The organism is Azospirillum sp. B510 (genome assembly GCF_000010725.1).
GTDB lineage: Bacteria > Pseudomonadota > Alphaproteobacteria > Azospirillales > Azospirillaceae > Azospirillum > Azospirillum lipoferum_B.
Genome location: NC_013856.1, coordinates 459,836 through 573,229, shown reverse-complemented (window position 1 = coordinate 573,229; position 113,394 = coordinate 459,836). Strand labels below are relative to the sequence as shown.

Here is a 113,394-nt window from a genome sequence, read left to right as displayed (position 1 = left end):
GTTCGACACGCCGGTGCCGAACTGGCGCAGGGTGACGTTCTTGATGTTCTGCGCCCAGATGGTCGGAAAGCCGGTGATGGCGCCGGAGCCGACGGCGGCACCGGCAACGGCGGCGGAGCCCTTCAGCAGGGTGCGGCGGCTGACGCCGGCGACGGAGTTTGACGGCTTCGAAGGAGTACGGGTGTCGGTCATCGCTGAGCCTCCAGTCTGTTCGTCACGTGTTTTTGTTTGAGCAGGCGTTTTGAAAAGGGATCAGGCCACCAGCGGGTGGACGTCGCGGCGGCTCCAGCCGGCGCGCACGCGCTCGCCCACGCCGACCGGCGCGTCGAAATAACGGGCCTCGTCCAACACGACGGCGAACTCGTCGGCGCCGGGAACGTCGAGGCTGAGATGGACGGAGGCGCCGTGATACTCCAGCGCGCGCACCGTGCCCTCCACCTGGATCTCCGCCGGCAGGTCGGCGCCGCCCAACAGGATGCGGTCGGCGCGCACGGCGCAACGACCGGCATCGCCCGCCACTCCGCCCGCCATCGCACCGCTATGGATCGCGCCGGCTTCGATGACATTGTGGCCGCCGATGAAGCGGGCGACGAAGGCGGTGCGCGGCTGGTTGAACAGCTCGCGCGGCGGCCCGGCCTGTTCGATGCGGCCCTGGTTCATCACCACGGCGAGATCGGCCAGCGCCATCGCCTCGGTCTGGCTGTGGGTGACGTGGATGAAGGTGATGCCGATGTCGCGGTGCAGGCGCTTCAACTCCTCGCGCATGCGCACCCGCAGGAACGGGTCGAGCGCCGACAGCGGCTCGTCCAGCAACAGCACGCCCGGCCGGGTGATCAGGGCGCGGGCCAGCGCCACCCGCTGCTGTTGGCCGCCCGACAGCTGAGCCGGCAGGCGCCCGGCATATTTACCCATGTCGACGAGGTCCAGCATCTCGGCCGCCCGCCGCCGCCGCTCCTCCTTCGCCACCCCCTTCATCTTCAGGCTGAAGGCGACATTGTCGGTGCAGTCCAGATGCGGGAACAGGGCGTAGCTCTGGAACATCATCGCCGTGCCGCGCTTGGCCGGCGGATCGTCGTTGACCACGCTGTCGCCGATCAGCAGGTCGCCGTCGGTGATGTCCTCATGCCCGGCGATCATCCGCAAGGTGGAGGTCTTGCCGCAGCCGCTCGGCCCCAGCAGGCAGCAATAGGATCCGGCGGCGATCCGCAGATCGATGCCGTCCACCGCCACGGTCCCACCATAGGCCTTGCGCAGCTTCACCAGCTCGACCGTTGAACCCGCCGTCATCGGAGCCTCCAGAATTGTGCACAATCCGTGCGGTCGTTTGTGACCGTTCCGCCTTCTGCATGTCGCGTGCCAGCGGTGGAATGGCGGGAAATGGGCGATCCAGGAGGATCGCTTTGCGCAACAGAACAGCATTTGCGCAGGGATCAGACCCAGTGGCGTCAATTTAGGCATTTTCAACCCCGGTGTCCTTCGCCAAACCGATCGGGGGATTGCGGTTCCCGTCATGGCCCACTTTGTGCACAATTCTCGGAGCGTTTCCTGTACACCGACAAAAGCGTCTTATCCGCCGATGACCAGCACAGCCCCCGCCAAGCCGCCCCGCCGCACGCCCCGCGCCCGCACCGCCACCCGTGGCGGTGCCGAGGCCCGCATCGTCCGCAGCATCGGCGAGGCGATCGCCGACCGCCGCCTGCCGCCGGGCACCAAGCTGACGGAGGAAAGCCTGGCAGAGGCGTTCGGTGTCAGCCGCGAACGGGTGCGCAAGGTGCTGCTTCTGCTGGCACAGCGGCGGGTGGTCACGCTGATCCCCAACCGCGGCGCCTTCGTCGCCAAGCCGACGCCGAAGGAGGCGCGCGAAGTGTTCGAGGCCCGTCGCGTGATCGAACGGGCGATCATGGAGCGGCTCGAACGGCTGCCACGCCCCTTGCCCGACGACATGCTGGACCGGCTGCGTGGCCATGGCGCGCTGGAGGATGCGGCGGAACGCGCCGCCGACCGCAAGGCGATGATCCGCCTGTCCGGCCAGTTCCACCTGCTGCTGGCCGAGTTCGCCGGCAACGCGACACTGGCCGGCATCCTGACCGACCTGATCGACCGCTCCAGCCTCGCCATCGCGGCGTTCGAGCGGCGGGCGTCGCATACCTGCTCGGCCGACGACCATCGCCGCCTGATCGCCGCCCTGATCGGCAACCGGCCCGGCGAGGCGACGGCGCTGATGATCGATCATCTCGACGAGGTGGAACGCCAGCTGGATCTGGAAGCCAAGCCCGAGACCCGCATCGATCTGAAGGCGATCTTCGCCGACGAACCGGAACCGGCCTGACGGCAGCCAGGCTCCGACAAAGGAAAAGCCCCGGTTCCACGAGGAACCGGGGCTTTCCCATCAGCGGAACGATCGGCCTGCGATCAGACCCGCACACCCGCCGATGTGTTCAGCGACTCCTGGATCTCGCCGGCCAGCTGGTCGGCGATCGGACCGACGATCACCTGGACGGAGTTGGCCGACGGCTTCACCACGCCGCGGGCGCCGATCCGTTTCAGCTCCACCTCGTTCACCCGGCTGGCGTCGGCGACGTTCAGGCGCAGACGCGTCGTGCAAGCCTCCACCGAACGCAGGTTGCCGGCCCCGCCGAGGGCGGCGACATAGGCGCCGGCCCGGTCGGTGGCGCTCGATCCGCGGGCTCCGGTGGCGGCGGGCTCCTGGCCGGCCGGGATGGCGGCATCGTCGCGGCCCAGCGTCTTCAGGTCGAAGCGCTGGATGACGAAGCGGAACAGCCCGTAATAGACGGCGAAATAGACGGCCCCCACCGGCAGCAGCAGGATCGGGTTGGTCGCCTTGCCGTAATTCAGCACATAGTCGAACAGACCGGCCGAGAAGCCGAAGCCCAGCTTCACGTTCAGCACGTCCATCAGCACCATCGACAGGCCGGTCAGCACGGCATGGACGGCGAACAGCGCCGGGGCCAGGAAGATGAAGGCGAATTCGACCGGCTCGGTCACGCCGGTCAGGAAGGCGGTCAGCGCCATCGACAGCAGCACGCCGCCGACCGCCGCGCGGTTCTCCGGCTTGGCGCTGTGATACATGGCGAGGCAGGCGGCGGGCAGGCCGAACATCATCACCGGAAAGAAACCGGCCATGAAGGCGCCGGCCGTCGGATCGCCCTTGAAGAAGCGGTTGAGGTCGCCGGTCACGCCCTGGTAATCGCCCAGCAGGAACCAGGCGATGTTGTTGATGATGTGGTGCAGGCCGGTGATGATCAGGATGCGGTTCAGCACGCCATAGAGGAACAGGCCGAACTCGCCCAGCCCCAGGACACCGGTGGTCAACGCGGTCAGGCCGGAATCGACGACCGGCCAGCCATAGCCGAAGACCAGCGCGATGCCCAGCGCCGCCAGACCGGTGACGATGGGCACGAAGCGCCGCCCGCCGAAGAAGGCGAGATAGTCCGGCAGCTTGATGTCCTTGTACTTGTTGTAGAGCTGGCCGGCGATGATGCCGATCAGGATGCCGACCGGAATGCTGATGCGGCTGGACATCTTGGCGACCAGCTCGGGCGCGACGCCGCTCAGCACGACGGCGCCCTTGACCGCCACGAAATAACCGACGGCGCCGGCCAGGCCGGCCGCCCCATGGTTCTCACGGGCGAAGCCGATGGCGATGCCGACGGCGAACAGCACACCCAGGTTGGAAAAGACGGCGTCGCCCGCCGCGGCGATGAAGGCGATGTTCAGCAGGTCGGGCTGGCCGATGCGCAGCAGCAGCCCGGCGATGGGCAGCACGGCGATCGGCAGCATCAGTGCCCGACCAAGCCTCTGGACGCCCGAAAAACGGTCGCCCGACAAACGTTCAGCAGACATTCGGACGTCTCCCAGTGCAACGGGCTCCGGCCTCAGGCGGCCGGGCCGACAAGATGGTTGGCGATCGGCGGTCGGACGCCTCCCTGAGCGCCGCCGCCCCTTTTCAGGTCTTCTTCATGGCGATGGATTCGGCGCGATGGATTTGGCCCGCTCCATCGCCTTGCGCAGATTGCCGCCGGTTTCGGCCAGCAGCCGGTCGATATCGGCCGGCTCCAGCCCGCCCAACCCGAGAACGGCGCGGCGCACCTCGCCATGCCGCTCCAGCGCGGCGCCGGCGGCATCCTCGTCCACCCCGGCAATGCGGGCGACCATGGCGGCGCAGCGGCGGCGCAGCTTGGCGTTCTCCGGCCGGACATTGATCATCAGATTGTCGTAGACGGTGCCGAGCGCCGTCATGACGCCGGTCGAGAACAGATTGAGCACCACCTTCTGGGCGGTGCCGGCGCCGAGCCGGGTGGAGCCGGCGATCACCTCCGCCCCGGTCACGGTCAGAACCGGATGCTCCACCGCCTCCAGCAGCGGCGATCCGGCGCTGCTGGCGATGCCCATGGTCAGCGCCCCCGCCTCCCGCGCCGCGCGCAGGACACCGACGGTGTAGGCGCTGGCCCCGCTGGCCGACAGGCCGACCACCACATCGGCGGCGGAAATCCCCGCCCGCCCGGCATCGCCCCGCCCCGCCTGCTCGTCATCCTCCGCCGCGCCGGCCAGACCGCGCGTCAGGTCGAGCCCGCCGGCGATCAACAGGACCAGCCGCCCCGCCGGCCAATCGAAGGTCGGCCCCAGATCGAGCCCGTCCAGCGCCGCCACCATCGCGGACGATCCGGCGCCGGCATAGACCAGACGGCCGCGCCCGCCGGACAGCCGGCTTGCGGCGGCCTCGACGGCGGCGGCGACATGGGGCAAGGCCGGCGCACAGGCGGCGAGCGCGCGCGTCTGGCCCTCCCACAGGGCGGTCATCAGTTCGGCCGCCGGCCAGACATCCAGCCGACTGTATCGGTTCGCCGCATCCTCCGTGCCGCCCGCCATTGCTCCGGCTCCGTTCCGGACCCTGGTCCGGATGTTGGTGGTATTAGATTGGACTGTATGGGCAGAATATCAAAACCGGGACAGTTCGCAATCTTAAACTGGTCACAATCCTGCGCCATTTCGGAAACATGGCCGGGGTGCTGTTGCCCAAAGGCCTTTCAGTGGTATCATGCTGATCCCAGACCTCTGGAGTGGTTGCCGATGTCCACAGCCGCCGCCACCGCGGCCCTGCCCCCCTTCGATCCGGCCGCCCTATCGGATGCCCTGCCCCTTCCGCTGTATCTGCAACTGGCACGGCATCTGCGGACGCTGATCGTCGAAGGCCGGCTGGCCGAGCAGGACGCCCTGCCCGGCGAACGGGAACTGGCGGAAGCCTTCGGCGTCTCGCGCGTCACCGTGCGCAAGGCCCTGCGCGAACTGATCGCCGAGGGGCTGCTGCATCAGCGCCAGGGCGCCGGCACCTTCATCAACCGCAGCCCCCATGTCGAACAGCGGCTGTCGGCCCTGACCAGCTTCACCGAGGACATCGGGGGGCGCGGGTTGAGGCCGGAATCGCGCTGGCTCGGCCGCACCGTCGCCACCGCGACCCCGGAGGAGGCGATGGCGCTGGGGCTCAGTCCGGGGGCGGAGGTGGTGCGGCTGCACCGGCTGCGTCTGGCCGACGGCATCCCGCTCGCCATCGAGCTCAGCGTGCTGCCGACCCGCATCCTGCCCGACCCCGATCTGGTGCAGGGCTCCCTGTACGAAACGTTGCGCGGGCGCGGGCATCCGCCCTTCCGTGCGCTGCAACGCTTGTCTGCCATTCGCCTGCCGGTGGATCAGGCGGCGCTGTTGGGGGTTCCGGACGGTGCGCCGGCCCTCTACATTGAACGCCGCACCTTTCTGGAGAACGGAACCCCGCTGGAGTTCGTCCGTTCCCACTACCGCGGCGACGCCTATGACTTCGTCGTGGAGCTGTCGCTGGTCTGATCCCTCCGGGCCAGTCCCTCCCACGCACAGAGACTACAACCGAGAGCGTGCGATGAAGCCTGCCCTTGATACCCCGCTCCGTGTCGGCGCCATCCTGTTCGACATGGACGGAACCCTGATCGACACCAAAGGCCCGGTGGAGCGCTCCTGGCGCCGCTGGGCCGCCCGGCACGATCTGGATCCGGACGCCATCCTCGCCGTCTGCCACGGCGTCCGCAGCATCGAGACCGTCCGCCGCTTCGCCCCCGCCGGCACCGACATCGAGGAGGAGGTGCGTCTGGTGGAGGAGTGCTACACCAACGACACCGAAGGCGTGCGCGCCGTCCCCGGCGCCCTTGAGCTTTTGCAATCGCTGCCGCGCCACCGTTGGGCGGTGGTGACCTCCGCTCCGCGGGACATGGCGCGCAAGCGCATCGGCCAGGCCGGCCTGCCCCTGCCCGACCTGCTGATCGGCGCCGACATGGTCACCCACGGCAAGCCCCACCCCGAGGGCTACCGCACCGCAGCCGAAAGGCTGGGCTTCGACCCGCGCGAGACCGTGGTGTTCGAGGATGCCCCGGCCGGGCTGGAGGCCGGCCATGCCGCCGGCGCCTGGGCGGTCGCGCTGACCACCACCCTGCCGGCGCATGAGCTGGGGGATAATCTGTGCCTGCCCGACCTGACGGCGCTGCGGGTGCGGGTGGACCAGGATGGGCTGGAGATTCTGGCGGTTGGGAACTGATCCTTGCAGCGTTAGCCTCCTTAGCCCCCACCTTGCCTCCCCCCGCCCAGCGGGGGAGGCAAGGTGGGGCATCGTCAGCCGATACCTGCCAACCCTAAGCCTCCCGCCACTCCCCCTCCACCCAAGTCCCCCTGACCGTCAAATCGGGCCGCAGCAGCGCCAGATCGGCCCGCCAGCCCGGCGCGATGCGCCCACGCTCACCCGCCATCCCCAGGAATTCCGCCGGATAGAGCGACGCCATGCGCAGCGACTCCTCCAGCGGCAGGCCGATCAGCTTCCCGGCATTGCGCACCGCCGTCGCCATGTCGAGATCGGCGCCGGCCAGCGTGCCGTCGGCCAGCACCAGCCGCCCGTCGCGCCGGTAGATCGTCCGGCCGTTCAGCTCGAAGCGGTCGGCATCGGTGCCGGTCGGCGGCATGGCGTCGGTCACCAGCATCATCCGGCCGCGCGGCCGGGCGGCCAGCGCCGCCCGCATCATCAACGGGTGGACATGGTGGCCGTCGGCGATCAGACCGCACCAGGGCCGCCCGTCACCCAGCGCCGCCCCGGCCGGCCCCGGCTGCCGGTTGGCGATGCCGGGCATGGCGTTGTAGAGATGCGTCACCCCGCGCACGCCGAGATCGAAGGCCTCGACCGCCCGTTCGGCGCTCGCCATCGTATGGCCGACCGACAGGATCACCCCGGCCGCCATCAACCGCGACAGCGCCGCGTCCTCCACACATTCCGGCGCCAGGGTCAGGAGCACCCGCCCGTCCGGCATCCGCGCCGGCAGCCCGCCGATGAAGGCGAGATCACCCTCGTCCGGCGCGCGGACGAAGCGCGGATCATGGGCGCCCACCCGCTGCGGGCTGATGAAGGGGCCCTCGAAATGGATGCCCAACACACCGCTGCCCGGCCGCGCCACCGCCGCGACCACCGCCTCGGCGGCGGCGCGGTGACGGTCGGGGGTGTCGGTGATGATGGTCGGCAGCAGCCCGGTGGTGCCGAAGCGCCGGTGCGCCGCAGCGATGGCCAGCGTCGCCTCCAGCGTCGGCCGCTCGTTGAACAGCACGCCACCGCCGCCATTGACCTGGATGTCGAGGAAGCCGGGGGCCAGCAGGTCGCCCGCCTCCAGCGTCACGATCCGGTCGACGCCGGGCGGGGTGCGGCCGGGGGCGACGATGTCGAGGATGCGGCCATCCCCGACCAGCAGGCCGCGGCCGTCGAGGATGGTCTCGCCCGTGAAAATCCGGGCGCCGGTCAGGAGCTGTCGCATCAGACGGTCTTCGTCACTTTGGCAAGGTTGGGCGGGCTGTCGGGATCGATGCCACGGGCCAGCGCCAGTTCGTGGACCGCACCGTAGAAGCTCTGCAACGCCGCCAGCGGCGCCGCCTCCGGCGCGATCCCCGACAGGCTGGGCAGCGGGGTGGTGCCGGCAAGCCCGCTTTCGGTGGTGGCGACGGCGGCCCCCAGCCCGACGATGCGCTCCACCACCGCGCGGGTGTGCGGCTCAGCCGCATCCGCCTGGGTCAGGGCCAGCACCGGGAAGCCGGGGCCGACCAGCGCCAGCGGACCATGGACGACCTCCGCCGCGCTGAAGGCCTCGGCATGCAGGCGGCAGGTCTCCTTGAATTTCAGCGCCATCTCCAGCGCCGCGCCAAAGCCGACGCCACGCCCGAGCACATAGAGGTTCGCGGCCTTGGCGAGCGGCATCAGCGCCGGCTTCCAGTCCAGCCCCTTCGCCGCCTCCAGCGTGTCTGGCAGGGCCGCCAGCACCGCCTTCAGCGCCGGGTCGTCCTGCCAATGCGCCACCAGTTGCAGATAGGCGGCCAGCGAGGCGACGCAGGATTTCGTCGCGGCGACGCTGCGTTCCGGTCCGGCCGACAGCGGCAGGAAATGGTCGCACATCTCCGCCAGCGGCGAGTCCTCGGCATTGACGAAGCCGACCACCAGCGCGCCGCCGGCCTTCGCCACCTCGACCAGACGCAGCAGGTCCGGGCTGCGCCCCGACTGCGACACGGCGATGAACAGCGCGCCTTCCAGGCTGAGATGGCCGCCATAGACCGAGGCGATGGACGGCCCGATCGAGGCGACCGCCCGGCCGAGCCGCGTCTCGATCAGATATTTGCCATAGGCCGAGGCATGGTCGGAGCTGCCGCGGGCGCAGGTGACCACGAAGCGCGGCGGATCGCGGCGCAGGCGCTCGCCCAGTGCGGCGAAGCCGGCGCCGCAGCGCTCGATCTGCCGGGTCACCACGGCGGGGGCCTCCGCCGCCTCCACCGCCATCAGGGGAGCCGCCATCGGAGGAGGCGTCGGCGGCGTGGTGCGGGGGGAGCTGGATTGTGGAAGGCCCGGATCAGTCATGGCGGCGCTCGCGATTGGCTGCTATAGATACCAATGTAAGACCTTCTTGCCCCGGAGGCCAGCGTCCATTGGTAGAATCTCGCCATCATCGCCGCTGTCATGCGCAAAAGAAAAGCGGCGCGACCAGGAAAGGTCGCGCCGCATGATGGAACCAGTCGAATACCAGACGGGCCAGCCGTTATTCGGCGGCGCGGCGCCCACCGGTCAGCAGGCCATTCACCTCACCGGCCAGCACGTCGGCGTCGTTGCCGACGAGGAGGTCGAAGCCATTGGCGCCCAGCCCCATCACCGCGCGGACACCGGCCAGCTTCAACGCCTCGGCATCCGCCTTGCCGCCATCGGCCAGCTCGACCCGCAGACGGGTGGTGGCGAAGGCGACCAGCGTCTTGATGTTGGCGGCCCCGCCCAGCGCCTCGGCGATGCCGGTGGCGCGGTCGGTCGGTGCCGGTGCCCCGGCCGGGGCCGGGACCGCAACCGGCTTCGCGGCAACCGGCGTGACGGCGGCGGGACCGTCGGCTTCCGCGCCGGCGCCGCGCAGATACTCCTGCATCTCCGTCTTCAGATTTTCCGACAGGGTGCCGAACACCGCCTGCACGCTGTCACGCACCCGCAGGACGCCCGAGGCGCCCATGCCGCGCAGCTTGGCGTCATCGACGCGGGCCGGATCCTTCACCACCACCCGCAGGCGGGTGATGCAGGCGTCCAGGCTGCCGATGTTGCCGCGCCCGCCGAAGGCCAGCACGAGGTCGCGCGCCCGCTCGCTGCCGGTCGCGGTGGCACCGGCCCCCTCCGTCACGTCCTCGCGGCCGGGGGTCTTCAGGTTCAGCGCCAGGATGGTGTAGCGGAACACGACGTAATAGATCGCCGCGTAGATCGGCCCCAGGATCAGCACCAGCCACCATTTCTGCGACAGCGGGCTGAGCGCGTTGAACAGCACGAAGTCGATGCCGCCCTGGGAGAAGGTGAAGCCCATATGGGCGCCCAGCGAGTTCATGATGAACTGCGAGGTCGCCGCCAGCACCGCATGGATCAGGTAGAGCACCGGCGCCAGGAACAGGAAGCTGAACTCGATCGGCTCGGTGATGCCGGTCAGGAAGGAGGTGAGTGCCGCCGAGATCATGATGCCGCCGACGCGCACCCGGTTTTCCGGCTTGGCGGTGTGCCACATGGCGATGGCGGCGGCCGGCAGGCCGAACATCTTGAACAGGAAGGCGCCGGACAGGATGCCGGCGGTCGGGTCGCCGGCGAAATAGCGGTTGATGTCGCCATGGACGATCTGGCCGGCGGCGTTCTGGAAGGATCCGATCTCGAAGAAGAAGGGCACGTTCCAGATGTGGTGCAGGCCGAACGGGATCAGCAGGCGTTCGACGAAGCCGTAGATGGTCGCGGCCAGGCGCGGATCGTTCACCGCCGCCCAGCGCGAGAAGCTGTTGATGCCCTCCTGCACCGGCGGCCAGATCACCGACAGCACGACGCCCAGCACGATGGCGGCCAGCGCCGTGATGATCGGCACGAAGCGCTTGCCGGCGAAGAAGCCGAGATAGTCGGGAAGGGCGATCTTGTAGAAGCGGTTGAACATCGCCGCCGCCAGACCGCCGGCCAGGATGCCGCCGAACACGCCGGTCTCCATGGCCTTGATGCCCATGATGGTCTTGGGCTCCATGCCCCAGACCCCGGTCATCACGCCCATGGTGGCGAGCATCACCATATAGCCGATGGTGGCGGCGATGGCCGACACACCATCATTCTCGGTGTAGCCCAACGCCACGCCGATGGCGAAGATCAGCGGGAGATTCCCGAAGATCACGTCGCCGGAATTCTTCATCAGCATCGACAGCAGTGGCGGCATCCACTCGAAATTCGCCGCACCGATGCCGAGCAGCAGACCGGCGACGGGAAGCACCGCCACCGGAAGCATCAGGGATTTACCGATTTTCTGTAAGAAGGCGAAAGGGTTCAATGCCATGGCGGCTCTCCGATTTTGTCCGGCGGCGGCACCGTCGTCGGTTCTGCATGGGAAGACAACCCGGAGCACGGGCGGGTTTCACGGCATAGGCGACTTGGACCGGCACGGGGGCATGCGGCCTATCCCCGAAATCCCCTACGGGGCGCGGATTGGCCGCAGGTTTCCTCCTTTCCCGGACAGGAACTTTCGATAATCTATAACGAGAATTACGCTTGGGCGATGCGGCGTCTGCGCGCATACAAACGTTTCGATGGTCGTGCGAGGATCACGGCCGTCCGGCGCGAGGCAGCCCGTCGGGGCCGGAGCGTCAAGAATGAGGACCAAACGAACATGACCGCGATCACGCTTGCAGCTCCGCTGGCCGGATGGGCCATGCCCTTGACCGAAGTCCCCGACCCGGCTTTCGCCCAGGGGCTGGTCGGCACCGGCATGGCCATCGACCCGACCGTGAACGAGCTGCGCAGCCCCTGCGACGGCGTCGTGCTGTCGGTCCACCGCGCGCGCCACGCCTGCACCGTCCGCGCCGCCAGCGGGGCGGAGGTGCTGCTGCATCTGGGGGTCGACACCGTCGGCCTGAATGGCGAAGGCTTCACCGCCCATGTCCGCGACGGGCAGCCGGTGAAGACCGGCGACCGCCTGATCAGCTTCGACATGGATCTGGTGGGAAGCCGGGCGCTGAGCCTGGTCAGCATGATGGTGGTGGTGAGTGACGGCTACACCGTCGACGGCCAGTCGGTGAACCGCGAGATCGCCGTCGGCGAGCCGGCGATGACGGTGCATGGGGGAAGCGGCGCCGATGCCGGCCCCGCCCCTGCCCCAGCCCCATCAAGCGCCGACTCGGGCGAGACGGCGGAGCGCACGGTGGCGCTGCGCATCGCCAACGGCCTGCATGCCCGCCCGGCCGCTGCCCTGGTCGCCGCCGCCAAGGCCCATCCCGGCACCGTCACCATCCTGTGCCGCGACCGCAGCGCCAACGCCAAGAGCGTCGTCGCCCTGATGGGGCTGGGCACCGTGCTGGGCGACCGGCTGACCATCCGCGCCGGCGGACCCGGCGCCGGAAGCGTGGTCGAGGGCATCGCCGCGCTGATCGACAGCGGCCTGGGCGACCCGGTCGTCGCGGTGGGTGCGGAGACCCCGGCGGCCCCGGCACCCGCCGCCCCGATTCCCGTCCAGCGCGCGGCCGAGGAGGAGATCGGCCCGCCCTTCGCCCCCGGCGAGGAGGTGCTGGTGAAGGGCACCATCGCCGTGCCGGGACAGGCGGTCGGCAGCGTCGTCCGCCGCTTCCGCAGCGCCATCCGCGTGGTGGAGCAGGGCGCCGGGCCGGCGATCGAGGAGCCGCGGCTGCGCCGGGCCCTGGACGACGTGATCGCCGGGCTGGCCCGGTCGGCGGAGCGCATGCCCGAGCATGCCGCCATCTTCCAGGCCCACCGCGAGCTTCTCGACGATCCGGAACTGCTGGACGACGCGCTGGCCGACATCCGCGACGGCAAGAGCGCGGAATGGTCGTGGCAGCGCTCGGCGCAGCTTCAGGCCGACGCGCTGGCCGGGCTGGCCGATCCGCGCATGGCTGAACGCGCCGCCGACCTGCGCGACCTGCAACAGCAGGTGCTGACCGCCCTGTCGGGCGGGCAGCCAGAGGCCGGGCTGGCCGATCTGCCGCCCGGCAGCATCGTGCTGGCCGACGAGATCCTGCCCTCCGACCTCGCCGGGGTTCCGGCCGGGCGGCTGGCCGGCATCGGCATGGTGCATGGCGGCCCGACCTCCCACGCCGTCATCCTGGCGGCGGCACTCGGCGTGCCCACCGTGGTGGCGCTCGGCCGGCAGGCGGAGCGGGTGCCGGACGGCGCCCCCGTCGTGATCGACGGCAACCGCGGCGAACTGCTGGTCTTCCCGCCCGAGGACATGCTGGCCTCCACCCGGACGGCGGTCGCCGCCCGTGCCGCGCGCCGCGAGGAGAACCGCCGGAGCGCCGGCGAGGATTGCCGCATGGCCGACGGCACCCGGATCGAGGTGTTCGCCAATCTGGGCCGGGTCAGCGACGCCCCCGGCGCCGTGGTCGAGGGGGCGGAGGGCTGCGGCCTGCTGCGCACCGAGTTCCTCTTCCTCGAACGCCAGTCCGCCCCGACCGAGGAGGAGCAATACCAGCAGTACCAGCAGATCGCCGACGCGCTGGAGGGCCGTCCGCTGGTGATCCGCACGCTGGATGTCGGCGGCGACAAGCCGCTGTCCTACCTGCCGCTGCCGAAGGAGGAAAATCCGGTGCTCGGCCTGCGCGGCGTCCGAGTCGGCCTGCGCGAGCCGGAGCTGCTGCGCGCCCAGATCCGCGCCATCCTGCGGGTGAGGCCGGTGGGCGCCTGCCGCGTCATGGTGCCGATGATCGCCTCGCCGTCCGAACTGCTGGCGGTGCGGGCGATGGTGGACGAGGAGCGGGTGAAGCTCGGCCGCGCCGAACCGATCGAGCTTGGCGCGATGATCGAGGTGCCGGCGGCGGCGCTGATCGCCGACCGCATCGGCGCGGTGGCCGACTTCCTGTCCATCGGCACCAACGACCTGACCCAGTATGTGCTGGCGATGGACCGTGGCAACCCGCATGTGGCGGCCCAGCTCGACGCGCTGCATCCGGGCGTGCTGCGGCTGATCAAGCTGGCGGTGAGCGGGGCGAAGGTCCATGACCGGACGGTCGCGGTGTGCGGCGGCTCCGCCTCCGACCCGATGGCGGCGCCGCTGCTGATCGGGCTGGGGGTGACCGAACTGTCGGCGACTCCGGCGGTGATCGCCGATCTGAAGGCCTTCATCCGCATCCTGCGCCTGGAGGATTGCCGCCGCGTCGCCGAAGCCGCGCTGGCCACCGACAGCGCCGAGGAGGTCCGCCGGCTGGTGGCGGCCGCCTGGCCGGCGCTCTGAGCGCAAGGCCGGCGCCCGACTCGGGAGATGGAACAGTGTGAGACCGCGTTCGGCGGCTGTTCCATCTCGCCCGCCTCGGCCCGGCATCATGCCAACGCCGCCGATCGGGATTTTTTGCCCTTGGCTCGGGAGGCAGGGAACAGGATACTGCAAATCCGGACGGAGACGGGCGGCAGGGGGAAGGCGACATGGCGGCAAGACATGCGGCGGGCCTGATCGTGACCCTGGCGCTGAGCTGCATCCCGGTGGCCGGGCAGGCCGCCGATCCCGTCACCGATCCCCCCGGCGATCCCTATGAATCCTTCAACCGGGCCATGTTCGCCGTCAACAAGGGTCTGGTCGACTGGGTGATCAACCCGACCGTCGAGCATGTCGGGCCGTGGCTGCCCGCCCCGGTGGCGACCGGCCTGTCGAACGCCTATGCCAACCTGACCGAGATCGAGATGATCCTCGACAACGGCCTGCAAGGAAAGGCGGACGGTGCTGTGGTCTCGGCGGCCCGCTTCGGGGTCAATTCGACGCTGGGCATCGGCGGCCTCTTCGATGTCGCCACGCCGCTCGGCCTGGAGCGCCGCGAGGCGAATTTCGGCGTGTCGCTGTGCAAGACCGGGCTGGCGCCCGGATCCTACCTCGTCCTGCCCCTCGTCGGCCCGACCAACACGGTGGGGGCCGTCGCCTTGACCGCGGGCATCGCCGCCGAGGTCTATGCGCTCAGCTTCATCTCGACGACGCTGGCGACGGTCGATTTCCTGGTCATCGATCTTGGCGGATCGGCGTCGGCGCTTCGCCATGCCCGCAACGTCCCGCTGGAGGGCGAAGACCTCTATGCCGTCCAGCGCGAGGACTACCGGCAGTACATCGAAGGCGGCTGCGCCGCCGCCCAATCCTCGTCATAACCTCCCCATCGTCAAGGCGGCGGCGCGGTTGGGACGACTCCGCCGCGGTTCATGCCTCCCCTTGAGGGCAGTCGCCGCGTTCTGAAGAACGCGATGCGCAGAACCGGCAAAAGCCGTTCCTAAGAGGCAATCCTCCTCCCCGTCCATTCCTTACCATCCGTTCATCAAGACTGCCGGCGCCGGTCCTGCCGGTCCCGGGCCTGCCCCGAACGGATTTCGCATGACCATCCAGGATTCCCACCCGTCGCGCCGGACCGTTCTGTCCGGCGGTGCCGCCCTCGCCGTCGCCGGAAGCGGCCTGCTGGGCGTCACCGCCGGCCCCGCAGCCGCCGCCGAAAAGACGGCCCCCCGCCCAGACCAGACCAAAGGAACCAAACCGATGCTCCAGGGCAGCCACGTCACCACCAAGGACGGCGTCCAGATCCATGTCAAGCAGTGGGGTCCGCAGACCGGCCAGCCGGTGGTCTTCAGCCATGGCTGGCCGCTGACCGGCGACGCCTTCGAAGACCAGATGATGTTCCTGGCCCAGCACGGCTACCGCACCATCGCCCATGACCGCCGCGGCCATGGCCGGTCGTCGCAGCCGGGCTTCGGCAATGATCTCGATCATTACGCCGATGATCTGGCCGCCGTCACCGAGGCGCTGGACCTGAAGAACGCCGTCCATGTCGGCCATTCCACCGGCGGCGGCGAGGTCGCCCGCTACATCGGCCGCCACGGCGTGTCGCGCGTCGCCAAAGCGGTGCTGATCGGCGCCATCACGCCGATCATGGTGAAGACCGCCTGGAATCCGGACGGCGTGCCGATGGAGGTGTTCGACGGCATCCGCGCCAGCGTGAAGGCCGACCGCTCCCAGTTCTTCAAGGATCTGACGATCCCCTTCTATGGCTACAACCGTCCGGGCGCCAAGGTGTCGCAGGGTGTCATCGACAGCTTCTGGCTACAGGGCATGATGGGCGGTCTACAGGCCGAGTACGAGTGCATCAAGGCCTTCTCCGAGACCGACCAGCGCGACGACCTGAAGAAGATGATCGTCCCGACCCTGGTGCTGCATGGCGACGATGATCAGGTCGTCCCGCTCGCCACCACCGGCAAGGCCGCCGCGGCGATGTTGCCGAAGGGCACGCTCAAAGTCATCCCCGGCGGCTCGCACGGCATGTGCACCACCCAGAAGGACCTCATCAACGAGGAACTGCTGGCCTTCATCCGCGCGTGAGCCGGGAGCGGGGCATTGTGCCGATTAATGCAACAATCATGTTCTGATTGCCATGATTGTCCCGCCACCCTCCTCCGTGCAATTGTCTCCTCAGACGGCGCCGCCGACGAAAACGGCAGCCAACCCCTTCAAAACCAACGCAGATCACAGGAAAACGATCATGACCTTCCAGGCCAAGTCGCTCATCAACGCCGACGACACCGTCTTCATCTTCATCGACCATCAGCCGCAGATGTCCTTCGGCGTCGTCAACATCGACCGCCAGCAGTTGAAGAACAACACGGTGGCTCTGGCCAAGACCGCCAAGCTGTTCGGCGCCTCGACCATCGTGACCGCGGTGGAGACCGAGAGCTTCTCCGGCTACATCTGGCCGGAACTGATGGACGTGCTGAAGCAGGACCCGATCGAGCGCACCTCGATGAACAGCTGGGACTCCGAGGAGCTGGTGGCCGCCGTCAAGGCGACCGGCAAGAAGAAGCTGGTCATCGCCGCGCTGTGGACCGAGGCCTGCCTGCTGTTCCCGACGCTGTGCGCCATCGAGGAAGGCTTCGAGGTCTACATCGTCACCGACGCCTCGGGCGGCACCTCGCAGGAATCGCATGACGCCGCCATCCGCCGGATGGAACAGGCCGGCGCCCATTCCATCACCTCGGTCAACGTCCTGCTGGAGCTTCAGCGCGACTGGGCCAAGCGCGGCACCTATGACGGCGTGATGAACATCGTCCGCGAGCATTTCGGCGCCTACGGCATGGGCGTCGACTACGCCTACACCATGGTCCACAAGGCGCCGCAGCGCGGCGAGTTCGCGCACAAGGTGGTCGGCGCCGTCAAGCACGAGCACGCCTGATCCTCCGGCCTGATCCAACTCTGTGCCCCCAGGCCGGCGCCCGGTTCCGACCAGGCGCCGGCCCCCCTTTCCAGAGCGGGAGAGCGGACCTCATGATGCCCTATCTTCTTTCGGCCGGAGCCGGCATCCTGGTCGGCGTCATCTATGCGCTGCTCGGGGTCCGTTCCCCGGCGCCGCCGACCATCGCCCTGATCGGTCTGCTCGGCATGCTGGTCGGCGAACAGGTGGTGCCGGTCGTCAAGCGGCTGGTCGCCGGCGAACCGGTGCTCGCCTTCATCCAGAGCGATTGCGCCCGCCATGTGCTGGGGCCGCATGCCGGGGTGGAGACGCCGCCGGCCGCCAAGGACGGAGCCGCCAAAACCGGAATTGGCGAGAAGGCATGACCTCTCCCGTCCCTCCCGAACTCGACCGCCGGAAGGCGATGGCGGGACTGGCCGCCACCGCCCTGCCGGCATCGCCGCTGCTGTCAACCCTCGCGTCCAGACCCGGGAATGCCGCCATGCCGAACACCGTCCCCACTGGTGACCTGATCCTCGTCAACGCCAAGGTCACCACGCTCGACCGCGCCAATCCGCTGGCCAGCGCCATCGCCATCCGCGACGGCCGCTTCCTCGCCGTCGGCACCGAGGCGGAGGTGCGCGCCGCCGCCCCCCAGGCGAAGGTGATCGACGCCAAGGGTCGCCGCGTGATCCCCGGCCTGATCGACAGCCACATGCACATCATCCGCGGCGGCCTCAATTACAACATGGAGCTGCGCTGGGACGGCGTGCCGAGCCTGGCCGACGCCATGGCCATGCTGAAGCAACAGGCGGCCATCACCCCGGCACCGCAATGGGTCCGCGTCGTCGGCGGCTTCACCGAGCACCAGTTCGCCGAGAAGCGCCTGCCGACCATCGAGGAGCTCAACGCCGCCGCCCCCGACACGCCGGTCTTCATCCTGCACCTCTATGACCGCGCCCTGCTGAACGCCGCGGCCTTGCGCGCCGTCGGCTACGGCAAGGACACGCCGAATCCGCCGGGCGGCGAGATCGTGCGCGATGCCGCCGGCAACCCGACCGGCCTGCTGCTGGCCCAGCCGAATGCGACCATCCTCTATGCGACGCTGGCCAAGGGGCCGAAGCTGCCCCCCGACTACCAGCTGAACTCCACCCGCCATTTCATGCGCGAGATGAACCGGCTGGGCGTGACCGGGGTGATCGATGCCGGCGGCGGTTTCCAGAATTACCCCGACGATTACGCCATCATCGAAAAGCTGCATGCCGACGGCGAGCTGACCCTGCGCATCAGCTACAACCTGTTCACCCAGAAGCCGAAGGAGGAGCTGGCCGACTTCGCCGGCTGGGCGTCGAAGGTGAAGCCGGGCGACGGCGACGACAGCTACCGCCACAACGGCGCCGGCGAGATGCTGGTCTATTCCGCCGCCGATTTCGAGGATTTCCGCGTCGCCCGCCCCGACATGCCGCCGAACATGGAAGGCGACCTGGAGCCGGTGATCCGCCTGCTGGCCGAGAACCGCTGGCCCTGGCGCCTGCACGCCACCTATGACCAGACGATCAGCCGGGCGCTCGACGTGTTCGAGAAGGTCAACCGCGACATCCCCTTCGACGGGCTGCACTGGTTCTTCGACCATGCCGAGACGATCAGCGACCGCAACATCGACCGCATCGCCGCACTCGGCGGGGGCATCGCCGTCCAGCACCGCATGGCCTATCAGGGCGAATATTTCGTCGAGCGCTATGGCGCCAAGGCGGCGGAGCGGACCCCGCCGATCGCCCGGATGATGGCGGCCGGCCTGCCGGTCGGCGGCGGCACCGACGCCACCCGCGTCGCCAGCTACAACCCCTGGGTCTCGCTGTCCTGGCTGGTGACCGGCCGGACGGTGGGCGGCCTCGGCCTCTATCCGCGGGCCAACCTGCTGGACCGCGAGACGGCGCTGCGGCTTTGGACCGAGGCCAACACCTGGTTCTCCAACGAACAGGGCAAGAAGGGCCAGATCAAGGCCGGCCAGCTCGCCGATCTCGCCGTGCTGTCGGACGATTTCTTCTCGGTGCCGGAGGACCGCATCATCCATCTGACCTCGGTGCTGACCATGCTCGGCGGGGCGGTGGTGCATGGCGATGGCGATTACGGCCCGCTGGCGCCGCAGCTGCCCAAGCCGATGCCGGACTGGTCGCCGGTGCGCACATTCGGCGGCTATTACAAGTCGGCCGACAGGGGTGCCGGTGACCAGCGCCAGGCGCTGGCCTCGGCCTGCGGCTGCGCCACCGGCTGCGGCGTCCATGGCCACGACCATGCCGCCGCCTATGCCGCCGACGTCCCGGCCGCCGACGTGCAGTCCTTCTGGGGCGCGCTCGGCTGCGGCTGCTGGGCGGTGTGAGGCACCCCACCATTAAATTCCCTCTCCCGCCCCGGGAGAGGGAGGCTTTCCCCCCAAACCGGAACACCTTCGCCATGACCATCCGCGACCTCGAACGCCCGGCGGAACATATCGTCGACCGCATCCTCGATTGGGACGGCACCTGGTTCCTGGCCCGGCTGGCGCTGGTCGGGGCCTATCTGCTGGGCGGTTTGGTGAAGCTCACCGACTGGCCGGGCGCCGTCGCCGAGCAGGCGCATTTCGGCCTGACCCCGCCGGCCCTGTGGGCGGCCCTGACCATCCTGGTCGAGCTGGTCGGCCCGCTCTTGATCCTGCTGGACCGTGCGCTGTGGCTCGGCGCCGGCGCGCTCGCCGTCTTCACCGTTCTGGCGGCGCTGATCGCCAATGATTTCTGGACGATGGCGGGACCGGAGCGCTTCATGGCCACCAACGCCTTTTTCGAGCATATCGGGCTGGTCGGCGGCTTCGCGCTGGCCGCGATCATCTCGCGGATGCGCCGCCGCCTCGGCCGCTGAACAGGATAAGCCCGATGGCCCCGCCCGCCTCCCCCGTCCCGGCTCCCCTGCCCTGGCTGCTGATGCTGCTGTCGGTGACGACCGGGCTGGTTGACGCCACCAGCGTGCTGGGGTTGGACAAGGTCTTCACCGCCAACATGACCGGCAACATCGTTTTTCTCGGTTTCGCCGCCGCCGGCAGGCCGGGTTTCGACATCGCTCCCTATCTGACGGCGATCTGCGCCTTTCTCGTCGGCGCCCTGATCGCCGGGCGCACCGGCAAGGCGCATGCCGGCCGCCCGCTGCGCCGCTGGCTGCTCAGCGCCGCCGCCATCGAGGCCGGGCTGCTGTGGGCCGCCGCCGGGCTCGCGTGGCTGCGCCAGGATGGCGGGGTTTCGCCGGCCAGCTTCTACGGCATCATCCTGCTGACCGCGCTGGCGATGGGCTTCCGCAACGCGACGATCCGCCAGTTGAAGGTGCCCGACCTGACCACCACGGTGCTGACCCTGACGCTGACCGGGCTGGCGGCGGATTCGCGGCTGGCCGGCGGGGCCGACACCAACTGGGGGCGCCGCGTCGGCAGCGTGGTCGCGATCTTCGTCGGCGCCGCCATCGGCGCCACCCTGGTCAGCAACAGCGGGCTGGCGGCGCCGCTGCTGCTGGCCGGGGCGCTGGGGCTGGTCGGCACCGCCGCCAGCGCGCTGCATCCCGCCGTGGCGACGCAGACAGCCGCCTGATATCCATTCTCCCGCCCATCAACGGAACAGCGGACCCGCAGCATGTCGCCATCCGGTCAGTTCGAACTCGTCCTTGGCCTGATGGCGGCGATCATCATGCTGGAGCTGGCGGCCAAGCGCCTGCGCATGCCGCCGTCGGCCGTTCTGGTGGTGGGTGGCGTAGCACTCGCGCTCATTCCCGGCCTGCCGGAGATCACGCCGGATCCCGACCTGACGCTGCTGCTGTTCCTGCCGCCGCTGCTGTTCGCCAGCGCCTATTTCACGGTGTGGAGCGACTTCCGCGCCAACCTGCGCATCATCCTGCAACTGGCCGTGGGGGCGGTCGCCTTCACCACGCTGGCGGTCGGGGTGGCCGCCCATCTGGTGATGCCGTCGCTGCCCTGGGCGGCCTGCTTCACGCTCGGCGCCATCCTGTCGCCGCCCGACGCGGTGGCGGCCAAGGCGGCGCTGAAGGGGCTGCCGCTGCCGCCGCGCATCGTCACCCTGCTGGAAGGCGAAAGCCTGGTGAACGACGCCACCGGGCTGGTGCTGTTCCGCATCGCCATCGCCGCCGGCATGACCGGCAGCTTCAATGCCGGCCACGCGTCGCTGGAATTCCTGTGGCTCGCCGTCGGCGGGGTGGTCGCCGGGGTGGTGTTCGGGCACATCGCCGCCTTGGCTCTCGGCCGTCTGCGCGACGTGCCGCTCAGCATCGTCGGCGGCTTCCTCGCCGCCTGGGGCAGCTATCTCGGCGGCGAGGCGCTGGAGGTGTCGGGCGTGCTCGCCACCGTCGGCTGCGGGCTGGTGATGGGCCGGCGCCAGCACGACCTGTTCACCGCCCAGATCCGCACCCATGCCAACGCGGTGTGGTCGGTGGCGGTCTTCCTGATGGAGTCGATGGTCTTCATCATCATCGGCCTGTCGCTGCGCGGCGTGCTGGGCCGGCTGGAGGCGGCCGGGGGCGGCCTGACCGACCTCTTGCCGATGATCGCCGCCGTCACCCTGGCGATGGTGCTGTCCCGCTTCGCCTGGCTCTTCCCCTCGACCTATGTGCCCCGCTTCCTGTTTCCGGCCTTGCGGCGGCGCGATCCCTACCCGTCGGTGGCGGTGCCGACGATCATGGGCTGGGCGGCGATCCGCGGCGTGGTCAGCCTCGCCGTCGCCCTGTCGGTGCCGGCGGAGTTCCCCGGCCGCGACATCATCCTGGCGACCACCTGGGCGGTGATCCTGGTGTCGATCCTGGTGCAGGCGACGACGCTGGCCCCGCTGATCCGCATGATGCGGCTGGGCGGCTTCACGTTGGAACGGCAGCCGACCCTGTCGGAATCGGAAGCCCGCATCCGCATGGCCCGCGCGGCGCTGGCGGCGGTGCGCGGCCGCTCGCACGCGGAGGACGGGCGCCAGCGCCATCCCCGCCTGCTCGAACAATACAACCACCGCGCCACCATGGCCGAGCGGTTCCACGAGAGCGAAGGCATGCTGGCGGAGGACCGGCGCGAGCATTTCGCCGCGGTACTGGCCGCCAACCGCGCCGCCCGTGCCGAGATCCTGGGGCTGCACCGTGGCGGCCGCATCCACGACACGGTGCTCCACCGGCTGGAGGCGGAGCTGGATTTGGAGGAGCTGAGCGCGGAGCAGGCGCTGGCGGAGGGCGAGGGATAATACCAGCGGTCATTGATAATGACCGCTGGTATCCGCGCCGACTGGCGCGGCGGCGGCCCATGCCGCCGAAGCTTTTGATCCTGACCTGTCAGGATCAAAAGCCGTTGGGATAAGCCCCTCTCCCGCCCCGAGAGAGGGCGATTTTCAAGCCATCGCGCCGACCGGAGCCGGCTTCGCCGCCCGCAGGATCATGCCGAACAGGTCGCGCGGCTCGTCCGGATCGGCCAGCATGTCCAAAGTCTCATAGAATCCCGTGCCCGCCACCTTGTCGCGGACATAGCGCAGGGCGGAGAAATCCTCCGTCGCGAATCCCACCGAATCGAACAGCGTGATCCGCCGCGCGTCGCGCCGGCCGGTCGCCTGACCGGTCATCACCCTCCAAAGCTCCGTCACCGGGTGATCGGCGGGCAACTGCTGGATCTCACCCTCGATCCGGGTCTGCGGCGGATATTCGACGAAGATGTCGGAGCGCAGCAGGATGTCGCGGTGCAGCTCCGTCTTGCCGGGGCAATCACCACCGACCGCGTTGATGTGCACACCGGCGCCGACCATGTTGTCGGTCAGGATGGTGGCGTATTGCTTGTCGGCGGTGACCGTGGTGATGATTTGCGCGCCCTCCACCGCCTCCTCGGTCGAGCCGCAGGCGGTGATCTCGAAGCCCAGGCCGCGCAGGTTGCGCAGGCATTTGCGGGTGGCGGCCGGGTCGATGTCATAGAGCCGCAGCTTGGCTATGCCCAGCAGCGCCTTGAAGGCGAGCGCCTGGAATTCCGCCTGCGCCCCGTTGCCGATGATCGCCATGCAGGTGGCATCCTTCGGCGCCAGATGCTTCGCCGCGACGGCCGAGGTGGCGGCGGTGCGCAGCGCCGTCAGGATGGTCATCTCCGTCATCAGCAGCGGATAGCCGGTGCCGACATCGGCCAGCACGCCGAAGGCGGTGACGGTCTGCCGGCCCTCCCGCGTGTTCTTCGGATGGCCATTGACATATTTGAAGCCATAGGTGCGGCCATCGCTGGTCGGCATCAGCTCGATCACGCCGTCGGCGCTGTGGGAGGCCACGCGCGGCGTCTTGTCGAAGCTCTCCCAGCGGCGGAAATCCTCCTCGACATAAGCGGAAAGCTCGGTCAGGAAGCGCTCCACGCCGATGTGCAGCACCAGCTTCATCATATGATCGACACTGACGAAGGGCACGAGGTTCAGGTTCGGGATCATGGCCGAATGCTCCAGTCGCTCAAAAGCTGCGGGTCGGGTAATCGAGAACGCGGCGCCCCATCAGGCTCGCCAGCAGTTCCACCATCAAGATCGCGGTCCGCCCGCGTTCGTCGAGGAAGGGGTTCAGTTCCACCAGATCGACGCTGCTGACCAGACCGCTGTCGTGCAGCATCTCCATGACCAGATGCGCCTCGCGGAAGGTGGCGCCGCCGGGAACCGTGGTGCCGACGCCGGGTGCTATGCCGGGATCGAGGAAATCGACATCCAGGCTGACATGCAGCAGCCCGTCCGCCGCCGCCACCCGCTCCAGGAACGGGCGCAGCAGGGCGACGATGCCATGCTCGTCGATCTTGCGCATGTCATGGATGGCGATGCCCGAAGTCTCCAGCGCCCGCCGCTCGGCCGGATCGACGCTGCGGATGCCCATCATGCAGACATTGGCGGGATCAAGCAGGCCCGGCGGCGGTGGGAAATAGCCGTCGAAACCGGCGCGCCCGGTGGCATAGGCCATCGGCACGCCATGCAGATTGCCGCTCTCAGACGTTTCCAGCGTGTGGAAGTCCGGATGGGCGTCCAGCCACAGCACGAACAGCGGGCGCCCCATCCCGGCGGCCCGCCGCGCCAGCCCGGTCAGGGTGCCGGCGGCAAGGCTGTGGTCGCCACCCAGGAAGATCGGCATGGCGTCCCGCCCGGCGCTCGCCTCATAGGCCACCTTGGACAGGGCGGCGGTCCAGCCCGCCACCTCCGGAAGGAACTTCAGCGCGGCGTTGCCATGCGCCATCGGCCGCTGCGGCAGCGGGGTGATATTGCCGAGGTCGGTCACGCCGTGGCCGAGGTCCGACAGCGCCCGCGCGATGCCGGCGGTGCGGTAGGCGCTGGGCCCCATCTCGCAGCCAAGCCGCCCCGCGCCATCCTGCACCGGCACGCCGACCAGCCGGCATTGCTTCGTCTTGGTCTTATGGTAGGACATCATTCGGTCTCTTCCCTGTTCCCACCGACAGAAGACCATGGAATGGCGGCGGAACGGACAGGGCAATTTGACAGAAGCGGCCATTCAGCTTATCAAATCGAACAGTAAGGCTTGCCGGAATGGCGGATGACCGGGACCGATGACGATTGACCAGTTCGATGAGAGGTTGATCACCCTGCTGCGGCATGACGGCCGGCGCAGCGTCTCCGACCTCGCCATCGAGCTGGGGGTGTCGCGGGCGACGGTGCGGTCGCGAATGGAGCGGCTGGAAAGATCCGGCATCATCATCGGCTACACCGTGATTCTGCGCGCCGACACGGTGGAGGCGCCGGTGCGCGGCATCATGCTGATCGAGGTGGAGGGGCAGGCCACCGACCGCGTCGTGCGGACGCTCAGCGGCTTCCCCGAGATCATGGAGATCCACAGCACAAACGGGCGCTGGGATCTGATCGTCGAGCTGTCGGCCGCCAGCCTGCCGGAATTCGACGGGGTGCTGCGCCGCATCCGCCTGATCCCCGGCATCACCACCAGCGAGACCAACCTTCTGCTGAACACCCCACGCAGCACACGCGCCCGGCTGTAGGGCCCCCGCAACCGTCCGTTTCCGCCTATCCGGTCGGGCCGGGCCTCGCCATGCGGTCGCGCTCGGTGCGCAGAAGGGCAAGTTTCGCTTCCAGCTTGCCGATCTTGCGGTCGAGCTTGCGCAACCGCTTCGGCGGCGCCTCCCCCTGTTCGCTCTGGATGACCTGCCCGTTTTCCTGAGCCAAAGTTTGGCGGAGTCGCCGATTGACCGCCGCCTTCGCCGCGTCGCTCAGCCGCTTCCACCCCTTCACCTCCGCCTTGGTGCGGTGGCAGCCGAGGCAGGCGCCGTTCGCTGCGAATCGGCAGAGGCCGATGCAGGGATTCCGGCTGTCCTTGCCCGCCATTCCCTTACCCGACAGCCCCTTGCCCGACTTTCCGCTCATGTGCCTTGCCGCATCGTCGTTTCCTGTCGACGGCAATGTGCACCGCGAATCCGCCTCGGCAATACCCGCCGACCGCAAGCCCACTTCCATACAATGGCGGAAGCCAACGGCAACCCATCATATTGTATGTATTCCCTAACCCGAGAAATCCGTACATTATTGCGTCAAACTGCCGCACAGGGCCGGATTACTCGCCGGAAGCCATACATTCAGATTGCGTAATCCATACATTTATCCCATACAAACCTCATCGCCGGATGACCGCCGCTCCATACGCCTGCCGGACATGGAGGAGCGGCCCGCCCGCCTCCCTCCTGCCAGGTGACCCATGCCCAGCGATGCTCCCGTCATCACCCGCCGCCCCGACCATGCCGAGGCCCCCCCGCCCCCGGCTCCACCACCAGCCTATGCGCCCCACCGCAAGATCCATCCCAAGGCGGTGCGCGGACGGTTCCGACGGGTGAAGTCGCTGCTGGGCGCGGTCCTGCTGGCGCTGTTCGCTCTGCTGCCCTGGCTGCGCTGGGATCGCGGACCGGGCCTGCCCGACCAGGCGGTGCTGTTCGATCTCAGTGGCCAGCGCTTCTACATCTTCGCTCTTCAGTTGTGGCCGCAGCATGTCTATTACATCACCGGGGTGATGATCATCGCCGCCATCGGGCTGTTCCTGGCCACCGCCATCGGCGGGCGGGTCTGGTGCGGCTTCACCTGCCCGCAGACGGTTTGGACCGACCTGTTCGTCTGGGTCGAACGGCGGGTGGAGGGTGACCGCGGCGACCGCATCCGGCTCGACCGGCATCCCTGGACCGCCGGCTGGCTGGCGAAGAAGACCGTCAAACATGGGGCGTGGCTGGCGATTTCCATCGTCACCGGCTTCCTCGGCATCGCCTATCTGACCGACGCGCCGACCCTGGCCATCGACCTGCTGCGCTTCGACGCCTCGGCGCTCGCCGCCGGGTCGGTGCTGTTCGTCGCCGCCTGCACCTATGCGATGGCCGGCTTCATGCGCGAACAGATGTGCTTCTATGTCTGCCCCTGGCCGCGCATCCAGGCCGCCATGCTGGACGAGGAGAGCATGGTCGTCACCTATCAGGAGTGGCGGGGCGAGGGCCGCGCGCCGCTGCGCAAGAGCGAGGGCTGGGACACCCGCACCCACCAGGGGCTGGGCGACTGCATCGACTGCGGGCACTGCGTCCAGGTCTGCCCGACCGGCATCGACATCCGCGACGGCATCCAGATGGAATGCATCGGCTGCGGCCTGTGCGTGGACGCCTGCAACGACGTGATGGCGCGCATCGGCCGGCCGGGCGACCTGATCCGCTTCGACACCTTGACCGCCCAAGCGGCCAAGGCCGCCGCGACAGCCCAGGCGGCCACACAAATGGCGACGGCCGCCCCGCCACCGCCCCGCTATCGTCTGATCCGGCCGCGCACCATCGTCTACGGGCTGATGCTGGTGGTGGTCGGCGGGGTGATGGCCATCGCGCTGGCGCTGAAGCCCAGCAACGACGTCGCCGTGCTGCGCGACCGGGCGCCGCTGTTCGTGACGCTCAGCGACGGGCGCATCCAGAACGCCTACACCATCAAGATCGCCAACATGTCGCTGACCGAGCGGCAGTATCGCCTCACCATCGCCGGCCTGCCGCAGGCCAGCCTCAGCCTGTCCGGCGAGGGGACGGAGAGCGGGGCGTTGTCACTGTCCGCCCGCGCCAACGCGGTGGAGACCTACCGCATCCAGGTCCGCGTCCCGCGGACGGCTCTGCCGGCCTCCTCCACCCCGGTGGTCGTCATGCTGGCCCCCGACGCCGGAGCCGGCCAGCCGGCCCGGCATGACAGCGTCTTCCTCGCCCCGTGACGCCGCCGGGCATGGCCGTGCTGGACGCTTGCGGCACCGGCCGGCGAACGCGCATATGATGCCGGCGGCGGCGCGGCGCGCGGGCAAGGGAATGACCATGGGATCCATACAATCCGGTCCGGAGGACCAATCCCGACAGCCGGAGCCGTCGGACAGCGGCCTCTGGCAGCCGGATCTGAGCGGCCGGGCGAAACCGGTCTATCTCGCCATCGCCGACGCCCTCGCCGACGACATCGCCATCGGCCGGCTGGCGGCCGGACAGCGCCTGCCGCCGCAACGCCTGCTGGCCGACCGGCTGGGGTTGGACCTGACCACGGTCAGCCGCGCCTACGGCGAGGCCCGGCGCCGTGGCCTGCTCGACGCCCGGGTCGGCCATGGCAGCTTCGTCAGCGCGCAAGCCGGTCCGGCACGGGGGGCGCCACCGGACGGCGGCCCGGTCCCCCCGGCCCTCTCCCCGACCGCCCCCGCTGCCGTCTCCACTGCCATGCTCATCGACATGACGATGAACCAGCCGCCCCTGCCGGACGCGCCGGAGCTGCTGGACCGCGTGCGGCGGGGATTGGCCGAGGCGATGCGGCGGCTCGACCCGCAAACGCTGCTGCGCTACCCGGAGGCCGGCGCCGGCCTGCCCGCCGGGGAGGAGGACCGCGCGGCCGGCGCACGCTGGCTCGGCAAACGCCTGCCCGACCTTGGCGATGCCGGCAGGGGCGATGCCGGCACGGGCGATACCGGCAGGATCGTCGTCTGCCCCGGCACCCAGAGCGCCCTTCTGGCCCTGCTGGGCATGCTCACCCGCCCCGGCGACACCGTCTGCACCGAGGCGCTGACCTATCCCGGCTTCAAGGCCATCGCCCGCCAGCTCGGCCTGCGGGTGGTCGGGGTGGCGATGGATTGCGAGGGGCTCGACCCCGACGCCTTGAGCGCCACGGTCGCGGCCCACGCGCCGAAGCTGCTCTACTGCACCCCCACCCTGCACAACCCGACGACGGCGACCCTGCCGCTGGAGCGCCGCGCCGCCATCGCCGCCATCGCCCGCAGCCACGCCCTGCCGATCATCGAGGACGACATCTATGGCGTCCTGCCCCAGGACGCGCCGCCGCCCATCGCCGCGTTGGCGCCCGATATGACCTTTCATGTCGTCGGCCTCGCCAAATGCGTGGCACCGGGCCTGCGCATCGCCTATGTCGCGGCGCCGGACAGGCGGCAGGCGACGCGGCTGGTCGCCGCCCAGCGGGCGACGATCCTCGGCACGCCGCCGATTCCCGCGGCCGTCGCCACCCGATGGATCGCCGACGGCACCGCCGACGCCCTGTTGACCGCCATCCGCGCGGAGGCGTCGGCCCGCCAACGCATGGCGCGGGAGCTTCTGCCCGCAGCGGCGCTGACCACGCACGGACAAGCCTTCCACCTGTGGCTCACCCTGCCGCCGGGCTGGACCCGCGGAGAATTCGCGGCATTCCTGCGCGGCCACGGCATCGCCGCCGCCGTCAGCGACATGTTCCTGACCGGCGGCCCGGCACCGGAATCCCTGCGCATCTGCCTGGGCGCCCCGGTCGGCCGCGCCGACTGCCGCCGCATGCTGGACATCCTGGCCGACGCGCTCGACCAGAGCCCCGCCCTGGCCGGCATCGTGATCTGAGCCGATCCTGATCCGAACCGATCCTGATCCGAACCGTCAGGCGAAATCCCGCGCCATGCCGGACCGGACCAGCAGGTCGGTGTCGGGCGAGAAGCGCGCCTTCAGCGGCAGCATCGCCGCCCCCAGCACACGGGCCAACGGGCCGATGGACCCCGCCATCACCGGGGCGGCCTTCAGACCCGACCGGTTGAAGCGTTCCACCGCCGCCGACAGTCTTTGCGTGAAGCGGTCGCGCCAGGACGGCGGCAGGAAGCCGTCGACCACCACCTCCTGGAAATCGATCACGCCGAGGGCGGAGACGACGGCGCGCGACAGCTCGGCGCAGGCGGTCTCGGCCCAGGCGTCGAAGACGGCGTCCGCCCGCTCCCCGCTGCCGTCGGGCAAGGCGGCCGACAGCGCCGCCGACGGGTCGATGCCGGCGGCCTCCAGGTCACGCTCCAGCAGGAAGATGGAGGCGCTGTGGATCAGCTGTCCCGGCCGCTCGCCGCGACCATTCTGCCCGGTGGGCCCCGTCGGCATCGAGCCGATGGCGCCGGCGTTGCCCTGCTCCCCCCGGTACAGCCGGCCGTCCAGCACCACGCCGCCGCCGATGAAGGTGCCGAGATAGATGTAAAGGGCGCTGCGGCTGGTGATGGCATGGCCGGCGATCATCTCCGCCGCGCAGGCCGCCGCCGCGTCGTTATAGAGCGTCACCGGCAACCCGGTCTCGCGCGCGAAGGCACCGGCGATGTCGGCATCGCGCCAGCCGTCCAGCGCGCCGGGCGCCAGCCCCAGCTCCGCCGACCAGGCATGGATTTCATCCGGCATGGCGACGCCCAGCCCGACCACGCGCGACCGCGCCGCCGGCGACAGATGCGCCAGCAGACCGACAGCTTGGGCGATGGCGGTGGCGATCGTCGGATCGGGCAGCGGCGCGTCGTAGCGCACCCGGCTCGCCCCCAGCTCCTCCCCCAGCAGGTTGATCAGGATCGCCTCGACGCTGCGCCGGCCGATCTTCACCCCCAGCGAATAGGCGCCTTCCGGATTCGGCGCGATCGGGGTGGACGGCTGCCCGACCTGCCCGCGCACCTTGTCCAGCTTGACCAGCAGCCCGTCCTCCAGCAGCCGGTTGACGATCACCGACGCCGCCTGTCCGCTGAGCCCGGTCTCCCGCGCGATCTCCGCCTTGGACAGCATGCCGGCCTGCAACAGCGCATGCATGACCAGCCGCTCGTTGTAGGCGCGCAGCCCGGTGGTATCGCCGCCCCGCATCCTTCCGCCGCCTCCCCGCCCTTGACCCTGACAATAATCCGTATAGCAACCAATCATAACAAAATCAAAGTGATTTACTTAATCCGAATCGGCCACGGTCATGGCTGGTGGATCGATCACCTTTGAAACTTCGCCACCCTAGCAAGCGGTACCCCGAGCGAGCAAGGTCGGCGGCGAATTCGGCTTAATCCTTAACCCCAAGCCGTCATACCCCTTGTCCATCAAGCCGACTTCCCGACCAGCGGCGCGGCCCGCTCCAGCCGGACGCCGCCTAATATCAAAATCAATGTGATTTATCTATTGCGCCCCTCGGCCGCCTGCGCCATAGTGTTTGTGTGCTCTACAAACTGAATGCAGCAAGCGCATCCGGGTGTCGGGCGACCAGTCGCAAAGGCCGGCGGGACGAAAGCCAGGGCGCGGCCGGACAGGATTTTGGGGAGGAAAACAGGAATGAAGCGTGCGCTTTCCTTGATCGGCGCGGCCGTCGCCGCGTTTCTCGGCAACTCCGCCCAGGCGGAGACTCTGTCCATCGCCACGGTGAACAATGGCGACATGATCCGCATGCAGAAGCTGTCGGAGCATTTCACCAAGGCGCACCCCGACATCACGCTGAACTGGGTGACGCTGGAGGAGAATGTCCTGCGCCAGCGCGTCACCACCGACATCGCCGCCAAGGGCGGCCAGTACGACATCCTGACCATCGGCACCTACGAGGTTCCGATCTGGACCAAGCAGAAGTGGCTGATGCCGCTGACCAAGCTCGGCGCCACCTATGATGTCGAGGATCTGCTGCCCTCGATCCGCAGCGGCCTGACCACCGACGGCACCCTCTATGCCGCGCCCTTCTACGGCGAAAGCTCGATGGTCATGTACCGCAAGGACCTGTTCGAGAAGGCCGGCCTGACCATGCCGGAGGCACCGACCTGGGCCTTCGTCACCGACGCGGCGCGCAAGCTGACCGACAAGAAGAGCGAGGTCTACGGCATCTGCCTGCGCGGCAAGGCCGGCTGGGGCGAGAACATGGCCTTCCTCAGCGCCATGGCGAACTCCTTCGGCGCCAGCTGGTTCGACATGAACTGGAAGCCGCAGTTCAACACCGATCCGTGGAAGCAGACGCTGACCACATATCTCGGCGTGATGAAGGACGCCGGCCCGCCGGGCGCCTCCTCCAACGGCTTCAACGAGAATCTGGCGCTGTTCCAGTCTGGCAAATGCGCCATGTGGATCGACGCCACCGTCGCCGCCTCCTTCGTCTCCAACCCGGCGCAGAGCAAGGTCGCCGACAAGGTCGGCTACGCGCTGGCGCCCGACACCGGGCTCGGCAAGCGGTCCAACTGGCTGTGGGCCTGGAACCTCGCGATTCCCGCCAGCAGCAAGAAGGGCGATGCCGCCCAGGCCTTCATCTCCTGGGCGACCTCCAAGGAGTATCTCGACCTCGTCGCCAAGGAGGAGGGCTGGGCCAACGTGCCGCCGGGCACCCGCAGCTCGCTCTACGCCAACCCCGAATACCGCAAGGCGGCGCCCTTCGCCGACCTGACGCTGAAGTCGATCCAGGCCACCGATCCGCAGCATCCGACGGTCAAGCCGGTCCCCTACACCGGCGTGCAGTTCGTCGCCATCCCCGAGTTCCAGGGCATCGGCACAGCCGTGGGCCAAGCCTTCTCCGCCGCACTCGCCGGCCAGACGACCGCCGATCAGGCGCTGCAAACCGCCCAGACCCTCGCCACCCGCGAGATGACCAAGGCCGGCTACATCAAGTAAGCGGTCACGCCTGACCTTCCGTCCTGTCCGATCACGGCAACCCCTCCTCCCGCCGCCATCCCCGCCTTTCGCGGGGATGGCGGCCGAGGAAGGCCGCGCTCCACAACGCCGTTACCCAAGGGTCGAGCCATGGCCACCGCCCATTCGCGTGCCGCCGCGCGCCTGACGATGTCGCCGGCCGTCATCCTGCTGCTCGGCTGGATGCTGATCCCGCTGGTGATGACGCTCTACTTCTCCTTCCTGCGCTACAATCTGCTGATGCCGGGGACGGAGGAGTTCATCGGCACACTGAACTACCAGTATTTCCTGACCGATCCGGCCTTCTTCGCCGCTCTCGGCAACACGCTGGCCCTGGTCGGCGGGGTGCTGGCGCTGACCATCGCCGGCGGGATCGGGCTGGCCCTGCTGCTCGACCAGCCCTTCTGGGGGCGGGGCATCGTCCGCCTGCTGGTCATCGCCCCCTTCTTCGTCATGCCCACCGTCTCGGCGCTGGTGTGGAAGAACATGCTGATGAACCCGGTGAACGGCCTGTTCGCCGCCATCGCCAAGGGGCTCGGCCTCCAGCCCTTCGATTTCCTGGCCGAGGCGCCGCTGTCCTCGATCATCCTGATCGTGACCTGGCAATGGCTACCCTTCGCCACGCTGATCCTGCTGACCGCCCTGCAATCGCTCGACCGCGAAAGGCTGGAGGCGGCGGAGATGGACGGCGCCGGCGCGCTCGACCGCTTCATCCACATCATCATGCCCCATCTGGCCCGCGCGATGACGGTGGTGACGCTGATCCAGACCATCTTCCTGCTGTCGGTCTTCGCCGAGATCCTGGTGACGACCAACGGCGGCCCCGGAACCGCCACCACCAACATCACCTATCTCGTCTATGCCCAGTCGCTGCTGCAATTCGATGTCGGCGGCGGCTCCGCGGGCGGCATCGTCGCCGTCGTCCTCGCCAACATCGTCGCCGTCTTCCTGATGAGGATGATCGGCCGCAACCTGGACATCTGACCATGGCGCGCGCTGCAACCAACCGCCGCAAGCTGGCCGTGACCCTGATCGCCTGGACCATCGGGATCGTGATCTTCTTCCCCATCCTGTGGACCGCCCTGACCAGCTTCAAGACCGAGGCGGAGGCGGTGGCGACCCCGCCGACCTTCCTCGCCTTCCACTGGACGCTGGAGAACTACAGCGAGGTCCAGCAGCGCTCCGACTATTTCCTGCATTTCTGGAACTCGATCGTCATCTCGGTCGGCTCGACGCTGCTCGGCCTGCTGGTCGCGGTTCCCGCCGCCTGGTCGATGGCCTTCGTCCCCGGCAAGCGCACCCGCGACGTGCTGATGTGGATGCTCTCCACCAAGATGCTGCCGCCGGTCGGCGTGCTGATCCCGATCTATCTGCTGTTCCGCGATTTCGGGCTGCTCGACAGCCGCGTCGGTCTGGTCATCGTGCTGACGCTGATCAACCTGCCGATCATCGTCTGGATGCTGTTCACCTATTTCCGCGAAATCCCCGGCGAGATCCTGGAGGCGGCGCGGATGGACGGCGCCGGACTGAAGGAGGAAATCCTGTTCGTCCTGCTGCCGATGGCGGTGCCCGGCATCGCCTCCACCCTGCTGCTGAACGTCATCCTGGCGTGGAACGAGGCGTTCTGGACGCTGAACCTGTCCGCCTCGCAGTCGGCGCCGCTGACCGCCTTCATCGCCAGCTACTCCAGCCCGGAAGGGCTGTTCTACGCGAAACTGTCGGCCGCCTCGACCATGGCGGTCGCGCCGATCCTGGTTCTCGGCTGGTTCAGCCAGAAGCAGCTTGTGCGCGGCCTGACCTTCGGCGCCGTGAAGTAGGGGGAACCCGCTATGGGTCAGATCACGCTCGACCGCGTCACCAAGAGCTTCGGCGACATCGACGTCATCCCGCCGCTGGATCTCTCCATCGGCAATGGCGAGTTCGTGGTGTTCGTCGGCCCGTCGGGCTGCGGCAAGTCCACGCTGCTGCGCCTGATCGCCGGGCTGGAGGATGTGTCGTCCGGCACCATCCGCATCGACGGCAAGGACGCCACCGCCCTGCCGCCGGCCCAGCGCGGGCTGGCGATGGTGTTCCAGTCCTACGCGCTCTATCCGCACATGACCGTGCGCAACAACATCGCCTTCCCGCTGAAGATGGCCCGGCTCGACAAGACCGCCATCGACCGCAAGGTGGAGGCGGCGGCCAAGGTGCTGAACCTCACCAGCTATCTCGACCGCCGCCCCGGCCAGCTCTCCGGCGGCCAGCGCCAGCGCGTCGCCATCGGCCGCGCCATCGTCCGCGAACCGACCGCCTTCCTGTTCGACGAGCCGCTGTCGAACCTCGACGCGGCGCTGCGCGTCAACATGCGGCTGGAAATCTCCGAGCTGCACGCCAGCCTCGGCACCACCATGATCTATGTGACGCACGATCAGGTGGAGGCGATGACCATGGCCGACAAGATCGTCGTGCTGAACGCCGGCCGGATCGAGCAGGTGGGATCTCCCATCGACCTCTACAGCCGCCCGCGCAACCGCTTCGTCGCCGGCTTCATCGGCTCGCCGCGCATGAACTTCATCGAGGGCGAGGCGGCGCGCGGCGACGGCGCCGACGGCATCGGCATCCGCCCCGAACATCTGACGTTGTCCACCGAATCCGGCCGCTGGGCCGGCACCGTCACCGTGTCCGAGCATCTGGGCTCCGACACCTTCGTCTATGTGCAGGTGGAGGGCATCGGCACGCTGGTGGCGCGGGCCGGCGGCGAGTTTCCGGTCCATCACGGCGACCGTGTCTGGCTGACGCCGCAAACCGAGAAGCTCCACCGCTTCGACGGTCAGGGCAACGCCCTGCCCTCGACGACGGCGGGCATGAAAGTGGCATGAAAGGGTCCAGTCCGATGACCAGTCCCATGAAACGTCTCGACGGCAAATCGGCCATCATCACCGGCGCCGCCCGCGGCATCGGCCGCGCCTTCGCGGCCGCCTATGTCGCGGAGGGTGCCACCGTCGCCATCGCCGACATCAACCTCGCGGCGGCGGAGAAGGCGGCGGCGGAGATCGGCCCCGGCGCCTATGCCGTGGCGCTGGACGTGACCAGCCAATCCTCCATCGACGCCGCTGTCGCCACGGTGGTGGAGCGGGCCGGCGGCATCGACATTCTCGTCAACAACGCCGCCCTGTTCGACCTCGCCCCCATCGTCGAGATCACGCGGGAGAGCTACGACCGCCTGTTCTCGATCAACGTCGCCGGCACGCTGTTCACGCTCCAGGCGGTGGCGAAGCGGATGATCGCGCAGGGTCGCGGCGGCAGGATCATCAACATGGCCTCCCAGGCCGGACGGCGCGGCGAAGCGCTGGTCGGCGTCTATTGCGCCACCAAGGCGGCGGTGATCAGCCTGACCCAGTCGGCCGGCCTGAACCTGATCCGCCATGGCATCAACGTCAACGCCATCGCCCCCGGCGTCGTCGACGGCGAGCATTGGGATGGTGTCGATGCCCTGTTCGCCAAGCATGAGGGGCTCCGGCCCGGCGAGAAGAAACGCATGGTCGGCGACGCGGTCCCCTTCGGCCGCATGGGCCGGGCGGAGGATCTGACCGGCATGGCGATCTTCCTGGCGAGCCGGGAGGCCGACTACATCGTCGCCCAGACCTACAACGTCGACGGCGGCAACTGGATGAGTTGAAGACGCTCCCCCTCCCGTCCCGGGAGAGGGAAGGGGCCCATGGCATCGCCATGGGAAGGGTGAGGGGCAATCCGGACATGGATCTTGGATTCTTGCCCCACCCCTCACCCTCCCCACGCCTGACGGCGCGGGTCCCCTCCCTCTCCCGGGACGGGAGAGGGCAACACATCTCCCTCCGCCGACTTCCGCAGGACCCCGACCATGACCATCGCCCTTTCCGCCGCCACCCTCCCGACCATCGCCGCGCGGGCCTCGGTGCCGGCCTATGACCGTTCCTCCCTGACCGCCGGGATCCTGCATTTCGGCATCGGCAATTTCCACCGCGCCCATCAGGCGGTCTATCTCGACAGCCTGTTCGCCCAGGGCCGCGACCATGACTGGGCGATCCTCGGCGCCGGGGTGATGCCGTCGGACCAGCGCATGCGCGATGCCCTGGAGCCCCAGGACTGGCTGACCACGGTGGTCGAACAGTCCGGCGCGCAGAGCCTCGCCCGCGTCACCGGCGCCATGGTCGGCATGCTGCCGGTCGGCGACGGCGACGTCCTCATCGCCAAGCTGGCCGACCCGGCGATCCGCATCGTCTCGCTGACGGTGACGGAGGGCGGTTACTACATCGACGCCACCGGCAGGTTCGACGCCGGCCATCCGGCGATCCGCGCCGACATCGCGGCACCCGAGCGGCCATCTACCGTCTTCGGCCTGATCGTCGCCGGTCTGGCCCGCCGCCGCGCCGCCGGCACGGTCCCCTTCACCGTCATGTCCTGCGACAACATCCCCCACAATGGCGTGGTGACCCGCAACGCCGTGCTGGGCATCGCCAGGGAGATCGACGCCGGGCTCGCCGCCTGGATCGAAACCGCCGTCGCCTTCCCCAACGGCATGGTCGACCGCATCACGCCCGCAACCGGCACGCAGGAGCGCGAGACGCTGGCCCGCGATTTCGCCATCGCCGACAGCTGGCCGGTCTTCTGCGAGGATTTCACCCAGTGGGTGCTGGAGGACCGCTTCTCCGCCGGCCGCCCGGCGCTGGAGGCGGTGGGCGTGCAGTTCGTCCCCGACGTGACGCCCTTCGAGACGATGAAGATCCGCATCCTCAACGGCGGCCATGCGGTGATCGCCTATCCGGCCGGGCTGCTCGGCGTCACTTACGCGCATGAGGCGATGGAAACCCCGCTGATCCGCGCCTTCCTGCAAAAGATCGAGCGGGAGGAGATCATCCCGACCGTGCCGCCGGTGCCGGGCACCGACCTGAACTCCTATTTCGGCATCATCGAGCGCCGCTTCGCCAATCCGAAGATCAAGGACACCATCCGCCGGCTCTGCCTGGACGGCTCCAACCGCCAGCCGAAATTCATCGTGCCGTCCATCGCCGACCGGCTGAAGGCCGGCGCCAGCATCGAGGGTCTGGCCCTGGAATCGGCGCTGTGGTGCCGCTACTGCTTCGGGACCGCCGACGACGGCCAGCCGATCGAGCCGAACGATCCCAACTGGGACCGCCTGACGCAGGTCGCCAAGGACGCCCGCGACGAGCCGACCGTTTGGCTCGACCAGAAGGAGATCTATGGCGAGGTCGGCCGGGTGCCGCCCTTCCGCGACGCCTTCTCCACCGCCCTGCGCGCCCTGTGGACGGACGGCACCCGCGCCGTGCTCGCCCGCTATGCCGGCGGAACCAACTGAAGGACTTGCCCGCCATGACCGCTTTGCCGCAAGGCGACGCCCTGACCCCCGACGTGCTGTGCCTGGGCGAGGTGCTGATCGACTTCATGCCCGCCGGCCCGGCGCGACCCGGCGTGATCGGCGCCTTCGACCCGGCGCCGGGCGGGGCGCCGGCCAATGTCGCGGTCGGTCTGGCCCGGCTGGGGGTGCGCAGCGCCTTCATGGGCCGGACGGCGGCCGACGGCTTCGGCCGCTTCCTGGCGCACGCCCTCACCAATGCCGGCGTCGACGTCTCGCACCTGCGCCGCGTGTCGAACACCAAGACCCCCGTCGCCTTCGTCTCCCTCGACGAGGAGGGGGAGCGGGAGTTCCTGTTCTATGGCGAGCCGATGGCCGGCTTCTCCACCGCCGACCTCGACCTCGACGCGGTCGCGGCGGCCCGCCTGCTGCATTCCGGCTCCATCGGCCTGATCGACCCGGCGGCGCGCGAGGCGAGCCTGCTGGCGGTGGAGACCGCCCGCCGCCAGGGCCGCCTCGTCTCCTTCGACGCCAACCTGCGCCTCGCCCTGTGGCCCGACCGCGCCTTGGCGGAGCGGCTGATCCGCCAGGGCATCGCCACCGCCGGCATCGTCAAGCTGAGCGACGAGGAGCTGGAGTTCCTGACCGGCGGCGCCGATCCGGACAGCGCCGGCCGCACCCTATGGCATGACGGGTTGCGGCTGCTGGTGGTGACGCATGGCCGCAACGGCTGCACCTTCGTGACCGCCGACGCGTCCGGCCATGTGCCGGGACTGGCGGCCACCACCATCGACACCACCGGCGCCGGCGACGCCTTCGTCGCCGCACTCCTGGCCGGCATTCTCGAGGATACCGCGACCGCCTTCACCCCGGAGCGGCTGCGCGCGATCTGCCGCTTCGCCAATGCCGCCGGGGCGCTGACCACCACCGCCCCCGGCGCCATCCCCTCGCTGCCCGACCGCGACGCGGTCAACCGGCTGCTGGCGGGGGCGGCGTAGTGCCCCTACCGGTCGGTGCAGGAGATGCAGGGATCGACCGACGCCTGGATGATCGACAGGTCGGCCAGCGGCTGGCCCACCACCATCGCCTCGATCGCCGGGATGTTGACGAAGGACGGCGTGCGGATCTTCACCCGCGACGGCGTCGGTCCGCCTTCGGAGGCGACGTAATAGAAGGCCTCGCCGCGCGGCGCCTCGGTGCGGATGCTCGCTTCGCCGACGGGGATCTCCGGCAATCCCTCGGTCGCCCGCAGCGGGCCGGCGGGCAGCGACAGCAGCGCCTCGCGGATCAGGCGGATGCTCTCCACCATCTCCAGCGCCCGCACCACCACGCGGGCGAGCACATCGCCCTCCGGCCGCATGACGCTGGCGAAGCCCAGCCCGGCATAGGACAGATAGGGCTGGTCCTTGCGCACGTCGATGTCGAGACCGGAGGCGCGGGCGACCGGCCCGACCACCGCCCATTCCACCGCCTGTTCCCGGCTCAGCCGGCCGACACCGCGGGTGCGGGCGAGTGCCGTCGGATTCCCGGTGAAGGTCGGGATGACGATCTCCGCCAGCCCCGTCGCCAGCCGGTCGAGCGCCGGCAGATGCTGTTTCGGATCGGGGATGTCGCGATGGACGCCGCCGATGCAGTTCATCCCGTAATTCACCCGGTTGCCGCTGATCGCCTCCAGCGTGTCCATCACCAGCTCGCGCAGGGTGAACACCTCCATGAACAGCGAATGGAAGCCGATGTCCTCCGCCCCCACCCCGGCCCACAGCAGGTGGGAATGCAGCCGCTCCAGCTCGGCGATGATGGTGCGGATGTGGGCGGCGCGCCTGGGCACCTCGATGCCGGCGATGGTCTCCGCCGCCATGCAGAAGGTCATGGCGTGGGTGTTGGAGCAGATGCCGCAGACGCGCTCGATCAGGGTGATGACCTCCACCCAGTTGCGCTTCTGCGCCAGCAGCTCGATGCCGCGGAAGCTGAAGCCGACCTCGACGGTGGCGCTGTCGATGACCTCGCCCCGGCATTGGACCTTGACCTTGAAGGGTTCTTCCAGCGCCGGGTGATAGGGGCCGAGCGGAAAGCTGTAGGGCATGGCCGGAAACTCCTAGGAACGGGCCACCGGACGGGGGGCGGAAGGCGAGGCGAGCGGCGAGGCGGGCTTGCGGGTGACCGTCGCCGGGCGGCACATCGCCTCGCGCAGGGTCGCCGTGTCGATCCCGTCGGGCCGGATCAGCGGCACCGGGTTGGGATGGCCGGGGAACTCCACCGCGAACAGGTCGCGGATCTCCCGCTCCGCCCAGGACGCCGCCCGGACGAACGGCGCCAGCGAGGCGAGCGCGCCGTTGCGGGTACGGGTCTTCACGTTGATGACGCGATGCTCGTCGATGTAATGGTAGATCACCGTCGATTCCGCGTCGCCGGCATGGGGGATGGCGGTGACGGTGCCGAGCCGGATGCCGAGACCCGCCATGGCGGCGGCCATCGCCTCGACCTCCAGCAGCGGGGCGTCGGCCCACAGGGCGCCGTCGCGCTCGACGACGGACGCGACGCCGGGAATGGCGGCCAGCGCGTCGGCGAGCGCATTGTTCAGGTCCGGGATGCCGCGGTCAGCGCTCATGACGGACCTCCTCCCCCGCCGCCGGGACGAAGGCGACGCGCAGCCGGGCGCCGGCGGCCCAGCGCCGGCATTCGGGGCAATAGCCGCGTTCGGCCTCGTCGCTCCCCCACAGGGCGTCCATCGTCGACGCCGGCAGCGGCACATGGGCGGCGCCGCAGCGGGTGCAGGCTCGCAGCGGGATGACGCTCTCCAGCCGGAACCCGTCGCCGGCGGCGGAATTCATTCCCGCCGGCACGCCGGCCTCCAGGCGGATCGCCTGGGTCGGGCAGTTCTGCGCGCACAGCCCGCAGAAAGAGCATTGACCGATGAAGAAGCGCCAGGACACCGACAGGCCGGGATCCTGGGTGAAGCTGATCGCCTTCGGCGCGCAGACATAGGCGCAGGTGCCGCAGGCGGTGCAGCGGGCGGCCTCGTGCGCCAGCGCGCCGCGATAGGCGGGCGGCACGTCCGGCATGTCGGCCGGCGCGCGGGTGCGCGACGGGCGCAGCAGGTTGCCGAGGATGGTTTTCAGCATGGCCATGGTGGTTTTCCCCCTCAGCGGACCAGCGTCGCGGCCATGGTGACCGCGGACGCGACGCCGCCCCAGACCCAGTAGAAGCGGAAGGCCTGCGCCAGCCGCAGCCGCGCCGTGGTCGTGGCCAGCAAAGTCACCCCGCCGAGCACGGCGATGCCGGCCACCAGATAGACCAGCAGGTTCAGCAGCGGCCACGGCGTCGCCGGAAGGAAGACCACGGCGAACAGCTCGGTCAGCAGCACGACCTCGACGGCATGGGACAGCTTGAACAGGGCCAGCGGCGGGCCGCTGTATTCGATGTGGCTGTCGGCGACGATCTCATGCTCGGCATTGGCGATGGAGAAGGGATTCAGCTTCATCCGCGCCGGCAGGGCCAGCAGGAAGGTCAGCGCCGCCAGCGGATGGACGAGGCTGTAGGGCGCCGCCTGCAACGCGCTCATCTGGAAGCTGCCGGCCTCCTGCGCCATGGCGATGATGGCGGCCAGGAAGGGCAGATTGTAGGCGAGCGACAGCAGCGCCTCGCGCATCGCCGCGACCTGCCCGTAGATGGAGCGGCTGACATAGCCGGCCAGCACCTCGCACAGGACCGGCACCTCCATCAGGTAGAGCAGCAGCACGACGTCGCCGGGCAGCGACGGCGCCGGATTGCCGGGAAGCGGGACGATGGCCAGCGCCGCCGTCACCGCCCCCAGCGACACCAGCGGCAGGGCCAGGAAGATGCCGCGGTTGACGCCGCGCGGGATCACCGTCCGCTTGCCCAGCAGCTTCATGAAATCGAAGAAGGGCTGGAAGACGGGCGGCCCCCGGCGTCCCTGCAACCGCGCCACCAGCTTGCGCATGAACCACAGCTCCAGCCAGCCCAGCGGGGCGGCCAGCAGCAAGCCGGGCCAGACGGCGAAGGCGAGCAGATAGGACCAGACGGCGTTCATGACGGCCTCCCCTGCCCGCCTTCCAACAGGCTTTCCATCTGGCTCCTGGTGGCTCCCTCCTCCAGCAGGCTTGCGGCGCGGGCGATGCCGTCCAGGATGGCCTGCGGGCGCGGCGGGCAGCCGGGCACCCAGACATCGACCGGAACAAGGCTGTCGAGCGATTGGCCCAGCACCAGCGGACTGCCGGCGAAGACATTGCCCGACAACGGGCAGGACCCCAGCGCCACCACCGCCTTCGGGCTGGGCACCTGATCGTAGATGTCGAGGATCGCCTGGCGCGACCGCAGGGTCAGCGTGCCGGAGATCAGCACGATGTCGGCATGCTTGGGCGTGCCGTGCAGCTCGATCCCCAGCTGTTCGGCGTCGTAGCGCGGGCTGAGCAGCGGCGTGATCTCGATGTCGCAGCCGTTGCAGGATCCGGCGTTCAGCCGGCAGATCCAGGGCGACCGGCGGCGCGAGATCGCGACCACCCGTTCGATGAGGTTCATTTCACACCTCCCGCCAGTTCGACCGGCAGTTCGGGAGCAGACAGTGCGGCGACATGCGGATGCGGCGGTTCGGCGGCGGGCCGCAGCCGGTCGGGCATCAGCCCGAACAGCACCGGCGCGACGGCGAAGGCCAGCAGCACGGCGGCGGCGAGGTGCGGCAGCGGCCGCCCGATCGCCGGGGATGCCGCCGCCGGGGATGCCGCCGGCCCCAGCCACACCCGGTGGATGGCGCGGACATAGCAGAGCAGGGCCATGGCCGACGAGGCGTAGAGCACCAGCAGCAGCAGCGGCCCGCCCAGTTCCGCCCCCGCCAGGTAGAGCCGCCAATGACCGATGAAGCCCAGCGTCGGCGGGATGCCGATGAAGCCCAGCGCCCCCAGTATGAAGGCGGCGCTCGCCACCGGCAGCGGGGTGGACAGGCCGCGGTCGTCCAGCGTCGCCGCCCGGCCGAGATGCCATTCCGCCGCCCCGACCGCGCCGAACAGCACGATCTTGCCCAGCGCATGGCCGAGGATGCCGAACCACGCCCCGGCCATGCCGTCGGCGCCGCCGGCCACCAGACCCAGCAGCAGATAGCCCATGTCGTCGATGGAGGAGAAGGCCAGCATCGGCTTCAACGCGCGCTGGGCCAGCGCCAGCAACGCCGCGCCCAGCAGCGAAAGCACCGCCAGCCCGATCCACAGCGGCGCGAATTCCAAGAAGATCCAGGGGGCGGCGTCGCGCAGGGCCAGCAGCTCGCGGAAGGAGCCGACATCGACCACCGCGACGATCAGCGCCGTCGTCATCGCCGAGGAGGCGCGGGCCACCGCCGGCAGCCAGAAATAGACCGGCACCAGACCCAGCTTCAGCGCGACGCCGACCAGCAGAAACGCCACCGCCAGCCGGTCCCAGGGAGCCGCCGGACGCACGGCGCCGAGATGGGTCAGCGCCAGGGCGGCCCAGCCGCACAGCGTGGCGAGCAGCACGGCGGTCAGGTATTTGCGCGCGGCGGCGCGGGCCTCTGCGGTCCCGCCGCTCCACACCATGCCCACCGCCAGGAATTCGGCGGCCGACGCCAGCAGCACCGCCGCCCAGCCGTGACCGGCCAGACGGGCGGCGACCGCCAGGGCGACGGTGGCGGCGGCGCAGCGCCACCACCCGCCATTTCCCTGCGGGATCGCGCGGGCATAGAGAGCCACGCCGAGCGCGATCGCCAGAAAGAGGGGGATCAACACAATATCCATGGTTGGATGCCTCCGGCTGCGCTCAGACCAGCCACACGCCGGCCAGCGCCGCGATGGCGGCGAGACCGATGGCCAGGAGCGGACGATCCTCGAACAGGGCGCGCCCCACGGCCTGCGCGGCGCCGGCCAACTGGGTCAGGCCGCGCCAGATCCGCAGGAAGACGGGATCGGGATCGAGCGAATAGACGGGATGGAAGGCGTGCTCGGCCATCTCGGCGAAATCGACCGCGCCGGGACGGTCGCCGGCCGGCAGCGGCTCGCCGCCGGAATAGACCGAGACCAGACCGGGGGCCGGCGCCTGGGCCAGCCGGTAGACCAGCAGCCCCAGCATCGCCGAGGCCAGCACCACCGCGCCGCCCACCGTCATGGCGACGCTGCCGCGATCGGTCAGGATGCCGAGCCAGCTCATCCGCACCGCCCAGTCGAAGCCCAGCGACCGCACCGCCGGCGCCACCACCGGCACCATGAGCAGCTGCGGCGCCAGCCCGAACAGCAGGCACAGCCCGGCCATCGAACCCATGCCGGCCAGCATGCTGGGCGACGCCTCGTGGATGCGCTTGCCGAGCAGGGCCTTGGACGGCACGCCGTAGAAAGCGTTGACGGTTGCCTTCAGGAAGGAGAAGGCGGTCAGGATGCTGCCGATCCAGCCGACCAGCACCACCGCCAGCAGCCCCTTGTCGAGGGCGGCGCCGAACAGCAGCCATTTGGCGACGAAGCCGTTGGTCAGCGGCACCCCGGCGATGGCGGCGGCGGCGATGATCCACACCGTCGCCGTGCCCGGCATCACGCTGGCCAGCCCGCCGAGATCGCGCAGGTCGCGCGTTCCGCAGGCATGCTGGATGGCGCCGGCGCACATGAACAGCGTGCCCTTGAACAGCGCGTGGCTCAGGCAATAGAACAGCCCGGCCGCCAGCCCGAGATCGCTGCCGAGCGCCAGCCCGACGACGATGTAGCCGAGCTGGCTCACCGTGTGGAAGGCCAGCAGCCGCTTCAGGTCGGTCTGCGCCATGGCGAAGATGACGCCGACCAGGATGGTGACGCAGCCGACCGCCAGCAGCGGCCCCTGCAACGCGGCGTGCCATTGCCCACCGCCCACCCCATACATGCGGGCGATCAGGTAGACGCCGGCCTTGACGTAGCAGGCCGAATGCAGCAGCGCCGACACCGGGGTCGGGGCGTTCATCGCCTCGGGGATCCAGCTGTGCAGCGGGAACATCACCGATTTCGCCATCGCCGCGGCGATGAACAGCGCGGCGACGCCGGAGGTGAAGGCGGTCCCCACCGCCGGATCGGTCCAGGCCAGCGAGCCGGCGCGCGCATAGACCAACACAAGCCCGATCAGGAAGCCGTAGCCGGCCAGATGAGTGATGACCAGCACCTTGCGCGCGCCGTCGGTCGCCGCCTTTTGCCGGTACCAGAAGCCGACCAGACTGTAGGAGCACAGCCCGATCACCTCCCAGGCCAGATAGGCGCCCAGCATGTCGGCGGCACCGGCCAGCAGCAGCAGCCCGGCGATGAACACCAGCATGATCGCATAGAAGCGGGTCGTGCCCTGCTTCTCATGCTCCATGTAGCGGACGGAGAACAGCAGGATGGCGGCGCCGATGCTGGTGCCCATCAGCATGAACAGGACGCCGAGTCCGTCGATGCGCAGGGCGATGGAGAACGGCCCGTCCCATGCCGGCAGCAGCGGCGCCGTCAGCGCCAGACCGGCCATGCTGGCCGGCACCAGCGTCAGCGTCGCCAGGAAGGAGAGGAAAACCGTCGCGGCCGCCAGCGCGCCCTTGCCGACGGGTGTCAGCCAGCGGCCGAGCAGCAGTTGAAGAAGGAAGCCCCCGAGCAGAACCAGGATGGGGAGCGTGGTCGAGGTCATGGCTCGCCCCTTTCTCAGCCGCCGGCCAGCGGCGGAAAGATGAAGACGTCGGAATCCGCGGCCAGCGGCGTGTCCAGCCCTTGCAGGCCGCGCACGTCCTTGCCGTTCACCAGGATGATGGCGTAGCCGGCCAGCTCCCCGTTCTTCATCACCCAGCGGGCGAAATTCGCGCCGTATTCGGCGGCCAGATCGTCCATCAGGACGCGCAGGGTCGGCGCCGGCCGCTCCCAAACCTCGCTGTGCTTTCTGGTGGCGTCGCGCAGAAGCGCGAAATAGGAGATTTTCATGGCACAACCGCCTTTCCGCCCGGCCTGTCCGCGCGAACCGCGATCCGCGCCGCCGCCCCGCCAAGGTGAGGGCGGCGGCGCGGACGGGGTCAGGCCAGCGCCAGCGCGCTCAGCTTTTCCTTGGTGGGAACGCCATCGGCATCCCAGCCGCGGACGCCGTAATAGAGCGGCAGCATTTCCGGCAGGCGGCTGACCGCCCCCTTGGAGGCACCGGTCACGATCGGCTCCTTCAGCAGGCGCGGCGGCAGCGTGTCGTCGGCGGCGGTCAGGCCGGACTTCAGGTTCCACAACCGCTCCAGGTTCCACACCCGCTCGCCCGCCTCGACGAAGCTCTCGCCCGTATAGGCGAAGCCGGTGAGCGAGGTCATCAGCTCGGCGAATTCCGGGGCGCCGATGCCGAAGGTGGTGAACAGGCACGAACCGGTGGAATCCAGCGCCGCCGTCAGGTTCTGGAACAGGGCCACCAGCTCCGCCTTGCCGTCGATGGTGTCCTTGTCGACCTTGAAGGGCACGCCCAGCACCTCGGGGCTGATCGAATAGCCGCGGACGTGACAGCCGCCGCGGTTGTTGGTGGCGTAATTCAGCCCGATGCCCTGCACCGCGCGCGGATCATAGGCCGGCATCTCCTGCTTCTTGACCGTCATCGACAGTTCGGGATGGCCGTAGAGGCTGGCCAGCCGGTAGGAGCCCAGCGCCAGCTTCCTGCCGAAGCCCTGACCGAGGCCGGTCAGCCGCACCGCCTCCACCATCGCCTCGGCATTGCCGAAGTCGAGCTCCAGCCCCTCGGTGTCCTCCAGCGTGATGACGCCGCGATGGAACAGCTCCATGGCGCAGGCGACGGTGCCGCCCATCGAGATGGTGTCGATGCCGTATTCGTTGCAGTAATAATTGGCCTTCAGCACCGCATCGAGATCGTCGATCAGGCAGTCCGGGCCGAAGCCCCAGGCGGTTTCGTATTCCGGCCCCTCGCCCTCGCCCTTGTATTTGGGATTGGTGACCTTGGTGGCGCGGCCGCAGGAGATGATGCAGGAGAAGCAGCCCTTCGGCCGCTGCAACTGGTTGGCCGCCAGCGTCTCGCCCCCCACCTTGTCGGCGGTCGGGTAATGGCCGTCCTGGAAATTGGCGGTCGGCAGGCCGCCGACCGAGTTCAGGATGTTGACCAGCACGTTGGTGCCGTAGAGCCGCAGGCCGGTGCCGCCGACCGGATGCTCCTTGATCATGGTGCTGGCCTTGGCCACCGCAGCCAGGAAGGCGTCCTTGTCGGCGACGGTGACGGCGCCGGTGCCGCGCACCACCACCGCCTTCAGGTTCTTCGATCCCATCACCGCGCCGACGCCGGTGCGGCCGGCGGCGCGCTGCATGTCGTTCATGATGGCGGCGATGAAGGAGAGGTTTTCGCCGGCCGGGCCGATGCAGGCGATCTTGGCGTCGGCCGCCGTCTCCGCGTTCAGCGCCTCGGTGGTTTCCGGCACGTCCTTGCCCCACAGATGGGCGGCGTCGCGGATCTCCACCTTTTCATCCTGGATCCACAGATAGACCGGCTTTTCCGCCCGGCCTTCGAGGATCAGCATGTCGTAGCCGGCATATTTCAGCTCCGGTCCCCAGGCGCCGCCGGAATTCGACGCGGCGATGGTGCCGGTCAGCGGCCCCTTGGTGACGACGTCGTAGCGTCCGGCCGACGGCGCGAAGGTGCCGGTCATCGGCCCCGACGCGAAGATCAGCTTGTTGGCGGGCGACAGCGGGTCGACCATCGGATCGACCTCGTCATACATGTATTTGGTGCCCAGCCCGCGGGCGCCGATATAGTCGCGCGCCAGTTCGGGCTTCAGCGCTTCGGTCGAGACCTTGCCGGTGCCGAGGTCGATCCGAAGGATCCTGCCAATCCAGCCATGCATGATCAGACCTCCGCGAAGGCGTTCTTGAGCTTGGCGGCGAAGGAGCGCTTGCGCGCCTGCGCCGATATGGTGTCCTCGACCCATTCCAGCGCATGGGTGGGGCAGATGGCCGCGCAGGAGGGCGAGCCATCGCAGGTGTCGCATTTCAGGATCTGAAGGCCCTGGAAATCCCACGACGCGCAGCCGAAGGGGCAGGCCTGCACGCACATCTTGCAGCCGATGCATTTGTCGGCGTCGAGTTCGACCTGCCCGTTCGCCGGATTACGGTGCATCGCCCTGGGCATGCACACGGTGACGCAGGCGGCGTCCTTGCACTGCTGGCACATCATGGGGACGGAGAAGCCTTCGCGTTCCCAGGTATAGACATGGATGCGGGACGCCTTCGGTCGGAAGTTGCCCTCATGCTCCATGGAACAGGCCAGTTCGCAGTTGCGGCATCCGGTGCATTTGTCCGGATGGATCATCAGCATCATGCTCATGGTCGATGACCTCCTTCAGGCCGTGACGCGGGCGCCGCTTGCGTGGTGCGGCGGTTCTTGCGCGTCCGGTGCTGCGCGCGTCTCCCCGGTTCAGCCCGCCCCCTCCCGGGAATTCCGCGCAACAGGCGGCATCGCCGGAACGGCCATGGCCTCCGGGCGTCGAGGGGAAAGCGGGCATATCGGCTGTCAGGCCCCGCACGGGACCGGCCGGGGGACGGATCCGGTCCTTCGGAAACCGGCTGGCCTCAGGGCGGATGGCAACCGGCGATGAGGGATTCCGGCCCGCAGGACCGGAAACGTTGCAAGAGGAGGAGCTGTACTGAGTTATCGTTCATAATGCTGGCCCGTTATGATCGGGAAGACATAGGGCCCGTCTGATGATCTGATCCAAGAGGCGGGTCTGTCCTGTCTTTGCAACAGACCTGCCTTTCTTATCACCGCTCCGCACACTCCGATATGATTTACATCAAAGCGTCCTGGTCGAATCAGGTGAAGACTTCATACCATTGACCAATGGTATTTTGCCGAGACGCCGATGCATGAGCTGTCGCTTTGCGAAAGCATCGTCTCCCTGGTGACGGAGAGCGCCGGGCGTGAAGGGCTGCGGCGGGTGACCCGCGTCACGGTGGACATCGGCGTCGCCTCCGCCATCGATCCGGACGCCCTGCTGTTCTGCTTCCCCATCGTGACGGAGGACACTCCGGCAGCCGGGGCCGAGCTGGCGGTCAACCGCATCGCCTTGCAGGCCCGCTGCGCCGCCTGTGGCGCCGATTTCTCACCGGAAAGCCTGATCTCCCCCTGCCCCGCCTGCGGCAGTCACGACCGCAGCCTGCGCGCCGGACGGGACATGCGGGTTGTGTCGTTCGAGGGAGAGTGACAGGACGGCACGAAAAAGGGCGCGGCCCATCGCAGGCCGCGCCCCATCGGAATCGTCCCATCTGACTTTTGAACCTCGGGCTTCGACCGTCAGGCGCCGGCGATCAGGCGAGCCTTCTCCACCGCCACCTGTTCCGTCCGCGCGGTGGCGATCACCGCCTTTTGCAGCTTCTCGAAGGCGCGGACCTCCAACTGGCGCACGCGCTCGCGCGAGACCTGGAAGGTCTGGCTCAGCTCCTCCAACGTCAGCGGCTCGTCCCGCAGACGGCGGGCGACCAGGATGCGGCGTTCGCGGTCGTCCAGCACGCCCAGACCCAGCTTCAGGAACTGCTGGCGCCGCCGGCGCTCCTCGGAATCGGCCAGCACCGTCTCCTGGTCCGGCCGGTCGTCGGCCAGCAGATCCTGCCATTCGGCATCGCCATCCTCCGACAGCCCGACATTCAGCGAACGGTCGTTGCCCAGGCGGCGGTTCATCTCCACCACCTCGGCCTTCGACACGTTCAGCTCGGTGGCGATGCTCTCCACCGCCTCCGGCGACAGGTCGCCGCTATCCAATTCCTGCATCCGCGCCTTCAGGCGGCGCAGGCTGAAGAACAGCTTCTTCTGTCCGGCGGTGGTGCCGATCTTCACCAGCGACCAATTATGCAGGACATATTCCTGGATCGCGGCGCGCACCCACCAGGAGGCGTAGGTGGCGAAGCGGAAGCCCTTGCCCGGATCGAACTTCTGCGCCGCCTGCATCAGGCCGACATTGCCCTCCGCCACCAGATCGGCCAGCGGCAGGCCGTAGCCGAGATAGCCGCGCGCCATCTTGACGACGAGCCGCAAATGGCTGCCGACCAGCCGGTCGAGCGCCGCCGGATCCTGATGGTCATGCCAGCGGGCGGCCAGCTCAAGTTCAAGCTCCGGCGTCAGATACTGGTATTTGCGGGCGTCCTGCAGATAGAGCTGCATCGGCTCGGCGGAACGGGGGGCGGCGGAACGGGGGGCGGCGGTACGGGGGGCGGCGGTACGGGGTTGCGTGTTGCGGGTTTCAGCGTTGCGCTGCATGGTGTCTCTGTTCTCCCTGCCGACAGGGGGCGCCGCCGCGGGCGATGGCCCGGCGTCGATCCGGTCGGTCCTGTTGATGCCGGTTGTTGTTTGTTGGTTCGTTGCCGGCATTCGACGCTGCCGGACAGCGTGCACCGGTTCTCGGTGCGGGACGGGTGAAAGGGGCCCTCTCCGGCCCCGCGGGCGGCGCCGCGACCGGGGAAGGGGCCGCGGCAGCCAACACGCCGCAAGGCCGGAGCGGAACTGACGGGCCACGCGGTCAGCGTGGCCGGACCGATGGAAAAAGAAGTATCTTCAAGGCGACGATCATACCACCCGGGTCGGCGCCATCAACGGCGCAACTGACTCCATGTAGGAATTTTCACAAAAAGTTAAAGGGGCGCCCAGGTGAGTTTTCCTGGCACCCTGGTTGGAGCTTGGTCCAGGCATCGGTTTCCGGGGCCGAAGCTGGAAATGGGGTGGCGCGGTTCCCTTTTCAACCCCATCCCTGCCGGCAGGGAATATCCATCGAAATTCGAATGATCTTGCAAAGACGTTAATTATAAAAATCAGAACAATGCAAACAAAGATCAATATATAGATTATATTGAAAATACATTTACAGTCATGACCTCAATTCCTCGGATGATTCTCAGGATGTCACTTGCGAATTCCTGTCGCCTTCGCTTACCGTCGATATGTATCCGGCATCCACCGATCCGAGGCTAGAGCCGACATGCTTGAAGACATCGTCATCGATACCCCTGTCGACCGGCCGCACTCTTCCGGCCGGACGTCCGAACAGACCGCCGGCAGCGCGTCGTCCCAGCCTCTGCGCGTCGCTGTCCTGTGGAAGACGCCGAACCTGGGTCTCTATTCGAACGCCGCGTTCGACGACCTTTTCAACGGCATCGGGCACAACAACGGCAACCTCGCCTTCGTCCATTCGATCTGTAGCCACATCACCAATCCGGTGAAGCACTTCAGCTGGGGCTCCTCGGCGGAAACGCTGCGGAACAATGCCGACATCATCGTCATTCCCTGCGCCAACCAGTTGGGCCGCCACACCGATTACGGCCAGATGGCCGAAAATCTGGAGAAATCGGGCCTGCCCATCGTCGCCATCGGCCTTGGCGCCCAGGCCAACAGCTATGACCACGACATCGAGCTCAGCCCCGGCACGCTGCGCTGGGCCCAGGTGATCGCGGCGTCGAATCCCGCCTCCGCCTGCTCCACCAACATCTACACCCGCGGCGCCTACACCACGGCGCAGTTGGACAAGCTCGGCATCGCCGGGTCGCTGCCGGGCGGCTGCCCGTCGCATTTCCTCAACCAGGCGCCGGGGCTTGGGCGGAAAATCCACGCGAACTGGTCGGCGCTCGACCTGCCGCGCTCGATCACGGTGGCCGGCGGCCATCAGGCCTGGGTCAAGACGCGGGAGATCGAGCATCAGCTGATCGCCCTGATGATGGATCCGCTGGCGCCCGGCCAATACATCGTCCAGTCGATGGGCGAGATGATCCGCGCCTCGCGCGGGCTGTTCGACGGCATCGACCCCCATGCGCTGACGGAAATCCACCGCCACACCGTGCCGCACTATTCGTTCGGGGAGTTCAAGGCCTGGTGCCGGAATTACATGCGCTCCTACTATGACGTGCCGGCCTGGATGGACACTCTGCGCCAGCAGGATCTGACCATCGGCTGCCGCTATCACGGCGTCGCCCTGGCGATCCAGGCGGAGCGGATGGGCCTGACGGTGACCATCGATTCGCGCACGCGCGAGCTGTGCGAGAACACCGGCGTGCCCTATGCCGACGCCGCCGACCTGACGATGCCGCTGACCCGCGGCCGGCTGAAGTCGCTGATCGCGTTCGATCCGGATGCCTACGACCGTCACCGCGCCGAGTCGGCCGCCCGCTATCTCGATTTCCTGATCGCCAACCGGCTGCAACCGGCACCCTTCCTGAAATCCATCGCGACCGGCAAGTGACGGGACGGGAAACGGGACTGGGAACGGCCGCCATGCTCCGCCGCACAATGGCCCTCGCGCTGACGCTGGGCCTGGCCGTCGTGCCCGCCCAGGCCCTGACCATCACCAAGACGGGGGAGCCGGAAACGGTCACCTCCTGGCGGCGCGACGCCTGCGGCGAGAGCGACGCGCCGGACACCCCGGCGCGCGCCTTCCGCGATGCCGGCGGCACGGTGCATCTGATCGCCACGCACGCCACCGCGCGGGCACTGACCGGCCCGTCGCTGGACGCCCTGCGGCCGAACTGCGCGGTGATCTTCCAGGGCCACGGACAGGACGATCCCCGGCTGCATGACGACCGCAGCTGGATCTCCTCCTTCCACACACCGGACGGCACCAGCGTGTTCGCCCTGGTCAGCAACGAGTTCCATGCCGACAAGCGGCGGGCGCTCTGCCCGTCCGGCCAATATATGCGCTGCTGGCGCAACAGCATCACCGCCGCGGTCTCCACCGACGGCGGGGCGAGTTTCCGGCTGAGCGCCGCTCCGCCCAACCACACGGTGGCGACGCTGCCCTATCCCTACAGCGGCGACATCGGCCAGCGCAGCGGCTATTTCGCGCCGAGCAACATCATCCGCGATGGCGACCACTGGTACGCCTTCCTCTGGGCCGAGCGGTTCGGGGCGCAACAGCGCGGCGCCTGCCTGATGCGTAGCGACAACCTCGCCGACCCGCGGTCCTGGCGCGGCTGGGACGGCAAATCCTTCTCCGTCCGCTTCGTCCGCGACGACCAGATCCGCAACGGCGATACGCCGGAACGCCATGTCTGCGCCCCGGTCGCCCCGGACATGCTGCAAGGCACGGTGCGCAGCGTCGTCCGCCACCGCGCCAGCGGCCTCTTCATCGCCACGCTGGCGATGAGCCGCGACGGGCGGACCGGCATCTGGACCACGACCTCGCCGGATCTGCTGAGCTGGTCGAAACCGGCGCTTCTGTGGGCGGCCCCGCTGCTGTTCCGCCATGATTGCGGCGACGCGGCGGCCTTCGACTATCCCGCCCTGCTCGATCCCGCCAGCCGGGACCGCAATTTCGGGGACGCCGGCAAGACCGCCTATGTCTACATGACGCGGCTCAACCTCGACAAATGCCGCATCACCTGGAACCGCGACCTCGTCCGCCTGCCGGTGGCGATCGACGGCGGCAAGGGCTGAGACAGCGCTGGAAACGCGACCGGAAGTGGGGCCGGAAATGGGGCCGGAAACGGAAAAGGGGCGGCCCCCGGCGGCCTGAACCGCTGGAAGCCACCCCCATGGCCCGCCGGGCATCTCCGGTCAGGCGGCGGCGTTCACCTCCGCCACGAAGCGCTGGACCTCGTCCTTCAGCCGCTCCGACTGTTCGGAGACATTCTCCACGCTGGAGGACACCAGACGCATCCGCTCGCTGGTGACGGTCATGGTCGAGGACAGCGACCCGACGCTGCTGGTGACGCGGCGGGAGTTGTCGGCGGCGGTGCGGGCGTTGGCGAAGATCTGGTGGGTCGCCGCCTCCTGCTGCTGCACCGCCGACGCTACCTCGCCGTTCAGTCCGCTGAGGTTGGTGATCAGGCTGGCGATGCCTTCGATGGCGCTGATGGCGTTCGCCGTCGCCGCCCGGATCGCACCGACCTGGGCCTGGATGTCCTCCGTCGCCTTCGCCGTCTGGGTGGCGAGGCTCTTGACCTCGCTGGCGACGACGGCGAAGCCCTTGCCGGCCTCGCCGGCGCGGGCGGCCTCGATGGTGGCGTTGAGCGCCAGCAGGTTGGTCTGGCCGGCGATCGAGTTGATCAGCTCCACCACCGCGCCGATCTGTTCGGCGGCGGACGCGAGGCCGGTGACGATGCCGGTGGTGTTGGCGGTCTCGGTCACCGCGCGCGAGGCGGTCTGGGCGGCGCTTTCCACCTGACGGCTGATCTCGGCGATGGAGCTGCGCAGCTCCTCGCTGGCCTGGGCGGCGGATTCGACGCTGTCGGAGGCGCCCCGCGCCGCGCCGGCGGCGGCATGCGCCTCGTCGGTGGTGCTGGCGGCGTCGCTGGTCAGGGCGGCGGTGCGGTCATGCAGGTCCACCGTGGTGGTGCTGAGCGTCGCCACCACCTCGTCCATGGCGCGGGCGAACTCGGCGGCGCGGGCGGACAGGCGCTCGCGCTGGAGGTCGCGGGCGGCGCGCTCCAGCTCGGCGCGCTGGCTCTCGTCGCGGGCGGCCCGCAGGGTGGTGGCGAGACCGGCCACGGCGCGGGCCATGTCGCCGATCTCGTCCGGACGCCCGGCATGGGGAACATCGGCGGCGAGATCGCCGCCGCCGATGCGGCCCAGCACATCGCGGATCGCCAGCAGCGGACGCGACAGGCCGTGCGACACCCAGATGCCGATGCCGACGCTGATCGCCAGCAGAACCAGCGACACCTCCAGCTCGCGCCAGACGCGGACGCGGAACTCCGCGTCGACGTCGTCGGTGTAGACGCCGGTGCCGATCATCCATTGCCAGGGCTGATAGCCGGCGGCGTAGGCGATCTTCGGCGACGGCTCGGCATCGTCGGTGCGCTTGTGGCGGAAGACGACGAAGCCGCCGCCGGCCTTGGCCGCCTCGGTCATCTGCATGTTGAAGGGGACGCCGTCGGGGTCCTTCAGGTTCAGCAGGTTCTTGCCTTCGACCTGCGGGCGCAGGCCATGCACCAGGCTGACGCCTGCATAGTCATAGACGAAGAAATACTCGCCATTGCCATAGCGCATGGAGCGCACGGCGTCGCGGGCGCGCTCCTGCGCCTCGGCGCGCGACAGCTTGCCGGCCTTCTCCTGCTCGCCATACAGCGCGACGACGGAGGCGGCGGCCTCCACCATCTCCTTGACCTTGGCCTTGCGCTGTTCGGTCAGGTTCGTGCGCGTCCCCGTCAGGTGGACGGTGGCTCCGGCCAGCGTGCTGAGCAGCGCCACACCGAACACCAGCAGCATGAGCCGCGTACCAATCTTGAGCTTCATCGCCCCTCTCCTCCTCCGGATCCATGCGACTTCGCGCGGCATCCGCGCATCAATTCAGTGTTCGACCGCATCCGGCTCGGGCCGGACAGCGGGCGGCGGGCAATGGGTGGCGGGCGGCGCCTCAAGCGGATCGCAGCGCCACCGCCCGCCCGGCGGGGCGGGCGGACGGGTGAAGGCCACGACCTCGCAATTCCCCAGCTCCACGCCCGGCCGTCCGGCGAGGCGGTGCAGCAGGATGCGGCCGATCCCCTTGCTGCCGACCAGAAGCGGCCGGCGCGCCAGCAGGCCGTCGGGCCCGTCGGCAAGGTCATCGACGCCGTCCAGGACGCGGGCCGCGAAGACCTCCTCGCCTTCCCCGCCCGGCGGCGTCCGCCCGGCGGCGAACCAGGGGCGGGTCTGCTCGATGGACAGGCCGTTCCACTCCCCCAGGCCGCGCTCGCGCAGCCAGTCGCGCCGGACGAGCGGAACGCCGAGCAGCTCGGCGAACAGGGCGCCGGTGGCGACGGTGCGCCGCAGCGGCCCGGCCACCACCAGACCGCAGGGCCGGCCCGAACGGCGGAAGCGCTCCGCCGCCGCCCGCGCCTGTTCGAGCCCGCGGTCGGTCAGCGGCACGTCGCGGTCGCCGCCGCAGCGCACGCCGCGCCGGTTGTCGTCGGTCTCGCCATGGCGGACGAAATGGAAGCCGTCGGTCATCGCCAAACCCCTCAGCGGAACAGGATGCGCGCGGCGCCGGCGCTCCAGCCGATGGTGCTTTCCACCGGCAGGGCATGGCGGTCCGCCATCCAGCGGGCCAGGGCGCCGATATGCAGCGGGTCGCTCAAGGTCGGGGTGTGGCCGACGTCCGGCACATGCAGGACGCTGGTCCCCGGCCGCCCCATCATCCGCGCGATGGTGGTCTCCTGAAGGGCGTCGCTCATCATGCCGTGCACCAGCAGCACCGGGCAGGCGACGAGCCGCCAGTCGTCCCACTGGTCATGATCCTGGGCGGCGCCGTCGCGGTAGCATTGCAGCGCGCGGATGTCGTGGCGATAGACCCGGCCGCCATTCTCCTCCGACCAGCGGGTCTGGTGGAAACTGTTGTGCAGCAGAACGGTGTCGTCGACCGGCCCGTCATTCTTCTGGGCCGCCCCGGTGCGGCGGAACATCTGCGCCGGTTCGCGGAAGACATAGTGGCGGGCGACCGATTCGGCGCGGCGGCGGCGGCGTTCGGTCGGGATGAAGGGGCCGATGTCGTTCAGGATCAGCCGGTCGACCAGCTCCGGCGCCTCGGCCGCCACCCGCATCGCGACGCTGCCGCCCAGCGAGGATCCCAGCAGCGTGACCGGACCCAGACGCTTGTGCCGGATCAGCGCCAGCACCTGGGCGACGTTGCTCTCGAAGCTGTAGTCCGACTGGTCGGCCAGCCAGCCGCTGCGCCCGCGCCCGGCCCAATCCAGGCACAGCACATGGTAATGGCGCGACAGCGCGCGGGCGAGATAGTCGAAGCGTCGCGCCGAATTGGCGATGCCGCCCAGGCACAGGATGGCCGGATTGTCCGGGCTGCCCCATTCCGTATAGGCGAGGCGGATGCTGTAGTCGTTGCGCAGCCGCTCCACCGTGCCGGGCTGGAGGGTGGCGCAGTGGGTATAGTCGAAATGACGCAGCCGGTGGCCGGCGCCGATCAGCGGTTCGATGACCCGCATGATCGTCTCGTAGGTCTTCCAGCTCATCTCCTCCGCCGATCCGACGCCGAGCGCGTCCAGGGTGGCGCGCAGCGCCTCCATCGGCCGGTCGTGGCGGCCGGCGATGGCAAGGCTCTCTCCGGCGAAGGACAGGGTGGGCATGGTCCGAACGGGTTCCACGAGCATCTGGTCAGGCATGGGCGTCGAAGCCTCCGTGATCGATGGGTGGGGTGTCGAAAGCGGCGAGGGTGGCGGAGGGAACCGCGCGGGGCGTGATGCCGGAGCCGTCATCGGGCGGCTCCCTCGGCGGCGGACGGGCTGGAGGAGGCCAGCAGGAAGACGGCGCAGAAGGCGGCGCCGCACAGCATGCCGAGCAGGCCCAGCGCCACCAGCGCGGCCTGAATTCCGAAACGGTCGGCCAGCGCCGCGGCCAGCAGCGGACCGACCGCCGAACCGCCGCGCTCCAGCAGGCGGTAGACCGCGAAGACGCTGGAGTCGCCGATGCGGGCGCAGTCGGCGCGGCAGACCTCCGGCACCAGCGCCAGCTGGGTGGCGTTGTTGAGCGCGTGGGCGATGCCGAGGGCGGCGATGCCGATCAGCAGTCCCGGCACCCCCGGCTCCTGGAGGATCGCCAGGGTGCCGGCCCCGCCGACCAGCCCGCCCAGCCCGGCGAAGAAGGCGTGGCGGCCGGTCCGGTCGGCCATCCGCGACACCCAGGGGCCGAGCAGGACGATCATCAGTCCATAGATCATCATCAGCCGGCCGATCCCGGCCGGCGTCTCGCCCGCCGCATGGAGCGACACCGGGACGAGATAGAACAGGTATCCGGTCAGCATCAGCTTCGTCGGCACCGACGAGAACAGCAGCAGTGCCAGGAATCGGGAATTCGCCAGCAGCGCCCTCACGTCACCCATGCGGACGCGGCGGCGTTGCGCCCGGTCCCCCTGCCGGTCGGCCGGAAGCAGCGTCACCGCCGCCACCGCGACCAGGACCAGCAACGCCGAAACGGCGAAGGTGGCGCGATAGCCGAACTGGTCGGCCAGGATGCCGCCCAGCGGCGCGCCGCACAGGCCGGCCACGATCACCGCGGCGACGAACTGCGCCATGCCGCGCGCCCGTCGGTCCGCCGGGGTATGGCGGGCGATGAAACCCTGCGCCGCGATGAACATCACCGCGTAACCGAGCGCGCAGGCACCGCGCCACAGCAACAGCTCCGCCAGCGACCCGGCCATCGCCGTCCCGGCGAATCCCGCCACCGCCGGCAGGGAGCCGAGCATCAGCGTGCGGCGGCTGCCGAACCGGTCGGCCCAGGCGCCGGCGAAGGGCGTGAAGACCGCGACCAGGGCCATGAACAGCCCGATCGGCAGCCCCATCATCAACGTGTCCGACAGACCGGCGACGGGGATGTAGAGATCGCGGGCGTAGAGCGGCAGGAAGGAGCGCGACAACTCCTCCGCCAGCATGAAGAGGAACAGGGCGGCGCGCATGGCGCCCACCGCCGCCGTCCCGCCACCGGTCTCCCCCGGCCGCCGCCGGGTGGCGAGAAGAAGCAACCCTTCGAAGACCAGGAGAAGACAGACGGCCAGCAGCACCGCCGCGTCGGAGAGGAAGTCCTGCGCCGCGCCGTCCGGCAGCCGCCCGACAAGCGACGGCAGGGACGCGGCACCGAAGACCAGCACCGCCGCCGCCACCATCGTCAAAGCCCGCAGCGGCGTGGCGCCGGCCGCCCGCAGTAGGGACGGCGACAGCAGCCCCGCGGCCGCGGCCATCGCCGCGACGGCGATGGCCATGATCGCCATTTGGTCGCGGATGGTCGCTGCCAGAACCTGTGCGGCATCAAGTCCAAGCTTCGACCCAACAGTTCCGTAAAATTTTTCAAAAATCAGATAAGAAAACATGCAAATACAGAAGATGATCACAATGGGCAGAGACACACGCGGATGCGCAACTGAATTTGGTTGCATTGGCGACTCCAGCGACACAACCGCTTTGTGGGAGAGAGTCGAAACTTAGTTCCTAACTCCAAAGAATTGGTAAACCGAAATTGCGAGGAAAATTAAATTTTCCGCTAATGGATCATATATTTTTAAATCCGCTATGTTTGACATGCTGATGTAAGCAATAGTCTGTAAAATTTGATGATATATCAGATTTTAATCGGATTATGTGCGGTATCACGGGGGGTTCGCATCTGTTTTCGACCATTCAAGTGAGTTCAGCTTCGCCAATCGCGATTTCCACCAAACCAATACGCATCTTGGTTGCAGCGCAACAAAGGTCGAGCCTTGCCATTCTGGATTGGAAACGGCATTGGAATTTCACAAAATCCGGGAATGCCGGAATGAGGACAGCGCGGAGCCACCAGCTTCGACCACCGGCGAACATGAAAAATTCATCGTCAATCGACGGGAAAATGCCGATGCGCCGTCCTCCCGCCAGGCGGGGGATATCGTTCCGCGACGCTTCGCCACATCGCTAATGAAAGTGATTCGCAGAACTATGAGGCAGCGGCCGTCGCCGCGAAGCGCACACCCTCCGCAGGCGTGCCCCCTATGAGTGTTCCCCCCGATGACCCTGCTCCCGCCAAGCTCCGCTGACGCCACCACCTCGTCCGTAACCACCGGCCGGTTGCCTGGCCCGGCACCCGGCGGCACCGCGGACCCTCCGCCGGTCAGGGATAGCGGTTATCGCCTCGGCGCGTTGCGCAAGGGACAGCGCGCGGTGGTGACCGGTCTCGACGAGACCGCCATTTCCACCCCGCTGCCGCCGGGCGAGCTGGAACGCCGCATGATCGAGATGGGCCTGATCGAAGGCGCCCGTGTTGAGATCCTGCATGAGGGATTCCCCGGCGCCGATCCGCTCGCGGTGCGCATCGACGACCACACCCTGGCCCTGCGCCGGGCCGAGGCGCACGCCATTCTGGTGACGCTGGCCTAGAGTGTGATCGTTTCAAGCGGCATCGCTTGAAACGTGAATCACACGAAAAACCGAAAGCCTGGAGCCTGTCCGGTGCTTCAATGGGCACCGGACAGACTCCAGGCGTCGCCCCTCCTCCTGGCGGAGAAGTTTCCGCGATGTCCGATACAATCCTGTCCAGTCCCGCCGTCCCGCCGCGCATCGCGCTGGTCGGCAACCCGAATTGCGGCAAGACCGCCCTGTTCAACGCCCTGACCGGCGCCCGCCAGAAGGTGGCGAACTATCCCGGCGTCACGGTCGAGCGCAAGATCGGCGAGTTCGTCAGCCCGGCCGGCAACCGCGTGCAGATCGTCGACCTGCCCGGCACCTACAGCCTGCGCGCCCGCTCCCCCGACGAGGAGGTGACGCGCGACGTCGTGCTCGGCCGCTTCCGGCACGAGGCGCCGCCCGACGTGATGGTCTGCGTCGCCGACGCCACCAATCTGCGCCTGCATCTGCGGCTGGTGCTGGAGTTGCGGAAGCTCGGCCGCCCGATCATCCTGGCGCTCAATATGATGGATGTCGCCGAGGCGCGCGGCTGCCGCGTCGACGCGGCGGCCCTGTCGGCGGCGCTGGGCGTCCCGGTGGTGCCGACGGTGGCGATCCGGCGCACCGGCGTCGCCGGACTGCTCGACCAGATCGACCGCAGCATGACGGCGCTGGCGGCGGACCTCGCGCCGGCCCCCGCCCCGGATTCAGCCCCTTGCGGCTGGAGCGAGCCTTCGGCGCGGGACCTGCGCGCCTATCACCAGGAGGTCGAAGGCATCCTGGCCGCCGCACTCCGCGATGCCGGGCGCCCGTCGCTCGCCACCCGGCGCATCGACGCCGCCCTGCTGCATCCGGCCATCGGCCTGCCCTTCCTGTTCCTGGTGCTGTTCCTGATGTTCCAGGCGGTGTTCGCCTGGGCCGCGGTGCCGATGGATATGATCGACAAGGGGCTGGGCTGGGTCCAGGCCGCCGCCGGCGCCGCCCTGCCCGACGGCCTGCTGAAAAGCCTGCTCACCGACGGCATCATCGCCGGGGTCGGCAGCGTGGTGATCTTCCTGCCGCAGATCCTCGTCCTGTTCTTCTTCATCCTGATGCTGGAATCCACCGGCTACATGGCGCGGGCGGCCTTTCTGCTCGACCGGCTCATGGGCGGGGTCGGGCTGCATGGCCGCGCCTTCATCCCGCTGCTGTCCAGCTTCGCCTGCGCGGTTCCCGGCATCATGGCCGCCCGCACCATCGAGAACCGCGCCGACCGGCTGGCCACCATCATGATCGCCCCGCTGATGACCTGCTCGGCCCGGCTGCCGGTCTACACCCTGATCATCGCCGCCTTCGTCCCCAACCGGACGGTGGCCGGCGGCATGATCGGCCTGCAAGGGCTGGTGATGTTCGCGCTCTATGCCGCCGGCATCCTGTCGGCGCTGGCCGTCGCCTTCGTGCTGAAACGCACGATCTTCAAGGGTGCGCGCGAACCGCTGCTGATGGAGTTGCCCTCCTACCGGCTGCCCGGCCCGCGCGACGTCCTGCTGGGGCTGCTGGAACGGGCGCGCATCTTCCTGGCCCGCGCCGGCACGGTGATCTTCGCCATCATGATCCTGCTGTGGTTCCTCGGCAGCTTCCCGGCGGCGCCGGACGGGGCGGCGGGTCCGGCCATCGATTACAGCTTCGCCGGGATGCTGGGCCATGCGCTGGCGCCGCTGCTCGCCCCCATCGGCTTCACCTGGCAGATCGCCATCGCGCTGGTGCCGGGCATGGCGGCGCGCGAGGTGGCGGTGGCGGCGCTGGGCACCGTCTATGCCCTGAGCGAGACCGGGGACGCGCTGTCCGGCTCGCTGGCCGGGGTGCTGGCGGCGGACTGGAGCCTGCCGACGGCGCTGTCGCTGCTGGCGTGGTTCGTGTTCGCCCCGCAATGCGTCTCCACCCTGTCGGTGGTGAAGCGGGAGACCAACAGCTGGTTCTGGATGCTGGTGATGATCGTCTACATGACGGCGCTGGCCTATGGCGCCGCCTTCGTCACCTTCCGGCTCTCCACCGCCCTGCTGGGAGGCTGAACCATGATGGAGAGCCTTCTCGTCGGGCTGATCGTCGCCGCCGCCTTCGCCTGGGTGGCCTGGACCCTGCTGCTGCCGGCGGCCTTGCGCGACCGCCTGCGCTGGCTCGCCGGACGCCCGGTCCCCACGCGGGCGGGCGGCGGTTGCGCCGGCGGTTGCTGCGGCTGCGAGGCGGCGGGAGCGCATGGAGGCGGGCCGAAGCGGGGCCGGCCCCGCTGACGGTGTCCCGCTTTTGATCACCGGCCCGATCACCAACCGGGCGGGCAGGACCGGCACCCGGTCATCAAGGCGTCCTGGAAGATGGCGAAGCGCAGCTTGGCCCCGTCCATGTTGGCGCCGGACAGGTTGGACAGGGCCATCTTCGCCTCCTGGAGATTGGCCCCTTCCAGGCTGGCCCCGGCGAGATTGATCTTGTCGGCGCGGATCGCCTCCAGATTGGCGGCGGTCAAGTCGCTGCCGGTGAAGTCGGCGCCGGTGGCGCGGGCGAATTCCAGATTGGCGCCGCGCAGCCGCGCCCCCGACAGGCGCGCCCCCTGAAGGAAGGCGGTGCGCAGGTCGGCGCCGTCGAGGATGGCGCCGGTCAGGTCGGCGCCGCGCAGGTCGGCCTTGCGCAGGTCCGCCCGCATCAGGTTCGCCCCATGCAGATCGGCCCCGGCCAGTGACAGGCCGCGCAGGTTGCGATGCCGCAGATCCAGGTTGGGACAGACGATGCGCGGGCCGAGCGCGCAGCCGTCGACGACGCTGGCCCGCTCCTCCTCGCCGCCGCCGATCGGCTGTGCCGCCTCCTCGACGGAGGCGGGGACGGCGGCTGTCTCCATCTCCGCCGCCAGGGCGGACGGCGCCGCGAGTCCGACGGCCAGGGCCAGGAACCGGCTGAAACTCTTGGTCCGCATGCTCTTGCTGTGCGACGTCATGATGATGCCTCCCGAGGAAAGATCGCCCTCTCCCTGGGCGGGAGAGGGGATGAAACACGATCGCCCTGGTCCATGGGGGACCCGAACCCGCTCACTTGCTGCTGGAGACCTTCACGTCGGCCAGCTTGAACACCCAGAAGGAGCCGCCCTGGGTCACGCGCGTGGTCAGGTCGGCCAGATCGCCACCCCACAGCGGCACCGCGCCGCCATAGCCGGTGGTGATGCCGACATACTGCACCCCGTCCTGTTCCCAGGTGATCGGCGAGGAGACGATCCCCGACCCGGTCTGGAAGCGCCACAGCTCCTCGCCGCTCTTGGCGTTGAAGGCCTTGACGAAGCCGTCGCCGGTGCCGGTGAAGACCAGATTGCCGGCGGTCGCCAGCGTGCCGGCCCACAGCGGCAGCTCCTCCTTGTGTTCCCAGACGATCTTGCCGGTCTTCGGATCGAACGCCCGCAGGCTGCCGACATGGTCGTCGAACATCTTGTGGATGCGGAACCCCATGCCGAGATAGGCGGAGCCGGGGTTGTAGCCGACATGCTCGGTCCAGTAATCCTCCTTCCAATGGTTGGCGGCGATGTAGAACAGCTTGGTGTCCTCGCTGTAGGACATCGGGTTCCAGTTCTTGCCGCCGAGGAAGGGCGGCGACACCTCGACCGGCTTGCCGCGCTTCTCGCCTTCCACCGGCAGGGGCGGACGCTGCCCCTCATTCTCGATCGGGCGGCCGGTCTTCAGGTCGATGCCCTTGGCCCAGGTGATGCCGTCGACGAAGGGAAAGGCGGCCAGCACGCTGTCGGGCTTGTTCGGCTCGCCGCCGGCCGTCGCCAGCTTGATGCGGTCGGTGACATAGAAGAAGCCGTTGCGGTCGGCATGCGCCGTCGCCTTCACCGTCTTGCCCGACGCGTCGGTATAGTCGAACAGCACCAGCTCGTTGTTGCCGGAGAAATCCCAAGTATCGTTCGGCGTGTGCTGGTAAAAGCCCTTCAGCTCGCCGGTGGTCGGATCGACATAGGCCTGGCCGGAGGTGTAGAGGCTGTCGCCGGGCCAGCGCGCCCAGCCGTTCCACGGCGCCGGGTTGCCGGTGCCGATGACGATGGTGTTGGTCTCGATGTCGAAGGTGGCGCTCTGCCACGGCGCGCCGCCGCCATGGTTCCAGGCCTCGACCAGATTGCCGTCCTTGTCGCGCGGCCAGGAGGGCGCCTTGTCGCTGCCGGTGACCGTGCTGTCCTTGCCGTTCAGCCGGCCCATGTGGCCTTCGACCAGCGGACGCATCCAGATCTCTTCGCCGGTGTCGGGATCGCGGGCGAACAGCCGCCCGACCACGCCGAACTCGTCGCCCGACGAGCCGTGGATCAGCAGGACCTTGCCGGTCTTCTGGTCCTTCACGATGGTGGGCGCGCCGGTCATGGTGTAGCCGACCTTGTGGTCGGCGAATTTCTTCTTCCAGACGACCTTGCCGGTATCCTTGTTCAGCGCGACGACGGAGGCGTCGAGCGTGCCGAAGAACACCTTGTCGCCATAGATCGCCGCCCCGCGGTTGACCACGTCGCAGCAGGGGCGGATGTCGTCGGGCAGCCGGTGGGCATAGCTCCACAGCCGCTTGCCGGTCTTGGCGTCGAGCGCGAACAGGCGCGAGTAGGAGCCGGTGACGTAGATCACCCCATCATGGACCAGCGCCTGGGTCTCCTGGCCGCGCTGCTTCTCGTCGCCGAAGGAGAAGGACCAGGCGGGGACCAGGCGCGACACGCTCTCGGCGTTGATCTGGTTCAACGAACTGAAACGCTTGCCCTCCACCCCCATGCCGTACATCAGCACGTCGCCGGGGTTCTTCGCGTCGTTGGCGATGGCGTCCCAGGTGACCTCGGAGGCCGAGGCCGGCGCCGCCGGTGCGGCGGCCAGGAACAGCGCGGCGGCGATGGCGGAGATGCCGGCCAGATGAAGCGTGCGGGACCGGCGCCGCTTGGCACCGGTCAAGGCCGCCGGCATGCTGTAGGACGAAAGTGTCATGCGTTTCCCCCGTTGATTGACCGCGATGCGATGTTCGTTTTGTCGGCGCCCGGCTGCGGAGCCGTGCGGCGAGACCGTCACGCCGGCCAATCCCATCGCCGGAACGGCGGGAGGCTGTACCGCCTCCGGGTCCGGGAAAGGCCGCGCGTGACGATGTCGTGCCGGAAGACCATTGCTTCCTGGGCGGCAGGACTTCTTGAAATCGGTCTGTGCATCCCGCCCGGCGCACAGCCCCTGTCTTGCCGGCCCCAATAGTCTCTTCAGCTGACTTTCCGTGCCATTCGACAATCCGGGGAAGAACTTCTTGAACCCCGGCCATGGCGATATCCTGGATCGCACGGGATTTTTTCCCGATCGCGCCCAAGAAGTGCCGGCCGGGCCGGTCCTTCGTCGCACGATTGTGCGAATGGCCGATGGCGCCCGATCCGATGGATCGCCTAACATTCCGCCCATGGTCTTATTCGGGGAGCGGGTGACGGTGTCGCTGAGGATGCGCATGCTGGCCCTGATCGGGCTTTTCCTGCTGCTGATGGCGGCGGCCGGCGGGGCGGTGATGATCGCCAACGCCCGCGACGCCGTCCGCGCGGAGATGGCCTCCGCCCTGGAGCTGGGCGGCGTGATGGCGCTGGCGTTGGCGGAGCGCGGAGAGGCGCCCGGCGGGATCGGCCCCGGCGGCATCGGAACCTTGAACGACCTGGGCCTGCGCCATCTGCGCTTCGTCGGCCCCGGCGGGGCACCGGAAGCGCGACCGGGCAAGCACCGCGCGCCGGACTGGTTCGCGGCGCTGATCGGCGGCGAGTTGCAGGAGCGCCGGCTGGCCGGAAGCGGTCTGCGCATCGTCGCCGAGCCGTGGGACGAGATCGCCGAGGTCTGGGAGGACATGAGCGATCTGGCCGTCACCATGCTGGCGGTCGGTCTGCTGTTGATGGCGGCGGCCCATCTGGCGGTCGGGCGCGCCCTGGCCCCGCTGTCGCGGCTGGAGGCCGGGGTGGAGCGGCTGCGCTCCGGCGATTACGCGTTCGGTCTCGATGGCCGCGGCGTGCCGGAACTCGCCCGGCTCGGCGGCGGCATCGCCGCGCTGGCCGAGGGGCTGGCGGCGGCGGAGCGGGAGAACCGGCGCGCCGGCCAGCGGATCGTCGCCGCCCAGGATGCCGAACGGCGGGAGATCGCCCGCGAGATCCATGACGAACTCGGCGCCGCCCTCTTCGCCATCAAGGTCGATGCCGGCCGCATCCTGCGCCTGCGGGATGGCGGCGGTGGCGGTGGCGGTGACGGGAAGTCCTGGGACGAGGCCGCCGAACGGGCCGGCAAGATTCTCGACACGGCGGCGGAGGTCCACCGGCTCAGCCGCCGCATCCTGGTCCGCCTGCGCCCGGCCCTGCTCGACCAGTTGCCGTTGAGCGAGGCGCTGGCCGAGCTGGCCGGCGACTGGCTGCGGCGCCAGCCCGACCTCGCCCTGACGCTCGCCATCGACCCGGCGTCCGCGGTGGCCGAACTGGACGGCTGCGACGAGGTGCTGCGGCTGACCATCTACCGGCTGGTACAGGAATCGCTGGTCAACGCCCTGCGCCATGCCAAGCCGTCGGCGGTCGCCGTCGGTCTGCGCGTCGATCCGGCGGCGGTCGGGATCACGGTCACCGACGACGGCCCCGGCCTGCCGGACGGCGAGGAGGCGGGGCGGGGCGGCTTCGGCATCTCCGGCATGGCGGAACGGGTGCGGGCGCTCGGCGGCAGCCTGTCGATCGGACCGGCGCCGGGCGGCGGCACCCGCGTCGCGGCCCACCTGCCCCGGCCGGCCGGCCCCCCATCCTCACCGCTGGCACTGGAGGCCATGGCGTGACCCGCACCATTCTTCTGGTCGACGACCATCCCATCGTCCGGGCCGGCTGCCAGCGCCTGCTGGCCGAGGCGGCGCTGGGCCGCGTGGTGGAGGCGGAGGATGTCGGCAGCGCGCTGGACCGCTGGCGGGCGGAGCGGCCGGACGTCGTCATCCTCGACCTCAACATCCCCGGCGAGGGCGGCGGCATGGCGGTGCTGCGCGCCATCCAGGCGGAAAGCCCGGCGGTGCCGGTCCTGATCTTCAGCATGCATGAGGACCCGGCCATCGCCGCACGCACGCTCAAGGCGGGGGCCAGGGGCTATGTCACCAAGAACGACGCGCCGGACAGCCTCGCCTCCGCCATCGGCACGGTGCTGGCCGGACGCATCCATCTCGACAATGGCCTTGCCCGCGAACTGGCGCTGATGACCCTGACGCCCACCGCCGACCCGCTGGCCGGGCTGACCCAGCGCGAACGCGAGATCCTGGGGCTGGTCGGGCGCGGGCTGACCACGGCGGCCATCGCCGACCGGCTGGGGATCAGCCAGAAGACGGTCGCCAACGCCTGCACCCAGATCAAGGACAAGCTGGGGGCCGACAGCGCCCGCGCCCTCATCCGCATCGCCATCGACAGCGGGCTGGCGGATTGAGCCGCTTGGCGGACTGGGCGGCCTGGCGGACTGGGCGGCCGTTCCGCGCCGTTCAGCCGCCCTTGGCCAGCGCCCGGCGGAAGGCGTCGAGCGTCTCGGCGCTGACATGATGCTCGATGCCTTCGGCGTCGACGCGCGCGGTGTCGGCGCTGACGCCGAGCGAGCGGAGGAAGGCCTCGACCGTCTGGTGGCGCTCGCGGCTTTCCCCGGCCATCCGCCGCCCGGCCTCGGTCAGGAACACCGCCCGGTAGGGCTTGCGATAGACCAGCCCATCCGCCGCCAGCCGGTCCAGCATGCGGGCGACCGTCGGCTGCGCCACCCCCAGCCGCGCGGCGATGTCGACCTGCCGCGCCTCCCGCCCGCTTTCGATCAGGTCGGCGATCAGCTCGACATAATCCTCGGCCAGGGCGGCGCGCTGCGCCTCCCGCGTCTTGCGGAAGCCTTCGGCATGGAGCTCGGCATCGGGCAAAGCCGAGTCGGGGACGGCCGATCCAAAGCCGCTCGTTTCAGGTGGATCGGCCATCGCGGGCCTCTGCGATTTCGACAGCCACACCGCACCTCTCCGGAAAAATTTGGTTCCAAAAGTATAGCGCCTTGCATACTCGATGTCGCGATACATACTTGAATGAGACCAGTTCTCAATTCGGCCGCCAGTTTTCTCAGGCCAGTTTTCTCAGGTCAGCCGGGAGTCTCGCCGATGTCGGAAGCCGAAGCCGCAGCGCCGCCCCCCGGCGCCTGGAGATACGCCAGCCCGGACGGGCAGCTCCGGCCGAGCCTGCCGGAGGTCCATGCCTCGGTCGCGGTGCCGCAGGGCGGCTTGTGGCTGCGCCGGCTGCTGGCCTTCGCCGGACCAGGCTACATGGTGTCGGTCGGCTACATGGATCCCGGCAACTGGGCGACCGATCTGGCCGGCGGATCGCAGTTCGGCTACACGCTGTTGTCGGTCGTCATGCTGTCGAACCTGATGGCGATCCTGCTGCAATCGCTGGCGGCGCGGCTGGGCATCGTCACCGGGCGCGATCTGGCCCAGGCCTGCCGCGACCATTACCCGCGCCCGGTCAATCTGATGCTGTGGCTGGCCTGCGAGGCGGCGATCGTCGCCTGCGACCTCGCCGAGGTCATCGGCACCGCCATCGCCCTGAACCTGCTGTTCGGCATTCCGCTGATCGGCGGGGCGCTGATCACCGCGCTCGACGCCTTCCTGGTGCTGCTGCTGATGCAGCGCGGCTTCCGCTATCTGGAGGCCTTCGTCGTCGCGCTGCTGACGGTCATCGCCGGCTGTTTCCTGGTGCAGATCATCGCGGCATCCCCGCCGGTCGCCGCCGTGCTGCACGGCTTCGTGCCGACGGCGGAGGTGGTGACCGATCCCGGCATGCTCTATGTCGCCATCGGCATCCTGGGGGCGACGGTGATGCCGCACAATCTGTATCTCCATTCCTCCATCGTGCAGACCCGCGCCTATCCGCGGACGGAGGAGGGGCGGCGCGACGCCATCACCTGGGCAACCGTCGACAGCACCGTCGCACTGATGCTGGCCCTGTTCGTCAACGCCGCCATCCTGATCCTGGCGGCCAGCGTCTTCCACGGCAGCGGGCACACCGAGGTGGCGGAGATCGGCGAGGCGTTCGAACTGCTGTCGCCGCTGCTGGGACTCGGCATCGCCTCCACCCTGTTCGCGGTGGCGCTGCTGGCCTCGGGCCTGAACTCCACCGTCACGGCGACGCTGGCCGGCCAGATCGTGATGGAGGGCTTCCTGCGGCTGCGGCTGCCCCACTGGATGCGCCGGCTGCTGACCCGTGGGCTCGCCATCATCCCGGTGGTGGTGGTGACGGCGCTTTATGGCGAGAGCGGCACGGCGCGGCTGCTGGTGCTCAGCCAGGTGGTGCTGTCGTTGCAGTTGCCTTTCGCCGTCATTCCGCTGGTCCGCTTCGTCACCGACCGCGGCAAGATGGGCCGCTTCGCCGTGCCCGGCTGGATCGCCGGACTGTCCTGGGCGGTGGCCGCCGTGATCGTCGTGCTGAATCTGAAGCTGCTGTACGACACCCTTTCCGGCTGAACGCTGTTGTGCGGGATGCGCACGCCATCGCGGAGGAGCGGACATGGGCAGCGGCAGGCAATGGACGATTCGGGCCTTGCGCGGCGGGTTTCTCGCCGCCGTCGCCCTGCTGGCCGGCTCCTGCGCCAACCCGCAGGCCGAGCTGGCGTTGCGGGCGCCGCGAACCATGGTCGGCATGAGCAAGGGCGCCCTGCTGTCCTGCGCCGGGGTGCCGGACCGCTCCACCGTCTCCGGTGACGTCGAATATCTGGTCTACACCCGCAAGCAGACCCTGGTCGACCGCGACGTCGATTGGGAACCGAGCCCGTGGCTCGGCCCGCGCGGGCCGATGCTGTGGCGACCCGACGTGACGACATGGTCGCGGACCTACCGCTGCGAGGCCACCTTCGAGGTGAAGGACGGGCGGATCACCGCCCTGCGCTACAACGAGGACCGCGACCCGACCTTGTGCTATCCGATCGTCGGAAATTGTGCACAGTAGCGACAGCCTGACGGCGGTCGGGCCGGCCATGTCCTGTGACTTTCGGAAGATCGTCTTGTGATCGGCTGCGGCCGGGCGGCCGGGCGGTTATGCTCCCGTCCGCCGACCGGGGATTCGAAAAGCGAGGGGACGAGATGGCGGGCAGACGGCGCAAGATGCCGCGCAGGCGCAAGGGCAGACCGGCGAACGCGGCGCGCGGACCGGCCGCCCAGGCCATCGCCACCGGGCGGACCGCGGCGGACGGACGGGCTGCGGGTGGTATCACTCCTGCCGGCATGGCTCCGGGCGGCATCACGACGACCGTGCGCCCGCCGCCCGCCACCGGAGCCAAAGGGCGCAGGCGCCGCCTTTCCATCACTCCGGATGCCGCCGCCGGCCATTTCCTCAGCCCGGAGCAGCAATTCCTGCTGAAGAAGCGCAGGGAGGCGGACCGGCGCGCGGCGAAGGACCGCCGCACCGCCCTGATCCTGATCCTGGCGCTGGTCCTCCTGGTCGCCGGCGCGGTCGCCGGTCTGGTCTGGCTCTGGCGCTCCCAAATGGGTTAGGCGAGGTGGGTCAAGGACGCCCCACCCGCCTCAGTGCACCGCCTCAGTGCACCGCCCCGGCGAGAGCGGCGGCATAGCGGTCGGCCAACAGCGGGCTGGCGGCGGCGCAGGCTTCGGCGACGAGGCGGGATCCCTCGACATAGGCTTCGGCACGCTCGACGCTCCAGGACAGCGGGCGTTCGACCGCCAGCGCCTTCAGGATCGAGATCTGTTCGGCCAGCTTGATGCGCTTGGCCCCCTCCGGCGCGGCGGCGAGGCGGGCGGCCTGGATCGCCTTGCGCTCGGAGATCGCCCGGCCGACATCCTCCGGCGCGTCGCTGACCGCCGCCACCAGACCGGCGACCTCCGGACCGAAGCGCTCGGCGAGATCGGCGACGGTGGTCAGCCCATCCTCGACCGCGTCATGCAGCCAGGCCGCGGCGATCTCGGCCGGCGCGCCGCCCGCCTGCGCCACCAGCTCCGCCGTTTCCGACAGGTGGGTGACGAAGGGCGTGCGCGCCCGGTCGGGGCGATAGGTGCCTTCGTGCAGGGACGCCGCGTAGCGCAGGGCCTCCAAGACGATTTCCTTGTCCATAGACATGCGCTCTCCTCCGTGCCGCGGGCGGGCGATGAAGGCTTTGGCCCGCCCTGGCGGCGACAGTCCGCGAAAAGCCCGGCTCACCGGTCCGGGTGGCGTGCCCGGCCTCGCCCGATCAGGCGGCGCGTGCGGTGGGAAGACGGCGACAGCCGGTCTCGAACGCATGCAGCCGGGCTCTCAGATGGTCCGCCGTCACGCGGTCGAAGTCCAGAACCTCGGCCGGCGGCACATCGCCGCGGATCCGCATGTGGATCGCCGCCCGGCCGTCATGGGTCAGATGCAGATCGAAATCGCCGATCAGCCGATGCAACCCCTCGCCGCAATCCTCGCCATGATGGGCGCGGAACAGCACCTGCGCGCCGCCCTCGCGCTCCACCAGCTCGATGGTGCCGGCATCGGCCATGCGCCGCCCGAGCGCCTGGGCCTCGCCATGCAGGCGGACGACCAGACGGGCGAAGGCGGCATGGGCATCGGCGCCGAGCGGCTCATGATCAAGCGCGCGCTGGGCCGGGGCGACCGACCAGCGGTGGGACGAGACATCGTGAGGCATTGGAAAAACACTCCCGGGAAGGCGTGGACGGGCCGATCCCGGCGCGTCTCCCGTCCCTTTCCATATCATGCTGCACCGCAGCAGAACCCCGCGACAAATCGTCAAGTGGTATGACCACCGGGCAGGCCAGCCCTGTGATCGGATCGCCGGGATCTGGCCGCCCCCATCAGGCCGCCATGGCCAGTTCCGGGGCGAGCCGGCGGGCGTCGGCGATCAGCGCGGCGGTCAGCGGCGGCTGCGGGTCGCGCCGCGCCACCACCAGCCCGATCAGGGTGGACAGTTCCGGCGCCACGATTGGCACGGCGCGGATGGTCTGCGGCAGCAGCAGCGAATCGGCCATGATCTTCGGCATGATCGTCGACCACATGCCGGTGCGCAGATGGTTGGTCAGCACGACGATGGAGTTGGATTCCAGCATCGGCTCGGCCTGCACCCCCGCCTCGGCGAAGGCGCGGTCGATGATGCGGCGGTTCTGCATGTTGGAATTCAGCAGGCAGAGCGGCACGGTCGCCGCCTCCTCCCAGGTGACGCTGTCGCGCCTGCCCAGCGGGCCGTCCACCGCGGTGATCAGGTGATAACGCTCGTGATAGAGCGGCACCTCGTCGACATTGCCGAGCGGCTCGTTGTCGAGATAGGTGATGCCGGCCTCCGCCTCCAGATTCTCCAGCCTGGACAGGATCTCGGTGGAGCTGTGGGAGGCGATGGTGATCTTGATTCCGGGATGCATCGACCAGACGGTGGCGGTCAGCCGCTGCACCATGGGAAGCGCCGTCGGCACCACCACCAGCCGCAGCGTGCCGGTCAGCCCCTGTTTCATCGTCTCGACGTCGGCGCGCATCGCCTTGTAGTCGCCGACGATGCGCCGCGCCCAATCCAGCACCCGTTCCCCTTCCGGGGTGAAGCCGATGAAGCGGGCGCCGCGGTCGACCAGCGGCACGCCGAGCGTCGTCTCCAGCTGCTTGATCGCGGCGGACAGGTTGGGCTGGGACACGCCGCAGACCTGGGCGGCGCGGCCGAAATGTTTCTCCGTCGCCAGCGCGATCAGAAATTCCAGCTTTTCCTGCATGCCGGGGCTCCTTCAACCACGTTGGGCACAGCGTGGATCGGGAACTTATCAATCACGACCCCGGCAACATCATTGATCCGAGTCAGCTGTTCCTGTCGCGATGCCGGCCGCCGCAGCGTCAAAGCGACGCATCGTAGGCGCACATATCTTTTCGTTCAGGACACCTCCATCTCGACAAGCCGGAACGCCTCGCCCGCCGGCTGGTCGATCCGCAGGTCGGCGCCTTCCAGGAAGGTGTCGCGGCTGAGCAGGTCGAAGGCGTGGCGCAGGGCGTCGGGCTGCACCCGGCTTTGCCGTCCGACCGACAGTCTGACGCGGACCACCCGGTCGAACGGATCGGCGTCGCGCGCCTTCATCGCCTGTTCCAGCAGGGATTGGCAGAGGGCGATCTCATGCATGGGCTGGGTCCTTCGGAAACGGCGGAAATCCCCCTCTCCCCTTTGGGAGAGGGGGATTTTCCGAACCTCACGCGAAGGCTGGGACCTTCCGCGCCGCGCGGGTCACCGCGTTGCTGAGGCCACCCTTCAGCTTCGCGTATTCCTGCTGGACGTAATTCTCCGCCCAGACCTGATCGGCGATCGGCTCGACCCGGACGGCGGCGTATTTGTATTCCGGCGTCTTGGCGATGGGATCGACGGCGTGGATGGTCAACTCGTTGCAGGCGCCGATCCACCACTGGTAGGTCATGTAGACGGCCCCCTTGTTGGTGCGGTCGGTGACGCTGGCGCGGGTGATCACCTTGCCGCGGCGCGACGACACCCAGACCAGCTCCTGGTCGCGGATGCCGAGAGCCTTGGCGTCCTTCGGGTTGATGGTGACATAGCCGGGCTCGTCGGCCAGCGTCTGCAGGGCGGCGCAGTTGCCGGTCATCGACCGGCAGGAATAATGGCCGACCTCGCGCACCGTGCAGAGGATCAGCGGGAACTCCTCGGTCAGCTGGTCCTGCGGCGGACGCCATTCGGTGGCGAACAGCAGGCCCTTGCCGCCCGGCCGCTGGAAGACGTTGCCCTCATAGAGATACTTGGAACCCTCCGAGTCGAGGTCGCGGCACGGCCACGGAACGGCACCCAGCCCCTCCATCTTCTCGTAGGTGGCGCCGTAGAAGATCGGGCACAGCTCCCGCAGCTCGTCCCAGATCTGCCTGGTGTTGTCGTAATGCATGGGATAGCCCATCGCCGTGGCGAGCAGGCTGATGATCTCCCAGTCATGCTTGACGTCGCCCTTGGCGTCCACCGCCTTGGTGAAGCGCTGGAAGCTGCGGTCGGCGGCGCTGAACACCCCCTCATGCTCGCCCCAGGAGGTCGCCGGCAGGATCAAATCGGCGAACATCGCCGTCTTGGTCATGAAGATATCCTGGACGATGACGAACTCCATCGCCTCGAAGCCCTTGCGCACCTGGGTCAGGTCCGGCTCGGTCTGGGCCGGGTCCTCGCCCATCACATACATCGCCTTCAGCTTGCCGGTCTCCGCCAGATGCGGCACGTCGGTCAGGCGGTAGCCGATCTGGTCGGGCAGCGACTCCACCCCCCAGGCCTTGGCGAACTTGGCCCGCACCTCCGGATCGGTGACCTTCTGGTAGCCGGGGAACTCGGTCGGCAGCACGCCCATGTCGCAGCTGCCCTGCACGTTGTTCTGACCGCGCACCGGGCCGACGCCGACATTCGGACGGCCGAGATTGCCGGTGAGCAGCGCCAGCCCCGACAGCCCCTTCACCACATCGACGCCCTGGCCCCACTGGGTGACGCCCATGCCCCACAGGATGGTGGCGGAGGGTGCTGCGGCATAGATGCGCATCGCCTCGCGGATGTCCTCGGCCGGCAGGCCGGTGATCGCCTCGGCGTATTCGGGGGTGTATTTCTCGACGATCTTCTTGTACTCGTCGAAGCCCTCGGTGTAATTGGCGACATACTCCCTGTTGTAAAGCCCTTCATTGATCAGGACATTGGCGAAGGCGTTGACCAGCGCCATGTTGGAGCCGTTGTTCAGCGGCAGCCACAGGTCGGCCAGACGGGCCGTCTCGATCTTGCGCGGATCGCAGACGATGATCTTGGCGCCGCGCTCCTTGGCCTTGATGATGCGCTTGGCGATCACCGGATGGCTGTCGGCGACGTTGTAGCCGAAGACCAGGACGCATTTGGTGTGCTCGATCTCGGGGATCGAGTTGCTCATGGCGCCGTTGCCCAGCGTCACCTGCAATCCGGCGACCGAGGGGCCGTGGCAGACGCGCGCGCAATTGTCGACATTGTTGGTGCCGAGGACCGCGCGGGTGAATTTCTGCATCACATAGTTGGTCTCGTTGCCGGTGCCGCGCGACGAGCCGGTCGTCATGATCGAATCGGGACCGTATTTGGCCTTGATCTCGCCCAGCCGCTTCGCCGCGTACTGGATCGCCTCGTCCCACGACACCGCCTCGAACGCGGCATCGCGCGAGCGGCGCAGCATCGGGTTGCGCAGGCGCGGCGTCAGCAGCTTGGTGTCGTTGATGAAGTCATAGCCGAAATAACCCTTGAGGCAGAGTTCTCCTTCGTTGGTGACGCCGTTGAGGGGTTCGGCGCCGACGACCTTCCCGCCCTCGACCAGCAGATTGAGTTTGCAGCCCGTACCGCAGTAGGGGCAGACCGCCATATGCTTTTCCATCTCGACCTCGGTGTTCGCTCGATTGCGCGCCGGCTGTGCGTCACAGCCGCGATGATGGGGGAGTGATCGGGGCTCAGGCCGCGACTTCGGCCGCTTCCAGGGCGGCGCGCTCGCGCCGGCGGCGCAGCGTCTCGTCCATCGCCTCCCGGTCCATCAGGGTCAGGGCGCTGGTGGGACAGACCGCGACGCAGGCCGGGCCGGCCTCGCCGCGCCCGACGCACAGGTCGCATTTGTGCGCCTGCGCCTTGACGCCCAGGCTCAGCGTCATGCCGGCGAACTGCCGGACCGCCGGCACCGTCACCACGTCCATCACGCCGAACGGGCAGGCCAGCACGCAGTTCTTGCAGCCCAGGCAGCGCTCCTGCTCCACCTGCACGCTGTTCTGACGATAGACGATGGCGTTGTTCGGACAGGCGTTGACGCAGGGCGCATCCTCGCAATGGTGGCACATCACCGCGGTGCTGACGTCGGCCGTCCTCACCATGCGGATGCGCGGCTTGAAGGTGTCGGGCGCCAGCCCTTCGACGCCGGCACCATCGGAATGGGCAAGCGCACAGGCGACCTCGCATGTGCGGCAACCGATGCACTTGCTCGGGTTGGCAGTGACGAATCTGTTCATTCCCGTCGTCCTTGTTGGCAGCCGGAGGGGGCCGTCGGACGGCCCCGCCCCGGCATCGCTTCACTGGTCCCTGGCGTTGCGCGCCGGTTGGCCGCTTTGGGCACCGGTGGCTTCACGTCCGATCGAAATCGCTTATCGCCCGATCTTTAAAAGTAATCGACGCTGATAAGCCGATCCTATCGAGTATCTTCTCTTTCTTATCAGAGTTTCCGGGACGCCATCCGATAGTCAAAACGGTCCATGACACCCGGCCTTTGTGTCGCGCACCTTATACCCACTTTTTTTATGTGTCTAGTTGACATCGCGTCACCCGGAGGAATAGCGTAGCGAAGTCAACGGCGACATCATGAAAGTCCGCCGGAATGACAAAGATTCGCAACAGCTGGCTCTCCTTCTGCCAAACCGCCGGTGAGAACGGGCGGTTTGGGGGCGTGCGCGAGCCAATACTGTCTTCTTATTGGCCGATCAGGTTTTCTTATCGGGATTTTGAAAGCCCGCCGAGCTCCTGGTCGCCCCACTCGACGCACCCGCCCGGGAAGCCGGAGGTCTGGACATGAATCGCTTCGTTATCGCGGAACCGAGAAAATGCATCGGGTGCAACACCTGCATGGCGGCCTGCACCGAGTCCCATAAGAAACAGGGGTTGCAGGCGCATCCCCGGCTGACCGTCATGCGGACCGGCGACGACACCGGCCCCGTTCTCTGCCACCAGTGCGAGGACGCGCCCTGCGCCCGCGTCTGTCCGGTCGACGCCATCACCTTCGGCGCCGACGCCATCCTGCTGGATGAGCAGACCTGCATCGGCTGCAAGATGTGCGCGCTGGCCTGCCCCTTCGGCGCCATCACGCCCAGCGGCACCGGCATCGCCGGGGTCGCCGGCATCGCCGCCGCCACCCCGACCCAGCCGGCGGCGCTCGATCCGCTGCTGGCCTGGGAGATCGGCGTCAGGAGCGTGGCGGTGAAATGCGACCTTTGCGCCTTTTCCGGCGACGGGCCGGCCTGCGTGCGCGTGTGCCCGACCGCCGCCCTTTACGCGGCCGACGCCGATGCCACCCGCCAGGCTGCTGCCGTCAAGCGCACCCTGGCCGCGGCGGCACCGGTCAGTCTTGAAACGCCGCTCGCCTCGCTGGAGGGGCTGGACCCATGATTCCACTCTCCCTGCTCATCATGTCGCTGCTGCTGTCCTGCGGCGGCGCCATCCTCTGCCTCCTCCTGAAGCATCGGGAGGGGGATGTCCGTCTTGGCGGCAGCGGCGTCGGCATCGCCGCCGCGCTGGCCGGGCTGGCTTCGGGACTGACCGCCATCGGCGCCGCCGAGCCGGCCGTGCTCGACGCCGCCGGCCCCTACCCCTTCGCCCATTTCGTCCTGCGGCTCGACCCGCTGGCCGGGCTGATGATCGCGGTCATCTCGCTCCTGTCGCTGGTCGCCTGGATCTACGGCTTCGCCTATGTGCGCGAATATGCCGGGCGCGGCGTCGGGGCGATGGGCTTCTTCATGAACGCCTTCATCGCCTCGATGATGCTGGTGGTGGCGGCCGACAACGCCTTCTGGTTCCTCATCTTCTTCGAGATGATGTCGCTGGCCTCCTATTTCCTGGTCATCTTCGACCAGGATGACGAGGCGGTGGGCGCCGGCTTCCTCTATTTCCTGGTCGCCCATGGCGGCTCGGTGCTGATCATGGCCGCCTTCTTCCTGATGGCGAACCAGGCCGGCGGCTTCGACTTCGCCGCCTACCGCGCCCATCCGCTGCCGGCCCCGCTGGACAGCGTCGCCTTCCTGCTGGCCTTCATCGGCTTCGGCGCCAAGGCCGGCATGATCCCGCTGCACATCTGGTTGCCGCGCGCCCATCCGGCCGCCCCGTCGCACGCCTCGGCGCTGATGTCGGGCGTGATGATCAAGATCGGCGTCTTCGGCATCGTCAAGGTCGGCATCGACCTGCTGGGCGCCAGCGCCGGGCCGGCGATGCTGGGCTGGGGCCTGCTGGTGCTGGCCTTCGGCGCGGTATCCTCGGTGCTGGGCGTCGTCTACGCGCTCGCCGAGCACGACATCAAGAAGCTGCTCGCCTACCACTCGGTCGAGAATATCGGCATCATCCTGCTGGGCGTCGGTACCGGCATGATCGGCATGGCGCTGCACCAGCCGGTGCTGGCGGTGCTGGGGCTGATGGCCGGGCTCTACCACCTGCTGAACCATGCGGTGTTCAAGGGCCTGCTGTTCCTCGGCGCCGGTTCCACCATCTTCCGCATGCACACCAAGGACATGGAGGAGATGGGCGGGCTGGCCCGCAACATGCCCTGGACCGCCCTGTCCTTCCTGGTCGGCGCGCTGGCCATCTCGGCGATCCCGCCGCTGAACGGCTTCGTGTCGGAATGGTACACCTATCAGGCGCTGTTCGCCGCGGCGCTGGACGGCACCCCGCTGGTGAAGTTCGCCGCCCCGATCGCCGCCGTCATGCTGGCGCTGACCGGCGCGCTGGCGGTGATGTGCTTCGTCAAGGCCTACGGCATCATGTTCGCCGGCGCGCCGCGCAGCCATCATGCGGAAGAAGCGCGCGAGGCGCCGGCCGCGATGGTCGCCGGCATGGCGGTGCTGGCCGTCGCCTGCGTGGCGCTCGGCCTGCTGGCTCCGCTGGTGGCGCCGGTGATGGGCCGTGTCGCGGCGGCGACCATCGGCACCGCCCCGGTGACGCTGGCGGTCGGCACCACGCTGCTGCCGGGCGACGCCCAGCAGGCGACGCTCTCCACCCCGCTGATCGCCATCCTGCTGATCGCCATGGCCTTCCTGCCGATCGGGCTGAAGGCGGCCTTCGCCGCCAAGCGCGGCGGCGACCGCAAGGTGGCGGCCCCCTGGGCGGCCGGCTATCTGCCGGACCATCACATGTCCGCCAGCGCCGGCGGCTTCGCCCAGCCGATCCGCATGTTCTTCGCCCCGCTCTACGCCATGCGCCGCGTGATCGCCGGGCGCTGGACCGTCGTCGCCCACGGCTTCGAACGGGTGGTCACGCTGGCGCGCCGCACCGAACCGCTGGCCGACCGCAGCGTCATCGCCCCGATCGTCGGCGCGGTCGATGCCGGCGGCAAGTGGCTGCAAATCATCCAGGCCGGCGATTTCCGCATCTACTGCCTCTACATCGTCGCGGCGCTGATCGCGCTGCTGGCGCTGGCCGTCTGACGGGAGGACGCCATGCTGACCTTCTCACACCTGATCCTGGGACTTTTCCAGGCGCTCCTCCTGCTCGCCGCCGCACCGCTGGTCTCCGGCCTGTCGCGCATGGTCCGGGCGAAGCTGCACACCCGCCACGGGCCGGGCCTGCTTCAGGACTATCGCGACATCGCCAAGCTGCTGACCCGCCAGGACCTGACCCCGCCGAACAGCGGCTTCGCCTTCCGCGCGATGCCGGCGGTGATGCTGACGACGGTGCTGGTCATCGCCATGGGCATCCCGATGCTGACCCGCTTCACGCCGGTCGCGCCGGTCGGCGACCTGATCACGGTCATCTATCTGTTCGCGCTCGCCCGCTTCTTCTTCTCGCTGTCCGGCATCGACAGCGGCAGCTCCTTCTCCGGCATCGGCGGCAGCCGCGAGCTGACCATGGGCGTGCTGGTGGAGCCGGTGATGCTGCTGTCGCTGTTCGTCGCCGCCCTGCTGGCCGGCTCGACCAACCTCGGCGCCATCGGCGGCGCCATCGCCGACGGCCATGTCCACTCGGTCACCGCGACCATCGTCGCCGCCCTGTCCTTCGCCTACGCCATCTACATCGAGCTGGGCAAGCTGCCCTACGACATGGCGGAAGCGGAGCAGGAGCTTCAGGAAGGCCCGCTGACCGAATATTCCGGCCCGTCGCTGGCGCTGATCAAATGGGCGATGGCGCTGAAGCAGACGGTGGTCGTCGCCTGGTTCGTCGGCGTCTTCCTGCCCTTCGGCAGCGCGCCCGAGATGACGGTCTTCGGGCTGCTGTTCGGGCTGATCGCCTTCGTCATCAAGCTGGTCGTGATCTTCGCCGCCGTCGGCGTGGTCGAGAACAGCGTCGCGCGCGTCCGCTTCCGCCTGACCCCCCAGCACAGCTGGATCGGGGTCGGCGCCGCCTCGCTCGCCTTCGTCTTCTATCTGGTCGGCCTGTGAGCCGGCGAGGGGCAGCATCATGATAACACTCCCCACGGAACCGCTCGGGCTGTTGGCGCTGGCCGCCATCCTCGTCCCCTTCGGCGGCGCGGCGGCGATCGCGGCATCGGAACGGGCATCGGCCAAATGGCTGTGCCAGGGCTTCGCCGCCGCCACCGTCGCGGTAATCGCCATCCTGGCCATGTCGCTGCTCGGCGACGGCAAGGTCGGCGCCACCTACGAGCTGATCTCCTTCGGCCCGGTCTCGATCCTCGGGCTGGTGGTGGACAGCGTCAGCGTGCTGATCGCGCTGGCGGTGATCGCCATCGGCCTCTTGGTCGCGGTCTATTCCGCCGCCTATCTGAACGCCGGCAACCGCGAGCATCCCGACATCGGCCGGCGGCGCTTCTACGCCTTCCTGCTGGTGTTCATCGGCGCCATGACCGGGCTGGTCTTCAGCTCCACCGTCGTCGGCCAGCTCGCCTTCTTCGAGCTGACGGGCGCCTGCTCCTGGGCCCTGATCGGCTATTACGAATCGCCCAAGGCGCTGCGCTCGGCGGCCAAGGCGCTGCTGGTCACCCATGTCGCCTCGCTCGGCCTCTATGTCGCGGCGGCGCTGCTGTTCCTGTCGACCGGCACCTTCGCGCTGACCGCCATCGCCGATCTGGCGCCGGGAATGAAGGCGACCGTGCTGCTGGCGATCCTGGTCGCCGCCTGGGGCAAGTCGGCCCAGCTGCCCTTCCATATGTGGCTGCCCGACGCCATGGAGGCGCCGACCCCGGTCAGCGCCTATCTGCATGCGGCCTCGATGGTGAAGGTCGGCGTCTACATCTTCGCCCGCGGACTGATGTCGGCCGGCGGCGCGCCGGAGATCGTCGGCTGGGTCGGCTCGATCATGGCGGTGCTGACGCTGGTCTACGGCTTCTTCATGTATCTGCCGCAGGTCGATCTGAAGCGTCTGCTCGCCTATTCGACCATCACGCAGCTCGCCTACATCCTCTTGGCGCTGTCGCTGTCGGTCTTCGGCTCCGACCTCGCCTTCAAGGGCGCCATCGCCCACATCTTCAACCACGCCTTCGCCAAGACGCTGTTCTTCCTGGTCGCCGGTGCGCTCAGCTACACCGCCGGCACCCGGCTGCTGCCGTCGCTGCGCGGCATCGTCACCAAATCGCCGCTGCTGGGCGTCGCCTTCGTCTGCGCCGCGCTGGCGATCACCGGCGTGCCGCCCTTCAACGGCTTCTTCAGCAAGTTCGCCATCTTCGCCGGCGGGTTCGAGGTCGGGGCGCATCACTGGGCGCTGATGCTGCTGGTCGTCATCGCGCTGGCGGAATCGGTCGGCTCCTTCGCCTGGTTCCTGAAATGGCTGGGCCATTCGGTGCCCGGCAAGCCGTCCACCACCATGGCCGCGGCAGCACCCCTGCCGGCCGGCATGAAGTTCGTGCTGGTGGCCCTGGTGGCGATGACATTGGTCTCAAGCTCCATCGCCGCCTCGTGGCTCGGCTGAGGGAGGGAACGGTCATGAACGGATTTCTCATCGTCAACGGCCTGTCGGGCCTGCTGATCGTCAGCTCCCTGCTGGTCACGCTCGCCGGCAATCCGGCCAACTCCGCCCGCTTCTACGCGTTGCAGAGCTTCATCCTGGTGATGCTGTTCGTCGCGCTGGCCGGGGCCACCGGGTCGGGCGAGCTGTATCTCTGGTCCTTCACCGCGCTGCTGACCAAGGTGATCCTGGTCCCGGCGATCATGTACCGCGCCTTCCGCCGGCTGAGCGATCCGGCCATCGGCGCGGGGGCGGTGATGCCGACGGCGCTGTCCATCGTCGGCGCCGCCATCGCCCTCATCCTCTGCTTCGTCGTGGCGTCCAAGGTGACGCTGCCGGCGGCCGACGCCATCAAGCCGGCGCTGGCGGTGTCGCTCGCCCTGTTCTTCATCGGGCTCGCCTGCATCGTGGCGCAGCGGAACATCCTGAAGCAGGTGTTCGGCTATTGCCTGATGGAGAACGGGTCGCACCTGACCCTGGCCCTGCTGGCCCCCAACGCGCCGGAGCTGGTGGAGATCGGCATCGCCACCGACGCCATCTTCGCGGTGGTGGTGATGGCGGCGCTGGGATCGCGGATCTTCGACACGCTGCACACGCTCGACGCGCGCCAGCTCACGAGCCTGAAGGGATGACCGCCATGGTACCCTCGATCCTTCCCCCACTTCTGCTGATCGGTCCGCTGGCGGTGGCGCTGTTCCTGCTGACCCTGCCCTGGTTCCGGGAGTCGCTGCCCGAAGCCTTCGCGACCGACAAGGGCGGCGTGGCGCTGCTGGAGCGCATCCATCTGGGCTCCATCGGCTATGTCTTCCTGCTGAGCGTCGCGGCGCTGATCCAGGTGCTGTCGAACGGCGCCATCGCCGCCTTCGGCGACTGGCTGTTCGTCGACGCGCTCGGCGCCGTCTTCATGATGCTGATCGGCGTGGTCGGGCTGATGACCGGCCTCTATTCCATCGCCTACATTCGCCACGACCTGGAGTCCGGCGCCATCGATGCCGGCAAGCTGCGGATCTATTACGGCTTCTTCAGCCTGTTCCTGTTCACCATGCTGCTGGCGGTCACCGCCAACAACATCATCATGATGTGGGCGGCGATCGAGGCGACGACGCTGGGATCCGCCTTCCTGGTCGGGCTGTACGGACAGAAATCCTCGCTGGAGGCCGCCTGGAAATACGTCATCATCTGCACGGTCGGCGTCGCCTTCGGCCTCTACGGCACGGTGCTGGTCTTCTCCAACGCCGCCGACGTGCTGGCTGACCCGCATCAGGCGGTGCTGTGGACGGCCCTGGTCGGCCATGCCGCCGAGCTGGACCCGATGCTGGTCAAGCTGGCCTTCGTCTTCGCCCTGATCGGCTTCGGCACCAAGGCCGGCATCTTCCCGATGCATGCCTGGCTGCCCGACGCCCATTCCGAGGCGCCGAGCCCGGTGTCGGGCCTGCTGTCGGGCGTGCTGCTGAAATGCGCGCTGCTGATCGTCATCCGCTTCTACGTCATCACCGTCGGCACGGTCGGCACCGGCTTCCCGCAGATGCTGCTGCTGACGCTGGGCCTGCTGTCGGTCGGCGTCTCGTCGCTGCTGTTCTTCGTGCAGCAGGATCTGAAGCGCAAGCTGGCCTATTCCAGCATCGAGAATATCGGGCTGATCGTCGTGGCGCTCGGCGTCGGCGGGCCGCTCGGCATCGCCGCCGCCCTGCTGCACGCCATCAACCACAGCGTCACCAAGGCCCTGTTCTTTTGCAGCGCCGGCAATGTCCTGATGAAATACGGCAGCCGCGACCTGCGGGCGGTGAAGGGCGTGCTGCGGGTGGCGCCGGCCACCGGCCTCTTGATGATGGGCTGCGCCCTGGCGCTGGCGGGCTTCCCGCCCTTCAACATCTTCGTCAGCGAATTCATGGTCTTCATGGCCGGGCTGAACGAGGGTTATGGCTGGATCATGGCGCTGTGCGCGCTGTTCCTCTGCATCACCATCGCCGGGCTGGTGAAGATCGTCGCCGACAGCGTGCTGGGCAAGAGCCCGGAGACGATGGCCAAGGGTGACGTCGGCTGGAAGGCGCTGGCCCCGCTGGGCGTGCTGGCGGCGCTGGTGCTGATGCTGGGCTTCGCCGTGCCGCAACCGCTGTCCGATCTGGTGCGGCAGGCGACCGCGGTGGTGATGAACGGCGACAGCCGCCCGGTGGTGGCCGCGCCCTGGCAGACATACGACAGGCAGACATACGACACCGCCCGCGCCGGCGGACAGCTGGTGACCGGCAGCCTCTCGCAGACGGAGATCTCCAAATGAACCTCATCACTCCGGAACGGGTCGGGAGCGGCTACATCGCCTCCCTGCGCGAGAGCCTGCCCCATGCCATCATTGACGAATCCTGGCAGACCGAATCCCAGGTCACCATCACGGTCAAGCCGGTGTCGCTGCCGGACGTCGTGGCCAGCCTCTATTACGACCACAATGGCTGGCTGTCGGTGGTCGTCGGCAACGACGAACGGCCGCTGAACGGCGGCTACGCCGTCTATTACGTCCTGTCGATGGAGGGCGGCGACAAGTGCCATGTGGTGGTGCGCTGCGAGGTGCCGGCCGACACGCTGGAATACCCCTCCGTCACCCCCAGGGTGCCCGCCTGCGTCTGGGGCGAGCGCGAGGTGCGCGACATGTTCGGCCTGCGCCCGGTCGGACTGCCGGACGAGCGCCGCCTCGTCCTGCCCGACGACTGGCCCGACGAGCTCTATCCGCTGCGCAAGGATTCGATGGATTACCGGCTGCGGCCGGCGCCGACCAGCGACGACGAGACCTACCAGTTCATCAACGAGGCCAAGCAGGAAACCCGCGTCGTCCCGCTGGGGCCGCTGCACATCACCTCCGACGAGCCCGGTCATTTCCGCCTGTTCGTCGATGGCGAGGACATCATCGACGCCGATTACCGCATGTTCTACGTCCATCGCGGCATGGAGAAGGTGGCCGAGACGCGGATGGGCTACAATGACGTCACCTTCCTGGCCGACCGGGTTTGCGGCATCTGCGGCTACGCCCACAGCGTCGCCTATGCCAGCTCGGTGGAGAATGCGCTGGGCATCAAGGTGCCGCCGCGCGCCCAGGCCATCCGCTCCATCCTGCTGGAGACGGAGCGGATGCACAGCCATCTCCTGAACCTGGGGCTCGTCTGCCATTTCATCGGCTTCGACACCGGCTTCATGCAGTTCTTCCGCGTGCGCGAGAAGGCGATGACGCTGGCCGAGCTGCTGACCGGGGCGCGCAAGACCTACGCGCTGAACCTGATCGGCGGCGTGCGCCGCGACATCCTGGGCGACCAGCAGGCCAAGACCCGCGAACTGGTCGCCGAGCTGCGCGACGACGTGACCCGGCTGGTCGATGTGCTGCTGTCCACCGCCAATGTCAGCGGCCGCGTCAAGGGCGTCGGCCGGCTCGATCCGCAGATCGCCCGCGACTACAGCCCGGTCGGGCCGGTGGTGCGCGGCAGCGGCCACCGCCGCGACACCCGCGCCGACCATGCCTTCGCCGGCTACAAGCTGCTCGACATGCCGGTCCATGTCGAACAGGGCTGCGACGTGCTGTCCCGCACGCTGGTGCGGGTGGCGGAGTTCTTCGACAGCCTGTGGATCATCGAGACGCTGCTGGACAAGGCTCCCGCCGGCCCGGTGCTGACCGAGGATTTCACCTATGTCCCGCACAAGTTCGCGCTCGGCTTCACCGAGGCGCCGCGCGGCGAGGACATCCACTGGTCGATGACCGGCGACAACCAGAAACTCTACCGCTGGCGCTGCCGCGCCTCGACCTACAACAACTGGCCGGTGCTGCGCTACATGCTGCGCGGCAATACGGTGTCGGACGCCCCGCTGATCGTGGGCAGCATCGACCCCTGCTATTCCTGCACCGACCGCGTGACCGTGGTGGACGTCCGCAAGAAGCGCTCCAGGACCATCGCCTACAAGGAGATGGAGCGCTACTGCCGCGAACGCACGGATTCACCGCTGAAGTGACGGGAGGCGGACATGCTCAAGCTACTCAAGGAAATCTTCCGCACGGGCGAGGCGACGGTCAAATACCCCTTCGCCCCGATGCCGGTCTGCAAGGACTTCCGCGGCAAGCCGGAACACAAGGCGGAAGACTGCATCGCCTGCGCCGCCTGCACCGTCGCCTGTCCGGCCAACGCCATCGCGATGGAGACCGACACCACCGCCGGCAACCGCGTCTGGTCGATCAATTACGGGCGCTGCGTCTTCTGCGGCCGCTGCGAGGAATCCTGCCCGACCGGCGCCATCCGCCTGTCCGACGATTTCGAGCTGGCGGTCGGCAGCAAGGCCGACCTGACGCGCAAGGCGGTGTTCACGCTGGCCGACTGCGCCTGCTGCGGCAAGCCCTTCGCCCCGGCCAAGGAGGTCGATTACGTCGCCCGCCTGCTGAGCCAGTCGGCTCGCAGCGCCGAGGAGGCGGACCGGCTGCGCCTGACCGTGTCGACCTGCCCGGCCTGCAAGCGCGCCCAGGATGTCCACCACATCGCCGGCATGGGCATCGCCCGGCAGATGAGCAAGGAACCGGAGACCACGCCATGAACATCCCCGTAGACCCCAAGACCCTGGTGGCGGAGATGTCGCCGGTCTCCACCAGCGAACAGATCGCCACGATGAAGAAGGCGCTGCTGAAGACCATCCAGCGCTCCGCCTACGTCTATCGCGTCGATTGCGGCGGCTGCAACGGCTGCGAGATCGAGATCTTCTCGTCCATCACCCCGGTGTTCGACGCCGAGCGCTTCGGCATCAAGGTGGTGGCCTCGCCCCGCCATGCCGACATCCTGCTGTTCACCGGCGCCGTCACCCGCTCCATGCGGATGCCGGCGCTGCGCGCCTACGAGGCGGCGCCCGATCCCAAGATCGTCGTCTCCTACGGCGCCTGCGGCTGCACCGGCGGCATCTTCCACGACCTCTATTGCGTCTGGGGCGGCACCGACAACATCGTGCCGGTGGACGTCTACATCCCCGGCTGCCCGCCGACGCCGGCCGCGACCATCCACGGCTTCGCCGTGGCGCTCGGCCTGCTGGAGCAGAAGCTGAAGGCCGAGATCCATGTCGAGGCCGCCGGCGAGGCCGCCGCCCTGCCCCATCCCGACATCCCCTATGCGCTGCGGGTCCGGCTGGAACGCGAGGCGCGGCGGATGGCCGGCTACCGTCAGGGCCGCGACATCGCCGAGGAGTTCATGGCCCTGCTGGAAGGGCATGCCCACACGCCGGGCTCCTTCAGCCTGTCCGAACGGATGATGGAGGCGATCGGTGAGGAGCGCGACCCGCGCCGCGCCGAGATCATCGGCCGGCTCGCCGACGTGGTGCAGCAGGCCATCCGGGGAGAAGCACCCAGGGGAGCAACGCCATGACCATGCCCGCGCAGGCCGATCCCGGCTCCATCCCCGGCCTGCGCGCCGGCCGGGGTGCGGCGCCGGAGGTGGTCTTCTACCAGCTGAACGCCAAGGTTCTGGAGCGCAAGGAGGACATCCCGGAGGATGCCAAGCAGGTGGTCTATTATTCGCTGGCCATCGGGCATCACATCGGCGTGTTCGACTGCTTCAAGCCGGCCTTCCGCTGCACCACCGCGGTGTTCGACCGCGTTCTGGAATCGCTGAAGGACAACGAGGAGGCGCACCGCAAGCTGTCGGGCCTGCTGCGCTTCGGCGAGATCACGGTGGACAGCAGCCACATCCGCCCGCTGATGACGGCGGTCGAGGCGGCGCTGCCCACCGCCCCGCCCGACGTGGCGGCCTGGCTCGACCGGCTGCGCACCGCGCTGGACGCCATCCGGCGCGAACCCGCGATCTATCTGATGGGGAGACGGCTGTCATGACCGATGTCGTATTCACGGTTGGCAATGTCCTGCGCGGCGACGACGGCGCCGGCCCGCTGCTGGCCCAGCTTCTCGACGAGCAGCCGGCCCCCGGCTGGACCGTGGTGGATGGCGAGGATGTGCCGGAGAACCACACCCACCACATCCGCAAGCTGGCGCCGCATCGGGTGCTGATCGTCGATGCCGCCGACATGGAGCTGGCGCCGGGCGAGGTCCGCCTGATCGACCAGGACAGCGTCGCCGAGCAGTTCATGGTCACCACCCATGCCATCCCGCTGAATTTCCTGATCGACAGCCTGCGCGAGACCATCCCGGAGATCCTGTTCCTCGGCATCCAGCCGCAGGACACCAGCTTTTTCGCGCCGGTCACCAGCACCGTCCGCAGCTCCGTGGAGGCCGTGCATGACCGGCTGGTCCGCGGCGAGGGATTCGAGGCCTACGAGACGGTCGGCTGATCCGGATATCGAGGCAACTCAAGAAGAGTGGAGGAATTTCGCCATGGCGGATCCTGCATCAAAAGGCACGCCGGTTCTCGGCATGGACGCCTATTCGCCCGCCGAGATCCAGGACAAGGTCGAAAAGCTGGGGGTGAAGAAGGCGACGATGCCCTTCCTGGCCAGCTTCATGCTGGCGGTGGTCGCCGGCGGCGGCATCGGGTTGGGCGGCATGTTCTTCGTCATCGTGCTGGCCGATCCGGCGCTGAGCTTCGCCGTCCAGCGCATATTGGGCGGGCTGGTCTTCTCGCTCGGCCTCGCCATCGTCATGGTCGGCGGAGCGGAGCTGTTCACCGGCAATTGCCTGATCGTGATGGCGCGGGCCAACGGCCAGATCAGCACGGCCCAGGTGCTGCGCAACTGGGCGACGATCTGGATCGGCAACGCGGTCGGGGCGATGGGACTCGTCTTCCTGATCTATCTGTCGCACCACACCGAGATGAACAATGGCGCGGTCGGCGGCGCCGTCCTGAAGCTCGCCATCGGCAAGATCGCGCCCGACGCGGTAACGATCTTCTTCAAGGGCATCCTGTGCAACCTGCTGGTCTGCCTCGCCGTGTGGCTCGCCTATGCCGGCCGCACGGTGACCGACAAGATCGTCGCGCTGACCCTGCCGGTCGCCGCCTTCGTCGCCGCCGGCTTCGAGCACTGCATCGCCAACCTGTATTTCCTGCCGCTGGCCTATCTGCTGAAACTGACGGACCATGTGCCGGCCGGGCTGGACGTGTCGATGATCACGGCGGGCGGCATTCTGCACAATCTGCTGTTCGCCACGCTCGGCAACATCGTCGGCGGGTCGGTGTTCGTCGGCGGCATCTATTGGCTGATCTACCGCAAGGGATTGGGCGGCCTGACCCCGCTGCCGTCGCGCAAACCGCAGCCGTCGATGGGGCAGCCGGCGGCGACGCACTGAGAGAGACCAGCACCCCGAACAAGAAAGCCTTGGGCCGGCGACGAACCGGCCCAAGGCTTTCTTGTGGCTGCTTTTTATGGCCTGGACAAGTGGTTCAAACAGGCGCCGCGACCCGCGACGGCACGGCATAGACGGTGAAGCGGCCATCGCGCACATAGGCGACCACCCCGACCCCGACGGTTTCGGCGAAGCCGACGCACAGCGAGGTGGGGGCGGAGATCGCGGCGATCAGCGGGATACCGGCGGCGGCCGTCTTGTGGACCATCTCGAAGGAGCAGCGGCTCGACACCACGACGAAGCCGCCGGCCGGGTCGATGCCGGCACGGGCCAGCGCGCCGATCAGCTTGTCGAGCGCGTTGTGCCGCCCGACATCCTCGCGCACCGCGACCAGTTCGCCATCGGCCCAGGCGAAGCCGGCGGCATGGACGGCGCCGGTCTGCCGGTTCAACATCTGGCCCGAGGGCAGGGCCGCCATGGCACGGCGGATGGCGTCCGGGGCGATGCGGGCGGTGGAGCGCACGGGATCGAGCGGGCGCAGCGTCTCGGCGAAGCTGTCGGTGCCGCAGCGGCCGCAGCCGGACCCGCCCATCAGGTTGCGCTTGCGCCGCAGCAGCGCCGCCAGCCGTTCCACCGGCACCTCCATGCGGATGCGCACGCCGTCGGCCAGCTCGTCGATGGCGGTGACCGCCAGCTCCCCGGCATCACCGACGATGCCCTCGCTCAGCGAGAAGCCGGTGGCGAAATCCTCCAGGTCGGTCGGGGTCGCCAGCATGACCGCGAAGAGATCGCCGGCATAGACCAGCCCGACCGGCACCTCGTCGATGACCGCCTCCTCGCGGCCGGCCATGCCGGTTGCGGTGCAGACGGTCGCCGGCACATGCCGGACGCCATGGCGCGCCAGAAGAGAAGGCGCCGGGAAAAGAGGCGCGCAGGTGGCCGCGCCAGCGGTCGCGTGATCCATGATGTGGCCAAGCCCCTGGCGGTTGAAGACGGGGTGGGCGCGGGCGCCGGCCGAACGGTCCGGCCATGGCGAAACACCATGGCGCCGGAGCTGGAGCATGATGTCCGGCACCACGGTCGTCCGCCATGGCCGGGCCGGCGCTCGCAGCCCGATCTTGCGCCGGCACGCGGCGGAACGACATGCGACATTGCGGCTCAGCACCAGTATTCATTTCATGGTTACAGAATAAAACTTGGTTATTGGCCGATCAGATTCTCTGATCACTGCTGAATTCCACGCAGTCATGCGGTTTTGCGGTTTGCCAATCCTGAATCACCGTGATAGGGATCCCCTGATCGACTTATGGACATCCGTCCAATTCACACCTCTCTCCCAAGACGGCCTCTCGTCTGCACGGGGTGGAGAAGGCACCATGCACGAGCTTTCATTGTGCGAGCGGCTTCTGGACCTGCTTCAGGAGGAATCGCGACGGCACGCCTTCCGGCGGGTCACCCGCATCCGGCTGGCGGTCGGGCAATTCGCCTGCGTCGATCCCGACGCCCTGCGCTTCGCCTTCGATGTCGTCCGCCGTGACACGCTGGCCGATGGCGCCGCGGTCGAGATCGACCAGCCGCCGGGCCTCGTCTGGTGCGAGGATTGCGGCTGCGAACGGCGGGTGCCGGAGCGGCTCGCCCCCTGCCCGGCCTGCGGCGGCCTCCGCCTCAGCCCGCGCGGCGGCGACGAGCTGACCCTGGTCGAACTGGAAGTGGCCTGAGCGCCGGGAAGGAACACCGCGATGTGCCTTGGAGTTCCCGCTCTCATCCTCGGCGTCGCCGATGCCGGCCGGATGACCGTGACCGCCGAGATGCTGGGCGAAAGGCGGGAGGTGAACCTGTCCTGCCTCGCCGCGCCGGACGAGCCGCTGTCCGGCTGGACCGGCGACTGGGTGCTGGTCCATCTCGGCTTCGCCCTGTCCCGCATCACGGAGGCCGACGCGCGGGCGACGCTCGACCTGCTGCGCCAACTCGACGAGGCGGAGGACGGGCGCGGCCATCTGAAAGCGTCCCTGATCGGCTGACGCGGCCGAATCGCTCAGGCCGCGATGGCGCGCCGGTCGCGGCCCATGGTCTTGGCCTCGTAAAGCGCCCGGTCCGCCGCCGCCAGCAGATCCTCCAGCGCGCAGCGCCGCTGCGCCACGCTGATGCCGATGCTGATGGTGATGGTCAGAATCCGGCCAGGCGCCGGCACCCGCGCCTGGCGGACATCGGCCAGCAGCCGCTCGGCGATGCCGTCGGCGTCGGGACCATCGGCTCCCGGCAGGATGACGGCGAACTCCTCGCCGCCCAGGCGGCCCAGAAGGTCGTCGCCGCGCACCGCCGCCGCCAGGATGCCGGCCAGCATGCGCAGCACGACGTCGCCGGTCTGATGGCCGAAGCCGTCATTGATCGACTTGAAATGGTCGGCGTCGATCATCAGGACGCTGACCGGCCTGCCCTGCCGCCAGCCCTCCTCCAGCAGGGCGGCGCCGCGCTCCATGAAGGCGCGCCGGTTCAGCAGCCCGGTCAGCGGGTCCAGAGTGGCAAGCTGCCACAGCCTTTCCTCCTGCAACTTGCGCTCGCGGATGTCGCGCAGGACGCCGACGAAGATCACCTCGCCCCCGTTGCGGGAGATACCCAGCGTGAATTCGACCGGAAACTCGACGCCGCTGCGGTGCCGGGCCATCAGCTCGCCGATGCAGTCCTTCTCGTCGCCCCCATGGCCCGCGCACCCCACGCGCTCCTGGAAGACGGCCAGCTGGCCCGGCAGCAGCATGTCGAAGCTCTTGCCGATCACGTCGTCGGCGTCATACCCGAACAGCGCGGTCGCGGCCGGATTGAAGAACTGGACGACGCCATGTCCATCCACCACCAGCATCGCGTCGCGGGCGGTGGTCACGAAGGCGGTCAGGCGTTCCTCGCTGCGCTGAAGGGCGGCCGTCCGGTCCGCCACGCGCTGTTCCAGCCGGGCATTCGCGTCGGCCAGTTCCCGCAGCGCCCGCCGCCGCCGGGTCACCTGCCGGTGGAGGATGACGGACAGCATCCCACCGCCGACGCTCAGCACGATGTCGAGCGCGAAATAGACCGGCAGGCGGCCCTCCCAGTCGGCGATCGCATCCCGCGTGGCGATGTTGGCCGCCACGATGACGCCATGGCGGGAGCTGACGTCATAGGCGCCCGGCCCGACCACGCCCGGCAGGATGGCCCCCTTCTCGGTCATGATGGTCGTGGCGGCGGCGGTCCCGACGCTTTGCAGATGATCGAGGAACAGCGGCCAGTCGGCAGCGGAGCGGCCCAGCTCCTCCGTCCCGCTAAGACAACCGAAGACGAATCCCGACGGTGACAGGATGACCGCCCGCATGCCCTCGGGCAGGGGGGAGGCTTGCAGCAGCGCCGAAAAGACGGCGGGATCGAGTGCCGCGGTGACGATCCCGATCAGGCGCCCGAACCGATCCTCGACCCGCCGGCTGACCGGAACGATCCACTCGCCGGTCATCCGGCTGACGACTGGCTTTCCGATGAACAGGATGTCGGCGCCGCCGTTCAGGTGATATTGGACATAATCCCGGTCGGACAGGTCCGCCTTCACCGGGTGCGCCGAACGGGAATCATACCGCAGGCGCCCATCCGGCGAAACGATGTAAAGGCTGATCAGACTTGGGGTGATGACCTGCTGGTGGAGCAGCAGCCGATGGACCTCGATCTCCTCAAGGCCGCCGATCCGGTCGGAGAGCCGCATGAATTCCATGATTACGGAGATCGTACGGTCGGCGACCTCCATCGCCGCGTCCATATGTTCGGCGGTGTGGGTGGCGGCCAGCGCCGCCACATGCATCATCCCGTCGACATAGGCGCGGCGCTCCGCCGCGAGCAGGCCGCCAAGCACGCCATTCAGCAGGATGATCAGTCCGATGGTCGTGCCGACCCATGCGCGCTTCATGTCGTCCCGTGCCGCTCAGCGTCCGGCCACAACGATGGACGCCGACGGGCGGCCCCCGCAATTGGGACCGACCGCAGTCGCCGGGCCCAACACCGGCGAACCGGTCAATCCTCCGCCAGATTGTCGTAGAGCTGCTGAAGAATGGCGTTCAGCCTGGCGATCTGCGCTTCCGACAGCCCCTCGAAACTGCGGGCGAACAGTTTCGTTGTCGCCTCCTGGATGCGTTCGGCCAGCGCGTCGCCGGCCGGGGTCATCGTCACTTCGGTGACGCGGCCATCGTCGGCGTTGGTGCCGGTCTCGACCAGCCCTTCCGCCTTCATGCGGTAGACGATGCGGGTCATCGTCGACAGCTTGACGATGGCGTGGGTCGAGAGCTCCGAAATGCTCGACGTGCCGCGCGTCTTCAGGATGAACAGCACCCGCCAGCTCGGGATGTCGGTGCCGATCCGCTTCAACGCGGCTTCCATCCTCTGGCTGTAGACGCCCTGGACGCGGGCAAGCCAATAGAACGGAAATTCCTCCACATTGAACGCGGGGTCCGACGGGATGTAGCGGCGAAGTTTCTTGGCGATGGCCATGGGTGCCCGATATCTGTCCAGCCGGTGCCGAGACGGGGGTCCGTTTTAGCAATCGCCGGTGGGATTGCCAAACGCCATGAGGGAAATACCGTGAAAGGCGGGTCCGACCGGGCGGCCGCATGCCGCCGCCGGCCGGGGCCGGTCATGAGGCGAGCATCTCCTGATGCCTGCCGGCCATGCCGAGATAGGCCGCCACCACGCGCGGGTCATGCGCCAGCTCCGCCGCCGGCCCCTCCATGGCGATGCGCCCCAGCTCCAGCACATAGGCGTGGTCGGCGACGCGCAAGGCGGCGCGGGCGTTCTGCTCGATCAGCAGGATCGACACGCCGCCGCGCCGCAGCTCGGCGATGATGCGGAAGACCTCGCGCACGATCAGCGGCGCCAGCCCGAGCGACGGCTCGTCCAGCATCAGCAGCTTCGGCTTGCCCATCAGGGCGCGGGCGAGCGCCAGCATCTGCCGCTCGCCGCCCGACAGCGTCGCCGCCATCTGGCCGCGCCGCTCCTTCAGCCGGGGGAACAGGGCATAGAGCTCCTCCATCGCCGCGTCCTGCTCCCGCCGGGATCGCGCATGGAAGCGGAAGCCGCCGAGCCGCAGATTGTCCTCCACGCTCATGGTGGCGAACAGCGCCCGCTTCTCCGGCACCAGGCTCATGCCGCGCGCCACCATGTCCTGGATCGCCGGCGATCGCCCCTCCCGCCCCAGAAAGCTGACACGGCCGCGCGACGGCAGCACGCCCATGATGGCGGACAGCAGCGTCGTCTTGCCGGCCCCGTTCGGGCCGATGACGGTGACGATCTGCCCCTCGCCCACCCGCAGGCTGGCGTTGCTCAGCGCCTCGATCTTGCCGTAGGAGACGCAGAGGTCGGAGACCTCCAGCAGCGGCGCGCTCATTCGACACCTCCCAGATAGGCTTCGAGGACGGCCGGGTTGGTCTGGATCGTCTCCGGCGGGCCTTCGGCGATGCGCTCGCCGAACTCCATGACATAGACGCGGTCGACCAGCCCCATGACGAAATCCATGTCATGCTCGACCAGCAGGATCGCCATCCCCTCCGACCGCAGCCTCACCAGCAGCTCAGCCAGCGCCTGTTTTTCGAGGAAGCGCAGGCCGGCGGCCGGTTCGTCCAGCAGCAGCAGGCAGGGGTCGGCGCACAGCGCGCGGGCGATCTCCAGGATGCGCTGTTGGCCGAGCGCCAGACTGCCCGCCTCGGCATGGAGATGCTGGCCGAGCCCGACCCGGACCAGCTGGCGCCGCGCCTCGTCGAGCAGCCGCGCCTCCTCGGCCCGGTTCAGCCGCAGGGCGGCGGCGGCGACGCCCTTGGAGCCGCGCAGATGGGCGCCGATGGCGACATTCTCCAGCACGCTCATGGTCGGCAGCAGTTTCACATGCTGGAAGCTGCGGCTGAGGCCGGCGCCGGCCATGGCGCGGGCGGTGCGGCCGTCGATCCGCTCGCCACGGAACAGAATCTCGCCGGAGGTCGGATGGTCGACGCAGGAGAGCTGGTTGAACAGCGTGCTCTTGCCCGCCCCGTTGGGACCGATGACCGCCAGGATCTCGCCGGCCCGCACGGTGAAGCTGATGTCGCGGTTGGCGACCAGCCCGCCGAAACGCCGCGTCACCCCCCTCGCCTCCAGCACCACCTCGCCCTTGGCCGGCATCGGCCGGCGCGGCAGCGGGTCCGCGATGGACGGATCGGCGATGGCCGAATCCGCCTCCGCCGTTTCGGAGCGGCCGGGGCGCCGATGCCGGCGGCGCTCGAACGCCTTGGCGATCCAGCCGGCGATGCCGCCGGGCAGGCGCTGCATCAGCAGGATGATCAGCAGGCCGAAGACGATGGCTTCGAAATTGCCGGTGCGGCCCAGCAGATGCGGCAGCAGGTCCTGCAACCACTGCCGGGCGAAGGTGACGCCGGCCGCGCCGATCACCGCCCCCCAGACCTGCCCCACCCCGCCGATCAGCGCCATGAACAGGAAGTCGATGCCGGCCTGGAGGCTGAAGGGCGCCGGGCTGACGAAGCGCTGGGTGTAGGCGTAGAGCCAGCCCGCCAGCCCGGCATAGAGGGCCGAAACCAGAAAGGCGGTCATCTTGGCGCGGAAACTGTCGACGCCCATCGATTCCGACATGCGCTGGCCGCCGCGCAGCGCGCGGATGGCGCGGCCGACGCGGGAATCCAGCAGGTTCAGCGTCGCCGCCACCGCCAACAGCAGGATCGCCCAGATCAGGTAGAACAGCGACTCCGCCCGGTCGAAGGAGACGCCGAACAGGGACAGCGCCGGGATGCCGGTCACCCCGCTGTGGCCGCCGAGAAACTCCAGGGTGCCGAACAGGTAGAACAGCGACAGCCCCCAGGCGATGGTGCCGAGCGGCAGGTAATGGCCGGACAGCCGCAGCGTCACCGCCCCCAGCACGAGCGCGATGGCCAGCGTCAGCAGCAGCCCGGCCGCCAGCCCGGCGAGCGGCGACCCGGCCATCCAGGCGAGCGGTGCCGGCAGGTCGCCGGCGGCGGCGGTGGCGAGATAGGCGGTGGCATAGGCGCTGACGCCGACGAAGGCGGCCTGCCCGAAGCTGGTCATGCCGGCGACGCCGGTCAGCAGCACGAGGCCGAGCGTCGCCAGCGCGAAGACGCCGATGTTGTTGGCGAGCGTGACCTGATATGTGGGCAGCAGCAGCGGTGCCACGGCCAGCAGCGGCACCAGCGCCAGCAGGATCCGGCCGGATGGCGAAAGCCTGGGCATGGAGGGGGACGGCCTTTCGGCGGAGGGCTTGGACAGGGCGCCGGGCTTCATTCCTCATCCTCCGCGCCATGGTGGGACAGCGAGCGCCAGACCAGGACCGGGAGGATCAGCGTGAAGACGATCACCTCCTTGTAGCTGCTGGCCCAGAAGGTGGAGAAGGATTCGGCCTGCGCGATCAGCAGGGCGCCGATGGCGGCGGCCGGATAGCTCGCCAGCCCGCCGATGATGGCGCAGACGAAGCCCTTCAGCCCGATGATGAAGCCGCTGTCGTAATAGATCGTGGTGATCGGCGCGATCAGGATGCCGGACAGGCTGCCGATCAGCCCGGCGAGCGCGAAGCTGGCCTTGCCCGCCAGTTCGGGCGAGATGCCGACCAGCTCCGCCCCCAGCCGGTTGACGGCGGCGGCGCGCAGCGCCTTGCCGTACAGGCTGCGTTCGAAGAACAGGTACAGGCCCAGGATCAGCGCCAGCGACACCGCCACCACCCAGATGGTCTGGCTGTTCAGCATCACCATGCCGAAGCTGAGGACGCCGTCGGAAAACGGCTCCGTCCGCGCCCCCTCCGGCCCGAACATCAAAAGCCCGATGCCGACCATCACCACATGCACGGCGATGGAGACGATCAGCAGCACCAGCGGGTGGGCGGCGGCGATCGGCTGGTAGAAGACGCGGTAGATCGCCAGCCCCAGCGGCACCATCAGCGCCACCGTCGCCAGCGCCTGCACCGCCACCCCCGCCTCGGCCAGCGGCACGAGGACGGTCAGCGCCGTCAGGCCCGCCGCATAGAGCAGGCCGAAGGCGGAGCCCCGGCGGATCGCCAGCCGGCCATCCCGCCTGAAGCCGGCCTGGATGTCCATGACGAAGGCGGCGGCGGCCAGCGCCAGCAGCAGCCAGCCCAGCCGGACCGGGGTGCCGCCCTGCATCGCCGCCATGGTGAGCGCGGCGAAGGAGACGAACTCGCCCTGCGGAATCAGCAGGATGCGGGTGACGGTGAAGACCAGCAGGATCGACAGGGCCAGCAGCGCGTAGATGGCGCCGTTGGTGATCCCGTCCTGGCCCAGCAGCATGATGATCTGGAAATTCATGACCGGTGTCCCCTCGCGCCGGCGGCGGCTCAGCAGGTCACTTGACCAGCGTCCACTTGCCGCCGGATACGGTGATCAGCTCGCGTCCACGGGCGTCGAAGCCGCTGTGGTCGGCCGGGGTCATGGTGTAGACGCCCTGGGTTCCCGCCAGCTCCTTAACCTGTTCCAGCGCGTCGCGCAGCGCGCCGCGGAAGGCGGCGGTTCCCGGCTCGCCGCTCTTCAGCGCCACCGGGATGGTGCGCTCCAGCAGCAGGCCGGCGTCATAGACGTTGGCGCCGAAGGTCGCCGGCTTGGAGCCGTTGAGCTTCTCGTAGGCGGCGATGTAGTCGGCGGCGATCTTCTTGGACGGGTGGCTGTCCGGCATCTGGTCCAGCACCAGCATCAGGCTGGCGGCCAGGATGGTGCCCTCCACCTTCTTGCCGCCCAGCTTGAGGAAATCGGGCAGGGCGGCGCCATGCGTCTGATAGACCTTGCCGCGATAGCCCTGGTCGTACAGCGTCGTCTGCGGCAGGACCGAGGCACTGCCGGGGGCGGCGACCAGCACCGCGTCGGGCCGGGCCGACAGGATCTTCAGCCCCTGGGCGGTCAGCGAGGTGTCCTGGCGCTGGAACCGCTCGGTCGCCACCAGCTTGATGCCGCGCTTGGCCAGGCCCTCGGCGAACACCTTCAGCCAGTTGTCGCCGAAGGGATCGGCGGCGCCGATGAAGCCGGCGGTCTTGACCCCGGTCTTCGCCATATGGTCCAGCAGCGCCTCGGCGATCAGGTCGTCGTTCTGGGTGGTCTTGAACACCCATTTCTTCTGGTCGGTCATCGGCAGCACGGCGGCGGCCGAGCCGACCGGGGCCAGCATCGGCACGCCGGCCTCGGCGGCGAACGGGATGACGCCCATGGCGTTGGGCGATCCCGACGGGCCGATGATGGCGTCCACCTTCTCCTCGGTGATCAGCTTCTTGAAGGCGGTGACGGTCGCCGTCGGATCGCTGGCGTCGTCGAGCGCGATGTATTGCACCGTCTGGCCGGCGATGCTGGCCGGCAGCAGCGGGACGCTGTTCTTCTGCGGAATGCCGACCAGGGCGACCGGACCGGTCGCCGAACTCACCACGCCGATCTTCACCTGCGCCTCGGCCCCGGCCGCCAGTCCGGCCGTCAGCGCCCCGAGCAGCAACGGAACCGCCAGTCTCTTTGCGAACACCGCACCCTCCTTTTCATGTTGCCCTGCTGTCCCGGTCCGCATGGCGGCGCCAGCGGACCCGTCGGGCCGGTGGGGCGGGCCTTCGCAACGGAAAGCACCACCACCCGGCCTCTTCTCGATTCCGGAAAGACCAAAGCGGACGCCGCCGCCAGCATCACCACTGGCATTGAAAAGCAATCAGCGAGGCGAACAGTTCGTCAGCGCGCCATTGCTTAAAATCCAACTCGGATTTCCTGTCCGGTTTCTCTCCAAGTCGCGAATTTTTCTTATGGATGTTTGAGAACCAAGAGTTCGGAGGCGGTTGGCCCGCACTTCTCCATCGAGGCCCTGGTGGCGGCCATGCCGTCCACCCTTGCCAATCATTAAGCCAGAGTTTCGTGATTCCGCAATCAAATTTTCAATGAAAACTGCCTCCTTTTACGACAGGTTCCTGCATCGCTGACAGGCGATCCCCAACCAAGTGCCCAAATCAGATACTTAGGAGGGAGCCCTTGCCCGAAAAGTATCGATGACGGGCTAACTAATTAATATTATTGTATATTTTTAATGGACTCCCCGCCTCCACCACTGTCTCCGGACAATATGGGCGGATATCGCACCGCTCAGTTTTTGTGCGGACGCAGCAAAAAATATTTTCCCAAAGTCAATTGACTAATCACGTTTCCAGCCGCTAGGCTCCATCCATCCCATCCACCCTGAGCGGTTCCGGCTCCGGCGGCGGTATCGCTGACCATTGCCGCGGGAAACCGCCGCGAGGACTCCGGCCGGACCGGGGAAGGCACCGCCCATGACATCCGCCACGATCTTCGTCCAGGCCCTTGATATCGCGCCCGGGGCTCTCGCGTCCGGGAACGGAAGCGGCGGCACTCTTCCGACCGCCCTTCCCACCGTCGCGATCAAGGACACCATCGACATCGCCGGCACGCCGACGCGCGCCGGCAGCCGGTCGCTGGCGGATGCGGCGCCGGCCGCCGGCCATGCCGAGGTCGTCGGCAACCTGCTGGCCAGCGGCTGGCGGATCGTCGGCAAGACGACGATGCACGAGCTCGCCTTCGGCACCACCGGCATCAACCGCTGGGCCGGCACCGCGCCCAACCCGCGCTTCCCCGCCTTCGTGCCCGGCGGCTCCTCCAGCGGGTCGGCCGCCGCCGTCGCCGCCGGGCTGGCCGATGCCGCGATCGGCACCGACACCGGCGGCTCGGTCCGCATTCCGGCGGCCTGCTGCGGCGTCTTCGGGTTGAAGCCGACCTTCGGGCGGGTCAGCCGCCACGGTGTGATGCCGGCGGAGACCTCGCTCGACTGCGTCGGCCCCTTCGCCGCCGACATGGACCGGCTGTCCGCCTGCATGGCCGCCATCGACCCGACCTTCGGGCCGCTTCCCGCCATTGACGGCGTGACCATCGGCCTGCTCGATCCGGAATCCGCCGGTGACGTCGACGGCGGCATCGCCGCCGCCGTGCGCGCCGCGGTGGGGTCATCCGACCTGCCGGTGGAGCCGGTCGCCCTGGCCGGCATGCGCGCCGCCTTCGAGGCCGGTCTGTCGGTGATCAATGTCGAGACCTGGGCCGCCTGCGCCGCCCTGGTCGAGACCGGGCTGGTGGGCGAGGATGTCGCGGTCCGTCTGCGCAACGCCGCCCGCACCACGGCGGAGGATCTCGCCCGCGCCGAGGCGGTGCGCGCGGCCTTCACCGCCGAGGTCGACGCCCTGCTGGCGCGGGTGGCGGTCATCGCCCTGCCGACCATGGCCGGACCGCCGCCGCTGGTGGCCGATGCCGGCGACACCAGCCGGCTGGTCCGCATGACCACGCTGGTCCGCCCCTTCAACCTGTCGGGCCATCCGGCGATCGCCATCCCGCTCGCCGCCGTCGACGGCGCCCCGGCGAGCCTTCAGCTGGTCGCCGCCAAGGGCGCCGACGAGCTACTGTGCGCGGTGGCCGCCCACATCGCGGCCCGCCTGCCGGCGCCCTGAGTGCGCCGCCTGCCCCGCCGCGACCATCCTCATCCCGGGGGAGCCCCAGCATGGACGCCATCCGCATCATCAAGGACGAGCATTTCGCCATCGCCGCGGTGCTGCATGCCCTGCGCCATCAGATCCGCGCCATCCGCGGCGGGGCAGCCCCCGATTTCCCGCTGCTGCGCGCCATCCTCGACTACATCGTCAGCTATCCCGACCACTGGCATCATCCGAAGGAGGATCGCTTCCTCTTCGCCGCCATCCGCCGCCGCGCGCCGGAGGCGGAAGACCTGCTCGGCAGGCTGGAGCGCGAACATGCGCTCGGCTATCCGATGATCGAGACGCTGAAGCGGCAGCTGGTCCGGTTCGAGGCCGGCGACGACGGCGCGGCGGAGGATTTCTTCGCCACCGCCGAACGCTACGCCGCCCTCGAATACGGCCATCTCCAGACCGAGGAGGAGCAGCTGCTACCGCTGGCCGAACGGACCCTGACGGCGGAGGATTGGCGGGAGATCGACGACGCCTTCCGCGAGAACGACAATCCGCTGTTCGGCCTCAAGCCGCGGGAGGAGGCGGAACGGCTCTACCAGCGCATCCTCGATCTGGCCCCGCCGCCCATCGGCTACGGCCGGCGGGACGCCGACCGCTGACCTTTCCGCCGCGCCTCTTGCCGTCAATCACGCGGCGGCGGGAATGCGGGCGATGACCTTGATCTCGAAATCGAACCCGGCGAGCCAGGTCACCCCGACCGCCGTCCAGTTCGGATAGGGCGGATCGCCGATCAGCGTTTCGCGCACCGCCATGACGGTCTCGATCTGGTTCGCCGGGTCGGTGTGGAAGGTGGTGACGTCGACGATGTCGCCCAAGCCGCAGCCGGCTGCGGCAAGCACAGTGGCGAGATTGTCGAAGGCCTGCCGCACCTGCCGTTCAAAGTCCGGCTCGGGCGAGCCGTCGGCACGGCTGCCGACCTGCCCCGATACGAACAGCAGATCCCCGGACCGGATCGCCGCCGAATAACGGTGCCGCTCATACAGGGCTTGTCGGCCGGCCGGGGTGATTGCGTCGTGTTGCGCCATGATCGTCCTCTTCGGTGAGTGCCGGGCAATCCGGCTTTGGGCTTCACAGGCGCGGCGGAAGTTGATATACGCCGCGTATGCGAACCACAGCATACATACGCTTCGTATGTCAATGCACATACGGAGCGTATGCCATAGAGCTTCGGGGATGCCATGGCCGTAAAACGACGCGCTGAAATGATGGAGGAAACCCGCGCCAAGCTGATCGGCTCCGCCCGCAAAGCCTTCGCCGAAAAGGGGTTTGCCGCCGCGTCGATGGATGAGCTGACCGCCGAGGCCGGGCTGACGCGCGGCGCGCTCTACCACAATTTCGGCGACAAGCGCGGGCTTCTCCAGGCGGTGGTCGACCAGATCGACACCGAGATGGCGACCCGCGCCATTGCAATCGCTCAAGCCATCGTCCGCCGCGCCGGCAATGAGTGGGACGGCCTGCTGGCCGAGGGCGTCGCCTATATCGAAATGGCGCTGGAGCCCGAGATCCAGCGCATCGTCCTGCTGGACGGCCCCGCGTTCCTCGGCGATCCCTCACAATGGCCAAGCCAGAGCGGCTGCCTGCAAGCGACCCGCCGGACGGTGGAAAGCCTGATCGCGCAAGGGATCGTCAGGCCCGTGGATGCGGAAGCGGCGGCGCGGTTGCTGAATGGGGCGGCGCTGAACGCCGCCCTCTGGGTCGCCGCCAGCGACCACCCGCGAGAGGTTCTCCCCAAGGCCGTCGAGGCATTCCGCATCCTGGCGGGGGGACTGCTGGCGCGCCCGGCCTGACTCCACGGGTCCGACAGTCAGAAATCCAGCATCGCGTTGTCGATCACCTCCTTCATGACGAAGAAGGTGCGCGTCTGCCGCACGCCGGGAAGCGCGATCAGTTGCTGCCCGTGCAGACGGTTGAAATCCGCGATGTCGCTGACCCGGATCTTCAGGAAGAAATCGAAGTCCCCGGCGACGAGATGACAGTCCAGCACGAAGGGCAGCTTGCGGATCGCCTGCTCGAACGCGGCGAAGCTTTCCGGCGTCGAGCGGTCCAACTCGACCCCGACCATCACCAGCGTGCCGCGATCCACCTTCGCCGGCTCGATCTCGGCCCGGACGGAACGGATGTAGCCCTCGGCGAAAAGCCGTTGGGTGTGCCGGTGGCAGGTGGCCGGGCTGAGATTCACCGCCGCCGCCAGATCGGCGTTCGTCATCCGGCCATCCCTTTGAAGAAGCTGGAGAATCTTGCGGTCGGCCGGGCTGGGCCCCTCATCGGCGGTGGTTTCTCTCATTTTCATCCATGAATTTGGGATGGATAGCGCACAAAATGGCATTTTATCAGCCTGAAACAGCAATCCGATAGCGAAGTTTGAGAGCACCTTTCATTTCTACGGTGATACCGTCGCTTCACTTGAGACAGTGGAGCCCCGCCATGCTGCGCCTCGATCGCTTCGAACGTTATCCGCTCACCTTCGGCCCGACTCCCATCGAACATCTGCCCCGCCTGACCGAGGCGCTCGGCGGCAAGGTCGAGATCTACGCCAAGCGCGACGACTGCAACTCCGGCCTCGCCATGGGCGGCAACAAGCTGCGCAAGCTGGAATACATCGTTCCCGACGCCATCGCGGCCGGCGCCGACACGCTGGTGTCCATCGGCGGCGTGCAGTCGAACCACACCCGCATGGTGGCGGCCACCGCCGCCAAGCTCGGCATGAAGTGCGTGGTCGTGCAGGAGAGCTGGGTTCCGCACGAGGACGCCGTCTATGACCGCGTCGGCAACATCCTGCTGACCCGCCTGATGGGCGCCGACAGCCGCATCGTTTCCGACGGCTTCGACATCGGCATCCGCAAGAGCTGGGAGGACGCCATCCAGTCGGTGAAGGATGTCGGCGGCAAGCCCTACGGCATTCCGGCCGGCGGCTCCGTCCACAAATACGGCGGTCTCGGCTATGTCGGCTTCGCCGAGGAGGTCCGCAAGCAGGAGGCCGAGCTCGGCTTCAAGTTCGACTACATCGTCGTCTGCGTCGTGACCGGCTCGACCCAGGGCGGCATGATCGTCGGCTTCGCCGCCGACGACCGCGCCGACCGCGTGATCGGCATCGACGCCTCCGGCACGCCGGAACAGACCCGCGCCCAGGTCCGCCAGATCGTCGACAACACGGCCGAGCTGGTCGAACTCGGCCGCAAGGTCCGCGACGACGAGATCGTCATCCTGGAAGACTATGCCTATCCGGCCTATGGCGTGCCCAGCGCCGAGACCAACGAGGCGATCCGCCTGGCCGCCCGCACCGAGGCGATGATCACCGACCCGGTCTATGAGGGCAAGTCGATGCAGGGCATGATCGACCTCGTGAAGAAGGGCTGGTTCCCCGAAGGCTCGAAGGTCCTCTACGCCCATCTCGGCGGCGCCCCGGCGCTGAACGGCTACAGCTACACCTACCGGAACGGCTGATAAGCCGACGCCCCCCGACCCTTGCGGTCGGGGGGCGCTTTCTTCAATGACGGAATAGCTCCGTCAGGCATCCAATCCCGCGATGGTGACCGCCAGCGCCTGGGCGCGCGGCACCAGCGTGTCGAGCCGGCACCATTCGCGCTCGGTATGGGCCGCTCCGCCGACCGGCCCCAGCCCGCAGAGCGACGGCACGCCCAGCGCCCCGGTGAAGCCGGAATCGGCGCATCCGCCGGTGAATTCCCCATCCACCGCGAAACCGACCTCGGCCGCCGCCGCCTGGTAGCGGGCGAACAGCTCGGCCGAATGCCGCTCCTCCAGCGGCATGAACAGGTGCCCGCGCTGATAGGAGGCGCTGGTGCCCGGCACATCCTCCGCCGCCAGAATCGCCTCCACCCGCGCCAGGATCCCGTCGAGCTGATCGACCGAGCGGAAGCGGATGTCGAGCGCCGCCTCCGCATGATCGGCGACGGTGTTGTGCGTCCGGCCGCCGCGGATCACCCCGACATTGGTGGTGATGCCGCTGGGATAGTCGGTCAGCGCGTGCAGCGCGGTGATCTTCGCCGCCAGCGCCCCGATGGCGCTCGCCCCATCGGCGTGGTTGACGCCGGAATGGGCGGCCCGCCCGGTCACACTGATATCCAGCGTCAGACCACCCTTGCGCGCGGTGACGACATTGCCCGACACCCGGCCCGGCTCGGCGTTGAAGGCTGCCCGCGCGCCGCGCGCCACCTCCTCGATCACGCTCCGGCCCGACGGCGAGCCGATCTCCTCGTCGGCGGTGAACAGGCCGATCAGCGGAAAGCCGGCGCCGCCCGCCGCCTTCAGCGCCCGCAACACGAAGACGTCGACGACCAGCCCGCCCTTCATGTCGGCGACCCCCGGCCCGCGCGCGGTCTCGCCGTCGCGGCTGAAGGGCCGCGCCGCCACCGTTCCCTTGGGATAGACGGTGTCGCGGTGCCCCATCACCAGCACCGGCGCCCCGCCGTCCCGTCCGGGGATCTCGGCCTTCAGCACGGAGCCGTAGGTCTCGTTGGGGAAGCGCGTCACGGCGATGCCGTCGGCCTCCAGCATCGCCGTCATGACGGCGCCGACGGCATCGATGCCGACGGCGTCGCGGCTGCCGGAATCGATGTCGACGATGCGCTGGAGCATCTCCTCCATCTCGGCGCGGCGGGTGGCCAGCCAGTCGCTGGCGCGTTGGGCGAGCGGGGTCATGCGCGGCTGGCCTCCTTGCCGGTGCTCTCACGGGCGGCCCGGATGGCGGGGCCGGTCTCGCCCAGATCCCAGAACAGCCCGGCCATCACCCGCAGCGCCTCCTCGGCGACCGAGGCCAGCAGATGCTCGTCGGGGGCGTGCTGCGAACAGGCGGGGTAGGAATGGGGCACCCAGATGGTGGGCAGCCCCAGCACCTCGGCGAACACGTCGTTGGGGATCGAGCCGCCCAAATTGGGCAGCAGCGCCGGCTTCTTGGCCGTCGTCCGCGCCAGCGAGTCGAGCGCCCAGCCGACCCAGGGGTCGGTCGGATCGAGACGGGTGGCGGCGAACACCTCCATCCGGCTGGCCGTCACCCGCACCCGCCCGAAGCCGTTGGCGGCGAGATGGGCGCGCACGGCGTCGAGCACTTTCGCCGGATCGGTGCCGACGACGAAGCGCAGTTGCAGCGTCGCCTTGGCGCTGCCGGGGACGGCGTTGACGGGCGCGCGCGGGTTGCCGGTCTCGAAGGCCAGCACCTCCAGCGCGTTCCAGCCGAACACCCGCTCCTCCGGCGTCAGGCCGGCTTCGCCCCAGTCGCGGTCGATTTCGGGATCGTTCGGCCCGCCGCCGACCGTCAGGTCGGCGATGGCCGCCTTGACCGCCGGCGGGATGCCGGCCGGCTTCAGCGCGTCGAGCCTGATCCGCCCCTGCCCGTCGATCAGCGAGGCGATGGCGTTGGCCAGGATGGTGCCGGGGTTGGCGAGCAGGCCGCCCCAATTGCCGGAATGGTGGGCACCCTGGCGCAGATCGACGGTCAGTTCGAAATTCAGCGCCCCGCGCGAGCCGAGGAAGACCGTCGGCCGGTCGGCGATCACCCGCGGCCCGTCCGACGCGATCAGCACGTCGGCGGCAAGGGCCTCGCGGTGGCTCTCGGCCAGCGCGCGCAGGCCGGGAGAGCCGGCCTCCTCGCCCATCTCGATCACGAACTTGGCGTTGAAGCCGAGGCTGCCGCCGCGCTCCGCCATCACCTGGGCCAGCGCCGCGATGTTGACGGAATGCTGGCCCTTGTTGTCGGCGGTGCCGCGGCCATACCAGCGGTCGCCCTGGATCGTCACCGTCCACGGGTCGATGCCGTCGCGCCAACGTCCCTCATGGCCCGGCACCACGTCGCCATGGCCATAGATCAGCACCGTCGGCAGCTCGGCGGCCTCATGCCGTTCGGCGATCAGGAAGGGCCCGCGGCCGGCGACCGGGTTGTCGACGATGGTGCCGGTGAAGCCGAGCCGGGCCAGCGACGGGATCATCTCCCCATCCAGATAGGCGCGCAGCTCCGCCGCGCGGTCGGGCGACTGGCTTTCGGACTTGATGGCGACACGCCGGGTCAGGTCGGCCAGGAAGGCGCCGGACGCGAAATGTCGGGCGGCGCGCGCGATGGCGCCGTCACGCGATGGCTGATGGGTCATGGCGGAACTCAGGGGTGGAGGAAAGGGGGATCAGGCGGCCAGATGGCAGGCGGCGACGCCGTCGACCACCGGCAGGGAACCGGGCGCCTCGGCGCGGCAACGGTCGATCGCCAACGGGCAGCGCGGGTGGAAGCTGCATCCCGGCGGCGGCGCGATCGGGTTGGGGAAGGAGCCGCCGAGAACCGCGTCCGGCATGCCCAGCGTCGGATCGGGCGTCAGCACGCAATCGAGCAGCGCGCGGGAATAGGGGTGGCTGGCGCGGGTGAACAGGGCCTCGCGCCCGCGCTCCTCGACGATGCGGCCGAGATACATCACCGCCACCCGGTCGGCCAGATGCTCGACCACCGCGAGATTGTGGCTGATGAAGAAATAGGTCAGCTTGAACTCGCGCTTCAGCTCCATCAGCAGATTCAGGATCTGCGCCTGCACCGACACGTCGAGCGCCGAGGTCGGCTCGTCGCAGATCAGGACGTCCGGCTGCATCACCAGCGCGCGGGCGATGGCGACGCGCTGGCGCTGACCGCCCGACATCTGGCCGGGATAGGCGTCGATCATCCGGCGCGGCAGCCCCACCGCGTCCAGCATCTCCGCCGCCTTCTTCTGCCGGCTGGCCGCGCTGCCGATGTTGTGGGCGACCAGCGGCAGCGTGATCAGGTCGGCCACCGACTTGCGCGGGTTCAGCGAGGAATAGGGATCCTGGAACACCGGCTGGATGCGCCGCGCCACCTCCCGCCGGTCGGTGCGGGCGATGGGGACGCCGTCGATGCGGATCTCGCCGGCGGTCGGCCTGGTCAGGCCCAGCAGCATCTTCGCCAGCGTCGATTTGCCGGACCCGCTTTCGCCGACCAGCGCATGAACCTCGCCGCGGGCGACGGTCAGCGATACCCCGCCGACGGCGGTCAGCATCGCCTTGGGTTTGAACATCCCCTGCGACACCGGATAGATCTTGGTGACGTTCTCAAGTTCGAGCACCGGAACGGTCATCTCGGTCTCCGATCAGGACGGAAGGACGATGGGGTCGAGCACGCAGGCCATGCGGTGGCCGGGGCCGAGGTCGCGCTCCGGAATGGCGGCGGCACAGGCGTCGGTGGCGCGGTCGCAGCGGTTGCGGAAGGCGCAGCCGGCCAGCGGGCCGATCAGGTTCGGCACCTGCCCCGGAATGGTGCCCAGCGGCTCGCCCGGCCGGGTGCGGCCGGGAACCGGGATGGCGCGCAGCAGCCCCTGGGTGTAGGGATGGCTGGGGGCGCCGAACACCGCCCCGACCGGGCCGGTCTCGACCAGCCGGCCGGCATACATCACCGCCACCTTGGTGGCGACGCGGGCGACGACGCCCAGGTCATGGGTGACCAGGATCAGCCCCATGCCGAACTCGCGCTGGATGTCGCGCAGCAGCAGCAGGATCTGGGCCTGGATCGTCACGTCCAGCGCCGTGGTCGGCTCGTCGGCGATGATCAGGTCGGGCTCGCACATCAGCCCCATGGCGATCATCACCCGCTGGCGCAGGCCGCCCGACAGCTGGTGCGGATACTGGCCGAGCCGCGAGGCGGCGGCGGTGATGCCGACCCGCTCCAGCAGATGGACCGCGCGGTCGCGCGCCGCCGCCCGCCCGACCGGACGATGGCGGCGCAACGCCTCGCCCAACTGGTCGCCGATGGTGTAGGCCGGGTTCAGCGAGGTCATTGGCTCCTGGAAGACCATCGCCATGCGGTCGCCGCGCAGATCCTCCATCGCGCGGCGGCCGGCGGCCATCAGGTCGATGCCGTCGAAGCGCAGGGAGCGCGCCTTGCGCACCGCCCTGGACGGCAGCAGATCCATCAGCGCCAGCGAGGTCAGCGACTTGCCGGACCCGCTCTCGCCGACGATGGCCAGCGTCTCGCCGCGCTCCAGGGTGAAGGACACCCCGTTGACGGCATGGAGCAGCCCGGCTTCGGTGGGGATCTCGATGGTCAGGTTGTCGACGTCGAGCAGGGGCATGGCCGTCAGCTCCGGTTGTCGGGGGCGGTGACGTCGCGCAGGCCGTCGCCCAGGAGGTTGATGCCGAGAACCAGCGCCACCAGCGCCACGCCGGGGATGGTGATGACCCAGGGGCTGAAGAACATGTACTGCTTGCCCTCGGAGATCATCAGGCCCCAGGACGGCAGCGGCGGCTGGACGCCGAGGCCGAGAAAGGACAGCGCCGCCTCCAGCAGGATGGCATGGGCCATCTCCAGCGTGGCGACCACGATCAGCGGGTTGAGGATGTTCGGCAGCACCTCCGAGAAGACGATCAGCCGCGTCGAACAGCCGATGGCGCGGGCGGCGCCGACGAAATCGGCGTGGGCGATCTGCTGCGTCGTCGACCGCGCCACCACCGCGAAGCGGTCCCACAGCAGCAGCCCCAGCACGACGATGACGGTGTTGAGCGAGGTGCCGACCAGGGCCGCCACAGCGAGCGCCACCAGCACCACCGGCAGGGCGAGCCGCACATTGATGATGTAGCCGATGACCATGTCGACCCGGCCGCCGAAGAAGCCGGCGGCGACACCCAGCGCCGTGCCGATCACCCCCGACAGCAGCACCGTAGCCGCCCCGATCAGCAGGGAGATGCGCCCGCCATAAAGCAGCCGGGCGAAATAGTCGCGCCCCAGCTTGTCGGTGCCGAGCCAATGCTCCCAACTCCCCTTGGGGTGCCAGACCGGCGGGATCAGCCGGCGGGAGATGTCCTGGGCATAGGGGTCGTGCGGGGTGAACAGCGGCGCGGCCAGCGACAGGACGAGGATGACGGCCAGGAGGATGGCGCCGGCCATGAAGCCGGGGTGGCGGACCGCCCGCCGGGTGAAGCGGGCCAGCGGCGAGCGGCGGACCGGAACCGGGTCGAAGCCGGCGGCCGGGGTGGTGGCGGCCGGGGGGGAGGCGGATGCGCTCGTGGTGCTCATGCGACGCGGATCCTTGGGTCCAGCCAGGCGTTGAGGAGGTCGGCGAGGAAGGTCAGCAGGATGTAGATCGTGGCGAGCAGCATCACGATGGCCTGGACCACCGGGAAATCCTTGCGCGCGATGGCCTCCCAGGCGAGCTGGCCCAGCCCCTGGAGCGAGAAGACCGCCTCGACCACGATGGAGCCGCCGAGCATGAAGCCGAACTGCACCGCCGCCAGCGCCACCACCGGCACCACCGCGTTGCGCAGCGCGTGCTTGAAGATGACGGTGCGCGGACGCAGGCCCTTGGCCCTGGCGGTGCGGATGTAATCCGACGCCATCACGTCCAGCATGCCGTTGCGGGTCAGCCGCATCACCGCCGGGATGGCGTACCAGCCGAGCGCCACCGACGGCAGCACGAAATGGCTCCAGGTCGCGTTGCCGGACACCGGCAGCCAGCGCAGGTTGACCGCGAAGACGATGATCAGCGACAGGCCGAGCCAGAAGGTCGGCACCGCCTGCCCGAGCGCGCAGAAGATCAGGGCGGCGCGGTCGAACCAGCTGCCGCGCTTCACCGCCGCCAGCGCCCCCAGCGGAATGGCGAAGACCAGGGCGAGGCCCAGCGCGATGGCGCCCAGCTTCAGGGTGATCGTCAGACGGTCGCCGATCAGCGACGCCACCGACTCCCGGAAATAGAAGGAGCGGCCGAAATCGAAGCGGACGGCCCCGGCCAGCCATTGGCCGTACTGGACGACCAGCGGCTGGTCCAGGCCGTAGTCGGCCCGCACCCGCGCCACCTGCTCGGGCGACGCCTCGGGTCCGGCGAGGTCGGTGGCGAGATCGCCGGACAGGTGCAGAAGCAGAAAGGCGATGACCGAGACGGTCAGCACAACCGACAGCGCCACGGCGAGCCGGCGAAGCAGGAAGGCTAGCATGGCGGACTCCTAAAGAGGAGCGGGCGGAGAGGTGCGGCGGGCCGGTCCGCAGCCGAACCGGCCCGCCGCCGCGGACTCACTTCCAGCGGGCGGCGTAGAAGCGCGGAAGCTCGTCGGGCTGGGCGGTAAAGTCGAGGTCGGAGGTGAAGGCGTAATTGCTGGGGTAGGAGAACAGCGGCAGCAGATAGCCCTTCTCCGCGATCATCGACAGCGCCTGCTTGTAGAGATCCTTGCGCGCCGCCGTCTCGTTGGTGGTGTCGGCCTTGTCGAGGAGAGCCTTGACCTTGGGGTCCCGGCTCATGTCATCCTCGTTCTCCTTGAACCACACGCCCGTGAAGGCCGAGGCGTCGTTCACCGAGAAGGAGCCCCAGGTCTGGTATTCCAGCGGCACCTTGCCGGCGCGGGCTGCCTCGCGCATCGCGGCGTATTTCAGGAAGCGCAGGTTGGCGCGGATGCCGACCGCGCGCAGATAGCCGACCACCGCCTCGGCATAGTCGCGTTCGCGATAGGCGTAGAGATCGGTCTCGAACCCGTTGGGATAGCCGGCCTCGGCCAGCAGCTTGCGCGCCTTGTCCGGATTGTAGTCGTAGCGCGGCACGCCCTCGTCGGTGCAGCCGATCTGATCGATGAAGCAGGCGGAATGCATCACCCGCGCGCCGCCGCCGACCAGATTCTTCACCATCGCCTGACGGTCGACGGCATGGGCGATGGCTTGGCGCACCTTCTCGTTCTTCATCGGCGTGTCGGCGGCGGTGCGGCCGGCGGCATCGAATTGCAGGAAGCCGACGCGCATCGTTTCCGCCGACAGCACGGTGACGTTCGGCACCGCGCTCAACTGGTCGGCCTGATCCTTCGGCACGCGCCAGATCCAGTCGACGCCGCCGGTCATCAGCTCGGCCATGCGGGTCTCGCCGTCGGGGATGACGCGGAATTCGATCTTGCCGATGGGCGGATCGCCGAGCGGGCTGCCTTTCCAATAGCCCTTGAACTTCTCCATCTTCACGCCCTTGCCGTTCTCGACCGCGGTGACGCGGTAGGGACCGGTGCCGATGGGCGCCTTGGAGAAGCCGTCCAGACCAACCTTCTTGAAATAGGCGGCCGGGTAGATCGGCGTCGGGCCGGACAGATATTCCAGCGCCGCCGGGAAGGGGCCCTTCAGGCGGATGCGGACGGTGTGGTCGTCGATCTTGTCGGCGCCGGCCATCCATTCGACATTCTGCTTGGTCACCACCTTCGCTTCCGGCGTCAGCACGTAATTGAAGGTGAAGACGACATCGTCGGCGGAGAAGGGCGAGCCGTCCTGGAAGGTTACGCCCTGGCGCAGGCTGACCTCCAGCGTGACCGGATCGATCCATGTCCAGGCGGTGGCAAGTTCCGGCTCATAGGCGCCGGTCTTCGGGTTCCGATAGATCAGCGTGTCCCAGGCCAGATGGGAGACGATGACGCCTTCGCGCAGATTGTTGTGATAGGGGCTGATGTTCTCAGGCTCGCTGTCGGACGCGTAAACCAGCGTGTCGTTCGCCTTGTTGGCCAGAGCCACCGAGGGAAGAGCCGCCGTGGGCAGAGCCAGCGCCACCGCGGCGGCGACCATCATCGACTTACCATACGCAAAGGGCGCCATGTCCGAGCTCCGTCCAAGAGGGTCCATTTGCACGAAAGATAGCCATGGCACGATATTGTGCAGAATGGCATGCCACAACTATAATAGTTGGAAGTTATCATTGCTGATTCGGCAACGACGGTTTCAAAAGCCCTGACCGCCCCCCCCCGCCCCCCCGCGGCAGGGCGGGCGGCCCCGAGGATGAAGAGATGAACGCCACCGCGCTGCGCTATTTCCTGGAGGTCGTCCGCAGCGGCTCCATCGCCGACGCCTCCGCCCGGCTGCATGTCGCCTCCTCCGCCATCAGCCGGCAGATCGCCCATCTCGAAGCCGACCTCGGCGTCGAGCTGTTCGAGCGCCGGCCGCGCGGCATGGTGCCGAGCTATGCCGGCGACCTGCTCGCCCGCCATGCCCAGCGCGTCTTCCTGGAGGAGGAGGCCATCGTCACCGAGCTGAAGCGGCTGCGCGGGCTGGCCAGCGGGCGGGTCCGGGTCGCCGGGACCGAGGGGTTCGGGATGAGCCTGATCCCGGCGGCCATCCACAGCTTCCGCGACCGCCATCCCGGCATCCGCATCGAGCTGCGCGTCGATGCGCCGGCGGCGGTGACGCGGATGGTGCGGGAGGGGGAGGTCGACATCGGCGCCACCTTCTCCTTCGCGCCGGAACCGGGTGTGAAGGCGCTGGGGGAGGGCCGGGCGCCGGTGCTGGCGGTGATGGGACGGGACCACCCGCTGGCGGACAGGACGGTGGTGTCGCTGGCCGAACTGGCCCGCGAGCCGATGGCCCTGCCGGAGAAGGACACGACGGTGCGCCAGATCTTCGACATCGCCTGCGGACAGGCCGGCGTGGTGGTCGAGCCGGTGCTGACCTCCAACTACATCGCCGGGCTGTGGGCCTTCGCGGCGGAAGGCGGCGGCATCACCATCGCCAGCCCCTTCACCGTCCATTCCGGCACGGTCGGCCATCCGGTGGTGTCGGTTCCCATCGACTCCCCCACGCTCGACCAGCGCTATTACCAGATCCAGACCATGCTCGGCCGCCATCTGCCGGAGGCGGTGCACGCCTTCGCGACGCATCTATGCGGCATCATCCAGCGCGTCAACCGCGGCCCCGGGCGGCCCATTCCGCTGCCCCACCTGCCGCCGGGCGAGCCGGAGGAGACCTGAAAGCTCCTCAGAGGATCCCCAGCCGTTCCTTGATCTGCGGGAAGAAGCGCCGGCTGACGGGAATGACCTGCCCGCGCCTCGTCCGGATTTCCGCCAGACCATTCTCCAGGAAATTGATCTTCTCGATGAAGTCGATGTTCACCAGATATTGCCGGTGGCAGCGCAGCAGGGGCGTGCGCTCCTGAAGGATGTGCAGTGGCAGGTCGGTCGGCCGCTCGCTGCCGTCGGCGGTGACGACCGAGACGCCGCTGACGCCGGAGGCGACATGCTCGACCTCCTCCATCCGCACCAGCTGGACATGGTGCTGGCCGAAACACGGGATCTGGCGCAGCTGGTTGGCGCCGGGAAGCTGGGCGATCTTCTGCGGTTCGCGGTCGCGGCGCAGGCGCTCCAGCGTCTTGTCGAGCCGGGCCTGGTTGATCGGCTTCAGCAGGTAATCGAAGGCGTGCTGCTCGAACGCCTGCACCGCATACTCGTCATAGGCCGTCAGGAAGACGATGTGGGGCATCCTGTCATGGTCGAGCATGCTCAGCATCTCGATGCCGCTCACCCGCGGCATCTGGATGTCGAGAAACACCACCTCGGGCTTTTCGCGGTTGATCACGCCGACGGCGTCGATGGCGTTGCTGCATTCGGCGACGATGGCGATGTCGTCGGCCTTGGAGAGCACGCGGCGCAGCTCCTTGCGGGCCAGCGGCTCGTCATCGACGATGAGGACACTGATCATTTGGACGCGGCCTCCAGCGGAACCCGGATGGTGACGCGGGTGAAGACATCCCGTTCGGACGCGACGGTAACACCATGGGAGGGGCCGAAACAGTTCCTGATGCGGCGATCCACCAAGCTCATGCCCAACCCCTGCCCGGCCGGCTTCGGCTCGTAGAGCCCGGCATTGTCCTCGACGTCGATGACCAGCATGCCGCCCTCCTCGCGGGCGGTGATGGCGACATGGCCGGGGCGGAGCTGCTGCGAGGTGCCGTGCTTGATGGCGTTCTCCACCACCGGCTGAAGCGTGAAGGCCGGCAGCCGCACCCGGCCGAGGCTGTCGGGAATGTCGATGTCCACCGTCAGGCTGTCGGAGAAGCGCGCCAGCTCGATCTGGAGATAGGCGTTCACATGCTCGATCTCCTCGGCCAGCGGGGCGATCTCGCTCGGGCGCTTCAGGTTCATGCGGAAGAAGGTGGACAGGTCGCCGATCAGGTCGCGCGCCTTCTCCGGATCGTCGCAGGTGACGGCGGCGATGGTGTTCAGCGCGTTGAACAGGAAATGCGGGTTGACCTGGGCGTGCAGCAGCTTGATCTCCGCCTGGGCCAGCAGCGCCTTCTGCTGTTCGTAGCGCCCGGCCAGGATCTGGCTCGACAGCAGCTTGGCGATGCCTTCGCCCAGCGTGCGGTTGATGGTGGAGAACAGCTTGGTCTTGGGCTCGTACAGCTTGATGGTGCCGATGACATGGCTGTCCTCGCCGACCAGCGGGATGACCAGCGACGCCCCCAACGGACAGGTCGGGCTGATCGAGCATTGATAGGCCACCTCGTTGCCGTCG

At 68.7% G+C, this 113,394-nt stretch carries 105 protein-coding genes (2 of these 105 only partly in view); 52 read left to right on the top strand and 53 right to left on the bottom strand.

Annotation, left to right across the window (positions count from 1 at the left end):
* On the bottom strand, positions 1-192 hold the start of the coding sequence (locus AZL_RS23920) for an ABC transporter substrate-binding protein (protein WP_012977019.1). It extends 1,122 nt beyond the left edge of the window; only the first 192 of its 1,314 coding nucleotides appear in the window; it begins with the start codon at positions 190-192; its stop codon lies beyond the left edge, outside the window.
* Between the two features lie 60 nt (positions 193-252).
* The gene (locus tag AZL_RS23915) at positions 253-1,287 is read right to left on the bottom strand and encodes an ABC transporter ATP-binding protein (protein ID WP_012977018.1); all 1,035 of its coding nucleotides are present in this window, start codon (positions 1,285-1,287) and stop codon (positions 253-255) included.
* A gap of 289 nt (positions 1,288-1,576) precedes the next feature.
* On the opposite strand from AZL_RS23915, the gene AZL_RS23910 reads away from it, so the two are divergent.
* Positions 1,577-2,329: a GntR family transcriptional regulator gene (locus AZL_RS23910; RefSeq protein ID WP_042445169.1), complete on the top strand. Its 753-nt coding sequence runs from the start codon at positions 1,577-1,579 to the stop codon at positions 2,327-2,329.
* Between the two features lie 83 nt (positions 2,330-2,412).
* Here the strand turns inward: AZL_RS23910 and nagE are convergent, their stop codons facing one another.
* Both nagE and AZL_RS23900 read right to left on the bottom strand, forming a co-directional pair.
* Positions 2,413-3,864, bottom strand: coding sequence for an N-acetylglucosamine-specific PTS transporter subunit IIBC (gene nagE, locus AZL_RS23905; RefSeq protein WP_012977016.1), 1,452 nt, complete (start codon positions 3,862-3,864; stop codon positions 2,413-2,415).
* 114 nt (positions 3,865-3,978) lie between these two features.
* Positions 3,979-4,890, bottom strand: a complete 912-nt coding sequence (locus AZL_RS23900; RefSeq protein WP_012977015.1) for an N-acetylmuramic acid 6-phosphate etherase — start codon at positions 4,888-4,890, stop codon at positions 3,979-3,981.
* A 201-nt stretch (positions 4,891-5,091) separates the two neighbouring features.
* Here AZL_RS23900 and AZL_RS23895 point away from each other — a divergent pair, with 201 nt between their 5' ends.
* The gene (locus AZL_RS23895; RefSeq protein WP_012977014.1) at positions 5,092-5,859 is read left to right on the top strand and encodes a GntR family transcriptional regulator; all 768 of its coding nucleotides are present in this window, start codon (positions 5,092-5,094) and stop codon (positions 5,857-5,859) included.
* Positions 5,860-5,911: 52 nt separating this feature from the next.
* Positions 5,912-6,580: an HAD family hydrolase gene (locus AZL_RS23890; protein WP_012977013.1), complete on the top strand. Its 669-nt coding sequence runs from the start codon at positions 5,912-5,914 to the stop codon at positions 6,578-6,580.
* 94 nt (positions 6,581-6,674) lie between these two features.
* On the opposite strand, the gene nagA is transcribed toward AZL_RS23890, so the two are convergent.
* The 3 genes from nagA to ptsG form a co-directional block, all read right to left on the bottom strand.
* Entirely contained in the window at positions 6,675-7,835 is a 1,161-nt protein-coding gene (nagA, locus tag AZL_RS23885; protein WP_012977012.1) for an N-acetylglucosamine-6-phosphate deacetylase, read from the bottom strand.
* Positions 7,835-8,923 (bottom strand): SIS domain-containing protein, encoded by a 1,089-nt coding sequence (locus AZL_RS23880; protein ID WP_012977011.1) that lies wholly within the window; start codon positions 8,921-8,923, stop codon positions 7,835-7,837. The genes nagA and AZL_RS23880 overlap by 1 nt, the downstream gene beginning before the upstream one ends.
* Positions 8,924-9,101: 178 nt before the next feature.
* The gene (ptsG, locus tag AZL_RS23875) at positions 9,102-10,889 is read right to left on the bottom strand and encodes a PTS glucose transporter subunit IIBC (RefSeq protein ID WP_012977010.1); all 1,788 of its coding nucleotides are present in this window, start codon (positions 10,887-10,889) and stop codon (positions 9,102-9,104) included.
* A 330-nt stretch (positions 10,890-11,219) separates the two neighbouring features.
* Here ptsG and ptsP point away from each other — a divergent pair, with 330 nt between their 5' ends.
* The 9 genes from ptsP (at position 11,220) to AZL_RS23830 (ending at position 22,001) form a co-directional block, all read left to right on the top strand.
* A complete protein-coding gene (ptsP, locus tag AZL_RS23870) occupies positions 11,220-13,793 on the top strand; it encodes a phosphoenolpyruvate--protein phosphotransferase (RefSeq protein WP_012977009.1) in 2,574 nt (857 codons plus the stop codon).
* A 188-nt stretch (positions 13,794-13,981) separates the two neighbouring features.
* Entirely contained in the window at positions 13,982-14,689 is a 708-nt protein-coding gene (locus tag AZL_RS23865) for an MlaA family lipoprotein (RefSeq protein ID WP_012977008.1), read from the top strand.
* Between the two features lie 220 nt (positions 14,690-14,909).
* The gene (locus AZL_RS23860; protein ID WP_012977007.1) at positions 14,910-15,905 is read left to right on the top strand and encodes an alpha/beta fold hydrolase; all 996 of its coding nucleotides are present in this window, start codon (positions 14,910-14,912) and stop codon (positions 15,903-15,905) included.
* A gap of 160 nt (positions 15,906-16,065) precedes the next feature.
* Positions 16,066-16,752: a hydrolase gene (locus AZL_RS23855; protein ID WP_012977006.1), complete on the top strand. Its 687-nt coding sequence runs from the start codon at positions 16,066-16,068 to the stop codon at positions 16,750-16,752.
* Between the two features lie 92 nt (positions 16,753-16,844).
* Entirely contained in the window at positions 16,845-17,135 is a 291-nt protein-coding gene (locus AZL_RS23850; RefSeq protein ID WP_012977005.1) for a XapX domain-containing protein, read from the top strand.
* On the top strand, positions 17,132-19,129 hold the full coding sequence (locus tag AZL_RS23845) for an amidohydrolase (RefSeq protein WP_148219602.1): 1,998 nt from the start codon (positions 17,132-17,134) through the stop codon (positions 19,127-19,129). The genes AZL_RS23850 and AZL_RS23845 overlap by 4 nt, the downstream gene beginning before the upstream one ends.
* Before the next feature lie 74 nt (positions 19,130-19,203).
* Positions 19,204-19,644 (top strand): DoxX family protein, encoded by a 441-nt coding sequence (locus AZL_RS23840; protein ID WP_042445166.1) that lies wholly within the window; start codon positions 19,204-19,206, stop codon positions 19,642-19,644.
* 14 nt (positions 19,645-19,658) lie between these two features.
* Positions 19,659-20,360, top strand: coding sequence for a YoaK family protein (locus AZL_RS23835; RefSeq protein ID WP_012977002.1), 702 nt, complete (start codon positions 19,659-19,661; stop codon positions 20,358-20,360).
* 42 nt (positions 20,361-20,402) lie between these two features.
* Positions 20,403-22,001, top strand: a complete 1,599-nt coding sequence (locus tag AZL_RS23830; protein ID WP_012977001.1) for a Na+/H+ antiporter — start codon at positions 20,403-20,405, stop codon at positions 21,999-22,001.
* A gap of 144 nt (positions 22,002-22,145) precedes the next feature.
* Here the strand turns inward: AZL_RS23830 and AZL_RS23825 are convergent, their stop codons facing one another.
* Entirely contained in the window at positions 22,146-23,210 is a 1,065-nt protein-coding gene (locus AZL_RS23825; RefSeq protein WP_012977000.1) for an ornithine cyclodeaminase, read from the bottom strand.
* Between the two features lie 19 nt (positions 23,211-23,229).
* The gene (rocF, locus tag AZL_RS23820; protein WP_012976999.1) at positions 23,230-24,180 is read right to left on the bottom strand and encodes an arginase; all 951 of its coding nucleotides are present in this window, start codon (positions 24,178-24,180) and stop codon (positions 23,230-23,232) included.
* Positions 24,181-24,325: 145 nt separating this feature from the next.
* Between rocF and AZL_RS23815 the strand changes: the two genes are divergently transcribed.
* The gene (locus AZL_RS23815) at positions 24,326-24,763 is read left to right on the top strand and encodes an Lrp/AsnC family transcriptional regulator (RefSeq protein ID WP_042445456.1); all 438 of its coding nucleotides are present in this window, start codon (positions 24,326-24,328) and stop codon (positions 24,761-24,763) included.
* Between the two features lie 25 nt (positions 24,764-24,788).
* Here the strand turns inward: AZL_RS23815 and AZL_RS23810 are convergent, their stop codons facing one another.
* Positions 24,789-25,145, bottom strand: a complete 357-nt coding sequence (locus AZL_RS23810) for a DUF1289 domain-containing protein (protein WP_247894441.1) — start codon at positions 25,143-25,145, stop codon at positions 24,789-24,791.
* Between the two features lie 328 nt (positions 25,146-25,473).
* Here AZL_RS23810 and ccoG point away from each other — a divergent pair, with 328 nt between their 5' ends.
* Positions 25,474-26,997, top strand: coding sequence for a cytochrome c oxidase accessory protein CcoG (gene ccoG, locus AZL_RS23805; RefSeq protein WP_012976997.1), 1,524 nt, complete (start codon positions 25,474-25,476; stop codon positions 26,995-26,997).
* 91 nt (positions 26,998-27,088) lie between these two features.
* Positions 27,089-28,636 (top strand): PLP-dependent aminotransferase family protein, encoded by a 1,548-nt coding sequence (locus AZL_RS23800; RefSeq protein WP_012976996.1) that lies wholly within the window; start codon positions 27,089-27,091, stop codon positions 28,634-28,636.
* A 36-nt stretch (positions 28,637-28,672) separates the two neighbouring features.
* On the opposite strand, the gene AZL_RS23795 is transcribed toward AZL_RS23800, so the two are convergent.
* Positions 28,673-29,887: an ROK family transcriptional regulator gene (locus tag AZL_RS23795; protein WP_247894440.1), complete on the bottom strand. Its 1,215-nt coding sequence runs from the start codon at positions 29,885-29,887 to the stop codon at positions 28,673-28,675.
* Positions 29,888-30,337: 450 nt separating this feature from the next.
* On the opposite strand from AZL_RS23795, the gene AZL_RS23790 reads away from it, so the two are divergent.
* The 7 genes from AZL_RS23790 (at position 30,338) to AZL_RS23760 (ending at position 37,996) form a co-directional block, all read left to right on the top strand.
* Positions 30,338-31,648, top strand: coding sequence for an ABC transporter substrate-binding protein (locus AZL_RS23790; protein ID WP_012976994.1), 1,311 nt, complete (start codon positions 30,338-30,340; stop codon positions 31,646-31,648).
* Positions 31,649-31,777: 129 nt separating this feature from the next.
* Positions 31,778-32,650: a carbohydrate ABC transporter permease gene (locus AZL_RS23785; protein ID WP_012976993.1), complete on the top strand. Its 873-nt coding sequence runs from the start codon at positions 31,778-31,780 to the stop codon at positions 32,648-32,650.
* Between the two features lie 2 nt (positions 32,651-32,652).
* Positions 32,653-33,483: a carbohydrate ABC transporter permease gene (locus tag AZL_RS23780; RefSeq protein WP_012976992.1), complete on the top strand. Its 831-nt coding sequence runs from the start codon at positions 32,653-32,655 to the stop codon at positions 33,481-33,483.
* A gap of 12 nt (positions 33,484-33,495) precedes the next feature.
* On the top strand, positions 33,496-34,524 hold the full coding sequence (locus AZL_RS23775; RefSeq protein ID WP_012976991.1) for an ABC transporter ATP-binding protein: 1,029 nt from the start codon (positions 33,496-33,498) through the stop codon (positions 34,522-34,524).
* Between the two features lie 26 nt (positions 34,525-34,550).
* Positions 34,551-35,324 (top strand): L-iditol 2-dehydrogenase, encoded by a 774-nt coding sequence (locus tag AZL_RS23770; RefSeq protein WP_012976990.1) that lies wholly within the window; start codon positions 34,551-34,553, stop codon positions 35,322-35,324.
* A gap of 201 nt (positions 35,325-35,525) precedes the next feature.
* Positions 35,526-37,001, top strand: coding sequence for a mannitol dehydrogenase family protein (locus tag AZL_RS23765; protein WP_012976989.1), 1,476 nt, complete (start codon positions 35,526-35,528; stop codon positions 36,999-37,001).
* Between the two features lie 14 nt (positions 37,002-37,015).
* Positions 37,016-37,996 (top strand): PfkB family carbohydrate kinase, encoded by a 981-nt coding sequence (locus tag AZL_RS23760; RefSeq protein ID WP_012976988.1) that lies wholly within the window; start codon positions 37,016-37,018, stop codon positions 37,994-37,996.
* 5 nt (positions 37,997-38,001) lie between these two features.
* Here AZL_RS23760 and AZL_RS23755 read toward each other — a convergent pair whose 3' ends face one another.
* The 10 genes from AZL_RS23755 to AZL_RS23710 form a co-directional block, all read right to left on the bottom strand.
* Positions 38,002-39,081: a nickel-dependent hydrogenase large subunit gene (locus AZL_RS23755; RefSeq protein WP_012976987.1), complete on the bottom strand. Its 1,080-nt coding sequence runs from the start codon at positions 39,079-39,081 to the stop codon at positions 38,002-38,004.
* A 12-nt stretch (positions 39,082-39,093) separates the two neighbouring features.
* Entirely contained in the window at positions 39,094-39,606 is a 513-nt protein-coding gene (locus AZL_RS23750; RefSeq protein WP_012976986.1) for an NADH-quinone oxidoreductase subunit C, read from the bottom strand.
* Complete coding sequence (locus tag AZL_RS23745) at positions 39,596-40,126, bottom strand: 4Fe-4S dicluster domain-containing protein (RefSeq protein ID WP_012976985.1); 531 nt, start codon at positions 40,124-40,126, stop codon at positions 39,596-39,598. The genes AZL_RS23750 and AZL_RS23745 overlap by 11 nt, the downstream gene beginning before the upstream one ends.
* Before the next feature lie 14 nt (positions 40,127-40,140).
* Positions 40,141-41,049, bottom strand: a complete 909-nt coding sequence (locus AZL_RS23740; protein ID WP_012976984.1) for a respiratory chain complex I subunit 1 family protein — start codon at positions 41,047-41,049, stop codon at positions 40,141-40,143.
* On the bottom strand, positions 41,046-41,537 hold the full coding sequence (locus AZL_RS23735) for an NADH-quinone oxidoreductase subunit B family protein (RefSeq protein ID WP_012976983.1): 492 nt from the start codon (positions 41,535-41,537) through the stop codon (positions 41,046-41,048). The genes AZL_RS23740 and AZL_RS23735 overlap by 4 nt, the downstream gene beginning before the upstream one ends.
* Entirely contained in the window at positions 41,534-42,760 is a 1,227-nt protein-coding gene (locus AZL_RS23730; RefSeq protein ID WP_012976982.1) for a proton-conducting transporter membrane subunit, read from the bottom strand. Before AZL_RS23730 ends, AZL_RS23735 begins: the two co-directional genes overlap by 4 nt.
* Before the next feature lie 22 nt (positions 42,761-42,782).
* Entirely contained in the window at positions 42,783-44,633 is a 1,851-nt protein-coding gene (locus AZL_RS23725) for an NADH-quinone oxidoreductase subunit 5 family protein (RefSeq protein ID WP_012976981.1), read from the bottom strand.
* A 14-nt stretch (positions 44,634-44,647) separates the two neighbouring features.
* Positions 44,648-44,920, bottom strand: coding sequence for a MoaD/ThiS family protein (locus AZL_RS23720; protein WP_012976980.1), 273 nt, complete (start codon positions 44,918-44,920; stop codon positions 44,648-44,650).
* Positions 44,921-45,009: 89 nt separating this feature from the next.
* Entirely contained in the window at positions 45,010-46,815 is a 1,806-nt protein-coding gene (locus tag AZL_RS23715; protein WP_012976979.1) for an aldehyde ferredoxin oxidoreductase family protein, read from the bottom strand.
* Between the two features lie 2 nt (positions 46,816-46,817).
* Positions 46,818-47,294 (bottom strand): 4Fe-4S dicluster domain-containing protein, encoded by a 477-nt coding sequence (locus AZL_RS23710; RefSeq protein WP_012976978.1) that lies wholly within the window; start codon positions 47,292-47,294, stop codon positions 46,818-46,820.
* A 535-nt stretch (positions 47,295-47,829) separates the two neighbouring features.
* On the opposite strand from AZL_RS23710, the gene hypA (AZL_RS23705) reads away from it, so the two are divergent.
* The gene (gene hypA, locus AZL_RS23705) at positions 47,830-48,171 is read left to right on the top strand and encodes a hydrogenase maturation nickel metallochaperone HypA (RefSeq protein WP_012976977.1); all 342 of its coding nucleotides are present in this window, start codon (positions 47,830-47,832) and stop codon (positions 48,169-48,171) included.
* Between the two features lie 89 nt (positions 48,172-48,260).
* Here hypA (AZL_RS23705) and rpoH read toward each other — a convergent pair whose 3' ends face one another.
* Complete coding sequence (rpoH, locus tag AZL_RS23700) at positions 48,261-49,124, bottom strand: RNA polymerase sigma factor RpoH (protein ID WP_012976976.1); 864 nt, start codon at positions 49,122-49,124, stop codon at positions 48,261-48,263.
* Between the two features lie 811 nt (positions 49,125-49,935).
* Between rpoH and AZL_RS23695 the strand changes: the two genes are divergently transcribed.
* Complete coding sequence (locus AZL_RS23695; RefSeq protein WP_012976975.1) at positions 49,936-51,189, top strand: polysaccharide pyruvyl transferase family protein; 1,254 nt, start codon at positions 49,936-49,938, stop codon at positions 51,187-51,189.
* A 32-nt stretch (positions 51,190-51,221) separates the two neighbouring features.
* A complete protein-coding gene (locus AZL_RS23690) occupies positions 51,222-52,379 on the top strand; it encodes a hypothetical protein (protein ID WP_012976974.1) in 1,158 nt (385 codons plus the stop codon).
* 120 nt (positions 52,380-52,499) lie between these two features.
* On the opposite strand, the gene AZL_RS23685 is transcribed toward AZL_RS23690, so the two are convergent.
* From AZL_RS23685 to AZL_RS23670, 4 genes are all read right to left on the bottom strand, one after another.
* Positions 52,500-54,179, bottom strand: coding sequence for a methyl-accepting chemotaxis protein (locus AZL_RS23685; protein ID WP_148219600.1), 1,680 nt, complete (start codon positions 54,177-54,179; stop codon positions 52,500-52,502).
* Between the two features lie 54 nt (positions 54,180-54,233).
* On the bottom strand, positions 54,234-54,872 hold the full coding sequence (locus AZL_RS23680; RefSeq protein ID WP_012976972.1) for a histidine phosphatase family protein: 639 nt from the start codon (positions 54,870-54,872) through the stop codon (positions 54,234-54,236).
* Positions 54,873-54,883: 11 nt separating this feature from the next.
* Positions 54,884-56,038 (bottom strand): alpha/beta fold hydrolase, encoded by a 1,155-nt coding sequence (locus tag AZL_RS23675; RefSeq protein ID WP_042445159.1) that lies wholly within the window; start codon positions 56,036-56,038, stop codon positions 54,884-54,886.
* An 89-nt stretch (positions 56,039-56,127) separates the two neighbouring features.
* The gene (locus AZL_RS23670) at positions 56,128-57,630 is read right to left on the bottom strand and encodes an MFS transporter (RefSeq protein WP_247894439.1); all 1,503 of its coding nucleotides are present in this window, start codon (positions 57,628-57,630) and stop codon (positions 56,128-56,130) included.
* A 778-nt stretch (positions 57,631-58,408) separates the two neighbouring features.
* Between AZL_RS23670 and AZL_RS33905 the strand changes: the two genes are divergently transcribed.
* The 3 genes from AZL_RS33905 to AZL_RS23655 all read left to right on the top strand — a co-directional run bounded on the left by AZL_RS33905 (position 58,409) and on the right by AZL_RS23655 (position 61,053).
* The gene (locus AZL_RS33905) at positions 58,409-58,777 is read left to right on the top strand and encodes a FeoA family protein (RefSeq protein WP_086935462.1); all 369 of its coding nucleotides are present in this window, start codon (positions 58,409-58,411) and stop codon (positions 58,775-58,777) included.
* Between the two features lie 137 nt (positions 58,778-58,914).
* Positions 58,915-60,834, top strand: coding sequence for a ferrous iron transporter B (locus AZL_RS23660; protein WP_012976968.1), 1,920 nt, complete (start codon positions 58,915-58,917; stop codon positions 60,832-60,834).
* Between the two features lie 3 nt (positions 60,835-60,837).
* Positions 60,838-61,053, top strand: coding sequence for a hypothetical protein (locus tag AZL_RS23655; RefSeq protein ID WP_042445155.1), 216 nt, complete (start codon positions 60,838-60,840; stop codon positions 61,051-61,053).
* Positions 61,054-61,082: 29 nt separating this feature from the next.
* Here AZL_RS23655 and AZL_RS23650 read toward each other — a convergent pair whose 3' ends face one another.
* Both AZL_RS23650 and AZL_RS23645 read right to left on the bottom strand, forming a co-directional pair.
* Complete coding sequence (locus AZL_RS23650; RefSeq protein ID WP_012976967.1) at positions 61,083-61,748, bottom strand: pentapeptide repeat-containing protein; 666 nt, start codon at positions 61,746-61,748, stop codon at positions 61,083-61,085.
* A gap of 91 nt (positions 61,749-61,839) precedes the next feature.
* A complete protein-coding gene (locus tag AZL_RS23645) occupies positions 61,840-63,753 on the bottom strand; it encodes a methanol/ethanol family PQQ-dependent dehydrogenase (RefSeq protein ID WP_371304243.1) in 1,914 nt (637 codons plus the stop codon).
* 451 nt (positions 63,754-64,204) lie between these two features.
* On the opposite strand from AZL_RS23645, the gene AZL_RS23640 reads away from it, so the two are divergent.
* Positions 64,205-65,593, top strand: a complete 1,389-nt coding sequence (locus tag AZL_RS23640; RefSeq protein ID WP_247894438.1) for a sensor histidine kinase — start codon at positions 64,205-64,207, stop codon at positions 65,591-65,593.
* Entirely contained in the window at positions 65,590-66,222 is a 633-nt protein-coding gene (locus AZL_RS23635) for a response regulator (RefSeq protein ID WP_012976964.1), read from the top strand. The genes AZL_RS23640 and AZL_RS23635 overlap by 4 nt, the downstream gene beginning before the upstream one ends.
* Before the next feature lie 52 nt (positions 66,223-66,274).
* Here AZL_RS23635 and mntR read toward each other — a convergent pair whose 3' ends face one another.
* The gene (mntR, locus tag AZL_RS23630) at positions 66,275-66,745 is read right to left on the bottom strand and encodes a manganese-binding transcriptional regulator MntR (protein ID WP_042445444.1); all 471 of its coding nucleotides are present in this window, start codon (positions 66,743-66,745) and stop codon (positions 66,275-66,277) included.
* A 174-nt stretch (positions 66,746-66,919) separates the two neighbouring features.
* Between mntR and AZL_RS23625 the strand changes: the two genes are divergently transcribed.
* The 3 genes from AZL_RS23625 (at position 66,920) to AZL_RS23615 (ending at position 69,304) form a co-directional block, all read left to right on the top strand.
* Positions 66,920-68,278: an Nramp family divalent metal transporter gene (locus AZL_RS23625; protein WP_012976962.1), complete on the top strand. Its 1,359-nt coding sequence runs from the start codon at positions 66,920-66,922 to the stop codon at positions 68,276-68,278.
* Positions 68,279-68,321: 43 nt separating this feature from the next.
* A complete protein-coding gene (locus AZL_RS33620; RefSeq protein WP_012976961.1) occupies positions 68,322-68,759 on the top strand; it encodes a hypothetical protein in 438 nt (145 codons plus the stop codon).
* A 134-nt stretch (positions 68,760-68,893) separates the two neighbouring features.
* Positions 68,894-69,304 (top strand): hypothetical protein, encoded by a 411-nt coding sequence (locus tag AZL_RS23615; RefSeq protein ID WP_148219598.1) that lies wholly within the window; start codon positions 68,894-68,896, stop codon positions 69,302-69,304.
* Between the two features lie 43 nt (positions 69,305-69,347).
* On the opposite strand, the gene AZL_RS23610 is transcribed toward AZL_RS23615, so the two are convergent.
* The 6 genes from AZL_RS23610 to AZL_RS23585 form a co-directional block, all read right to left on the bottom strand.
* A complete protein-coding gene (locus tag AZL_RS23610) occupies positions 69,348-69,884 on the bottom strand; it encodes an HD domain-containing protein (RefSeq protein WP_012976959.1) in 537 nt (178 codons plus the stop codon).
* 112 nt (positions 69,885-69,996) lie between these two features.
* A complete protein-coding gene (locus tag AZL_RS23605) occupies positions 69,997-70,431 on the bottom strand; it encodes a hypothetical protein (protein WP_042445153.1) in 435 nt (144 codons plus the stop codon).
* A gap of 166 nt (positions 70,432-70,597) precedes the next feature.
* The gene (locus AZL_RS23600; protein WP_012976957.1) at positions 70,598-71,497 is read right to left on the bottom strand and encodes a LysR family transcriptional regulator; all 900 of its coding nucleotides are present in this window, start codon (positions 71,495-71,497) and stop codon (positions 70,598-70,600) included.
* Positions 71,498-71,652: 155 nt separating this feature from the next.
* On the bottom strand, positions 71,653-71,895 hold the full coding sequence (locus AZL_RS23595) for a hydrogenase maturation nickel metallochaperone HypA (RefSeq protein ID WP_012976956.1): 243 nt from the start codon (positions 71,893-71,895) through the stop codon (positions 71,653-71,655).
* 67 nt (positions 71,896-71,962) lie between these two features.
* Entirely contained in the window at positions 71,963-74,134 is a 2,172-nt protein-coding gene (gene fdhF, locus AZL_RS23590) for a formate dehydrogenase subunit alpha (RefSeq protein ID WP_012976955.1), read from the bottom strand.
* Between the two features lie 73 nt (positions 74,135-74,207).
* Positions 74,208-74,753, bottom strand: coding sequence for a 4Fe-4S dicluster domain-containing protein (locus AZL_RS23585; protein ID WP_012976954.1), 546 nt, complete (start codon positions 74,751-74,753; stop codon positions 74,208-74,210).
* A 553-nt stretch (positions 74,754-75,306) separates the two neighbouring features.
* Here AZL_RS23585 and AZL_RS23580 point away from each other — a divergent pair.
* From AZL_RS23580 to AZL_RS23525, 12 genes are read left to right on the top strand one after another with little or no spacing between them, the layout of a single operon-like run.
* Complete coding sequence (locus AZL_RS23580; protein ID WP_012976953.1) at positions 75,307-75,900, top strand: 4Fe-4S dicluster domain-containing protein; 594 nt, start codon at positions 75,307-75,309, stop codon at positions 75,898-75,900.
* The gene (gene hyfB / locus AZL_RS23575; protein ID WP_012976952.1) at positions 75,897-77,924 is read left to right on the top strand and encodes a hydrogenase 4 subunit B; all 2,028 of its coding nucleotides are present in this window, start codon (positions 75,897-75,899) and stop codon (positions 77,922-77,924) included. The genes AZL_RS23580 and hyfB overlap by 4 nt, the downstream gene beginning before the upstream one ends.
* Before the next feature lie 12 nt (positions 77,925-77,936).
* The gene (locus tag AZL_RS23570) at positions 77,937-78,875 is read left to right on the top strand and encodes a respiratory chain complex I subunit 1 family protein (protein ID WP_012976951.1); all 939 of its coding nucleotides are present in this window, start codon (positions 77,937-77,939) and stop codon (positions 78,873-78,875) included.
* Between the two features lie 19 nt (positions 78,876-78,894).
* Positions 78,895-80,358 carry a hydrogenase 4 subunit D gene (locus tag AZL_RS23565; RefSeq protein WP_012976950.1) on the top strand — a complete coding sequence of 488 codons (1,464 nt, stop codon included), beginning with the start codon at positions 78,895-78,897 and terminating at the stop codon, positions 80,356-80,358.
* A 14-nt stretch (positions 80,359-80,372) separates the two neighbouring features.
* Positions 80,373-81,026: a hydrogenase 4 membrane subunit gene (hyfE, locus tag AZL_RS23560; protein ID WP_012976949.1), complete on the top strand. Its 654-nt coding sequence runs from the start codon at positions 80,373-80,375 to the stop codon at positions 81,024-81,026.
* Positions 81,023-82,672, top strand: a complete 1,650-nt coding sequence (locus tag AZL_RS23555; protein WP_012976948.1) for a hydrogenase 4 subunit F — start codon at positions 81,023-81,025, stop codon at positions 82,670-82,672. The genes hyfE and AZL_RS23555 overlap by 4 nt, the downstream gene beginning before the upstream one ends.
* A complete protein-coding gene (locus tag AZL_RS23550; RefSeq protein ID WP_012976947.1) occupies positions 82,669-84,384 on the top strand; it encodes an NADH-quinone oxidoreductase subunit C in 1,716 nt (571 codons plus the stop codon). The genes AZL_RS23555 and AZL_RS23550 overlap by 4 nt, the downstream gene beginning before the upstream one ends.
* 12 nt (positions 84,385-84,396) lie before the next feature.
* On the top strand, positions 84,397-84,957 hold the full coding sequence (locus AZL_RS23545; protein WP_012976946.1) for a formate hydrogenlyase complex iron-sulfur subunit: 561 nt from the start codon (positions 84,397-84,399) through the stop codon (positions 84,955-84,957).
* Positions 84,954-85,772, top strand: a complete 819-nt coding sequence (locus tag AZL_RS23540; protein WP_042445150.1) for an NADH-quinone oxidoreductase subunit B family protein — start codon at positions 84,954-84,956, stop codon at positions 85,770-85,772. Before AZL_RS23545 ends, AZL_RS23540 begins: the two co-directional genes overlap by 4 nt.
* Complete coding sequence (locus AZL_RS23535; RefSeq protein ID WP_012976944.1) at positions 85,769-86,236, top strand: formate hydrogenlyase maturation HycH family protein; 468 nt, start codon at positions 85,769-85,771, stop codon at positions 86,234-86,236. Before AZL_RS23540 ends, AZL_RS23535 begins: the two co-directional genes overlap by 4 nt.
* Complete coding sequence (hycI, locus tag AZL_RS23530) at positions 86,233-86,691, top strand: hydrogenase maturation peptidase HycI (RefSeq protein WP_012976943.1); 459 nt, start codon at positions 86,233-86,235, stop codon at positions 86,689-86,691. Before AZL_RS23535 ends, hycI begins: the two co-directional genes overlap by 4 nt.
* Before the next feature lie 43 nt (positions 86,692-86,734).
* Entirely contained in the window at positions 86,735-87,643 is a 909-nt protein-coding gene (locus AZL_RS23525) for a formate/nitrite transporter family protein (protein ID WP_012976942.1), read from the top strand.
* Positions 87,644-87,737: 94 nt separating this feature from the next.
* On the opposite strand, the gene fdhD is transcribed toward AZL_RS23525, so the two are convergent.
* Positions 87,738-88,703 (bottom strand): formate dehydrogenase accessory sulfurtransferase FdhD, encoded by a 966-nt coding sequence (gene fdhD / locus AZL_RS23520; RefSeq protein WP_247894437.1) that lies wholly within the window; start codon positions 88,701-88,703, stop codon positions 87,738-87,740.
* A 313-nt stretch (positions 88,704-89,016) separates the two neighbouring features.
* Here fdhD and hypA (AZL_RS23515) point away from each other — a divergent pair, with 313 nt between their 5' ends.
* Together hypA (AZL_RS23515) and AZL_RS23510 are read left to right on the top strand one after the other, a co-directional pair.
* A complete protein-coding gene (hypA, locus tag AZL_RS23515; protein ID WP_012976940.1) occupies positions 89,017-89,358 on the top strand; it encodes a hydrogenase maturation nickel metallochaperone HypA in 342 nt (113 codons plus the stop codon).
* Between the two features lie 21 nt (positions 89,359-89,379).
* Positions 89,380-89,661: a HypC/HybG/HupF family hydrogenase formation chaperone gene (locus AZL_RS23510; RefSeq protein WP_012976939.1), complete on the top strand. Its 282-nt coding sequence runs from the start codon at positions 89,380-89,382 to the stop codon at positions 89,659-89,661.
* Positions 89,662-89,675: 14 nt separating this feature from the next.
* Here the strand turns inward: AZL_RS23510 and AZL_RS23505 are convergent, their stop codons facing one another.
* From AZL_RS23505 to AZL_RS23480, 6 genes are all read right to left on the bottom strand, one after another.
* Positions 89,676-91,559, bottom strand: a complete 1,884-nt coding sequence (locus AZL_RS23505) for a diguanylate cyclase (protein ID WP_012976938.1) — start codon at positions 91,557-91,559, stop codon at positions 89,676-89,678.
* Positions 91,560-91,663: 104 nt separating this feature from the next.
* Positions 91,664-92,137 (bottom strand): MarR family winged helix-turn-helix transcriptional regulator, encoded by a 474-nt coding sequence (locus tag AZL_RS23500; protein WP_012976937.1) that lies wholly within the window; start codon positions 92,135-92,137, stop codon positions 91,664-91,666.
* A 142-nt stretch (positions 92,138-92,279) separates the two neighbouring features.
* Positions 92,280-93,029: an ABC transporter ATP-binding protein gene (locus tag AZL_RS23495; protein WP_012976936.1), complete on the bottom strand. Its 750-nt coding sequence runs from the start codon at positions 93,027-93,029 to the stop codon at positions 92,280-92,282.
* A complete protein-coding gene (locus AZL_RS23490; RefSeq protein WP_042445428.1) occupies positions 93,026-94,873 on the bottom strand; it encodes a branched-chain amino acid ABC transporter ATP-binding protein/permease in 1,848 nt (615 codons plus the stop codon). The genes AZL_RS23495 and AZL_RS23490 overlap by 4 nt, the downstream gene beginning before the upstream one ends.
* A 47-nt stretch (positions 94,874-94,920) precedes the next feature.
* On the bottom strand, positions 94,921-95,958 hold the full coding sequence (locus tag AZL_RS23485) for a branched-chain amino acid ABC transporter permease (RefSeq protein WP_012976934.1): 1,038 nt from the start codon (positions 95,956-95,958) through the stop codon (positions 94,921-94,923).
* Between the two features lie 37 nt (positions 95,959-95,995).
* Positions 95,996-97,150 (bottom strand): ABC transporter substrate-binding protein, encoded by a 1,155-nt coding sequence (locus AZL_RS23480; RefSeq protein ID WP_012976933.1) that lies wholly within the window; start codon positions 97,148-97,150, stop codon positions 95,996-95,998.
* A 787-nt stretch (positions 97,151-97,937) separates the two neighbouring features.
* Between AZL_RS23480 and AZL_RS23475 the strand changes: the two genes are divergently transcribed.
* Both AZL_RS23475 and AZL_RS23470 read left to right on the top strand, forming a co-directional pair.
* Positions 97,938-99,119 carry an amidase gene (locus tag AZL_RS23475; protein WP_012976932.1) on the top strand — a complete coding sequence of 394 codons (1,182 nt, stop codon included), beginning with the start codon at positions 97,938-97,940 and terminating at the stop codon, positions 99,117-99,119.
* Between the two features lie 50 nt (positions 99,120-99,169).
* Positions 99,170-99,754 (top strand): hemerythrin domain-containing protein, encoded by a 585-nt coding sequence (locus AZL_RS23470; protein WP_042445147.1) that lies wholly within the window; start codon positions 99,170-99,172, stop codon positions 99,752-99,754.
* Positions 99,755-99,781: 27 nt separating this feature from the next.
* On the opposite strand, the gene AZL_RS23465 is transcribed toward AZL_RS23470, so the two are convergent.
* Complete coding sequence (locus AZL_RS23465) at positions 99,782-100,180, bottom strand: RidA family protein (RefSeq protein WP_012976930.1); 399 nt, start codon at positions 100,178-100,180, stop codon at positions 99,782-99,784.
* A gap of 153 nt (positions 100,181-100,333) precedes the next feature.
* Here AZL_RS23465 and AZL_RS23460 point away from each other — a divergent pair, with 153 nt between their 5' ends.
* Positions 100,334-100,942, top strand: a complete 609-nt coding sequence (locus tag AZL_RS23460; protein ID WP_012976929.1) for a TetR/AcrR family transcriptional regulator — start codon at positions 100,334-100,336, stop codon at positions 100,940-100,942.
* 17 nt (positions 100,943-100,959) lie between these two features.
* On the opposite strand, the gene AZL_RS23455 is transcribed toward AZL_RS23460, so the two are convergent.
* Entirely contained in the window at positions 100,960-101,439 is a 480-nt protein-coding gene (locus tag AZL_RS23455) for an Lrp/AsnC family transcriptional regulator (protein WP_012976928.1), read from the bottom strand.
* A gap of 140 nt (positions 101,440-101,579) precedes the next feature.
* Between AZL_RS23455 and AZL_RS23450 the strand changes: the two genes are divergently transcribed.
* On the top strand, positions 101,580-102,599 hold the full coding sequence (locus AZL_RS23450; RefSeq protein ID WP_012976927.1) for a 1-aminocyclopropane-1-carboxylate deaminase: 1,020 nt from the start codon (positions 101,580-101,582) through the stop codon (positions 102,597-102,599).
* Positions 102,600-102,662: 63 nt separating this feature from the next.
* Here AZL_RS23450 and AZL_RS23445 read toward each other — a convergent pair whose 3' ends face one another.
* The 7 genes from AZL_RS23445 to AZL_RS23415 all read right to left on the bottom strand — a co-directional run bounded on the left by AZL_RS23445 (position 102,663) and on the right by AZL_RS23415 (position 110,706).
* Positions 102,663-103,814, bottom strand: coding sequence for a M20 family metallopeptidase (locus AZL_RS23445; protein ID WP_012976926.1), 1,152 nt, complete (start codon positions 103,812-103,814; stop codon positions 102,663-102,665).
* Positions 103,811-105,256: a M20 family metallopeptidase gene (locus AZL_RS23440; RefSeq protein WP_012976925.1), complete on the bottom strand. Its 1,446-nt coding sequence runs from the start codon at positions 105,254-105,256 to the stop codon at positions 103,811-103,813. The genes AZL_RS23445 and AZL_RS23440 overlap by 4 nt, the downstream gene beginning before the upstream one ends.
* 30 nt (positions 105,257-105,286) lie before the next feature.
* Complete coding sequence (locus AZL_RS23435) at positions 105,287-106,240, bottom strand: ABC transporter ATP-binding protein (RefSeq protein ID WP_012976924.1); 954 nt, start codon at positions 106,238-106,240, stop codon at positions 105,287-105,289.
* 12 nt (positions 106,241-106,252) lie between these two features.
* Positions 106,253-107,230 carry an ABC transporter ATP-binding protein gene (locus AZL_RS23430; RefSeq protein WP_012976923.1) on the bottom strand — a complete coding sequence of 326 codons (978 nt, stop codon included), beginning with the start codon at positions 107,228-107,230 and terminating at the stop codon, positions 106,253-106,255.
* Between the two features lie 5 nt (positions 107,231-107,235).
* A complete protein-coding gene (locus AZL_RS23425) occupies positions 107,236-108,171 on the bottom strand; it encodes an ABC transporter permease (RefSeq protein ID WP_012976922.1) in 936 nt (311 codons plus the stop codon).
* Positions 108,168-109,085: an ABC transporter permease gene (locus AZL_RS23420; RefSeq protein WP_012976921.1), complete on the bottom strand. Its 918-nt coding sequence runs from the start codon at positions 109,083-109,085 to the stop codon at positions 108,168-108,170. Before AZL_RS23420 ends, AZL_RS23425 begins: the two co-directional genes overlap by 4 nt.
* 76 nt (positions 109,086-109,161) lie before the next feature.
* Entirely contained in the window at positions 109,162-110,706 is a 1,545-nt protein-coding gene (locus tag AZL_RS23415; protein WP_042445140.1) for an ABC transporter substrate-binding protein, read from the bottom strand.
* A gap of 188 nt (positions 110,707-110,894) precedes the next feature.
* Between AZL_RS23415 and AZL_RS23410 the strand changes: the two genes are divergently transcribed.
* The gene (locus AZL_RS23410; protein WP_012976919.1) at positions 110,895-111,851 is read left to right on the top strand and encodes a LysR family transcriptional regulator; all 957 of its coding nucleotides are present in this window, start codon (positions 110,895-110,897) and stop codon (positions 111,849-111,851) included.
* Positions 111,852-111,858: 7 nt separating this feature from the next.
* Here the strand turns inward: AZL_RS23410 and btsR are convergent, their stop codons facing one another.
* On the bottom strand, positions 111,859-112,578 hold the full coding sequence (gene btsR, locus AZL_RS23405; protein WP_012976918.1) for a two-component system response regulator BtsR: 720 nt from the start codon (positions 112,576-112,578) through the stop codon (positions 111,859-111,861).
* Positions 112,575-113,394, bottom strand: partial view of a sensor histidine kinase gene (locus AZL_RS23400; protein WP_012976917.1) — the 3' portion only. 875 nt of this gene lie beyond the right edge of the window; 820 of the gene's 1,695 nt are visible here — the last part of the coding sequence; its start codon lies off the right edge, out of view; the stop codon is at positions 112,575-112,577. The genes btsR and AZL_RS23400 overlap by 4 nt, the downstream gene beginning before the upstream one ends.

Bases quoted from the DNA above. Each gene is read 5' to 3' on its own strand.
- AZL_RS23565 (WP_012976950.1), top strand. From the start codon at position 78,895: ATGATAACACTCCCCACGGAACCGCTCGGGCTGTTGGCGCTGGCCGCC.
- hyfB (WP_012976952.1), top strand. From the start codon at position 75,897: ATGATTCCACTCTCCCTGCTCATCATGTCGCTGCTGCTGTCCTGCGGC.
- ccoG (WP_012976997.1), top strand. From the start codon at position 25,474: ATGCCCAGCGATGCTCCCGTCATCACCCGCCGCCCCGACCATGCCGAG.
- hyfE (WP_012976949.1), top strand. From the start codon at position 80,373: ATGAACGGATTTCTCATCGTCAACGGCCTGTCGGGCCTGCTGATCGTC.
- AZL_RS23730 (WP_012976982.1), bottom strand. From the start codon at position 42,760: ATGGATATTGTGTTGATCCCCCTCTTTCTGGCGATCGCGCTCGGCGTG.
- nagA (WP_012977012.1), bottom strand. From the start codon at position 7,835: ATGCGACAGCTCCTGACCGGCGCCCGGATTTTCACGGGCGAGACCATC.
- AZL_RS23670 (WP_247894439.1), bottom strand. From the start codon at position 57,630: ATGGCCATCGCCGTCGCGGCGATGGCCGCGGCCGCGGGGCTGCTGTCG.
- AZL_RS23470 (WP_042445147.1), top strand. From the start codon at position 99,170: ATGGACGCCATCCGCATCATCAAGGACGAGCATTTCGCCATCGCCGCG.
- AZL_RS23895 (WP_012977014.1), top strand. From the start codon at position 5,092: ATGTCCACAGCCGCCGCCACCGCGGCCCTGCCCCCCTTCGATCCGGCC.
- AZL_RS23660 (WP_012976968.1), top strand. From the start codon at position 58,915: ATGTCCGATACAATCCTGTCCAGTCCCGCCGTCCCGCCGCGCATCGCG.
- AZL_RS23790 (WP_012976994.1), top strand. From the start codon at position 30,338: ATGAAGCGTGCGCTTTCCTTGATCGGCGCGGCCGTCGCCGCGTTTCTC.
- AZL_RS23755 (WP_012976987.1), bottom strand. From the start codon at position 39,081: ATGCCCTACAGCTTTCCGCTCGGCCCCTATCACCCGGCGCTGGAAGAA.
- AZL_RS23570 (WP_012976951.1), top strand. From the start codon at position 77,937: ATGCTGACCTTCTCACACCTGATCCTGGGACTTTTCCAGGCGCTCCTC.
- AZL_RS23430 (WP_012976923.1), bottom strand. From the start codon at position 107,230: ATGCCCCTGCTCGACGTCGACAACCTGACCATCGAGATCCCCACCGAA.
- hypA (WP_012976977.1), top strand. From the start codon at position 47,830: ATGCATGAGCTGTCGCTTTGCGAAAGCATCGTCTCCCTGGTGACGGAG.
- AZL_RS23595 (WP_012976956.1), bottom strand. From the start codon at position 71,895: ATGCATGAGATCGCCCTCTGCCAATCCCTGCTGGAACAGGCGATGAAG.
- AZL_RS23450 (WP_012976927.1), top strand. From the start codon at position 101,580: ATGCTGCGCCTCGATCGCTTCGAACGTTATCCGCTCACCTTCGGCCCG.
- AZL_RS23795 (WP_247894440.1), bottom strand. From the start codon at position 29,887: ATGCGGGGCGGCGATACCACCGGGCTGCGCGCCTACAACGAGCGGCTG.
- AZL_RS23615 (WP_148219598.1), top strand. From the start codon at position 68,894: ATGGCGGGCAGACGGCGCAAGATGCCGCGCAGGCGCAAGGGCAGACCG.
- fdhF (WP_012976955.1), bottom strand. From the start codon at position 74,134: ATGGAAAAGCATATGGCGGTCTGCCCCTACTGCGGTACGGGCTGCAAA.
- AZL_RS23545 (WP_012976946.1), top strand. From the start codon at position 84,397: ATGCTCAAGCTACTCAAGGAAATCTTCCGCACGGGCGAGGCGACGGTC.
- AZL_RS23455 (WP_012976928.1), bottom strand. From the start codon at position 101,439: ATGAGAGAAACCACCGCCGATGAGGGGCCCAGCCCGGCCGACCGCAAG.
- AZL_RS23860 (WP_012977007.1), top strand. From the start codon at position 14,910: ATGACCATCCAGGATTCCCACCCGTCGCGCCGGACCGTTCTGTCCGGC.
- AZL_RS23585 (WP_012976954.1), bottom strand. From the start codon at position 74,753: ATGAACAGATTCGTCACTGCCAACCCGAGCAAGTGCATCGGTTGCCGC.
- ptsG (WP_012977010.1), bottom strand. From the start codon at position 10,889: ATGGCATTGAACCCTTTCGCCTTCTTACAGAAAATCGGTAAATCCCTG.
- AZL_RS23825 (WP_012977000.1), bottom strand. From the start codon at position 23,210: ATGATCCCGAACCTGAACCTCGTGCCCTTCGTCAGTGTCGATCATATG.
- AZL_RS23735 (WP_012976983.1), bottom strand. From the start codon at position 41,537: ATGAACCTCATCGAACGGGTGGTCGCGATCTCGCGCCGCCGGTCGCCC.
- AZL_RS23535 (WP_012976944.1), top strand. From the start codon at position 85,769: ATGACCATGCCCGCGCAGGCCGATCCCGGCTCCATCCCCGGCCTGCGC.
- AZL_RS23475 (WP_012976932.1), top strand. From the start codon at position 97,938: ATGACATCCGCCACGATCTTCGTCCAGGCCCTTGATATCGCGCCCGGG.
- AZL_RS23785 (WP_012976993.1), top strand. From the start codon at position 31,778: ATGGCCACCGCCCATTCGCGTGCCGCCGCGCGCCTGACGATGTCGCCG.
- AZL_RS23910 (WP_042445169.1), top strand. From the start codon at position 1,577: ATGACCAGCACAGCCCCCGCCAAGCCGCCCCGCCGCACGCCCCGCGCC.
- AZL_RS23775 (WP_012976991.1), top strand. From the start codon at position 33,496: ATGGGTCAGATCACGCTCGACCGCGTCACCAAGAGCTTCGGCGACATC.
- AZL_RS33905 (WP_086935462.1), top strand. From the start codon at position 58,409: ATGACCCTGCTCCCGCCAAGCTCCGCTGACGCCACCACCTCGTCCGTA.
- AZL_RS23650 (WP_012976967.1), bottom strand. From the start codon at position 61,748: ATGACGTCGCACAGCAAGAGCATGCGGACCAAGAGTTTCAGCCGGTTC.
- AZL_RS23420 (WP_012976921.1), bottom strand. From the start codon at position 109,085: ATGCTAGCCTTCCTGCTTCGCCGGCTCGCCGTGGCGCTGTCGGTTGTG.
- AZL_RS23495 (WP_012976936.1), bottom strand. From the start codon at position 93,029: ATGAGCGCGCCGCTGCTGGAGGTCTCCGACCTCTGCGTCTCCTACGGC.
- AZL_RS23505 (WP_012976938.1), bottom strand. From the start codon at position 91,559: ATGAAGCGCGCATGGGTCGGCACGACCATCGGACTGATCATCCTGCTG.
- AZL_RS23440 (WP_012976925.1), bottom strand. From the start codon at position 105,256: ATGACCCATCAGCCATCGCGTGACGGCGCCATCGCGCGCGCCGCCCGA.
- AZL_RS23500 (WP_012976937.1), bottom strand. From the start codon at position 92,137: ATGGCCATCGCCAAGAAACTTCGCCGCTACATCCCGTCGGACCCCGCG.
- AZL_RS23720 (WP_012976980.1), bottom strand. From the start codon at position 44,920: ATGAAAATCTCCTATTTCGCGCTTCTGCGCGACGCCACCAGAAAGCAC.
- AZL_RS23725 (WP_012976981.1), bottom strand. From the start codon at position 44,633: ATGACCTCGACCACGCTCCCCATCCTGGTTCTGCTCGGGGGCTTCCTT.
- AZL_RS23810 (WP_247894441.1), bottom strand. From the start codon at position 25,145: ATGAGCGGAAAGTCGGGCAAGGGGCTGTCGGGTAAGGGAATGGCGGGC.
- AZL_RS23830 (WP_012977001.1), top strand. From the start codon at position 20,403: ATGTCGCCATCCGGTCAGTTCGAACTCGTCCTTGGCCTGATGGCGGCG.
- btsR (WP_012976918.1), bottom strand. From the start codon at position 112,578: ATGATCAGTGTCCTCATCGTCGATGACGAGCCGCTGGCCCGCAAGGAG.
- AZL_RS23745 (WP_012976985.1), bottom strand. From the start codon at position 40,126: ATGGCCATGCTGAAAACCATCCTCGGCAACCTGCTGCGCCCGTCGCGC.
- AZL_RS23900 (WP_012977015.1), bottom strand. From the start codon at position 4,890: ATGGCGGGCGGCACGGAGGATGCGGCGAACCGATACAGTCGGCTGGAT.
- AZL_RS23780 (WP_012976992.1), top strand. From the start codon at position 32,653: ATGGCGCGCGCTGCAACCAACCGCCGCAAGCTGGCCGTGACCCTGATC.
- AZL_RS23425 (WP_012976922.1), bottom strand. From the start codon at position 108,171: ATGAGCACCACGAGCGCATCCGCCTCCCCCCCGGCCGCCACCACCCCG.
- AZL_RS23600 (WP_012976957.1), bottom strand. From the start codon at position 71,497: ATGCAGGAAAAGCTGGAATTTCTGATCGCGCTGGCGACGGAGAAACAT.
- AZL_RS23915 (WP_012977018.1), bottom strand. From the start codon at position 1,287: ATGACGGCGGGTTCAACGGTCGAGCTGGTGAAGCTGCGCAAGGCCTAT.
- AZL_RS23410 (WP_012976919.1), top strand. From the start codon at position 110,895: ATGAACGCCACCGCGCTGCGCTATTTCCTGGAGGTCGTCCGCAGCGGC.
- AZL_RS23465 (WP_012976930.1), bottom strand. From the start codon at position 100,180: ATGGCGCAACACGACGCAATCACCCCGGCCGGCCGACAAGCCCTGTAT.
- AZL_RS23485 (WP_012976934.1), bottom strand. From the start codon at position 95,958: ATGAATTTCCAGATCATCATGCTGCTGGGCCAGGACGGGATCACCAAC.
- AZL_RS23880 (WP_012977011.1), bottom strand. From the start codon at position 8,923: ATGACTGATCCGGGCCTTCCACAATCCAGCTCCCCCCGCACCACGCCG.
- AZL_RS23415 (WP_042445140.1), bottom strand. From the start codon at position 110,706: ATGGCGCCCTTTGCGTATGGTAAGTCGATGATGGTCGCCGCCGCGGTG.
- AZL_RS23710 (WP_012976978.1), bottom strand. From the start codon at position 47,294: ATGAGCATGATGCTGATGATCCATCCGGACAAATGCACCGGATGCCGC.
- AZL_RS23550 (WP_012976947.1), top strand. From the start codon at position 82,669: ATGAACCTCATCACTCCGGAACGGGTCGGGAGCGGCTACATCGCCTCC.
- nagE (WP_012977016.1), bottom strand. From the start codon at position 3,864: ATGTCTGCTGAACGTTTGTCGGGCGACCGTTTTTCGGGCGTCCAGAGG.
- AZL_RS23435 (WP_012976924.1), bottom strand. From the start codon at position 106,240: ATGACCGTTCCGGTGCTCGAACTTGAGAACGTCACCAAGATCTATCCG.
- AZL_RS23890 (WP_012977013.1), top strand. From the start codon at position 5,912: ATGAAGCCTGCCCTTGATACCCCGCTCCGTGTCGGCGCCATCCTGTTC.
- hypA (WP_012976940.1), top strand. From the start codon at position 89,017: ATGCACGAGCTTTCATTGTGCGAGCGGCTTCTGGACCTGCTTCAGGAG.
- AZL_RS23580 (WP_012976953.1), top strand. From the start codon at position 75,307: ATGAATCGCTTCGTTATCGCGGAACCGAGAAAATGCATCGGGTGCAAC.
- AZL_RS23715 (WP_012976979.1), bottom strand. From the start codon at position 46,815: ATGCATGGCTGGATTGGCAGGATCCTTCGGATCGACCTCGGCACCGGC.
- AZL_RS23695 (WP_012976975.1), top strand. From the start codon at position 49,936: ATGCTTGAAGACATCGTCATCGATACCCCTGTCGACCGGCCGCACTCT.
- AZL_RS23625 (WP_012976962.1), top strand. From the start codon at position 66,920: ATGTCGGAAGCCGAAGCCGCAGCGCCGCCCCCCGGCGCCTGGAGATAC.
- AZL_RS23740 (WP_012976984.1), bottom strand. From the start codon at position 41,049: ATGAACGCCGTCTGGTCCTATCTGCTCGCCTTCGCCGTCTGGCCCGGC.
- AZL_RS23510 (WP_012976939.1), top strand. From the start codon at position 89,380: ATGTGCCTTGGAGTTCCCGCTCTCATCCTCGGCGTCGCCGATGCCGGC.
- AZL_RS23540 (WP_042445150.1), top strand. From the start codon at position 84,954: ATGAACATCCCCGTAGACCCCAAGACCCTGGTGGCGGAGATGTCGCCG.
- rocF (WP_012976999.1), bottom strand. From the start codon at position 24,180: ATGTCCTACCATAAGACCAAGACGAAGCAATGCCGGCTGGTCGGCGTG.
- AZL_RS33620 (WP_012976961.1), top strand. From the start codon at position 68,322: ATGGGCAGCGGCAGGCAATGGACGATTCGGGCCTTGCGCGGCGGGTTT.
- AZL_RS23605 (WP_042445153.1), bottom strand. From the start codon at position 70,431: ATGCCTCACGATGTCTCGTCCCACCGCTGGTCGGTCGCCCCGGCCCAG.
- AZL_RS23765 (WP_012976989.1), top strand. From the start codon at position 35,526: ATGACCATCGCCCTTTCCGCCGCCACCCTCCCGACCATCGCCGCGCGG.
- AZL_RS23680 (WP_012976972.1), bottom strand. From the start codon at position 54,872: ATGACCGACGGCTTCCATTTCGTCCGCCATGGCGAGACCGACGACAAC.
- AZL_RS23850 (WP_012977005.1), top strand. From the start codon at position 16,845: ATGATGCCCTATCTTCTTTCGGCCGGAGCCGGCATCCTGGTCGGCGTC.
- mntR (WP_042445444.1), bottom strand. From the start codon at position 66,745: ATGGCCGATCCACCTGAAACGAGCGGCTTTGGATCGGCCGTCCCCGAC.
- AZL_RS23840 (WP_042445166.1), top strand. From the start codon at position 19,204: ATGACCATCCGCGACCTCGAACGCCCGGCGGAACATATCGTCGACCGC.
- AZL_RS23855 (WP_012977006.1), top strand. From the start codon at position 16,066: ATGACCTTCCAGGCCAAGTCGCTCATCAACGCCGACGACACCGTCTTC.
- AZL_RS23760 (WP_012976988.1), top strand. From the start codon at position 37,016: ATGACCGCTTTGCCGCAAGGCGACGCCCTGACCCCCGACGTGCTGTGC.
- AZL_RS23835 (WP_012977002.1), top strand. From the start codon at position 19,659: ATGGCCCCGCCCGCCTCCCCCGTCCCGGCTCCCCTGCCCTGGCTGCTG.
- AZL_RS23845 (WP_148219602.1), top strand. From the start codon at position 17,132: ATGACCTCTCCCGTCCCTCCCGAACTCGACCGCCGGAAGGCGATGGCG.
- hycI (WP_012976943.1), top strand. From the start codon at position 86,233: ATGACCGATGTCGTATTCACGGTTGGCAATGTCCTGCGCGGCGACGAC.
- rpoH (WP_012976976.1), bottom strand. From the start codon at position 49,124: ATGCAGCTCTATCTGCAGGACGCCCGCAAATACCAGTATCTGACGCCG.
- fdhD (WP_247894437.1), bottom strand. From the start codon at position 88,703: ATGCTCCAGCTCCGGCGCCATGGTGTTTCGCCATGGCCGGACCGTTCG.
- AZL_RS23445 (WP_012976926.1), bottom strand. From the start codon at position 103,814: ATGACCCCGCTCGCCCAACGCGCCAGCGACTGGCTGGCCACCCGCCGC.
- AZL_RS23655 (WP_042445155.1), top strand. From the start codon at position 60,838: ATGATGGAGAGCCTTCTCGTCGGGCTGATCGTCGCCGCCGCCTTCGCC.
- AZL_RS23750 (WP_012976986.1), bottom strand. From the start codon at position 39,606: ATGAGCGCTGACCGCGGCATCCCGGACCTGAACAATGCGCTCGCCGAC.
- ptsP (WP_012977009.1), top strand. From the start codon at position 11,220: ATGACCGCGATCACGCTTGCAGCTCCGCTGGCCGGATGGGCCATGCCC.
- AZL_RS23645 (WP_371304243.1), bottom strand. From the start codon at position 63,753: ATGACACTTTCGTCCTACAGCATGCCGGCGGCCTTGACCGGTGCCAAG.
- AZL_RS23525 (WP_012976942.1), top strand. From the start codon at position 86,735: ATGGCGGATCCTGCATCAAAAGGCACGCCGGTTCTCGGCATGGACGCC.
- AZL_RS23460 (WP_012976929.1), top strand. From the start codon at position 100,334: ATGGCCGTAAAACGACGCGCTGAAATGATGGAGGAAACCCGCGCCAAG.
- AZL_RS23675 (WP_042445159.1), bottom strand. From the start codon at position 56,038: ATGCCTGACCAGATGCTCGTGGAACCCGTTCGGACCATGCCCACCCTG.
- AZL_RS23685 (WP_148219600.1), bottom strand. From the start codon at position 54,179: ATGAAGCTCAAGATTGGTACGCGGCTCATGCTGCTGGTGTTCGGTGTG.
- AZL_RS23640 (WP_247894438.1), top strand. From the start codon at position 64,205: ATGGTCTTATTCGGGGAGCGGGTGACGGTGTCGCTGAGGATGCGCATG.
- AZL_RS23555 (WP_012976948.1), top strand. From the start codon at position 81,023: ATGACCGCCATGGTACCCTCGATCCTTCCCCCACTTCTGCTGATCGGT.
- AZL_RS23800 (WP_012976996.1), top strand. From the start codon at position 27,089: ATGACCATGGGATCCATACAATCCGGTCCGGAGGACCAATCCCGACAG.
- AZL_RS23690 (WP_012976974.1), top strand. From the start codon at position 51,222: ATGCTCCGCCGCACAATGGCCCTCGCGCTGACGCTGGGCCTGGCCGTC.
- AZL_RS23490 (WP_042445428.1), bottom strand. From the start codon at position 94,873: ATGCCCAGGCTTTCGCCATCCGGCCGGATCCTGCTGGCGCTGGTGCCG.
- AZL_RS23865 (WP_012977008.1), top strand. From the start codon at position 13,982: ATGGCGGCAAGACATGCGGCGGGCCTGATCGTGACCCTGGCGCTGAGC.
- AZL_RS23610 (WP_012976959.1), bottom strand. From the start codon at position 69,884: ATGTCTATGGACAAGGAAATCGTCTTGGAGGCCCTGCGCTACGCGGCG.
- AZL_RS23770 (WP_012976990.1), top strand. From the start codon at position 34,551: ATGAAACGTCTCGACGGCAAATCGGCCATCATCACCGGCGCCGCCCGC.